The 108,977-nt window shown below is 72.1% G+C and carries 114 protein-coding genes, 4 tRNA genes, 1 pseudogene and 1 riboswitch (1 of these 120 running past the window's edge); of the genes and pseudogenes, 48 read left to right on the forward strand and 71 right to left on the reverse strand.

Annotated features, from left to right (window positions below; translation table 11 throughout):
* The first annotated feature begins 188 nt into the window (after window positions 1-188).
* From ACQ1X7_RS04760 to ACQ1X7_RS04770, 3 genes are all read left to right on the forward strand, one after another.
* Window positions 189-1,289 (forward strand): endonuclease/exonuclease/phosphatase family protein, encoded by a 1,101-nt coding sequence (locus tag ACQ1X7_RS04760; RefSeq protein WP_432477021.1) that lies wholly within the window; start codon window positions 189-191, stop codon window positions 1,287-1,289.
* A 68-nt stretch (window positions 1,290-1,357) separates the two neighbouring features.
* A complete protein-coding gene (locus tag ACQ1X7_RS04765) occupies window positions 1,358-2,572 on the forward strand; it encodes an acetyl-CoA C-acetyltransferase (RefSeq protein ID WP_432477022.1) in 1,215 nt (404 codons plus the stop codon).
* A gap of 80 nt (window positions 2,573-2,652) precedes the next feature.
* Window positions 2,653-3,171 carry a MarR family winged helix-turn-helix transcriptional regulator gene (locus tag ACQ1X7_RS04770; protein WP_432477023.1) on the forward strand — a complete coding sequence of 173 codons (519 nt, stop codon included), beginning with the start codon at window positions 2,653-2,655 and terminating at the stop codon, window positions 3,169-3,171.
* A 17-nt stretch (window positions 3,172-3,188) separates the two neighbouring features.
* Here the strand turns inward: ACQ1X7_RS04770 and ettA are convergent, their stop codons facing one another.
* The 5 genes from ettA to ACQ1X7_RS04795 all read right to left on the reverse strand — a co-directional run bounded on the left by ettA (window position 3,189) and on the right by ACQ1X7_RS04795 (window position 10,120).
* Window positions 3,189-4,871: an energy-dependent translational throttle protein EttA gene (ettA, locus tag ACQ1X7_RS04775; RefSeq protein WP_432477024.1), complete on the reverse strand. Its 1,683-nt coding sequence runs from the start codon at window positions 4,869-4,871 to the stop codon at window positions 3,189-3,191.
* 66 nt (window positions 4,872-4,937) lie between these two features.
* The gene (locus tag ACQ1X7_RS04780) at window positions 4,938-5,354 is read right to left on the reverse strand and encodes a single-stranded DNA-binding protein (protein ID WP_432477025.1); all 417 of its coding nucleotides are present in this window, start codon (window positions 5,352-5,354) and stop codon (window positions 4,938-4,940) included.
* Between the two features lie 159 nt (window positions 5,355-5,513).
* Window positions 5,514-7,169 carry a GTPase gene (locus ACQ1X7_RS04785; protein ID WP_432477026.1) on the reverse strand — a complete coding sequence of 552 codons (1,656 nt, stop codon included), beginning with the start codon at window positions 7,167-7,169 and terminating at the stop codon, window positions 5,514-5,516.
* Between the two features lie 37 nt (window positions 7,170-7,206).
* Window positions 7,207-8,949 (reverse strand): dynamin family protein, encoded by a 1,743-nt coding sequence (locus tag ACQ1X7_RS04790; RefSeq protein WP_432477027.1) that lies wholly within the window; start codon window positions 8,947-8,949, stop codon window positions 7,207-7,209.
* 52 nt (window positions 8,950-9,001) lie between these two features.
* Entirely contained in the window at window positions 9,002-10,120 is a 1,119-nt protein-coding gene (locus tag ACQ1X7_RS04795) for a PrsW family intramembrane metalloprotease (protein WP_432477028.1), read from the reverse strand.
* 59 nt (window positions 10,121-10,179) lie between these two features.
* Here ACQ1X7_RS04795 and ACQ1X7_RS04800 point away from each other — a divergent pair, with 59 nt between their 5' ends.
* From ACQ1X7_RS04800 to ACQ1X7_RS04810, 3 genes are all read left to right on the forward strand, one after another.
* The gene (locus tag ACQ1X7_RS04800; RefSeq protein ID WP_432477029.1) at window positions 10,180-11,562 is read left to right on the forward strand and encodes an aminopeptidase P family protein; all 1,383 of its coding nucleotides are present in this window, start codon (window positions 10,180-10,182) and stop codon (window positions 11,560-11,562) included.
* 43 nt (window positions 11,563-11,605) lie between these two features.
* Window positions 11,606-13,225, forward strand: a complete 1,620-nt coding sequence (locus ACQ1X7_RS04805; protein WP_432477030.1) for a DHA2 family efflux MFS transporter permease subunit — start codon at window positions 11,606-11,608, stop codon at window positions 13,223-13,225.
* Between the two features lie 41 nt (window positions 13,226-13,266).
* Window positions 13,267-13,340: transfer RNA gene (locus tag ACQ1X7_RS04810), tRNA-Arg, on the forward strand.
* 40 nt (window positions 13,341-13,380) lie between these two features.
* Here the strand turns inward: ACQ1X7_RS04810 and ACQ1X7_RS04815 are convergent.
* The 7 genes from ACQ1X7_RS04815 to ACQ1X7_RS04845 form a co-directional block, all read right to left on the reverse strand.
* On the reverse strand, window positions 13,381-14,010 hold the full coding sequence (locus tag ACQ1X7_RS04815) for a LuxR C-terminal-related transcriptional regulator (RefSeq protein ID WP_432477031.1): 630 nt from the start codon (window positions 14,008-14,010) through the stop codon (window positions 13,381-13,383).
* A gap of 93 nt (window positions 14,011-14,103) precedes the next feature.
* Complete coding sequence (locus ACQ1X7_RS04820; protein ID WP_432477032.1) at window positions 14,104-14,439, reverse strand: hypothetical protein; 336 nt, start codon at window positions 14,437-14,439, stop codon at window positions 14,104-14,106.
* A 23-nt stretch (window positions 14,440-14,462) separates the two neighbouring features.
* Window positions 14,463-14,666 (reverse strand): DUF2945 domain-containing protein, encoded by a 204-nt coding sequence (locus ACQ1X7_RS04825; RefSeq protein WP_432477033.1) that lies wholly within the window; start codon window positions 14,664-14,666, stop codon window positions 14,463-14,465.
* A 406-nt stretch (window positions 14,667-15,072) separates the two neighbouring features.
* Window positions 15,073-15,717, reverse strand: a complete 645-nt coding sequence (locus tag ACQ1X7_RS04830) for a response regulator transcription factor (RefSeq protein WP_432477034.1) — start codon at window positions 15,715-15,717, stop codon at window positions 15,073-15,075.
* Window positions 15,718-15,863: 146 nt separating this feature from the next.
* On the reverse strand, window positions 15,864-16,883 hold the full coding sequence (locus ACQ1X7_RS04835) for an adenosine deaminase (protein ID WP_432477035.1): 1,020 nt from the start codon (window positions 16,881-16,883) through the stop codon (window positions 15,864-15,866).
* 48 nt (window positions 16,884-16,931) lie between these two features.
* Window positions 16,932-17,669 carry a DsbA family protein gene (locus tag ACQ1X7_RS04840; protein WP_432477036.1) on the reverse strand — a complete coding sequence of 246 codons (738 nt, stop codon included), beginning with the start codon at window positions 17,667-17,669 and terminating at the stop codon, window positions 16,932-16,934.
* A complete protein-coding gene (locus tag ACQ1X7_RS04845; protein WP_432477037.1) occupies window positions 17,669-18,139 on the reverse strand; it encodes a MauE/DoxX family redox-associated membrane protein in 471 nt (156 codons plus the stop codon). Before ACQ1X7_RS04845 ends, ACQ1X7_RS04840 begins: the two co-directional genes overlap by 1 nt.
* 103 nt (window positions 18,140-18,242) lie before the next feature.
* Here ACQ1X7_RS04845 and orn point away from each other — a divergent pair, with 103 nt between their 5' ends.
* The 4 genes from orn to ACQ1X7_RS04865 all read left to right on the forward strand — a co-directional run bounded on the left by orn (window position 18,243) and on the right by ACQ1X7_RS04865 (window position 20,770).
* Window positions 18,243-18,857 (forward strand): oligoribonuclease, encoded by a 615-nt coding sequence (gene orn, locus ACQ1X7_RS04850; protein WP_432477741.1) that lies wholly within the window; start codon window positions 18,243-18,245, stop codon window positions 18,855-18,857.
* Between the two features lie 46 nt (window positions 18,858-18,903).
* Window positions 18,904-18,979 (forward strand) — tRNA-His (locus tag ACQ1X7_RS04855).
* Window positions 18,980-19,055: 76 nt separating this feature from the next.
* Window positions 19,056-20,630 carry a phytoene desaturase family protein gene (locus tag ACQ1X7_RS04860; RefSeq protein ID WP_432477038.1) on the forward strand — a complete coding sequence of 525 codons (1,575 nt, stop codon included), beginning with the start codon at window positions 19,056-19,058 and terminating at the stop codon, window positions 20,628-20,630.
* A gap of 64 nt (window positions 20,631-20,694) precedes the next feature.
* Window positions 20,695-20,770: transfer RNA gene (locus ACQ1X7_RS04865), tRNA-Lys, on the forward strand.
* A gap of 52 nt (window positions 20,771-20,822) precedes the next feature.
* Here the strand turns inward: ACQ1X7_RS04865 and ACQ1X7_RS04870 are convergent.
* From ACQ1X7_RS04870 to ACQ1X7_RS04890, 5 genes are all read right to left on the reverse strand, one after another.
* Window positions 20,823-22,064 carry an alpha/beta hydrolase family protein gene (locus tag ACQ1X7_RS04870; protein WP_432477039.1) on the reverse strand — a complete coding sequence of 414 codons (1,242 nt, stop codon included), beginning with the start codon at window positions 22,062-22,064 and terminating at the stop codon, window positions 20,823-20,825.
* Between the two features lie 2 nt (window positions 22,065-22,066).
* Complete coding sequence (locus tag ACQ1X7_RS04875; protein ID WP_432477040.1) at window positions 22,067-22,843, reverse strand: DUF4386 domain-containing protein; 777 nt, start codon at window positions 22,841-22,843, stop codon at window positions 22,067-22,069.
* Window positions 22,844-22,941: 98 nt separating this feature from the next.
* Window positions 22,942-23,712, reverse strand: coding sequence for a DUF4386 domain-containing protein (locus ACQ1X7_RS04880; RefSeq protein ID WP_432477041.1), 771 nt, complete (start codon window positions 23,710-23,712; stop codon window positions 22,942-22,944).
* Window positions 23,709-24,398, reverse strand: coding sequence for an NAD(P)-dependent oxidoreductase (locus tag ACQ1X7_RS04885; RefSeq protein ID WP_432477042.1), 690 nt, complete (start codon window positions 24,396-24,398; stop codon window positions 23,709-23,711). The genes ACQ1X7_RS04880 and ACQ1X7_RS04885 overlap by 4 nt, the downstream gene beginning before the upstream one ends.
* Window positions 24,399-24,448: 50 nt before the next feature.
* On the reverse strand, window positions 24,449-25,189 hold the full coding sequence (locus tag ACQ1X7_RS04890) for a hypothetical protein (protein WP_432477043.1): 741 nt from the start codon (window positions 25,187-25,189) through the stop codon (window positions 24,449-24,451).
* Between the two features lie 158 nt (window positions 25,190-25,347).
* Between ACQ1X7_RS04890 and ACQ1X7_RS04895 the strand changes: the two genes are divergently transcribed.
* Together ACQ1X7_RS04895 and ACQ1X7_RS04900 are read left to right on the forward strand one after the other, a co-directional pair.
* Window positions 25,348-26,403 (forward strand): sensor histidine kinase, encoded by a 1,056-nt coding sequence (locus ACQ1X7_RS04895; protein WP_432477044.1) that lies wholly within the window; start codon window positions 25,348-25,350, stop codon window positions 26,401-26,403.
* Window positions 26,400-27,056 carry a response regulator gene (locus ACQ1X7_RS04900; protein WP_432477045.1) on the forward strand — a complete coding sequence of 219 codons (657 nt, stop codon included), beginning with the start codon at window positions 26,400-26,402 and terminating at the stop codon, window positions 27,054-27,056. The genes ACQ1X7_RS04895 and ACQ1X7_RS04900 overlap by 4 nt, the downstream gene beginning before the upstream one ends.
* Window positions 27,057-27,064: 8 nt before the next feature.
* Here ACQ1X7_RS04900 and ACQ1X7_RS04905 read toward each other — a convergent pair whose 3' ends face one another.
* The 12 genes from ACQ1X7_RS04905 to ACQ1X7_RS04960 all read right to left on the reverse strand — a co-directional run bounded on the left by ACQ1X7_RS04905 (window position 27,065) and on the right by ACQ1X7_RS04960 (window position 38,359).
* On the reverse strand, window positions 27,065-27,871 hold the full coding sequence (locus tag ACQ1X7_RS04905; protein WP_432477046.1) for an alpha/beta fold hydrolase: 807 nt from the start codon (window positions 27,869-27,871) through the stop codon (window positions 27,065-27,067).
* 287 nt (window positions 27,872-28,158) lie between these two features.
* On the reverse strand, window positions 28,159-30,207 hold the full coding sequence (betT, locus tag ACQ1X7_RS04910; protein WP_432477047.1) for a choline BCCT transporter BetT: 2,049 nt from the start codon (window positions 30,205-30,207) through the stop codon (window positions 28,159-28,161).
* Window positions 30,204-31,976: a choline dehydrogenase gene (gene betA, locus ACQ1X7_RS04915; protein WP_432477048.1), complete on the reverse strand. Its 1,773-nt coding sequence runs from the start codon at window positions 31,974-31,976 to the stop codon at window positions 30,204-30,206. Before betA ends, betT begins: the two co-directional genes overlap by 4 nt.
* Entirely contained in the window at window positions 31,973-33,493 is a 1,521-nt protein-coding gene (locus ACQ1X7_RS04920) for an aldehyde dehydrogenase family protein (protein ID WP_432477049.1), read from the reverse strand. Before ACQ1X7_RS04920 ends, betA begins: the two co-directional genes overlap by 4 nt.
* A gap of 174 nt (window positions 33,494-33,667) precedes the next feature.
* Complete coding sequence (locus ACQ1X7_RS04925) at window positions 33,668-34,468, reverse strand: hypothetical protein (protein ID WP_432477050.1); 801 nt, start codon at window positions 34,466-34,468, stop codon at window positions 33,668-33,670.
* Window positions 34,465-34,947 carry a SigE family RNA polymerase sigma factor gene (locus tag ACQ1X7_RS04930; RefSeq protein ID WP_432477051.1) on the reverse strand — a complete coding sequence of 161 codons (483 nt, stop codon included), beginning with the start codon at window positions 34,945-34,947 and terminating at the stop codon, window positions 34,465-34,467. Before ACQ1X7_RS04930 ends, ACQ1X7_RS04925 begins: the two co-directional genes overlap by 4 nt.
* A gap of 197 nt (window positions 34,948-35,144) precedes the next feature.
* Window positions 35,145-35,444: a GroES family chaperonin gene (locus ACQ1X7_RS04935; protein ID WP_432477742.1), complete on the reverse strand. Its 300-nt coding sequence runs from the start codon at window positions 35,442-35,444 to the stop codon at window positions 35,145-35,147.
* Window positions 35,445-35,505: 61 nt separating this feature from the next.
* Window positions 35,506-35,754, reverse strand: a complete 249-nt coding sequence (locus ACQ1X7_RS04940; protein ID WP_432477052.1) for a DUF3618 domain-containing protein — start codon at window positions 35,752-35,754, stop codon at window positions 35,506-35,508.
* Window positions 35,751-36,614: an energy-coupling factor ABC transporter ATP-binding protein gene (locus tag ACQ1X7_RS04945; RefSeq protein ID WP_432477053.1), complete on the reverse strand. Its 864-nt coding sequence runs from the start codon at window positions 36,612-36,614 to the stop codon at window positions 35,751-35,753. Before ACQ1X7_RS04945 ends, ACQ1X7_RS04940 begins: the two co-directional genes overlap by 4 nt.
* A 52-nt stretch (window positions 36,615-36,666) precedes the next feature.
* Window positions 36,667-37,335, reverse strand: coding sequence for a cobalt ECF transporter T component CbiQ (gene cbiQ / locus ACQ1X7_RS04950; protein ID WP_432477054.1), 669 nt, complete (start codon window positions 37,333-37,335; stop codon window positions 36,667-36,669).
* A complete protein-coding gene (locus tag ACQ1X7_RS04955) occupies window positions 37,335-37,670 on the reverse strand; it encodes a PDGLE domain-containing protein (RefSeq protein WP_432477055.1) in 336 nt (111 codons plus the stop codon). The genes cbiQ and ACQ1X7_RS04955 overlap by 1 nt, the downstream gene beginning before the upstream one ends.
* On the reverse strand, window positions 37,667-38,359 hold the full coding sequence (locus tag ACQ1X7_RS04960) for an energy-coupling factor ABC transporter permease (RefSeq protein ID WP_432477056.1): 693 nt from the start codon (window positions 38,357-38,359) through the stop codon (window positions 37,667-37,669). The genes ACQ1X7_RS04955 and ACQ1X7_RS04960 overlap by 4 nt, the downstream gene beginning before the upstream one ends.
* A 68-nt stretch (window positions 38,360-38,427) precedes the next feature.
* On the opposite strand from ACQ1X7_RS04960, the gene bcp reads away from it, so the two are divergent.
* The 3 genes from bcp (at window position 38,428) to ACQ1X7_RS04975 (ending at window position 39,996) form a co-directional block, all read left to right on the forward strand.
* On the forward strand, window positions 38,428-38,913 hold the full coding sequence (gene bcp, locus ACQ1X7_RS04965; RefSeq protein ID WP_432477057.1) for a thioredoxin-dependent thiol peroxidase: 486 nt from the start codon (window positions 38,428-38,430) through the stop codon (window positions 38,911-38,913).
* A 106-nt stretch (window positions 38,914-39,019) separates the two neighbouring features.
* Window positions 39,020-39,093, forward strand: a tRNA-Leu gene (locus ACQ1X7_RS04970).
* Between the two features lie 21 nt (window positions 39,094-39,114).
* Entirely contained in the window at window positions 39,115-39,996 is an 882-nt protein-coding gene (locus tag ACQ1X7_RS04975; RefSeq protein WP_432477058.1) for a bile acid:sodium symporter family protein, read from the forward strand.
* 169 nt (window positions 39,997-40,165) lie between these two features.
* Here the strand turns inward: ACQ1X7_RS04975 and rdgB are convergent, their stop codons facing one another.
* The 4 genes from rdgB to ACQ1X7_RS04995 all read right to left on the reverse strand — a co-directional run bounded on the left by rdgB (window position 40,166) and on the right by ACQ1X7_RS04995 (window position 43,336).
* Entirely contained in the window at window positions 40,166-40,798 is a 633-nt protein-coding gene (gene rdgB, locus ACQ1X7_RS04980; protein ID WP_432477059.1) for an RdgB/HAM1 family non-canonical purine NTP pyrophosphatase, read from the reverse strand.
* Window positions 40,795-41,526, reverse strand: coding sequence for a ribonuclease PH (rph, locus tag ACQ1X7_RS04985; protein WP_432477060.1), 732 nt, complete (start codon window positions 41,524-41,526; stop codon window positions 40,795-40,797). The genes rdgB and rph overlap by 4 nt, the downstream gene beginning before the upstream one ends.
* 83 nt (window positions 41,527-41,609) lie before the next feature.
* The gene (locus tag ACQ1X7_RS04990) at window positions 41,610-42,413 is read right to left on the reverse strand and encodes an ABC transporter permease (protein ID WP_432477061.1); all 804 of its coding nucleotides are present in this window, start codon (window positions 42,411-42,413) and stop codon (window positions 41,610-41,612) included.
* Window positions 42,410-43,336, reverse strand: a complete 927-nt coding sequence (locus ACQ1X7_RS04995; RefSeq protein WP_432477062.1) for an ABC transporter ATP-binding protein — start codon at window positions 43,334-43,336, stop codon at window positions 42,410-42,412. Before ACQ1X7_RS04995 ends, ACQ1X7_RS04990 begins: the two co-directional genes overlap by 4 nt.
* Window positions 43,337-43,468: 132 nt before the next feature.
* Here ACQ1X7_RS04995 and ACQ1X7_RS05000 point away from each other — a divergent pair, with 132 nt between their 5' ends.
* Genes ACQ1X7_RS05000 through ACQ1X7_RS05010 form a run of 3 tightly spaced genes read left to right on the forward strand, consistent with a single transcriptional unit; the run spans window position 43,469 to window position 45,642 of the window.
* Complete coding sequence (locus ACQ1X7_RS05000) at window positions 43,469-44,632, forward strand: sensor histidine kinase (protein ID WP_432477063.1); 1,164 nt, start codon at window positions 43,469-43,471, stop codon at window positions 44,630-44,632.
* Complete coding sequence (locus ACQ1X7_RS05005) at window positions 44,629-45,294, forward strand: response regulator (protein WP_432477064.1); 666 nt, start codon at window positions 44,629-44,631, stop codon at window positions 45,292-45,294. The genes ACQ1X7_RS05000 and ACQ1X7_RS05005 overlap by 4 nt, the downstream gene beginning before the upstream one ends.
* Before the next feature lie 12 nt (window positions 45,295-45,306).
* Window positions 45,307-45,642, forward strand: coding sequence for a TfoX/Sxy family protein (locus tag ACQ1X7_RS05010; protein ID WP_432477065.1), 336 nt, complete (start codon window positions 45,307-45,309; stop codon window positions 45,640-45,642).
* A gap of 6 nt (window positions 45,643-45,648) precedes the next feature.
* On the opposite strand, the gene ACQ1X7_RS05015 is transcribed toward ACQ1X7_RS05010, so the two are convergent.
* Window positions 45,649-46,404 carry an MBL fold metallo-hydrolase gene (locus ACQ1X7_RS05015; protein WP_432477066.1) on the reverse strand — a complete coding sequence of 252 codons (756 nt, stop codon included), beginning with the start codon at window positions 46,402-46,404 and terminating at the stop codon, window positions 45,649-45,651.
* Window positions 46,401-47,213: a glutamate racemase gene (gene murI, locus ACQ1X7_RS05020; RefSeq protein WP_432477067.1), complete on the reverse strand. Its 813-nt coding sequence runs from the start codon at window positions 47,211-47,213 to the stop codon at window positions 46,401-46,403. Before murI ends, ACQ1X7_RS05015 begins: the two co-directional genes overlap by 4 nt.
* Before the next feature lie 95 nt (window positions 47,214-47,308).
* On the opposite strand from murI, the gene ACQ1X7_RS05025 reads away from it, so the two are divergent.
* Window positions 47,309-48,202: an LLM class flavin-dependent oxidoreductase gene (locus ACQ1X7_RS05025; protein WP_432477068.1), complete on the forward strand. Its 894-nt coding sequence runs from the start codon at window positions 47,309-47,311 to the stop codon at window positions 48,200-48,202.
* Here the strand turns inward: ACQ1X7_RS05025 and ACQ1X7_RS05030 are convergent.
* The 4 genes from ACQ1X7_RS05030 to ACQ1X7_RS05045 are packed head-to-tail and all read right to left on the reverse strand — an operon-like array spanning window position 48,199 to window position 51,055.
* The gene (locus ACQ1X7_RS05030) at window positions 48,199-49,299 is read right to left on the reverse strand and encodes a DUF3152 domain-containing protein (protein ID WP_432477069.1); all 1,101 of its coding nucleotides are present in this window, start codon (window positions 49,297-49,299) and stop codon (window positions 48,199-48,201) included. The genes ACQ1X7_RS05025 and ACQ1X7_RS05030 overlap by 4 nt on opposite strands.
* 11 nt (window positions 49,300-49,310) lie before the next feature.
* Window positions 49,311-50,261, reverse strand: a complete 951-nt coding sequence (locus ACQ1X7_RS05035; protein WP_432477070.1) for a PLP-dependent cysteine synthase family protein — start codon at window positions 50,259-50,261, stop codon at window positions 49,311-49,313.
* A gap of 4 nt (window positions 50,262-50,265) precedes the next feature.
* Window positions 50,266-50,580: a MoaD/ThiS family protein gene (locus ACQ1X7_RS05040; protein ID WP_432477071.1), complete on the reverse strand. Its 315-nt coding sequence runs from the start codon at window positions 50,578-50,580 to the stop codon at window positions 50,266-50,268.
* A gap of 43 nt (window positions 50,581-50,623) precedes the next feature.
* Window positions 50,624-51,055 carry a Mov34/MPN/PAD-1 family protein gene (locus ACQ1X7_RS05045; RefSeq protein WP_432477072.1) on the reverse strand — a complete coding sequence of 144 codons (432 nt, stop codon included), beginning with the start codon at window positions 51,053-51,055 and terminating at the stop codon, window positions 50,624-50,626.
* A 74-nt stretch (window positions 51,056-51,129) separates the two neighbouring features.
* Between ACQ1X7_RS05045 and ACQ1X7_RS05050 the strand changes: the two genes are divergently transcribed.
* The 6 genes from ACQ1X7_RS05050 to ACQ1X7_RS05075 all read left to right on the forward strand — a co-directional run bounded on the left by ACQ1X7_RS05050 (window position 51,130) and on the right by ACQ1X7_RS05075 (window position 60,540).
* Window positions 51,130-51,738 carry a DUF1684 domain-containing protein gene (locus ACQ1X7_RS05050; RefSeq protein ID WP_432477073.1) on the forward strand — a complete coding sequence of 203 codons (609 nt, stop codon included), beginning with the start codon at window positions 51,130-51,132 and terminating at the stop codon, window positions 51,736-51,738.
* 65 nt (window positions 51,739-51,803) lie between these two features.
* Window positions 51,804-52,535: a DinB family protein gene (locus ACQ1X7_RS05055; RefSeq protein ID WP_432477074.1), complete on the forward strand. Its 732-nt coding sequence runs from the start codon at window positions 51,804-51,806 to the stop codon at window positions 52,533-52,535.
* A gap of 386 nt (window positions 52,536-52,921) precedes the next feature.
* Complete coding sequence (locus tag ACQ1X7_RS05060; RefSeq protein ID WP_432477075.1) at window positions 52,922-53,749, forward strand: class I SAM-dependent methyltransferase; 828 nt, start codon at window positions 52,922-52,924, stop codon at window positions 53,747-53,749.
* A 527-nt stretch (window positions 53,750-54,276) separates the two neighbouring features.
* Window positions 54,277-55,485: a DUF222 domain-containing protein gene (locus ACQ1X7_RS05065; RefSeq protein WP_432477076.1), complete on the forward strand. Its 1,209-nt coding sequence runs from the start codon at window positions 54,277-54,279 to the stop codon at window positions 55,483-55,485.
* Window positions 55,486-55,673: 188 nt separating this feature from the next.
* Window positions 55,674-58,505 carry an MMPL family transporter gene (locus tag ACQ1X7_RS05070; protein ID WP_432477077.1) on the forward strand — a complete coding sequence of 944 codons (2,832 nt, stop codon included), beginning with the start codon at window positions 55,674-55,676 and terminating at the stop codon, window positions 58,503-58,505.
* Window positions 58,498-60,540 (forward strand): YhgE/Pip family protein, encoded by a 2,043-nt coding sequence (locus ACQ1X7_RS05075; protein WP_432477078.1) that lies wholly within the window; start codon window positions 58,498-58,500, stop codon window positions 60,538-60,540. Before ACQ1X7_RS05070 ends, ACQ1X7_RS05075 begins: the two co-directional genes overlap by 8 nt.
* A 33-nt stretch (window positions 60,541-60,573) precedes the next feature.
* Here the strand turns inward: ACQ1X7_RS05075 and ACQ1X7_RS05080 are convergent, their stop codons facing one another.
* A complete protein-coding gene (locus tag ACQ1X7_RS05080) occupies window positions 60,574-61,158 on the reverse strand; it encodes a DUF2017 domain-containing protein (RefSeq protein ID WP_432477079.1) in 585 nt (194 codons plus the stop codon).
* Between the two features lie 3 nt (window positions 61,159-61,161).
* Window positions 61,162-61,455 carry an ATP-dependent Clp protease adapter ClpS gene (gene clpS / locus ACQ1X7_RS05085; protein ID WP_432477080.1) on the reverse strand — a complete coding sequence of 98 codons (294 nt, stop codon included), beginning with the start codon at window positions 61,453-61,455 and terminating at the stop codon, window positions 61,162-61,164.
* Window positions 61,456-61,509: 54 nt separating this feature from the next.
* On the opposite strand from clpS, the gene ACQ1X7_RS05090 reads away from it, so the two are divergent.
* The gene (locus ACQ1X7_RS05090; RefSeq protein ID WP_432477081.1) at window positions 61,510-62,802 is read left to right on the forward strand and encodes a nicotinate phosphoribosyltransferase; all 1,293 of its coding nucleotides are present in this window, start codon (window positions 61,510-61,512) and stop codon (window positions 62,800-62,802) included.
* 18 nt (window positions 62,803-62,820) lie between these two features.
* On the opposite strand, the gene ACQ1X7_RS05095 is transcribed toward ACQ1X7_RS05090, so the two are convergent.
* Window positions 62,821-63,153 (reverse strand): hypothetical protein, encoded by a 333-nt coding sequence (locus tag ACQ1X7_RS05095; RefSeq protein ID WP_432477082.1) that lies wholly within the window; start codon window positions 63,151-63,153, stop codon window positions 62,821-62,823.
* 308 nt (window positions 63,154-63,461) lie between these two features.
* Between ACQ1X7_RS05095 and ACQ1X7_RS05100 the strand changes: the two genes are divergently transcribed.
* From ACQ1X7_RS05100 to ACQ1X7_RS05110, 3 genes are read left to right on the forward strand one after another with little or no spacing between them, the layout of a single operon-like run.
* On the forward strand, window positions 63,462-63,629 hold the full coding sequence (locus ACQ1X7_RS05100; protein ID WP_432477083.1) for a CGNR zinc finger domain-containing protein: 168 nt from the start codon (window positions 63,462-63,464) through the stop codon (window positions 63,627-63,629).
* Window positions 63,630-63,638: 9 nt separating this feature from the next.
* Entirely contained in the window at window positions 63,639-64,409 is a 771-nt protein-coding gene (locus tag ACQ1X7_RS05105; protein WP_432477084.1) for an alpha/beta hydrolase, read from the forward strand.
* Window positions 64,406-64,975, forward strand: coding sequence for an isochorismatase family protein (locus ACQ1X7_RS05110; protein ID WP_432477085.1), 570 nt, complete (start codon window positions 64,406-64,408; stop codon window positions 64,973-64,975). The genes ACQ1X7_RS05105 and ACQ1X7_RS05110 overlap by 4 nt, the downstream gene beginning before the upstream one ends.
* 6 nt (window positions 64,976-64,981) lie before the next feature.
* On the opposite strand, the gene ACQ1X7_RS05115 is transcribed toward ACQ1X7_RS05110, so the two are convergent.
* On the reverse strand, window positions 64,982-65,758 hold the full coding sequence (locus tag ACQ1X7_RS05115; protein ID WP_432477086.1) for an enoyl-CoA hydratase-related protein: 777 nt from the start codon (window positions 65,756-65,758) through the stop codon (window positions 64,982-64,984).
* Window positions 65,759-65,850: 92 nt separating this feature from the next.
* Between ACQ1X7_RS05115 and ACQ1X7_RS05120 the strand changes: the two genes are divergently transcribed.
* Both ACQ1X7_RS05120 and ACQ1X7_RS05125 read left to right on the forward strand, forming a co-directional pair.
* A complete protein-coding gene (locus ACQ1X7_RS05120) occupies window positions 65,851-66,408 on the forward strand; it encodes an ArsR/SmtB family transcription factor (protein WP_432477087.1) in 558 nt (185 codons plus the stop codon).
* Complete coding sequence (locus ACQ1X7_RS05125; protein ID WP_432477088.1) at window positions 66,405-67,649, forward strand: MFS transporter; 1,245 nt, start codon at window positions 66,405-66,407, stop codon at window positions 67,647-67,649. Before ACQ1X7_RS05120 ends, ACQ1X7_RS05125 begins: the two co-directional genes overlap by 4 nt.
* Before the next feature lie 67 nt (window positions 67,650-67,716).
* Here ACQ1X7_RS05125 and ACQ1X7_RS05130 read toward each other — a convergent pair whose 3' ends face one another.
* Complete coding sequence (locus ACQ1X7_RS05130; RefSeq protein ID WP_432477089.1) at window positions 67,717-68,247, reverse strand: DUF1697 domain-containing protein; 531 nt, start codon at window positions 68,245-68,247, stop codon at window positions 67,717-67,719.
* Between the two features lie 76 nt (window positions 68,248-68,323).
* Here ACQ1X7_RS05130 and ACQ1X7_RS05135 point away from each other — a divergent pair, with 76 nt between their 5' ends.
* The 5 genes and pseudogenes from ACQ1X7_RS05135 to ACQ1X7_RS05155 all read left to right on the forward strand — a co-directional run bounded on the left by ACQ1X7_RS05135 (window position 68,324) and on the right by ACQ1X7_RS05155 (window position 71,631).
* Window positions 68,324-69,109 carry a transporter substrate-binding domain-containing protein gene (locus tag ACQ1X7_RS05135; protein ID WP_432477090.1) on the forward strand — a complete coding sequence of 262 codons (786 nt, stop codon included), beginning with the start codon at window positions 68,324-68,326 and terminating at the stop codon, window positions 69,107-69,109.
* Window positions 69,110-69,150: 41 nt separating this feature from the next.
* Window positions 69,151-69,942 carry an amino acid ABC transporter permease gene (locus ACQ1X7_RS05140; protein WP_432477091.1) on the forward strand — a complete coding sequence of 264 codons (792 nt, stop codon included), beginning with the start codon at window positions 69,151-69,153 and terminating at the stop codon, window positions 69,940-69,942.
* Complete coding sequence (locus ACQ1X7_RS05145) at window positions 69,942-70,697, forward strand: amino acid ABC transporter ATP-binding protein (RefSeq protein WP_432477092.1); 756 nt, start codon at window positions 69,942-69,944, stop codon at window positions 70,695-70,697. Before ACQ1X7_RS05140 ends, ACQ1X7_RS05145 begins: the two co-directional genes overlap by 1 nt.
* Before the next feature lie 205 nt (window positions 70,698-70,902).
* A pseudogene (locus ACQ1X7_RS05150) lies at window positions 70,903-71,013 on the forward strand (DUF2510 domain-containing protein); the annotation flags it as partial.
* Between the two features lie 21 nt (window positions 71,014-71,034).
* The gene (locus ACQ1X7_RS05155; protein ID WP_432477743.1) at window positions 71,035-71,631 is read left to right on the forward strand and encodes an RDD family protein; all 597 of its coding nucleotides are present in this window, start codon (window positions 71,035-71,037) and stop codon (window positions 71,629-71,631) included.
* Between the two features lie 81 nt (window positions 71,632-71,712).
* On the opposite strand, the gene ACQ1X7_RS05160 is transcribed toward ACQ1X7_RS05155, so the two are convergent.
* The 3 genes from ACQ1X7_RS05160 to hppD form a co-directional block, all read right to left on the reverse strand.
* Window positions 71,713-73,191, reverse strand: coding sequence for a chaplin family protein (locus tag ACQ1X7_RS05160; protein ID WP_432477093.1), 1,479 nt, complete (start codon window positions 73,189-73,191; stop codon window positions 71,713-71,715).
* Between the two features lie 72 nt (window positions 73,192-73,263).
* The gene (locus tag ACQ1X7_RS05165; RefSeq protein ID WP_432477094.1) at window positions 73,264-74,112 is read right to left on the reverse strand and encodes a hypothetical protein; all 849 of its coding nucleotides are present in this window, start codon (window positions 74,110-74,112) and stop codon (window positions 73,264-73,266) included.
* 199 nt (window positions 74,113-74,311) lie between these two features.
* Window positions 74,312-75,523 carry a 4-hydroxyphenylpyruvate dioxygenase gene (hppD, locus tag ACQ1X7_RS05170; RefSeq protein ID WP_432477095.1) on the reverse strand — a complete coding sequence of 404 codons (1,212 nt, stop codon included), beginning with the start codon at window positions 75,521-75,523 and terminating at the stop codon, window positions 74,312-74,314.
* An 82-nt stretch (window positions 75,524-75,605) separates the two neighbouring features.
* On the opposite strand from hppD, the gene ACQ1X7_RS05175 reads away from it, so the two are divergent.
* The gene (locus ACQ1X7_RS05175) at window positions 75,606-76,112 is read left to right on the forward strand and encodes an Lrp/AsnC family transcriptional regulator (RefSeq protein WP_432477096.1); all 507 of its coding nucleotides are present in this window, start codon (window positions 75,606-75,608) and stop codon (window positions 76,110-76,112) included.
* Here ACQ1X7_RS05175 and ACQ1X7_RS05180 read toward each other — a convergent pair.
* Window positions 76,028-76,699, reverse strand: a complete 672-nt coding sequence (locus tag ACQ1X7_RS05180; RefSeq protein WP_432477097.1) for a helix-turn-helix domain-containing protein — start codon at window positions 76,697-76,699, stop codon at window positions 76,028-76,030. The genes ACQ1X7_RS05175 and ACQ1X7_RS05180 overlap by 85 nt on opposite strands.
* Before the next feature lie 152 nt (window positions 76,700-76,851).
* Between ACQ1X7_RS05180 and ACQ1X7_RS05185 the strand changes: the two genes are divergently transcribed.
* The 7 genes from ACQ1X7_RS05185 (at window position 76,852) to ACQ1X7_RS05215 (ending at window position 84,031) form a co-directional block, all read left to right on the forward strand.
* Window positions 76,852-78,165 carry a M24 family metallopeptidase gene (locus tag ACQ1X7_RS05185; RefSeq protein ID WP_432477098.1) on the forward strand — a complete coding sequence of 438 codons (1,314 nt, stop codon included), beginning with the start codon at window positions 76,852-76,854 and terminating at the stop codon, window positions 78,163-78,165.
* A 20-nt stretch (window positions 78,166-78,185) separates the two neighbouring features.
* Window positions 78,186-79,163, forward strand: a complete 978-nt coding sequence (locus tag ACQ1X7_RS05190; protein ID WP_432477099.1) for a thiamine pyrophosphate-dependent dehydrogenase E1 component subunit alpha — start codon at window positions 78,186-78,188, stop codon at window positions 79,161-79,163.
* Window positions 79,151-80,131, forward strand: coding sequence for an alpha-ketoacid dehydrogenase subunit beta (locus tag ACQ1X7_RS05195; RefSeq protein WP_432477100.1), 981 nt, complete (start codon window positions 79,151-79,153; stop codon window positions 80,129-80,131). Before ACQ1X7_RS05190 ends, ACQ1X7_RS05195 begins: the two co-directional genes overlap by 13 nt.
* Window positions 80,132-80,197: 66 nt before the next feature.
* Window positions 80,198-81,568, forward strand: a complete 1,371-nt coding sequence (locus tag ACQ1X7_RS05200) for an amidohydrolase family protein (protein ID WP_432477101.1) — start codon at window positions 80,198-80,200, stop codon at window positions 81,566-81,568.
* Window positions 81,565-82,464: a cupin domain-containing protein gene (locus ACQ1X7_RS05205; protein WP_432477102.1), complete on the forward strand. Its 900-nt coding sequence runs from the start codon at window positions 81,565-81,567 to the stop codon at window positions 82,462-82,464. Before ACQ1X7_RS05200 ends, ACQ1X7_RS05205 begins: the two co-directional genes overlap by 4 nt.
* The gene (locus ACQ1X7_RS05210) at window positions 82,461-83,153 is read left to right on the forward strand and encodes an SDR family oxidoreductase (protein WP_432477103.1); all 693 of its coding nucleotides are present in this window, start codon (window positions 82,461-82,463) and stop codon (window positions 83,151-83,153) included. Before ACQ1X7_RS05205 ends, ACQ1X7_RS05210 begins: the two co-directional genes overlap by 4 nt.
* Window positions 83,138-84,031, forward strand: coding sequence for an NAD(P)-dependent oxidoreductase (locus tag ACQ1X7_RS05215; RefSeq protein ID WP_432477104.1), 894 nt, complete (start codon window positions 83,138-83,140; stop codon window positions 84,029-84,031). The genes ACQ1X7_RS05210 and ACQ1X7_RS05215 overlap by 16 nt, the downstream gene beginning before the upstream one ends.
* 14 nt (window positions 84,032-84,045) lie before the next feature.
* On the opposite strand, the gene ACQ1X7_RS05220 is transcribed toward ACQ1X7_RS05215, so the two are convergent.
* Window positions 84,046-84,561, reverse strand: coding sequence for a PaaI family thioesterase (locus ACQ1X7_RS05220; RefSeq protein WP_432477105.1), 516 nt, complete (start codon window positions 84,559-84,561; stop codon window positions 84,046-84,048).
* A 55-nt stretch (window positions 84,562-84,616) separates the two neighbouring features.
* Here ACQ1X7_RS05220 and ACQ1X7_RS05225 point away from each other — a divergent pair, with 55 nt between their 5' ends.
* Window positions 84,617-85,093, forward strand: a complete 477-nt coding sequence (locus ACQ1X7_RS05225; protein ID WP_432477106.1) for a winged helix-turn-helix transcriptional regulator — start codon at window positions 84,617-84,619, stop codon at window positions 85,091-85,093.
* Between the two features lie 7 nt (window positions 85,094-85,100).
* Here ACQ1X7_RS05225 and ACQ1X7_RS05230 read toward each other — a convergent pair whose 3' ends face one another.
* From ACQ1X7_RS05230 to ACQ1X7_RS05265, 8 genes are all read right to left on the reverse strand, one after another.
* Window positions 85,101-87,218, reverse strand: coding sequence for an iron ABC transporter permease (locus ACQ1X7_RS05230; protein WP_432477107.1), 2,118 nt, complete (start codon window positions 87,216-87,218; stop codon window positions 85,101-85,103).
* 1 nt (window position 87,219) lies between these two features.
* The gene (locus ACQ1X7_RS05235) at window positions 87,220-88,212 is read right to left on the reverse strand and encodes an ABC transporter substrate-binding protein (protein ID WP_432477108.1); all 993 of its coding nucleotides are present in this window, start codon (window positions 88,210-88,212) and stop codon (window positions 87,220-87,222) included.
* Between the two features lie 18 nt (window positions 88,213-88,230).
* Entirely contained in the window at window positions 88,231-89,058 is an 828-nt protein-coding gene (locus ACQ1X7_RS05240; protein WP_432477109.1) for an ABC transporter ATP-binding protein, read from the reverse strand.
* Between the two features lie 45 nt (window positions 89,059-89,103).
* Complete coding sequence (locus tag ACQ1X7_RS05245) at window positions 89,104-89,739, reverse strand: IclR family transcriptional regulator (RefSeq protein ID WP_432477110.1); 636 nt, start codon at window positions 89,737-89,739, stop codon at window positions 89,104-89,106.
* Window positions 89,740-89,862: 123 nt separating this feature from the next.
* Window positions 89,863-91,638 carry a DEAD/DEAH box helicase gene (locus tag ACQ1X7_RS05250; RefSeq protein ID WP_432477111.1) on the reverse strand — a complete coding sequence of 592 codons (1,776 nt, stop codon included), beginning with the start codon at window positions 91,636-91,638 and terminating at the stop codon, window positions 89,863-89,865.
* Window positions 91,635-91,925, reverse strand: a complete 291-nt coding sequence (locus ACQ1X7_RS05255; protein WP_432477112.1) for a DUF3039 domain-containing protein — start codon at window positions 91,923-91,925, stop codon at window positions 91,635-91,637. The genes ACQ1X7_RS05250 and ACQ1X7_RS05255 overlap by 4 nt, the downstream gene beginning before the upstream one ends.
* A 61-nt stretch (window positions 91,926-91,986) precedes the next feature.
* Window positions 91,987-92,553 (reverse strand): YqgE/AlgH family protein, encoded by a 567-nt coding sequence (locus ACQ1X7_RS05260; protein WP_432477113.1) that lies wholly within the window; start codon window positions 92,551-92,553, stop codon window positions 91,987-91,989.
* Between the two features lie 152 nt (window positions 92,554-92,705).
* On the reverse strand, window positions 92,706-93,233 hold the full coding sequence (locus tag ACQ1X7_RS05265) for a hypothetical protein (protein WP_432477114.1): 528 nt from the start codon (window positions 93,231-93,233) through the stop codon (window positions 92,706-92,708).
* A gap of 117 nt (window positions 93,234-93,350) precedes the next feature.
* Here ACQ1X7_RS05265 and ACQ1X7_RS05270 point away from each other — a divergent pair, with 117 nt between their 5' ends.
* Window positions 93,351-94,022, forward strand: coding sequence for a TetR/AcrR family transcriptional regulator (locus ACQ1X7_RS05270; RefSeq protein ID WP_432477115.1), 672 nt, complete (start codon window positions 93,351-93,353; stop codon window positions 94,020-94,022).
* Window positions 94,023-94,135: 113 nt separating this feature from the next.
* On the opposite strand, the gene ACQ1X7_RS05275 is transcribed toward ACQ1X7_RS05270, so the two are convergent.
* The 5 genes from ACQ1X7_RS05275 to ACQ1X7_RS05295 form a co-directional block, all read right to left on the reverse strand.
* The gene (locus ACQ1X7_RS05275; protein WP_432477116.1) at window positions 94,136-95,149 is read right to left on the reverse strand and encodes a DUF3048 domain-containing protein; all 1,014 of its coding nucleotides are present in this window, start codon (window positions 95,147-95,149) and stop codon (window positions 94,136-94,138) included.
* A gap of 135 nt (window positions 95,150-95,284) precedes the next feature.
* Window positions 95,285-96,058: an SDR family NAD(P)-dependent oxidoreductase gene (locus tag ACQ1X7_RS05280; protein WP_432477117.1), complete on the reverse strand. Its 774-nt coding sequence runs from the start codon at window positions 96,056-96,058 to the stop codon at window positions 95,285-95,287.
* Window positions 96,059-96,095: 37 nt separating this feature from the next.
* Entirely contained in the window at window positions 96,096-96,509 is a 414-nt protein-coding gene (locus ACQ1X7_RS05285; RefSeq protein ID WP_432477118.1) for an HIT family protein, read from the reverse strand.
* A gap of 41 nt (window positions 96,510-96,550) precedes the next feature.
* Entirely contained in the window at window positions 96,551-97,948 is a 1,398-nt protein-coding gene (locus ACQ1X7_RS05290) for a M15 family metallopeptidase (protein WP_432477119.1), read from the reverse strand.
* Between the two features lie 48 nt (window positions 97,949-97,996).
* Window positions 97,997-98,353, reverse strand: coding sequence for a hypothetical protein (locus tag ACQ1X7_RS05295; protein WP_432477120.1), 357 nt, complete (start codon window positions 98,351-98,353; stop codon window positions 97,997-97,999).
* A 228-nt stretch (window positions 98,354-98,581) separates the two neighbouring features.
* Here ACQ1X7_RS05295 and ACQ1X7_RS05300 point away from each other — a divergent pair, with 228 nt between their 5' ends.
* Window positions 98,582-98,725, forward strand: coding sequence for a hypothetical protein (locus tag ACQ1X7_RS05300; RefSeq protein WP_432477121.1), 144 nt, complete (start codon window positions 98,582-98,584; stop codon window positions 98,723-98,725).
* Between the two features lie 69 nt (window positions 98,726-98,794).
* Window positions 98,795-99,199, forward strand: coding sequence for a YccF domain-containing protein (locus ACQ1X7_RS05305; protein WP_432477122.1), 405 nt, complete (start codon window positions 98,795-98,797; stop codon window positions 99,197-99,199).
* Window positions 99,200-99,208: 9 nt separating this feature from the next.
* On the opposite strand, the gene ACQ1X7_RS05310 is transcribed toward ACQ1X7_RS05305, so the two are convergent.
* The 9 genes from ACQ1X7_RS05310 to ACQ1X7_RS05350 all read right to left on the reverse strand — a co-directional run.
* Window positions 99,209-99,994 (reverse strand): ZIP family metal transporter, encoded by a 786-nt coding sequence (locus tag ACQ1X7_RS05310; protein WP_432477123.1) that lies wholly within the window; start codon window positions 99,992-99,994, stop codon window positions 99,209-99,211.
* Entirely contained in the window at window positions 99,991-100,419 is a 429-nt protein-coding gene (locus tag ACQ1X7_RS05315; protein WP_432477124.1) for a hypothetical protein, read from the reverse strand. Before ACQ1X7_RS05315 ends, ACQ1X7_RS05310 begins: the two co-directional genes overlap by 4 nt.
* A gap of 15 nt (window positions 100,420-100,434) precedes the next feature.
* The gene (locus ACQ1X7_RS05320) at window positions 100,435-101,415 is read right to left on the reverse strand and encodes a ribonucleotide-diphosphate reductase subunit beta (protein ID WP_432477125.1); all 981 of its coding nucleotides are present in this window, start codon (window positions 101,413-101,415) and stop codon (window positions 100,435-100,437) included.
* Between the two features lie 210 nt (window positions 101,416-101,625).
* A complete protein-coding gene (locus tag ACQ1X7_RS05325; RefSeq protein ID WP_432477126.1) occupies window positions 101,626-104,220 on the reverse strand; it encodes a ribonucleoside-diphosphate reductase subunit alpha in 2,595 nt (864 codons plus the stop codon).
* A 124-nt stretch (window positions 104,221-104,344) separates the two neighbouring features.
* Window positions 104,345-104,559: riboswitch (cobalamin riboswitch) on the reverse strand.
* Between the two features lie 47 nt (window positions 104,560-104,606).
* Complete coding sequence (locus tag ACQ1X7_RS05330; RefSeq protein WP_432477127.1) at window positions 104,607-106,124, reverse strand: FAD-dependent monooxygenase; 1,518 nt, start codon at window positions 106,122-106,124, stop codon at window positions 104,607-104,609.
* Window positions 106,125-106,193: 69 nt separating this feature from the next.
* A complete protein-coding gene (locus ACQ1X7_RS05335) occupies window positions 106,194-107,534 on the reverse strand; it encodes a protoporphyrinogen/coproporphyrinogen oxidase (protein WP_432477128.1) in 1,341 nt (446 codons plus the stop codon).
* Window position 107,535: 1 nt separating this feature from the next.
* A complete protein-coding gene (locus ACQ1X7_RS05340; protein WP_432477129.1) occupies window positions 107,536-108,216 on the reverse strand; it encodes a PIG-L deacetylase family protein in 681 nt (226 codons plus the stop codon).
* A gap of 67 nt (window positions 108,217-108,283) precedes the next feature.
* Entirely contained in the window at window positions 108,284-108,931 is a 648-nt protein-coding gene (locus ACQ1X7_RS05345) for a GNAT family N-acetyltransferase (protein WP_432477130.1), read from the reverse strand.
* A gap of 6 nt (window positions 108,932-108,937) precedes the next feature.
* A protein-coding gene (locus ACQ1X7_RS05350) for a cupin domain-containing protein (RefSeq protein WP_432477131.1) crosses the window boundary here: on the reverse strand, window positions 108,938-108,977 show its 3' end. The gene runs 347 nt beyond the window's last position; 40 of the gene's 387 nt are visible here — the last part of the coding sequence; the start codon falls outside the window, past its right edge; the stop codon is at window positions 108,938-108,940.

Genomic DNA, 108,977 nt, shown 5'->3' on the forward strand with positions numbered 1-108,977 from the left:
ACCCCGGACGCGGTGTCCGGAAGCTCGACGGGAGCGGTGGTGGTCATGGACCCATTCAAGCCGCCACCACTGACACTTCGGGGGTCAGAATTGTCCTCTCCACAGGGCATACTGCTGAGCCTCGGGACAGCACCTCGGCGTGGCGGGATCCAGGGGAGGGATCGGCGATGGCACGAACAGGGCGGTGGATGGGGCGCGGAGTCGCGGCGGTGGTCGCGCTGGTCGTGGGGCTGGCGCTCGCCGCACCACCGGCATCGGCGGCCCCGGGAAAGGGTGCGCCACCACGTGCACTCACGGTCGCGACGTACAACGTCTACCTGGGCGCCGACCTCACGCCCCTGTTCACGGCGCAGGACCAGCAGCAGTTCGTCGCGGCGGCCGGCGCCGTCTACGCGCAGATGGAGCACACCGACTTCCCGCGCCGCGCGGAGGCCATCGCCGACCAGCTCGCTGCCCGCGGGCCCGACATCGTCGGCCTCCAGGAGGTCGCCGTGTGGAGCAAGGGGCCGCTGGGTGGGCCCCTCGAGACGACGTACGACTTCCTGCCGATCCTGCTCGACGCCCTGGCCGCCCGAGGCCTCCACTACGAGGCGGTGGCCACGAACGCGAACTTCGGCACGACCCAGCCGGTCCCGATCAGCCAGACCGAGCAGGCGTCGTTCCTGGACCGCGACGTCATCCTCGCGCGGTCCGACGTGGTGCCGCGGGTCAAGGTCTCCCACGCGACGTCCGCCCTGTTCCAGGCGACCCTGACCCTGCCGTCGGCGATCGGGCCGATCGCCGTCCCCCGTGGTTGGTCGAGCGTCGACGTCAAGGTCCGGGGCACGCGCGTCCGCCTCGCCAACACGCACCTGGAGGCGTTCGGCGGTCGGGTCGTCCGCGAGCTCCAGGGCCGCGAGCTGATCGCCGCCCTCGCCGACTCGCCGTACCCCGTGGTCGTGCTGGGCGACCTCAACACCTGCCCCCAGGACACCGACCCCTGCACCCTCGACAGCACCTACGAGGACTTCCGCGACGCCGGGTACGTCGACGCGTGGGCCGAGCGGCACGACATCACCGGGGGCTGGACCTCCGGGCAGAGCGCCTCCCTCGACGACCCCGACGAGATCACCCACCGGATCGACTACGTGCTCCACCGTGGGGCGGGAGTGCGCGCGTCCGAGGTGGAGGTCATCGGCGAGGAGGAGGACGACCGTACGGGAGGGACCCCCGACCTGTGGCCCTCCGACCACGCGGGCGTCGTCGCCGAGCTGCGGCTCCCGCGGCCCGCCCGGGGCCCTCGGGGCTGACGACCGGGCACCCTCCGGGGGTGTCCTAGGGTGGACTGCCAGGTCGTCCACCCCGAGGAGCCACCCGCATGCCCCAGGCCGTCATCGTGTCCGCTGCCCGCTCACCGATCGGGCGGGCGAACAAGGGTTCGCTGAAGGACCTGCGGCCCGACGACCTCGCCGCGACCATCGTCGGGGCGGCCCTCGACCAGGTGCCCGCCCTCGATCGCTCGACGGTCGACGACGTCTACCTCGGATGCGGGCTCCCCGGGGGTGAGCAGGGCTTCAACATGGCGCGGGTCGTGAACGTCCTCAACGGCATGGACGACGTACCCGGGGCCACGATCACCCGCTACTGCGCCTCGTCGGTGCAGACCACGCGGATGGCGTTCCACGCCATCAAGGCCGGCGAGGGTGACGTCTTCGTCTCGGCGGGCGTGGAGATGGTGTCGCGGTTCGCCCACGGCACCTCGGACCACTGGCCGGACACCCGGAACCCCGAGTTCGCGGACGCGATGGCGCGCACGGAGAAGACCGCGCAGGGGGGTCAGGACTGGCACGACCCTCGCGAGGACGGCGCGGTTCCCGACGTGTACATCGCGATGGGGCAGACCGCCGAGAACGTCGCCCGGCTCCGCGGTCTCACCCGGCAGGAGCTCGACGAGTTCGGCGTCCGCAGCCAGAACCTCGCCGAGAAGGCGATCGCGGACGGCTTCTGGGCGCGCGAGATCACGCCCGTGACCACCCCCGACGGCGTCCAGGTGACCGCCGACGACGGTCCCCGCCCCGGTGTCACGATCGAGGGCGCCTCCCAGCTCGACCCCGTCTTCCGCCCCGACGGGGTCGTCACGGCGGCCAACTGCTGCCCGCTCAACGACGGCGCGGCCGCGGTCGTCATCATGTCCGACACCAGGGCCGCGGAGCTGGGCCTGACCCCGCTGGCCCGCATCGTGTCCACCGGGGTCAGCGGCCTCTCCCCCGAGATCATGGGCCTGGGCCCGGTCGAGGCGACTCGGCGGGCGCTCGCGCATGCCGGGATGTCGATCGGCGACATCGACCTGGTCGAGATCAACGAGGCCTTCGCCGCCCAGGTGGTCCCGTCCTACCAGGACCTCGGCATCGACCTGGACCGGCTCAACGTCAACGGCGGCGCCATCGCCGTCGGCCACCCGTTCGGCATGACCGGCGCGCGGCTGCAGAACACCATGCTCAACAGCCTGGACTGGCACGACAAGTCGACCGGCCTGATCACGATGTGCGTCGGCGGTGGCCAGGGGATGGCGCTGGTCCTCGAGCGGCTGTGACCGAGCCGGCCGCGCTCACCGCACGGTGTCGACACGCCGGATCCGGGTGAGGACGGTCGTCCGGCGATAGGGTGCGCGCCATGGACGACACGGGGGTCCGGTGGCTCGACGCTGAGGAGCAGCAGCACTGGCGAGCACTGGTGCTCGGGACGACCCTGCTGTTCGACCGGCTCGACAGCGACCTCCACCGACGCCACGGGATCTCGCTCGCCGAGTACGAGATCCTGGTCCGGCTCTCCGAGACCGACGGGTGGCGGCTGCGGATGGCGCAGCTCGCCGACTCGGTGCGCCACAGTCGCAGCCGGGTCACGCACACGGTCAAACGGCTCGAGGCGGCCGGCCTGGTGAAGCGGGACCGGTCACCCGACGACGGCCGCGGCGTCGACTGCACCATGACCGAGGAGGGCATGCGGCTCCTGGAGACGATGGCGCCCACCCACGTGACCGGGGTGCGCGAGCACCTCGTCGACCTGACGTCGGCCGAGGACTTCCGGACGGTGGGCCGGGTGATGAACCTCGTCTCGGACCACCTCATCGCCGGGCACCCCGAGATGGAGATCCGCGAGGGCGAGCCGGACGGCGGGGACACCTCCGGCTGAGCCCTCGCGGGACTCGGTCAGTCGCGGGTGAGCCGACGGTGGGTGACCCGGTGGGGCCGGGCCGCCTCGGCACCCAGCCGCTCCACCTTGTTCTCCTCGTACGCCGCGAAGTTGCCCTCGAACCAGAACCACTTGGCCGGGTCCTCGTCGTCGCCCTCCCACGCCAGGATGTGGGTGGCGATGCGGTCGAGGAACCACCGGTCGTGGGAGGTGACCACGGCACAACCCGGGAAGTCGAGCAGGGCGTCCTCGAGCGACGACAGGGTCTCGACGTCGAGGTCGTTGGTCGGCTCGTCGAGCAGCAGCAGGTTGCCGCCCATCTTGAGTGTCAGCGCCAGGTTGAGCCGGTTGCGCTCGCCGCCGGAGAGGACGCCGGCCTTCTTCTGCTGGTCGGGGCCCTTGAAGCCGAAAGACGCCACGTAGGCACGGGAGTTCATCTCGAAGTTCGCGACCTTGATGAAGTCGAGGCCGTCGGAGACGACCTCCCAGACGTTCTTCTGGCCGTCGATGCCGCCGCGGCTCTGGTCGACGTAGGACACCTTGACGGTCTGGCCGACCGAGAGGTCACCGGCGTCGGGCTGCTCCTGGCCGGTGATCATCCGGAACAGCGTGGTCTTGCCGACGCCGTTCGGGCCGATGACGCCGACGATGCCGGCGCGGGGCAGCGTGAAGGACAGGTCGTGCATGAGCGGCCGGTTGTCGAAGCCCTTGGTGAGCCCCTTGGCCTCCAGCACCACGTCGCCGAGCCGGGGGCCGGCCGGGATGTTGATCTCGGAGGTGTCGATCTTGCGCATCCGGTCGGCCTCGGCCGCCATCTCCTCGTAGCGGGCCAGACGCGACTTGCTCTTGGCCTGGCGCGCCTTCGGGTTGGAGCGCACCCACTCCAGCTCCTTCTCGAGCATCCGGGCACGCTTGACGTCCTTCTGCCCCTCGATCTTGAGGCGCTCCTTCTTGGTCTCGAGGTAGGTCGAGTAGTTGCCCTCGTAGGGGTGGGTCTTGCCGCGGTCGAGCTCGAGGATCCACTGCGCGACGTTGTCGAGGAAGTAGCGGTCGTGGGTGACGGCCAGGACACAGCCGGGGTAGTTGGCCAGGTGGCCCTCCAGCCACTGCACCGACTCGGCGTCGAGGTGGTTGGTGGGCTCGTCGAGCAGCAGCAGGTCGGGCTGCTGGAGCAGCAGCTTGCACAGCGCCACGCGGCGCCGTTCGCCACCGGAGAGGTTGTCGACGAGGGCCTCTGGCGGCGGGCACCGCAGGGCGTCCATCGCCTGGTCGAGCCGGCTGTCGAGGTCCCACGCGCCGGCGTGGTCGAGGTCGGTCTGCAGGTCGCCCATCTCGGCGAGCAGCGTGTCGTAGTCGGCATCGGGGTCGCCGAGCGCCTCGGAGATCTCGTTGAACCGGTCGAGCTTGCGCTTGATCTCGCCGACCGCCTCCTCGACGTTCTCCTGCACCGTCCGGCCCTCGGTGAGCGGCGGCTCCTGCTGCAGCATCCCGACGGTCGCCTCGGGGTCGATGATCGCGTCGCCGTTGTTGGGCTGGTCGAGCCCGGCCATGATCTTCAGCAGCGAGGACTTGCCCGTGCCGTTGGGGCCGACGACACCGATCTTGGCGCCGTGCAGGAACGACAGCGTGACGTTGTCGAGGACCACCTTGTCGCCGTGGGCCTTCCGCACGTTGCGCAGGGTGAAGACGTAGTCAGCCATGTTCATGGAGCCTACGGGGCGTGTCGGCCCGGCTCCCAATCCGGTGCGACGGGTGCCGGCGCCCGGTCAGGCCACCCGGTCCCGCGGCTCCGGGGAGTCGGCGGCGGACTCTCCGGCCGTCCGGCCGCCGTTGCGGGTGAAGGCGCTCGTGCCGCGGTTGAGGTCGTGACCGACGAAGCTCGCGTCGACCTCGAGCGAGGTCATCTCGACCCTCTCCTGGTTGACCCAGCTGGACTGTGTCAGCCGCCCGTGGACCACCACCGGGTCACCGCGGCGCAGCGAGGCCGCGCAGTGGTCGCCGAGGGCGCGCCAGGCGCTCACGGAGTACCACTGCGTCGGTCCGTCGTGCCACTCCCCCGTCGACCGGTTGAACCTCCGGGGCGTGCTGGCGACGCGGAACCGGGCGACCACCACGCCGCCGGCCTGCTGGATGCGGACGTCACCACCGAGCCACCCCTGGAAGGTGACCATGGACTCGTTCATCGGGTGTCTCCTCTGTGTTGTCGGGCGACCGGGTGGCCGCGCACGCCCAGACTGCGAGGAGCCGACGACAGCGAGCACCGCGCCGGACGAGGGCTGTGGAAGGCCGACCCACCGAGCCCGGCTGTGGACAGCAGGTGGCGCGTCGGGCGCCGACGCTGCTCAGCCGAGCGCCTTCTCCAGGCCGGCGCGCACCTCGGCGTACGACGCGAGGACGGACTGGACCGGCTGCACCACCAGCTCGTCGGAGACCTCGCCGATCGCGCGGCGCAGCCGTTGGTCGGCGGTGCGGGCCCGGCGGCGCGCGGTCACCGACACGAGCACCCGGCACACCAGCGCCAGCAGGACCCCCAGCAGCACCCCACCGAGCAGCAGCAGGGTGGGCAGCGGGGACCCGCGCCACGCAGGTGTCGACGGCTCCGGCAGCTGCAGGTAGCCCATCACGGCCAGCACGGCGAGCCACACGCCGCCACCGATGGCGGCGAGGATCAGCAGCCACTGGAGCAGGCGCACCGCCCCCGCCCACCACGGGATCCGGGCCGCACCGAGGTCGGTCCCGCCGAGGGCCGCGTCGAGCCGGTCGCCGAGCTCCTCCAGCTGCGACGTCGAGGCCCGTCGTACGGCGGCCGCCCACGGCCGGGCCATCCCCGCCGACGCGTCATCGGCCAGGGCCCGCACCTCGGTGTCGACGCGGGCGCGCTGCACCTGGCTGGCCTCCGGCACCGAGGTGCGGGCCGCGCCGGTGAGCTGCTTGCCCTCCGACCCCAGGTCCAGGTGGAGCCGCTTGAGCGGGTCGGGCCGGAGCCGGGACAGCCACGCAGTGACGGGCCAGCCGGTGGCCCGGTTGGCCCGGATCCGGGTCGACTGCTCGACGGCGTCGACCACCGTGGGCACCCCGGCGGCCTCGGCGACCGCGTCGTCGAGCGCGGCCACGCGCTCCTTCGAGAGCCGGTCGACCCGGGCTCGGCCGGTGGCCTCGTCGATCCGCTCGGCGGCCGCCCGCAGGTCGGCCGCAAGCCTGGTCCGGGTGACCTTCTTCGTCGCCACCCGTCGGGCGATCTCGCCGCGGAGCTCGGCGATGCCGGTGCCCTCGCGCGCGCTGATGCCGAGAACGGGCACGTCGGCGAGCCCGTCGTCGTCGAGCAGCCGGCGGATGTCGGCGAGCATCGCGTCGCGGCGTGACTCGGGCACCGTGTCGAGGTGGTTGAGCACGACCAGCACCACCTCCCGGTGGCTGGCCATCGGCGCGAGGTAGCGGTCGTGGACCGCCGCGTCGGCGTACTTCTGCGGGTCGAGGATCCACACCATCAGGTCGGCGAGGGCGACCAGCCGGTCGACCTCGAGGTGGTGGGACACCTCGGTCGAGTCGTGGTCGGGGAGGTCGAGCAGGACCACGCCGTCGAGCGGCCGGTCCTCGCGACCGGTGTCGAGCATCGAGTCGCGCACGGTGCGGTGCCGCTGCGGGATGCCGAGCCAGTCGAGGAGCTCGTCGGCGCCCTCGTCGCCCCAGACGCAGGCGGTGGTCCAGGAGGTGGTGGGGCGGCGGACACCGACCGCGGCGAGGTCGAGGCCGTTGAGGGCGTTGAAGGTCGACGACTTGCCGGAGCCGGTCGCCCCGGCGAGGGCCACGACGGTGTGGTCGGCCGAGAGCCGCAGCCGGCCGGAGGCGCGCTCGACGACGGCGGCGGCCTCGTCGACCAGGGCGTCGTCGAGGTGCCCGCGAGCCGCGGTGGTGGCAGCGTCGAGCCCCTCGATGCGGCGGCCGATGTCGGTGCCCCGGGTGACCAGCCTCCTGGCCCCCTCCAGCAAGGACGTCATGGTCTCCCTCGGTGATCCCCGTCGTTGGAGGGCAAGCCTATTGGTCAGGGTCGCCGGATCCCGAACCCGCTGCCGCGAACCGCAGGTCGTCGACGCGACGGGCCGCGCCGCGGAGCCGGTCGGGGGCGGCCGGGTCGACCGCGACGGAGTCGAGGAGGTCGGTGAAACGCCGCCGCTCCGCATCGAGCAGGGTGCGGGTCCGGGCCTCCAGGTCACGCCGCGCCCGCTCCGCGAGGGTGCGGACGGCCTGGTCGCCGAACACCGCCTCCAGCAGCTTCTGCGCCAGGATCGCCGCACCACCGGCGACGCCGGCCTCGGCGCCGGCGAGCATCCCGCCGGTGTGGGCGAACACCACGATCATCACGGCCACGCCGAGCCCGTTGACGCCGTACGCCAGGAAACGGGCGGTGCCGCGCTTGTCGGCTCCCTCGGAGCGGACCATCGCCAGCACGTCCTGCTGCCAGTCGCGCACGGTCCGCTCGGCCCGGCGCCGGAAGTCGCGGGAGGCGCGGCCGAGGTCCTCGCCGGCGTCGGCGAGGAGCGCCTGTCCGGCGGCGAGCCCCTGCCACGACGCCTCGGCCCGCTCGGCGGCCGCCTCGGCGTGCTCCAGCAGCAGCGTCTCCAACCCCGACTCGACCGCCACGGTCACCCGCTCGGCCTGCTGCGGACGACCGCGGACGGCGTTGACCACCCGGTCGCGGATCCGCCCGACCCGGTTCTCCAGCGACTTCAGCAGCTCGCCGGTACCGACGAACTCCTGCCACCGGGCCAGCACCTCGCCCCGCAGCAGCGTCCCGTCGGCGCTGGCGTGGTCGACCTGCTCGATCGCGCTGTCGTACGCCGTGTCGACGCCGTCACGCAGCCGTTGCCAGGTCGCGGCCTGCTCGCCGGCCGCGTCGGCCACGCCGTGGGTACGGCGGGCGAGCGTCCGGACGGCGCCCTCGAGGGTCTGCCGGACGACCATCCCCCGCGCCTCGGCGTCGGCGGCCAGCGACTCGAGCCAGCCCCTGATGTCGGCGACCGCCTCGGCGGGGAGCAGCCCGTCCTCGCTCACCGCTCCCTCGGTGACGACGAACAGCGGCGAGTCCTTGAGGCCACGGCTGGCGAGCATCCGCGCCAGGTGGCTGGAGACGGTGTCGATCGCCTCGGGCGGGGTGCGGTCGAGGACCACGGCGACCGCGGCCGAGCGGTCGGCGGCCTGGCGCAGGAAGCCCCACGGCACCTGGTCGGCGTACCGCGCCGCCGAGGTGACGAACAGCCAGAGGTCGGCCGCGGCCAGCAGCTGCGCGGCGAGGGTCCGGTTCTGCTCCTCGACGGAGTCGATGTCGGGGGCGTCGAGGATGGCGAGCCCGGACGGGACGTCCTCGACCGGCACCAGCTGCAGGGCGCCGGGGTCGGTGGTGGGCCGGTCGACCCGTTCGAGCTCGTGGAGCAGCCGGGCCTGGCCGAACCACTCGGCGTCGTCGGGGTGGTGGACCAGGACCGGCGACCGGGTCGTCGGCCGGAGGACGCCGTGCTCGGTCACCCGGCGTCCGGCGAGCGAGTTGACCAGCGTGGACTTGCCGGCTCCGGTCGAGCCACCGACCACGGTGAGCAGTGGCGCCTCGAGGGTCATCAGCCGCGGGATCACGTAGTCCTCGAGCTGGTCGACCATCTCGGCCCGGGACGTCCGCTCCTCGGCGACGCCGGGGAGCTCGAGCGGCAGCGGGGTGTCCTGGAGCGCCTGGCGCAGCTGCACCAGGGCGGTCACCATCTGGGGGGAAGCGGTGTTCTCGGTCATTTCCGGGGTCCCTGTTCGAAACGGAACGAAGTGAGTATTCGAATGGGGTGGATCATCTGCTGGGGACCACCTGTCCGGGGAAGACCACGAACGGCCGCACGGCCGCGATCCGCTGCACGTAGAGCTGGCCCCGCTCGGCGAAGTCGGGTGGCGGCGTGCCGCGCAGGTAGCGGTGGTGGAGGAACCCGAGCTCGATCGCGGCCTGCTGGTAGTCCCGCATCGCGGCCTGGGCCGGGGGCCCGCCGAGCTCCAGCGCGTGGGCACGACTGGTACGCCGGGCCTGCAGGCTCACCAGCCAGCCGATGTCGGTGGCCGGGATCAGCCCGCGCTCGGCGGCGTCGGTGAGCGAGGCGACGAGCATCCGCTGCTCGGAGCGCCGGGCCCACACCGCGAGCGCGACCATGCCGACGAAGACGGGGGCCATGAGGGCGAGGTAGGTGCCGACGAATCCGCTGAACCCGGAGAGCGTCGACGCGTTCCAGATCGCGTGCGCGACCACCGCGACGGCGTACCCGGCAAGGGGGGCGACGACACGGACGGCGCGGCTGCGGCTGTTGACCGCGATCCCGACGCCGATGCCGGTGAACGTGGTGAAGAGGGGGTGCGCGAACGGGCTGACCAGGCAGCGGACCACGAACACCGACGTGAGCGCGCCGGGGCCGCCGGCCATCCCGTCGCTGCCGTTGTAGGCGGCCGCCAGGTAGAGGATGTTCTCGATGAAGGCGAAACCGATGCCGACCATGCCGGCGTAGACGATGCCGTCGAGGATCCCGTCGAGCTCGTTGCGGCGCCACCACAGCAGCAGCACCAGGAACAACCCCTTGGTGAACTCCTCGGTCACCGGCGCCACCAGCGCGAGCGACTCCTCCTCGGTGAACCCGATCACCCAGCCACCGAGTCCCTGGACGAGGAGGGCGCCGGCCGTCGCCACGAAACCGCCCCACAGCAGGCCGAGGGCGAGCAGCCACCGCGGCTCGGGCTCGTAGCGGTCGAGCCACAGGTAGCAGGCCACCAGCGGACCCACCGGCAGCGCCGCCAGGACCGTCGCGAGGAGCAGCGAGGAAGGTGCCCCCGACAGGGCCAGCAGGACCAGCACAGGGAGGGCACCGAGGCACACCAGCGCGGTGACGACGACGGTGAACGCGACGTTCCCCCGAGCTGGTCTCTGCATGGCGGGCAGCCTACTTGGGCGGGTTCGCGGGCCTGTGCGGTCGGCGTAGAGTGACGCGCGTGAGCGACGCAGACCAGAACGACGGCCAGCCCCGCACCGAGTCCCACGACCCCAAGGTCCCCGAGGCCTGGCAGAAGTTCATGCGGACCGGCTGGGGCGATCGCGACCTCGACCTGCCACGGCACCCCGTGGCCGACCTCGCCGCCCAGCGTCGCGCCCGGCTGGCCGCGAACTTCCCCGGCGAGCGGCTGGTGCTGCCCGCCGGCACGTTCAAGGTGCGGTCCAACGACACCGACTACCGGTTCCGCTCCGACACCGCCCACACCTACTACTCCGGCAACCAGACCAGCGACGCCGTCCTGGTCGTCGACTCCGACTCCACCGGTGCCGGCGAGTCCGTCCTCTACGCGCGACCTCGCTCGGCGCGCGACACCGACGAGTTCTTCCGGGACCGGCAGTACGGCGAGCTCTGGGCCGGCCGCCGGCCGTCCACCCACGAGCTCTCCACCTCGCTCGGCCTCGAGGTGCGCCACATCGACGACCTGCCCGACCTGGCGGGGGCCAAGACCCGTGACCTGACCACCGACGCCGAGCTGGCGCGGGTCGCGTCCGAGATGCGGCTGGTCAAGGACGAGTGGGAGATCGAGCAGCTGCAGGAGGCGTGCGACATCACGGCGCTCGGCTTCGAGGACTCGGTCCGCGAGTGGGACCGGGTCCTGGAGTACGGCGAGCGCTGGATCGAGGGCACCTTCTTCCGCCGGGCCCGGGCCATGGGCAACGACATCGGCTACGACTCGATCGTCGGCGGCGGCAAGCACGCCACGACGCTGCACTGGATCGACAACACCGGCCCGATCACCCCGGGCGAGCTGGTGCTGCTCGACATGGGCGTCGAGAACCGGAGCCTCTACACCGCCGACGTGACCCGGACGCTGCCCGTCGACGGCACGTTCACCCCGCTGCAGCGCGAGCTCTACGACCTGGTCCTCGCCGCCCAGGAGGCCGGCATCCAGGCGGTCCGCCCCGGCGTACCGTTCCTCGCCGCCCACGACGCCGCGATGGAGGTGCTGGCCCACGGGCTCGAGGGGATGGGCCTGCTGCCCGTGCCGGCCGCGGAGGCGCTCGACCCCGACAACAAGGTCTACGCGCGGTGGACCCTCCACGGCACCAGCCACATGCTGGGGCTCGACGTCCACGACTGCGGCCGGGCCTCCGACGACGCCTACCGCAACGGCACCCTCGACGAGGGCTACGTCCTCACCGTCGAGCCGGGGTTGTACTTCCAGGAGGACGACCTGCTGGTCCCCGAGGAGCTGCGCGGCATCGGGATCCGGATCGAGGACGACATCCTGGTCACCGCCGAGGGCCACCGGAACCTGTCCGCGTCCCTCCCCCGCACCTCGACCGACGTCGAGGAGTGGATGGGCGCGCTCCGCGGCTGACCACCCGATCTGACCCAGATCGGATGCCGCGCACGCAGGTAGCGTGCCTGGGCATGCAATCGGGGGGATCGAGGTGAGGGTGACCCGGCCGGAGGCCGGGGCCGGCCCGTCCACCACCCGGACCCTGGTCCTGGTCTCGATGACGGCGGCCAACGCCATGGTCCTGGTGGACCAGACCGCGGTCCCCCTCGCGCTGCCGAGCATCATGAGCGAGTTCGGGGTCGGTTCCCAGCCGGTGCAGTGGGTGCTGAACGCCAGCCTGCTCCCGCTCGCGGGTCTGCTCGTCCTCGGTGGGCGGCTCGCCGACCTCTTCGGCCGCCGACGGGTGTTCGTCGTGGGCTCCACCATCTTCGCGATCTCGTCCGCCCTGGCCGGGCTCGCGCCCGACTTCGAGATCCTGCTCACGTTCCGGGTGTTCCAGGGAGTGGGGGGCGCGCTGATGCTGCCCACGACGATCGCCATCATCAGCGCGGCGTTCCCGGGCGCCGAGCGAGGCCGCGCGCTCGGCACGATGGGCGGCGCGGCCGCCGTCGCGGGTGCTCTCGGGCCGACCGTGGGCGGCGCCCTCACTTCCACCCTCGGCTGGCGGTTCGTGCTGCTGGTCAACGTGCCGCTGGCCGTGGCCGCGGTGATCATCGCGATGCGGGCGGTCGCTCCCGACTCCCGTCGGACGGACTCCCGCAGCATCGACCTCGCCGGGACCGTCCTGCTGTCGGTTGCCCTGGCCGGGCTGATCTTCGCCGTCGCCCAGTCCCAGACGTGGGGCTGGGGATCACCCGGCGTGCTCGTACCGCTGCTGGGCAGCGTGCTGGCAGCGGTCTTGTTCGTGTGGCTCGAGCGCCGCACCGAGAACCCCCTCATGGACTTCGCGCTGCTCCGTCGGTATCCGAACTACCGCGGGGCGGTGATCAGCCAGGGAGTGGGTGGCATGGCGGAGATGGGTCTGGGGATCATCTTCCCCCTCGTCCTCATCCTCAACCTCGGCATGGATCCCGGGTTGGCCGGGCTCGCCCTGATTCCCGCCACCGTGCCGATGGTCGTCGTCGCGCCGTTGGCCGGGCGCTGGTACGACAAGGTAGGTGGCAGGGTGCCACTTGTCAGCGGCTTCGGTGTGCTCGCCCTGTCCGGTCTGCTCCTCGCGGCCGGAGTGCTGACCACCAACTACTGGCTGTTGCTGCCCGGGCTGCTGGTCTACGGAACCGGCCTCGCCCTTGTCCTGACGGTCAATGACCCGGTGAGCCTGGACACCGTGCCGGCCACCGAGCACGGCCAGGCATCCGGGGTGTCGGCCACCGCCGAGCAGTTCGGCGGCGCCCTCGGGATCGCGGTCCTCTACACGGTGTTCCACGCCACCTACGTGAACCGCCTGCACGCCGACATCGACGCCAGTCCGATCGCCGATGCCAGCACCGCTCAGCTGGAACGTCTGCGGGCGGACATCATCGCGGCCGAGCAGACCGGGCTGCATCCCGACAGCTTCGACCCCGAGGTGAGCATGTACCTCGTCTCCGCACTCGAGGCCTCGGAGTTCGGCTACGCCGTCACCTTCGTCTTCGTGAGCGTGCTCGCGGTCGCGGCAGCCGTTGTGGTCGGCCGCCTGGTCCGGCCCGTGACGACTCAGGACGCCGCGGGACCGCGGCAGGCCGACGTTCCCGGAGGCTGACCCGCCTCGCGGGGCCGTCGTACGCCACAATGGCGCGGCCGGCCCCCGTAGCTCAGCTGGACAGAGCAGCGGCCTTCTAATCCGCGGGTCCCAGGTTCGAATCCTGGCGGGGGCGCTTCAGGGTGTGCTTCAGGGGGCGCTTCAGGCGTACGCCGTCACACGACCGGGGCGGCGAGCTCGCGGACGCCGGCGGTCTCGACGGCGAGGCCGTGCTGGACGCCCCAGCTGACCGCCTGGGCGCGACGCAGAACCCCGATCTTGCGGTAGGCGGTACGGACGTAGGTCTTGACCGAGTTGATGCTGATGAAGATCTCGTCGGCGATCTCCTGGTTGGTGAGGCCCCGGGTGATCAGGGTCAGCACCTCCAGCTCGCGGGGCGTGAGCCCGACGTCGAGGAGTCCGGGGTGGCACCGGCCGTCGAGCGGCAGGACCGCGGAGCGGTCGCGCCCCCGGTGAATGGTCTCGACACCGTTCACGATCTGCTCGCCGGTCATGGTCTTCGAGAGCCGGCCGTGGGCGCCGCAGGACAGCGCCCAGTCGACCTGCGGCGCGTCGGGCCCCCAGCCGAGGACGATCACGGTCGCCGGCTGGTCGCGCAGCAGCAGGTGCAGCTCGGCGTCATGGCCGGGGCGCTGCTCACGGACGCCGTAGAGGATCACGTCGACGGGTTGCTGCTGGGTGGGGTCGACGAGCCGGATCCGGTCGTCGAAGCGGCCGAGCACGGCGGACACTCCGGCGACGTCGATCTCGTGCTCGTCGAGGATGGCAGTTCTGACAGGATGCACGGCCCGAACCTACGACACCCTGAGACCATCCTTTCGGGTGAAATCGGCGGACTGCGTCGTCCACCATCCGGGAACGCGCAGGTCAGAAGGGGTTCAGGGGCGTTCGTCGTACCACCAGGCGAGCGCGTTGAGTGCCGCCCAGCCCAGCGTGACGCCGGCCACCTTACGGCGTACGGCGGGGTCGGACGCCGTCGCGGTGAGGACCGCGCAGTCACCCAGGTCGCCGGCGATCCGCAGTGCGCACGCCGCCCGGGCGAGGGCCGGATCGGAGGAGAGCAGCAGGGCCGAGGTGGACAGGTCACGCACCCCGTAGGTGCGGGCCAGCGCATCCAGCCACGCGGCCTGCCGGGGCGGTGCGTCGAGGGCCCGCGCGAGGTGCCCGGGCCGGACCAGCGCGTAGACGGCGTACCCGCTCGTCGCGAGCGCCATCAGCCTGCTGAGCGGTCGCCGCCTCACCGCTTGCTCAACCCGTCCGCCTTGTGCGCGGCGCGGGCGCCGGTCTTGTCCGACTCCACGATGAACGCCGGCTCGGCCTCGCTCGCGCGGAACTGCTGCCCCTCGAACTGGAAGTCGGAGGTCCGGCGCTCCACGATCGTGCCGGTCGTCTCACCCTGCGGCGTGTTCCACGCGACGTCGTCGCCCTTCCGCAATCCCATCAGCCCTCCTGCGTGGTCGGGCCCTCACCCAAGCAAGGCAGGCCGACCGACCACCACACCCTTTGAGAGGGTCGGCCGGGCCGCCGCACACGGTTGGCAGCGACGTCGTGTCGCCCTAGACTCGGGCGCGTTCGCACGCGTCCCGGACCCCGACGCGACGAGCGTCGAGAGGGTCCACCGTCGCGCTCCGCCGGTCACCCGGAACGCCCGGCCGGACCGCTCTCATGAGTCGTCGATCTCGTCCACCCACGCCAACGGGGTTCTCGACGTCCAGGGCAGGAACGAGGGGAATCGCTGGGCCACCTGCCCTGGGCGCCGGGTCCGGTGGCACCTCGAAGTGCCTGCTGCGACTGTACGCCCGAGGCACGGGTGCGACCAGAGCCGAGCCGACCTCGTCTGCCGGCGGTCAGGCGTCGACGCCGACCCTGCGGGCGCGCTGCGGCCGGAAGCCGTGGTCGATGCCCCAGCTGACCGCCTGGGAGCGACGCGAGACACCGATCTTGCGGTACGCCGTCCGGACGTAGGTCTTGACCGAGTTGATGCTGATGTAGGCCTTGTCCGCGATCTCCTGGTTGGTGAGACCCTGGGTGATCAGGGCGAGCACCTCCGACTCGCGCTGGGTCAGCCCGAGCTCCCGGCCCGGCCACGCCCCGCTCTCGCCGCCCTCGCCCTCCAGGGGCAACATCTCGGTGACGATTTCACCCCGGTGGATCGCCTCCAGGCCGGCGACGATCTCCTCGGCCGTCAACGCCTTGGACAGGTAGCCCCGGACGCCGCGGGCGAGCGCACGCTCGACGAGCTCGGGCTGCACGTTCCAGCTGAACACCGCGACCTTCGCGCTGCTGCCGTGGAGCAGGTCGTCGAGGTCGAACCCGTCGCCCTGGACCTGGCCGAAGGTGTCGTAGAGCACAACGTCGACGTCGCTGGCGACCTGCATGTTGGCGCTCAGCTCGACCACCCGCACCCGGTCGCCGTAGCGCGCGAGGAGGGAAGCGACGCCGGCCACCACGATCTCGTAGTCGTTGGCGATGGCGATCCGCACGGGCTGCATGGACCGAAAATACGCCACCGGGCACAGCGGCGCGACACGCCCGGGAAATCCCCGGGCTCACCTGCGGAGACGGCTACACATGGGGTGGCCCCGCGATGTATGAGCTCGCGGGGCCCGTACTTTCGTCGGCCACCGCGCGCCCCCGGTCAGCGCGCGTCGTACGCCGCCGTCCAGGCGTCGATCTCGGCCGTCAGCGACGCCCTCACGTGCTCGGGCGCGAACGACGCCCGCACCGCCTGGCGTGCGAGCTCGGCGACCCCCTCCGAGTCGAGGCCGAGCAGGTCGGCGGCCACCTCGTACTCGCGCACCAGCGTGGTGCCGAACATCGGAGGATCGTCGGAGCTGATGGTCACCGGGACGCCGGCGGCGACGAGGTCAGCGAGCGGATGGTCCTCGAGCCGCTCGACCGCGCGGGTCGCCACGTTCGACGACGGGCAGACCTCGAGGGTGATGCCCTCGGCAGCGAGGTGGGCGAGCAGGTCGTCGTCCTGGGCGGCGCTGATGCCGTGGCCGATCCGCTCGGCGCCGAGCAGGCGGCACGCCTCCCACACGGTCTCCGGCCCGGTCGTCTCCCCGGCGTGGGGGACGCTGCGCAGGCCGGCCGCCCGGGCCGCGTCGAAGTGCGGCTGGAACTGCGACCTCGGGACGCCGATCTCGGGTCCGCCGAGGCCGAAGCCGACCAGGGTGTCCGGGCCGTGGTCGAGCGCGTAGGTGAGGGTCGCGTCGGCCGCGGGCAGCCCCGACTCCCCCGGGATGTCGTAGATCCACCGCAGCACCAGGCCGAGGTCGCGCTCGGCCGCCACCCGGGCGTCCTCGATGGCCTCGGTGTAGGCCTCGATCGGGATCCCCCGCAGCACCGAGGTGTACGGCGTACAGGTCAGTTCGGCGTACCGCAGGCCCTGGGTCGTCATGTCGCGCGCCACCTCGTAGGTGAGCGTCCGGACGTCGTCGGGGGTGCGGATCAGGTCGACGACCGCGAGGTAGACCTCGATGAAGTGGGCGAAGTCGCGGAAGGCGAAGAACTCCCGGAGCCGGTCGGGGTCGGACGGGACGACGCCCGGGTGCCGCTCCGCCAGCTCGGACACGATCCGCGGACCGGCCGAGCCGACGTGGTGGACGTGCAGCTCGGCCTTGGGCAGCCCGGCGATGAAGTCGGTGAGGCTCACCTGCCGGAGTGTGTCAGCGGAGGGCCCGAGAGCCCCAACCGGCGGGCCTCACCCGACCGCGTCGAGCACCGCCTGGGCCGCCTCCTGCGGGTTCTCCCCCACCTTCTCGCCGTCGATAAGGACCGTCGGGGTACCGGTGACGCCGTTCTTCGACATCTGGTCGGTGGCGTTCACGACGAACTGCTCGAAGACCCTGTCCTCGATCAGCGGCCGCACCTCGGCCTCGTCGGCGCCCGCCTCGACCGCCCATTCGACGAGCTGGTCGTCCTCGGGACCGGCGCTGCCCTCGGCGGGCTGGTTCTCGAACAGGATCCGGTGCATCTCGGCGAACGCCTCCGCGCCCGCGACGTCCTGCACGGCGTACAGCGCGTTGGCGGCGCGCGAGGAGTACTCGTTCTCGGACGCCTGGTCGAGGAACGACACGATCCGGTAGTCGACCCGGACGTCACCCGCCTCCACCGCCTGGGCGACCGGTTCGCCGACCTGCCCCTCGAAGGCTGCGCAGATCGGGCACTGCGGGTCCTCGTACACCGTGATCACGGTCGGCGCGTCGGCCTCCCCCACCGTCACGGTGTAGTCGTCGACGCCGCTGGGCGTCTGGTCGGCGGCCTCTCCCGAGGTGTCGCTCCGGTTGCCGAGCACGAGCGCCACGACGAGGACGGCGACGACGGCCACCACGACGGCCGCGATGATCCCCGTACGGCGCCGCCGTTCGCGACGCCGCTGCTCGTTGACCACCGCTGCCGCTCGCTCCGCCCGGCTCTGCGCGGCCGCCTTCTTCGACATCACGTCTCTCCTTCTCGACTCGACCGGAACAGCACCCCGTCCAGGGACCACCGCGTCGCCGGCCTCACCACCAGCCACAATGACAGGATCAGCAAGCCGACGTCGCGGGCGATCTCCCACGGGTACTCCTCGGAGGCGCCGGCCTGGTAGCCACCGCCGCCGAAGCAGCCGCAGTCGATCTCGAGCCCCCGCGCCCAGGCCGCCGCGATCCCGATCACGAACGCCACGAACAGCAGGCTCGACACCGCCGCGGCCGCCCTGGTCAGCAGCCCGAGGACGAGCAGCACCCCGACGACGACCTCGAGAGCGGGCAGCAGGTAGCCCACGGTCGGGACCACCGCCTCGGGCAGCAGCTCGTACGCGCGGACGGCGCGGACGCTGGCGGCGGGGTCCGGGAGCTTGAGGCCCCCGGCGACGATCCACACCCCGCCGGTCACCAGGCGCGCCACCAGCCCGATCCAGTCCTTCACGGGCGCGACCGTACGCATGGGTTCTGAACGGATCCTGAGGGCATCGGGGACCAGCGTAGGGTGACCCCTCGTGAACGACCGACTCGTCTGGATCGACTGCGAGATGACCGGGCTCGACCTGGTGTCCGACGCCCTCATCGAGGTGGCCGCACTGGTGACCGACTTCGACCTCAACGTGCTCGGCGAGGGGGTCGACCTGGTCGTCAAGCCGCCGGCCGAGGCGCTGGACCAGATGGGCGACTTCGTCCGCGAGATGCACCAGAAGTCCGGGCTGCTCGACCACCTCGCCTCGGGCATCACGCTGGCCGAGGCCGAGGAGCAGGTGCTCGTCTACGTGCGCGAGCACTGCGAGGAGGGCAGCCGACCGCCGCTCGCCGGCAACACGGTCGCCACCGACCGGTCGTTCCTCGCCCGCGACATGCCGGCCCTGGAGACGTTCCTCCACTACCGGATCGTCGACGTCAGCTCGATCAAGGAGCTCTCGCGGCGCTGGTACCCACGGGCCTACTTCCAGTCGCCGCCCAAGCGCGGCAACCACCGCGCGCTCGCCGACATCCAGGAGAGCATCGAGGAGCTGCGCTACTACCGCGAGGCGGTGTTCGTGCCGCCGCCGGGCCCCGACTCCGACGCCGCCCGCGAGATCGCGGCCCGGCACGGCGGGTCGCTCACCGGGCTCGGTGAGGACGCGTCTCCCGATGAGGAGCCGACGGCCCCCTAGGGCTACACTCGTCCCGGCCCCCGGCGCTGTCCGGGGTTCCTCCATGGTGGGCGTAGCTCAGCTGGTAGAGCATCGCGTTGTGGTCGCGAGGGTCGCGGGTTCAAGCCCCGTCGCTCACCCCAGACATCTGCAGGGCCCCGGCTCCGTGCCGGGGCCCTGTTGTCGTCCTCGACGTTCGAGGTGCCCTAGGTTGGGGCGGTGACCAGCGAGCGCAACACGTACGACGTCGTCGTGGTGGGCGCCGGGCACAACGGGCTGGTGGCCGCGTCGTACCTCGCTCGCGCGGGCCTGTCGGTCCTGGTCCTGGAACGGCTCGCGCACGTCGGCGGGGCGACGGTCTCCGCGGTCCCGTTCCCGGGGCAGCCGGCGCGGCTGTCCCGCTACGCCGGTCTGGTGTCGCTGCTGCCCGAGCAGCTGATGGGCGATCTCGACCTCGACCTCGAGCTGCGGTCGCGCGCGGCGTCGGCGTACGCCCCGACGGTGCGCGACGGGTCCCACGGCGGGCTGCTGGTGGAGCGGCCCGAAGGCCCGGCGACCGCCGACTCGTTCCGCTCCCTGACCGGCACCGACGACGAGTACGCCGCGTGGCAGGCCTTCCACGCCGGCGTCGGCGACCTGGCCGGGGTCGTGGCGCCCACGCTGCTCGAGCCGTTGCCGACCGAGCGCACCGTCCGCGAGCAGGTCGACCCCGCGGTCTGGAACGACCTGGTGACGACGCCGATCGGCGAGGTCATCGAGCGCCGGTTCGCCGACGACACCGTGCGCGGCCTGGCGGCCGCGGACGCCGCCGTCGGCAGCTTCGCCTCGACGCACGACCCGTCGCTGGTGCAGAACCGTGCCTTCCTCTACCGCCTGATGGGCAACGGGACCGGGGAGTGGCGGGTCCCGGTCGGCGGCATGGGCGCCCTCACCGACGCCCTCGCGCGGACCGCCGCGGGGGCCGGGGCCGAGCTGGTCACGTCTGCCGGGGTGTCCCGGATCCACGGCGTCGACGGCGGCGCCGAGGTGACCTGGCACGACGGGCACTCCACCCACGGCGTCACCGCGCGGCACGTCCTGGCCGACGTCGCGCCCTGGGTGCTCCGCATCCTGACCGGTCAGGGCGAGGACCCCGAGAGCAAGCCCCAGGGGTCGCAGCTCACGATCAACCTGCTGCTCGACCGGCTCCCGCAGCTGAGGTCCGGCCTCGACCCCGAGGTCGCCTTCGCCGGCACGTTCCATGTGGCCGCGGACTACTCCCGACTCGAGGCGGCGTACGCCGAGGCGGCGTCCGGCCGTGTCCCGACGCTGGTCCCGGGGGCGGTCCAGTGCCACACCCTCACCGACCGCACGGTCCTCGGCGACGCGCCGGAGGGCATGCACACCTTGAGCTACCTCGGCGTGCACACCCCGGCGGCGCTGTTCGAGGGCGATGACCGTGACGCGATCAAGGCGCTCGCCGTCGAGCGGGCGCTGGCCGCGATCAACGAGCACCTGGTCGAGCCGATCGAGAAGTGCCTGGCCACCGACGGCTCCGGCCGGCCGTGCATCGAGGCGATGGTGCCCCAGGACGTCGAGGCGGAGCTCGCGATGCCCGGCGGCCACCTCCACCACGGCGACCTCGACTGGCCCTGGGCGCCGAACCGGGCACGGCTCGACACCCCCGCCCAGCAGTGGGGCGTGCAGACCGACGTCGACTCGGTGCTGGTCTGCGGCTCGGGTGCCCGCCGCGGAGGCGGGGTGTCCGGCATCGGCGGCCACAACGCCGCACAGGCCGTGCTCGCCGGCCGCTGACGGGTGCGCTCTCGATTTCTCGGCCCGTCGGCCCGCTGGTAAAGTCGTCGTCGCTTCACAGCGCGCGCCATTAGCTCAATTGGCAGAGCAGCTGACTCTTAATCAGCGGGTTCGGGGTTCGAGTCCCTGATGGCGTACCAACACCGTGTCAGAGCCCGGGTCCTCCTTGTCGGAGTGCCCGGGTTCTTGCCTCTACTTGGAGCCGTAGCCGGTGGCCCGCCGACTCACCCGTGGGTCGGGGCTGCCCGACGACAGCACAGCCTCGGCCTGCCCTGCGCCGGTGAGCTCGGCGAGCAGGAAGGCGGTGACGTAGTGCTTGATCACGGCCTGCGCCTGTCGCCGGTCCCACTCCGGGTCGGTGCAGAACCCCGTCGGGAGGAGGGCGGCGATCCGACGGACGCGGTCACACCGACCGGAGAAGACGAAGTGCTCGGCCCCCTCCAGTGCGACCTCCACCTTGCGGCTGCTCGCGGCTCCCTCGTAGGCGAGCCGCGTGCTCCAGCGGTACGGCGAGTCCGCATCGGCGGTTCCGCCGATGACCAGCAGGGGCGCGGTCAGGGAGGCGAGCCCGGGCTCACCGAACATGGCGGCATCGCCCGCGAGCGACACCACCGCGTCGACCGGCTCCGTGTCGGGGGCAGGGCTCCAGCTGCTGCTGTCGACGATCTCGTCGAACCGCGGCTCCAGAGCGTCGCAGAGGAAGACGATCGGGTCGTCGTCCTCGCGGGCAGCGGCACACCCGGCCGTGAAGGCTGCCGCATCCGGGCGGGCACCACCCGCCGCGAGCGCCGTGTAGCCGCCGTAGGAGTGACCCAGGACGGCGATCGTCCCGGGATCCACGAGGCCGGCGAGGTGGCCGCCCGGACGCGCCGCTGACTCGGCGTACGCCCGGGTCTCGCCGACGACGTCGACGCGGTCCATGGCCGCTCGCCACAGGCCGCGGGGGTCGAGAGTCTCGTCGTGCCGCGGCGCGACCACCACCAGTCCGTGAGAGGCGAGGTGCTCGGCCAGCCACGCGTAGCTGTCGGACGTGATCGCGAACCCTGCGGACAGCACCACCAGGGGGTAGGGACCGCCGCTCGGATCAGGGACGGCGCCCAGCCGCGCGACCCCGGGGTAGGTGGCCAGCGCCGTCGACGTGCCCGGGCCCAGCACCGTCAGCGCGTAGGAGTAGGTCATCGCGGGCTCCTGAGAAGCTGACGACGACGCCGGGTACCACACGGTCATGGCGAGCGGGGCCTCGTCGAGCCCGATCCGAGCGACGCCGACAGGGAGCTCGCCGGGAGCGGCATGACTGAGCCCGGCGGACGTCGGACCGGCCGCTCCGGATCGCGTGGTGAAGTCGACCAGGTAGGCACCGGCCTGGGCGAGGAGCCCCACGACGACGACGCCGACCAAGAGCCCGAGACAAAGCGCTGAGCGAGCGATCCTCATGCTCAGACCTTGCGGTGCTCCGCGCGGCTCGCCGCGGTGGACCACGCGTCGGCGTCGACGCCCTTGATGAGCAGCCAGAGCGCGAACACCAGCTCGCCGGGGATCGCCAGCACGAGGACGACCAGCGCCCACGTGTCCGTGAGGCCGGGCGCAAGGAACGTTCCGAAGCTCTGCACGAAGTAGCCGATCCCGGCCAGTGCGAGCAGGATCCCGGGCAGCCGGGGAAGGAAGCCCGATCGAGCGACGAGCCACCCGGTGAGCACGAGCGACAACGCGAAGAAGAAGCCCCAGACCAGGACGATGTCGTCGTTCGCCTCCTGGAAGAGGAGGGCGAGCGCGTCGCGCTGGTCGGCGTCGAACGCCGCGAGGAAGCCCGGATCGGCGACCACGGTCAGCGTGAAGACGCTGGTCACCAGGCAGCCGGCCGCCATCACGACCGCTTCGGCCACCCGTGCCAGCGCCGCGGCCAACGACACCGGCCGGCTGACCGGCCGGAGCAATGCGTACAGGACGGCGGCGAGCACGATCTCGACGAGCACGATGGTGGCCTCGCCGGCGATGCCCCAACGGAAGAGGGTCTCCTGGACCCGGATGTTGTCGGCGGTGGCGGCCGCGTCTCCGGGGACGACCAGGCTCGACCGCGCGAACGTCGACAGCGGGTAGACGACGAAGATGACGAGGTAGAGGCTGCCGGCGACTCTGGTCAGCCGGCGCAGTCGTGGCCGATCCTCAGGCAGCGGTATGGCGGCACCGGGTGTGGGTGCCGTGGTGGCGGTCATGGTTCCTCCTCGGTGACGGTTCGGGCAGGTTGGGACGGATGGCCGGCGCACATCAGCGCGACGACGGTCCCGAGGTCCCCGAGGACCGGGAAGCGGTGTCAGCCCCCGGCGGCACCGGCCCCATGAGCGCCGCGCGGCGCGGAGTCGCGGTCCTCGGAGGGACCGGGCACCGCGACACCCTTGACGAGGAGCCAGAGGGTCAGGCCGACCTCGCCCAGCACCGCAGGTGTCAGCAGCACGACGGCGAGGACGCCGCCGTAGCCCTCGACGACCAGACTGGCGAGGCTGTCGATCACGTAGCCGATGCCTGCGGCGACCAGCAGCACGCCGAGGACGCGTGGGATGTAGCGGGACCGGTAGAACAACGAACCGAGGAGCACCAGGTGCAGGCCGAAGAAGACCAACGCGGCGAGGAACCCGGCACTGAAGGTCTCCAGGGCGAGCAGTGCTTCGGTGTCGCGGCCGGTGCCCTCGGAGAGGAGAAGCCCCGCCACGAAGAGCAGCGCCAGCAGGGCTGCCAGGGCCGCGGAGTACACCAGGCGGAACGCCGCCGCGACCAGTGACTGCGCCCGGCTGACCGGCGCCAGGATCAGGTAGAGGGTCACGGAGATGGCGACGTCGACCGCCACGATCACCACCCAGGCGACCAGGCTCAGCTCGAAGCGGGCGTCCGCCGCAGTGATGTTGTCGGCGGTCGCGGCGGCGTCGCCCGGGACCAGCATCGACTCCAGCGTCAGTGGCCCGAGCATGCCGAGCACCACCAGCAGGACGTAAAGGGCTCCCGTCAGCCGTGCGAGGCGCTCGGGGGACGCCTCACTCGCTCGGTCAGGACGGCCAGCTGACCGGGTCGGGACGGTGGTTGCCGTCATGAGACATGCTCCTCTCCGGCGTACGCCAGGGCCGAGGGACTGAGCCGACCGACGATCGCCGGGGCCTCCTGCACCAGCTGCTCGTCGTCGACGGCCTCGACCATGAACAGCGCGAAGTCCACGCGTCGGGTCAGGTTGCTGACCAGGGCGGGGTCGCCGACGTGCCGGCGCCAGATCGGCAGCCCCTGGCTCTCACCCTCCTCGACGTCGCTGCACCGCACGACCGTCCACCGCCGGTCGCTCGCGAAGATCCTGCGGCACGCCTCCACCTGGTCGTCCAGGTCGACCATGCGGGCCAACCTGGCCAGCCTGCCGAAGATCGCGACGAACGCTCGCAGCTTCCAGGGGTAGACGTCCTTGCCGTCCCGCGTGATGTGCCAGCCGCACGAGAAGACGAGCCGCGCGTCCGGATCGGCGAGATCGAGCACCGCCTGCGCCGTGCCCGAGGCGTAGTGCTGCATCCCCCACGGCGCCAGCACGGTGAGCACCGCGTCGCAGTCGGCCACGGCCCTGGCCACCACCTCGCGGTCGTCGGTCCTGCCCGGAACGAGGGTGATCCGGTCTGCGACGTCGGCGAGCTTCCCGACGCTCTGCTCCCGGCAGACCCCGACGACCCGGTCTCCGCGGTCGAGGCAGTGACGGACCAGGTGACGACCCAGCTTCCCCGACGCGCCGACGATGCACACCGTGCGAGCAGTGTGGGACTCCCCCGCGTGCCGCGACCCGTGGTTCGCCTTCATCGCTCGGTCCGGACGTCCGTGCCCGAGCGGAGCAGAACGACGCCGGCCCAGACGAACCACGCGATGAAGCCGAGCCCGAACAGCACTGCGGCGCCACCCGCCTGCGGGACCAGGGTCATCGCGCCCGCGGCGCCGACCACGAGCCCGAGCACCCCGAGCCCACGCGGCACGGTCGACGTGCGCAGGGCCGCGGCGCTGGCCAGCAGGACCCACAGCGCCCCGACCACCTCGATGCCACCACCGAGGGCCTCCTGGACCACGCTCACCGCCGACCAGGTCGAGACAGCCTCGGCACGGTCGCTGGCCGCGAGCTCGACGGCAGCCCGCTGGCCGACCAGGGCGATCATCCCACTGGCCAGCAGCAGCCCGGCCCAGATCAGGCCGAACGCCGTGGTGGTCCGGGCGACGGCAGGGCTGGGTCGTTCGAGGCGGTCGTGGATGCCCAGGACGAGCACGACGAGCGCCGCACCCGCGACGACGTACAGCACGAGGTACCACGCGTAGAGGACGACCTGGTGGTCGAGCAGGAAGGTCAGCGACTCGGCAGGAGAGTCCTGGGCGTCCTCGAAGCCGGCGGGTGCCAGGTAGGCGGCCGCTACGCCGAAGCCGACCAGGTAGGTGGCCGCCTCGACGAGCGCCGCCCAGCCGCCGGCTCGCTGCAGGGGCTGAGAGCCGGCCGGTTTCCTGCGCTGGTCGGTGGGACTCGGTGCGGTGTGCGTGGCGTGAGAGCTGGTCATGTGGTTCTTCCGATGAGGCGTGGTGGTGATCGGTGCACGCCCGAGTCTCGGAGACCGCCGCCCGCCTTGCCCATCGGGGCGCCACCCCAACTTCGGGCGTGTGCCGCATGGGGTGCGGACTTCATTGCGTGCCCCCCGCGGGTGAGCGAGGGTGGACCATGGCCGCTCCGTTGACGCCCCCGGTGGTGGGGGTGGAACACCAGAGATCGGACTGGGTGCGCCCGGCGTGGTGGAACCTGTCCCTGTACGCGCGCGTCGTGCTCGTCAACAGCACCGTCCTGTTGCTGGCCGTGCTGACCCTCGTCGTCACGCCCTTGACGGTCTCGTTCCCGATCGCGGCCGAGCAGGTGCTGGTCCTGGCGGTGGGCGCGGTCGTCATCGCGGTCGGAAACGCGGTGCTGCTCCGCCTCAACTTCCGTGGCCTCCGTGCCGTCGTCCGCCGGATGCAGACGATCGACGTGCTGAGGCCCGAAGAGCTCCTGCCGGAGACCGGCGGACCCGAGGCCAAGTCGCTCATTGCCGGCTTCAACGTGATGCTGGAACGCCTGGAGACAGAACGACGTACGAGCGCACGTCGAACGTTGAGCGCCATCGAGGGCGAGCGTCGACGGATCGGGCGCGAGCTGCACGACGAGATCGGTCAGCGCCTGACCGGGACCCTGTTGCAGCTGCAGCGCCTCGCCGACGACCTTCCGGAACCCTTCTCGTCGGAGGTCGGCTGCATCCAGGAGCAGCAACGGGCCACGCTGGACGAGATCGGTGCCCTCGCGTGGCAGCTGCGCCCCGCCCTTCTCGACGACCTCGGGCTGCTGAGCGCGGTGGAGGCGCTCGCTGAGTCGCTGGATGAGCCAGCGGTCCGGATCGCGACGTCTCTCCCGGAGGAGCTGACGGCCCTGACCCCAGAGCTGGAGCTGGTGGTCTACCGGATCGCACAGGAGGCACTGACCAACGCGGTTCGCCACGCGCATGCATCCCGCATCGAGCTGGGCCTCGAGGTGCGAGCCGACGGGCTGACCCTACGAGTGACCGACGATGGCACCGGCTTCTCCGTCCCGACGTCGGAGGGGCCCGGGATCCGCGGGATGCGTGAGCGAGCGCTGCTGGTCGGGGGACGCCTGCACGTCGGCTCCGCCCCGGCAGGGGCGCGTCCCCGAGCACAAGGCACCACCGTCAGGCTCGACGTCAGGGACATCACCGCGGTCGCTGCGCCATGAGTGACCACGGCGTGGCGCGGGTGATGGTCGCCGACGACCACGCCGTCGTCCGGGCCGGGCTCAAGGCACTCATCGACCGGGAGTCGGACCTCCAGGTCGTGGCCGAGGCCGCGGACGGACGGAAGGCCCTGCAGCTGGGCATCAGCGAGGAGCTCGACCTCGCCATCCTCGACATCGCCATGCCGGGCCTGACAGGCCTGCAGGCGACGCGCGAGATCCGGCGCAGGCGTGACCTGCCCATCCTGATCCTGTCCATGTACGACCGGGACCAGTACTTCTTCGAGGCGATCGCCGCGGGGGCCGCGGGCTACGTGCTGAAGCGCCAGGTCGACCAGGACATCATCGAAGCCTGCCGAGCGGCCCTGGGCGGCGAACCGTTCATCTACCCCAACGCGCTCAGCGCCCTCATGCGCCGGTACCTGTCGCTGGTCGACGACGGCCGTGACCCAGGTGCCGGACCCCTCACCCCCCGCGAGACCGAGGTCGTGAAGCTGATCGCCGAAGGGCACAACACCCAGCGCATCGCCGAGATCCTGTGCATCAGCCCCAAGACGGTGGACCGGCACCGGACGAACCTGCTCGAGAAGCTCAACATGAACGACCGGGTCCAGGTCACCCGTTACGCGATCCGAGCAGGTCTGGTCGAGCCCTGACGAGCCCCTCACCCAGGAGGTCTACCGCTGCCCCGGCCGTGCAGGAAGCGGCGCAGCTCTGCGGTGACGGCGTCGGGCGCCTCCACGCTGCTGACGTGTCCCGGCCCGGGCAGGACGACGAGCCGGGAGTCGGGCAGCGCCGCGTGCATCGCCTGTCCGACGGAGACCGGGGCGCGGACGTCGTGGTCGGCGTACAGCAGGAGCACCGGGACGTCGACCGCGGGGAGCACGTCGCTCTGGTCCTCGAAGCTGGCGCGCGCCATGGCGCGGAATCCCGCCGGCCGGAACTCCCGGACGCTCGCGAGGAAGGGCTCGACGACCTCCGCGGGTGCCGCCGGCGAGAACATCGAGGGAGCCATCGCCGCGACGAAGCCGTCACCGGGCAGCTCGGAGGCCCGCAGGGACAGCTCGAGTCGCCGCTGGGCGTCCTCCCGGCCCAGGGACCCGACCCAGCCCGCGTAGCCGCTCACGAGGGCCAGGGACGACACGAGTCCGGGGTGGCGGCGGAAGGTCGCCAACACCAACGCGCCCCCGAAGGAGAGGCCGACCAGGTGGGCCGGTTCCACCCCGAGGGCACGGACGAACCCGGCGAGACAGTCCGCGTAGTCGTCCATGCCGAAGCCGTCGGGCGGGTCGTCGGACCCGCCGGCACCCGGGGCGTCCCAGGCCACCACGGTGAACTCGTCGGACAGCGCGTCGACCTGACGGCGCCACGTCGACGCACTTTCGCCGACGAAACCGTGGGCCAGCAGCACCGGCGGCCCGTGCCCGGCCCGTTCGTAGGCGATCGAGAGGCCTCCCACCTCGACCTTCATCCTCGGATCCTAGGCTTCCGTATCCGAAGTCCCGGTAACGAATCGGTGTGGATCTCCTCCTCGTAAGCCCGTGATCACCGCTGAATCCGTTGGGGTCAGACCTTTTCGAATGGATCCAACTCCACGAATGGGTAACGTCACATCAACATTTCAACCGGACGGCTTTGATCGGTCGAACCCATCGTGCATAGTTGGTGTCGACCCCGCAGGTGACCCGAGACGCCTGCGGGGTCCTAGAAGCCCCGCAGGTGACCCGAGACGCCTGCGGGGCTTCTTGTTGCCCGGCCCTACGTGTCCGAGCGATCGGCCTGGTGGAGCCGCAGGAACTCCAGGTGGTGCTCGTACTGGTCCACGCAGTCGTGGATGATCTGCGACTCGCGGTACCCCATCACGTCGTAGCCCTGCGCCCCGTCGACCAGGTGCACGTCGAGCCGCGCGTAGAGGTCGCGGTCGCCGATCATCCGGCCGCCGTACGTCGGCACCGGCGACAGCCGCTCCTGCACCCGGTACTGGAACGGGTGCTCGGGATCGGCGGCGAGCAGCTCGACGTAGGTGCCGCCGTGCGGGTCGTCGTCGGACGCCTCGGCGACCCCGCGCTCCGTGGTCGCGTCGACGCCGCGCGCCTGCAGCTCCTCCGCGACCTTGGCGAGCGCGGGGGCGACGACCTCGTCGAGGTGCCGCTCTGCGTCCTCGGCGTCCACGAAGTTGGTCACCCGGGCGATGCGTGCGGTCCACGGCTCGTGGTCGGTGTCGGTGGCGGGCGGCCGGTGGTGGATGGCGACCGCCTCCACCCGCATCAGCTCCCGCCGCATCGCCGTGTAGAGCCCCCACATCACCAGGATCATCACGATCGCGAAGGGCAGGCCCATGATCACCGTCGCGTACTGCAGGGCGTAGATGCCGCCCACCGCCAGCACGGAGATGGTCAGCAGGCCGGTCACGGCCGCCCACACGATCCGCTGCCAGGCCGCGCCGTCCTCCTGCACGTGCCGCAGGTTGGAGCAGAGGTTGGCCATGACCAGCGCGCCCGAGTCGGCGGAGGTGACGTAGAAGAGCAGGCCCACGAAGGTGGCGACCGCGATCACCACGCCGGCGGCCGGGTACTGCTCGACCAGCATGAAGAAGCCGCGTCCGTCGTAGTTCTGGGCCGCCTCGGCGAAGTCCGCGTCGCCGCCGCGCACCCGGTCGAGAGCGGCGTTCCCGAAGATCGACACCCACATCACGATGTAGGCGAAGGGGATCACCATGGTGCCGAGCACGAACTGGCGGACCGTACGGCCCCGGGAGATGCGGGCCAGGAACATGCCGACGAACGACGCCCAGGCCACCCACCAGGCCCAGAAGAACAGGGTCCAGAGGTTCATCCACTCGTTGGCCTGGTCGAAGGCCATCGTGTCCATGGTCAGGCCCGGGAAGGAGGCGATGAAGTCGCCGACGTTCATCACCACGCCCTCGAGGAGCATCTCGGTCTTGCCGGTGATCAGGATCCAGCCGGCCAGCGAGAGCGCGAGGATCACGTTGAGCTGCGACAGGAACCGGATGCCCTTGTCGACGCCCGTGGTCGCCGAGATCGCTGCGATCGTGACCGCCAGCGCAGCCAGGCCGATCTGGGCGGCCAGCCCGATCGGGATCCCGAAGAGCCAGTTGAGGCCGAAGTTGAGGAACACCACGCCGATGCCGAGGCTGGTCGCGACCCCGAAGATCGTCCCGAGCACGGCGGCGGTGTCGACCACGTGCCCGAGCGGGCCCTGGATCCGCTTGCCGAAGATCGGGTACAGCGCCGAGCGGACGGCCAGCGGCAGGTTGAGCCGGTAGGCGAAGAACCCGAGCGCCATGCCCATCAGCGCGTACATCGCCCAGCCTGTGATCCCGTAGTGGAAGATCGTCCAGACCGTGGCCTCCCGGGCCGCGGTGACGGTCTCCCCGTTGCCGACCGGCGGTGCGACGTACTGGGTGACGGGCTCGACGACGGAGAAGAACATCACGTCGGTGCCGATGCCGGCCGCGAACAGCATCGCGGCCCACGAGAACGTCGAGAACTCCGGACGGGAGTGGGCCGGCCCGAGCCGCAGGTGACCGAACCGGGAGATGCCCAGGAACAGGACGAACACCAGGATCGCGGTGCCGAGCGCGATGTAGAACCAGCCGAACGCGCCGCCGACCCAGACCGTCCAGGAGTAGATGCGCTCGTACGCGGCCGTGGGCTGCACGATCGCCCAGATCGCCACCGCGACGACCCCGACGATCGAGGCGCCGAACACCGGCCACTTGACGGACGGCGAGCCCCGCAAGGCGCTCTTGGCCTCGGGGGCCGACGGAAGGGTGTCGGTACTCATGCGGTGTCTCCTGTCGCGTGGGCGGAACGGGCGCCGGCGGCGCTCGGCAGGTCGTGACTGGTGTCCCACGCGTCGTTGCGCGGGTCACCCGGCGGGTACGGCGGATCGCCGCGACCGTGGCGGTACCAGGGGACGTCGAGGGCCGGCAACGGCGTGTTGCCGGCAATCAGGTCGGCCGCCTTCTCGGCGACCATCATCACCGGCGCGTAGATGTTGCCGTTGGTGACGAACGGGAAGACCGACGCGTCCACGACGCGCAGTCCGCGGGTGCCGTGCACCTTCATCGTCGCCGGGTCGGTGACCGCGGCGTCGTCGGTGCCCATCTTGGCGGTGCACGACGGGTGGAGCGCGGTCTCGGCGTCGCGCGCGACCCAGTCGAGGATCTCGTCGTCGGTCTCGACGGAGGGGCCGGGCGAGATCTCGCCGCCGCTGAACGCCGCGAAGCCCGGCTGCTCCAGGATGTTGCGGGCGGCCCGGACGATCTCGATCCACTCGCGGCGGTCGGTCTCGGTCGAGAGGTAGTTGAACTGGATCGCCGGGTGCTCCAGCGGGTCGGTCGACCGGATCCGGACCCAGCCGCGGGTGTCGGCGTACATCGGGCCGATGTGCACCTGGTAGCCGTGGATGCCGTAGTCGGTCTCGGCCGGCTTGCTGCCGTCGTAGCGGATCGCGATCGGCAGGAAGTGGAACATCACGTTCGGCCACTCCACCTGGTCGTTGCTCCGGATGAAGCCGCCCGCCTCGAAGTGGTTGGACGCGCCGACGCCCTTGCGGGCGAACAGCCACTCGGCGCCGATCCGTGGCTTGTGGTGGTGGGCGAGCCAGGGCGCGATCGAGACCGGCTGGGTGGCGGCGTGCTGGAGGTAGACCTCGAGGTGATCCTGCAGGTTCGCGCCGACCCCGGGCAGCTCCACCCTCGTCGTCACTCCGGCCGCCCGGAGGTGCTCGGGATCGCCGATCCCGGCGAGCTGGAGCAGCTGAGGGCTGTTGAACGCGCCGCCGCACAGGACGACCTCGCCTGCCGTCACCGAACGGTGCACCCGGCCGGCGCGGGTGTAGTCGACGCCGGTGCAGCGGTCGCCCTCCATCCGCAGGCCGGTCACCATCGCGAGGGTCTCGACGTCCAGGTTCTTGCGATGCATCACCGGGTGCAGGTAGGCCCGGGCCGCCGAGAGCCTCCGGCCGCGGTGCACGTTGCGGTCGAACTTCGCGAAGCCCTCCTGCCGGTAGCCGTTGACGTCGTCGGTCAGCGGGTAGCCGGCCTGCTGGACCGACTCGAAGAAGGCGCCGAACAGCGGCGAGGTGGCCGGCCCGCGCTCCAGCACCAGGGGACCGGACCCACCGCGCCAGGCGTCGACCGAGGCCAGGCAGGTCTCCATGCGCTTGAAGTAGGGCAGGCAGTGGGCGTAGTCCCACGCCTCCATGCCGGGCTCGGCGGCCCACCGCTCGAGGTCCATCGGGTTGCCCCGCTGGAAGATCATGCCGTTGATCGAGCTGGACCCACCGAGCACCTTGCCCCGGGCGTGGTAGACCTTGCGGCCGCCCATGTGGGGCTCCGGCTCGCTCTCGTACTTCCAGTCGTAGAGCCGGTTGCCGATGGGATACGGCAACGCGGCCGGCATGTGGATGAACGGGTCGAGGATGTTGTCGTTACGTCCCGCCTCGAGCACCAGCACGCTCGTGCCCGGGTCGGCCGAGAGCCGGTTACCGAGGGCGGACCCCGCCGACCCGCCTCCGACGATCACGTAGTCGTAGCTCTTGGTGGTCACTGGTCCGTCCCTCCTGCGGAGTCGCGACGGCGGTCGGCGAACCAGCCGGCGGGCGCCGGCCGGGTGTTGTGCCAGACGTGCTTGGGCTCGCGGTACTCCTCCAGCCCGGTCAGCCCCAGCTCGCGGCCGATGCCGGACTGCTTGAAGCCGCCCCACTCGGCACCGGCGACGTACGGGTGGTAGTCGTTGATCCAGATCGTGCCGTGGCGCAGCCGGCTCGCGACCCGCTCGGCGCGACCGGCGTTCTCGCTCCACACCGCCCCGGCGAGGCCGTAGATGGTGTCGTTGGCCAGGCTGATGGCGGCGTCCTCGGCCGCATCGCGGTCGGCGCCCTCGAAGGTCTCCACCGTGAGCACCGGGCCGAACGACTCCTCCTGGACGCACCGCATGTCGGTCGCGCAGTGGTCGAGGATCGTCGGCAGGTAGTAGAAGCCGGCGTCGTACGCCGCCCCCTCGGGGCGGGCGCCGCCGCAGCGCAGCTCGGCGCCGTCCTCGAGGGCGTCGGCGACGTACCGCTCGACCTTGCTGCGGTGGGCCTCGCTGATCAGCGGCCCGGTCTCGGCCTCGTCGTCGAACGGTCCCCCCAGCCGGATGTCGCGCGCTCGCTCGACGAGCGTGTCGACGACCTGGTCGTGGACGCTCGCCTCGACGATCAGGCGGGCGCCGGCCGAGCAGACCTGCCCGGAGTCGAGGAACACCGCGGTGAGCGCGTTGTCGATGGCGGCAGGCAGGTCGGCGTCGGCGAAGACCACGTTGGGGTTCTTGCCGCCGAGCTCGAGGGCCACCCGCTTCACGGTGGCCGCCGCCGTCGCCATGATCGCCCGCCCGGTCTGGAGGCCACCGGTGAACGACACCAGGTCGACTCCCGCGTCGTCGACCAGCGGCGCGCCGGCGGTGGCGCCGGCTCCGAGCACCAGGTTGGCGACGCCGTCGGGCAGGCCCTCCTCGGCCAGGGCCCGCATCAGCCAGATCGCCGTGGACGGCGTCAGCTCGCTCGGCTTGAGCACGAAGGTGTTGCCGGCGGCCAGGCAGGGCGCGACCTTCCACGACGTCTGCAGCAGCGGGTAGTTCCACGGCGTGATCAGCGAGCAGACCCCGACCGGCTCGTGCACCACGCGGCTGGAGACGTCGGGCATGCCCGTGTCGACCACCCGGCCGGCGTCGGCCGCCGCGACGTCGGCGAAGTGCCGGAAGACGCTCTCGATGTCGTCGACGTCGATCTGCGACTCCACGAACCGCTTGCCGGTGTCGAGCGACTCGAGTCGGGCCACCTCGTCCCGCTCCGCGACCAGTCGGTCGGCCACGCGGCGCAGCAGCGCCGCCCGCTCGGGAGCGGGCGTGCTCGGCCAGGGGCCGCGGTCGAAGGCCGCGCGAGCCGCCGCGACCGCGTCGCGCGCGTCGTCGGCGGTCGCCTCCGCGACGGTGACGACCTCGCTCCCGTCAGCGGGGCAGTGGATGGTTCTGGTTCCCGAGTCCCGTGCCGGCCGCCAGGCGCCGGCGATGAACAGGGTGTCCATGGCCTCCCTCTGTTGTTGACTGGAGTCAGTGTGGCGCGTGTGAGGCCTGTTGCGCCACCACCAGTTGTGGGATGCCGGTCCCGGGCGGTCCGACGGCCACCTGTGGAGAAGTCGGCGGGCGGTGCTCACCGGGCCAGGCGGCTCCCCGACCAGGCGTCCACCGGGCCTTCGCTGCTAGGAGCCGGATCCCACGTCGGCGACGTACTCGTCGGTGTAGCGCTGCGACAGCCGCGTCCACCGCGACCACTCGGCCTCGCTGAACCCCGGGTCCACGGCCTTCCGGTCCACCCGCTCCATGCGCAGGAACGCGAAGTCCTCGGGGTGGTTCTCCGCGACCCAGCGGTCCACCTTCGCGAGGTGCGCCGTGATTCCGTTGAAGTCCACGAGCTGGGTGTAGTCGGCGAGGGTGACCTCACCGTCCTGCACCACCACCTCGAGGGTGTTGTCCCCGAAGGGCCCTCGTCCGACCTCCTCCGAGCCCCTGAGGTGCATCGTGTAGGGGCAGGTGAAGACGATGCCCTCGGTGGCCTCGGCGGTGCGCCGGCACGGCTGCATCTGGCGCTCGACGTCCCAGGCCACGTCGCGCCGCAGCGTCGCTTGCCACGTGTCCCACGGCTGCACCCCGTCGGCCATGAGGTCGGCCATCCGGTCGGCGTCGAGGTCGGCGTACGCCACCGCGAACGCCTCGGCGGTCTCCCGGTCGGCGGCCCGGTCCTGGCCCGGGACGGGCGGAGCCGGCTCGGGGCTCTCGGCGGGGTCGGGAGCCCACACCGCGATCACCACGGCCGCAGCGGCGGCGAGGGCCGCGGCCGCCGCGATCACGACGCGCCGGCGGGTTCTCGGCGGATTGTCGCGGCCCTCGACGGTGTCCCGGAAAGCCTGGAGCTCGGTCTGGGTGTCGGTTTCGTTCATGGCGTCCTCCGCGTGGCGGTGGAGGAGCGCGACCAGATCACGCTCGACGTGCTGCGTGCTCACGACCGGCCCTCCCACTCTCGGGCGAGCGCGGCGATCCCGCGGCTCGCGTGCTTCTTGACCGATCCCGCGGAGATCCCGAGCGTGTCCGCGATCTCGAGCTCGGACTGGTCCAGGTAGTAGCGCAGGACCAGCACCTGACGCTGCCGGGTCGGCAGCGCCGTGACCGCGGCCCAGAGCCGGTCGGCCTCGTGGTGGGCAACGGCCGTGTGCTCGGCCGAGTCCAGCTCCTCGGGGCGCGGCACCAGCCGCAGCACGGCCGCGCCCGCCGTACGCCGGCGGCGCAGCGAGTCTCGTCCCCCGTTGACCACGGCCCGGTCGAGGAAGGCCACCGCGGCCTGGGGGTCGCGCAGGTGCGACCAGCGCCGGTAGAGGCCGGCGAAGGCCTCCTGCACCACGTCCTCGGCGGTACGCCGGTCGTCGACCAGCAGCGAGGCCAGCCCCACCAGCCGACGGTGGTGGACGACGAACAGGTCGGCCACCGCCCTGTCCCGGTCATCCGGGAGAGGGTGGATCCCCCGTTCGGGACCAGGTCCCGACTGGTGGGCGTTCCTCATGACCTCCACATGGGCAAAGACGACGGTCCCCGTCAAGGGTTGACCGGACGGCCCGGGAATTTCGGCGTTCAGCCCCCGGGGGACGACGTACTGCCCCGAGCGACGCACCGGTGCCCGTGTCGTCAGAGGTAGAGGCCGGTGGCGTCGTCGCCGAGCCGGTGGGCGGCCACGGCGTGGACGTCGCGCTCGCGCATCACGACGTAGAGCTCGCCCGACACCTCGACCTCGGCCTTGTCGGCGGGGTCGAAGAGCACCCGGTCGCCCTTCTCGACCGACCGGGCGTGGGGGCCGACCGCGATGACGCGCGACCACGACAGCCGCCGCGCACCCATCGCAGCGGTGGCGGGGATGACGATGCCGCCGCTGGAGCGGCGTTCGCCGGCGTCCGCGTCGACCTCGACCAGGATCCGGTCGTGGAGCATCTTGATGGGCGCGCCGTCCCTGGCGCCGTCCGTGGGCCCGTCGGTCAAGGGAACGGTCCCGTCAGCTCGCGACCTTGCGGACCACGACGATCAGCGCGATGGTGCCGATCACGACGCCGACGGTCCTGAGGATGTTGTCGGTGCGCGGCTCACCGGTCTCCAGGTCGACGTAGTGGCCCTTGATGGCGGTGATCTCCCGCGACACGATCGTCTTCGGGTGCGCGCGGTAGAGGAGCTGGTCGATCGTCCCGGCGAGGCGCTCGCGGGTCTCTTCGATCTCGGTCTCGAGGGCCGACAGCTCGTTGCTCACGCGGGCAGGCTATCCGAGCCGCCGGACCCGGGCGAAGCGCGGGTTGAGCGTTCCAGCGAGGAGGTTGAGGGCCTCGGCATGTCCGGCCGCGGAGCGGCGGGGGTGCGAGGTGTCTCGAAACGAATGCGATCGGGGTCGAACCCGACCGGCAGCTCGAGCCGGTGGGCGCTCATCAGCGCCTCGTCGGTGAGCAGGTCGTACGTCGGCCCGTCGGCCGCGATCACGCCGTCGGCGAGCACCACCGAGCGGGGGCACAGCTCGAGCGCGTAGGGCAGGTCGTGGGTCACCATCAGCACCGTCACGTCGAGCGAGCGCAGGATCTCGGCGAGCTCGCGGCGCGACGCCGGGTCGAGGTTGGACGACGGCTCGTCGAGCACGAGGATCTCGGGCTCCATCGCCAGCACGGTCGCCACGGCCACCCGGCGGCGCTGGCCGAAGGAGAGGTGGTGAGGGGGCCGGTCGGCGTAGTCGGCCATGCCGACCTGCTCGAGGGCCTCCATCACCCGGCGCTCGAGGCCGGCGCCCTTGAGACCGAGGTTCGCCGGACCGAAGGCGACGTCCTGCCGCACGCTGCCGAGGAACAGCTGGTCGTCGGGGTCCTGGAAGACGATCCCGACCCGGCGGCGTACCTCCTGGAGGTTCTCCTTGGTGACCGGGAGGCCGCTCACGGCCACCGAGCCCGCGCCCGCGGTCAGGATCCCGTTGAGGTGGAGCACCAGCGTCGTCTTGCCGGCACCGTTGGGGCCGAGCAGCGCGACCCGTTCCCCCGGGTGCACGTGCAGGTCGACGCCGTACAGGGCCTGGTGACCGTCGGGGTAGGCGTAGGCGAGGCCACGGACGTCGAGCGTGGGAGCGGTCATTTTTCGGGGCCCCCGCGGAGTCGGGAGCGCAGCGAGCGACTTCGTGGGGTGTTCATCGCGGGAGCCTGCCGGTGTAGCCGCGCGACAGCATCGCGAGGTGGACCCGCTCGCCGCGCTCGTAGGAGCGGACGAAGAGGGCGCCCATCGCCTTCGCGAGGGCGGGCCAGTGGCGAGGCGAACGGGGGTCGCAGCCGCGTGAGCGCATGGCGACCATCATCCGCCCGAGCTCGGCGGTGACCACGTCGAGGTAGCGGATCATGAACCCCATGATCTGCACCAGAAGGTCGGGTAGCCGCAGTCGCTGCAGGCCGCGGAGCAGGTCGTCGGGCTCCGTCGTCGCGGCCAGCGTCAGCGAGGCCAGCACACCCAGCGTGCCCTTGGCCAGGAGGCCCCAGGCGGCGAGCAGGCCCGGCTCGCTGACCTCGAGGCCGAGGACCTCGGTCTGGGGGCCGTGGGCGATGAACGGCACGAGGAGGGCGAAGACGACGAACGGCGTCTCGACGACCAGCCGCGGCAGCAGGTAGCGCAGCGGCACCCGGCTGAGCGCGATCACGCCCAGCAGCACGGCGAGGTAGACGGCGTACGCCCAGAACCACTCGCGCGGCGTGGCGACCACGACGAGGACGTAGCCCAGCAGGGCCAGCACCTTGAGGTGGGGCTGGGCGCGGTGGACGGGTGAGTGGCCGTGGTAGTGCAGCCGGTGGCCGTGACCGGCGCCCATCAGCGCGCCTCGGACCCCTGCGACTCCGCCTCGAGCTCGGGGCCTGCCCGTCGTCGTCGGACGGCGTAGCCGATGCCGCCGGCCACCAGCAGCGTCACCAGGACGCCGACCACGCCGGCCAGGCCACCGGCCAGCCGGGGGCTGTCGATGCCCGTCACGGAGTAGTCGGCCATCGGGCCGTCACCAGTGGCGTGGTCGTCGGCGGTGTCGAGGAAGCCGGTCCTGTCCGCGACGTACTCGAGGCCGTCGGGCTGGGCGCTGGCGTAGTAGCTCGCGACACCGGCGAGCAGCAGTGCGACCAGCAGTCCGCCGAGCAGGAAGGTGCGCGTCCTCATGCGGTCGCTCCCGTCGTCCGGACCTCGAGCGGGCGGGACCTCAGCACCGAGCGGGCGCCGTAGACGAGGTCGGGACGGGTGGCGACGACGCTGCCGACCGCGAGGGTGGTGATCACGGCCTCCCCGATCCCGATGAGGACGTGCCAGCTCAGCATCGCGGTGGTGACGGCAGCGAGCGACACCGGCGCCTGGCCACCGATCGCGAACAGCCCGACGAACGCCAGCGCCGTGACCGGGACCGACACGAGCGCGGCGACCCCCGCGGCGACGGGGACCATCGACAGCCTCGAGGGCAGCAGCCGCTGGACCAGTCGGAAGACCAGCCAGCCGGTGCCGACGGCGACGATGGAGAACAGGGTGATGTTGGTACCGAGTGCGGTGATCCCGCCGTCGGCGAACAGCAGGCCCTGGACCAGCAGGACGACCGCGAGGCAGAGCGCTCCCGTGTAGGGCCCGACGAGCACCGCGGCGAGTGCACCGCCGAGCAGGTGGCCGCTGGTCCCGGCCCCGACCGGGAAGTTGAGCATCTGGGCGGCGAACACGAACGCCGCGACGAGGCCCGCCATCGGGGCGGTACGGTCGTCGAGTTCACGGCGGGCGCCGCGGAGCGCCACGGCGATCCCCGCGGCCGCGACGGCCCCGGTCGCGAGGGAGGTGGGGGCGTCGAGGAATCCGTCAGGGACATGCATGTCAATCACTCTACGTTGTTGCATGCGACTTGCAACAACGGCCCGAACGGACAGGAGCACCCCACACCATGAGCGAGCGGCCCACGGACAGTCGACTCAGCCCCGGCGACCCCGCCCCCGACTTCACGCTGACCTCCGACACCGGCGACGAGGTGTCGTTGGCTGACCTGCGTGGCCGCAAGGTGATCGTCTACTTCTACCCCGCCGCCATGACCCCGGGCTGCACCACCCAGGCCTGCGACTTCAGCGAGTCCCTCGACTCCCTGAAGGGAGCCGGCTACGAGGTGCTCGGCATCTCCAAGGACGCCCCCGCCAAGCTGGCCAAGTTCCGCGAGCGCGACCACCTGACCCTCACCCTGCTGTCGGACCAGGACCTGGCCACCCACCGCGCCTACGCGGCGTACGGGGAGAAGAAGCTGTACGGCAAGGTCGTCGAGGGCGTCCTCCGCTCCACGTTCGTGGTCGACGAGCAGGGCACGCTCGAGCTCGCCCAGTACAACGTGAAGGCCTCCGGCCACGTCGCCAAGCTGCGCCGCGACCTCGGCCTCGACTGACCATGGTTGAGTTGGGCCTCGCTCGCGGTCGAGTTGGGCGTCACTGGCTCCGGCGAGCCGAGCGACGCCCAACTGAAGCCCCAGCGAAGCCCAACTCAACATGTCGGCGCCCGTAGCCCAACAGGGAGAGGCACCAGGTTTAGGTCCTGGCCAGTGCGAGTTCGACTCTCGCCGGGCGCACCCCATCACTACAGTCCGGCCATGGACTCCGCCCTCAGCACCGTCGGCCTGCCGATCGCGCTCGCCATCATCATGTTCGGGCTGGGGCTCGACCTCACGGTCCGCGACTTCCGCCGGGTCGGCGAGCACCCGAAGGCGGTCCTGGTCGCGCTCGGGTGCCAGCTGGTTCTGCTGCCGCTGGTCTGCTTCGGGCTGGTGCTGCTGTTCGACCTGCCACCGCTGCTCGGCATCGGGATGATGCTGCTGGCCGCCTCGCCGGGAGGGACGACGGCGAACCTGTTCAGCCACCTGTTCCGCGGTGACGTCGCCCTGAACATCTCACTGACGGCGATCAACTCGGTCGTGGCGATCGCGACCCTCCCGCTCATCACCAATCTCACGATCGCCTGGTTCGACCAGTCCGACAGCGTCTCGATGCCGCTGGTCGAGGTCGTGAAGGTGTTCGTGCTGATCCTGGTCCCGGTCGGCGTCGGCATGCTGGTGCGGTCCCGGAGCCCGCAGTTCGCGGCGCGGATGGACCGACCGGTCCGGATCGGGTCGGCGGTGATCCTGGCGCTGCTGATCGTCGGCATCCTGCTCGACCAGCGCGACGACGTGGGCGGCTACCTCGCCGACGTCGGCCTGATCGCCGCGGTCTTCTGCGCGCTCAGCCTGATGGTCGGGTACGTCGTGCCGCGATCGGTCGGCGTCGCCGACGACCAGGCCGTCGCGTCGTCGTTCGAGATCGGCGTGCACAACGGGACGCTCGCGATCTTCGTCGCCGTCGAGGTCCTCGGGTCGACCGAGATCTCGGTCCCGGCCGCGGTCTACTCGCTGCTGATGTTCCCTCTGGCCGCTGGGTGGGGCATGGCGATCTCGCGCCGGCGCCGGTTGCGGTCGGACGCCGAACCGGCGGTGACCTAGCCACGCCCTCGGCCGGGACGTGGCTCCGCCATCGCCGGCCGGGAGTCGCGCGGTGCCCCGGCTCCTCCCCCGTTCGAGGCTCGTGGGCGAGTCTGTCGGTTGGCGGGGGAAGTTTCGGCCGCCAACCGTCGGTTTCCCCGCTCAGCCGGGGAAACCGACACCCGGGCCCTCAGGACCGACCGCGCAGGGCGGCAGCCACCTGCGGAGCGATCGCCCGCAGCGCCCGGCCCCGGTGACTGGTCGCGTCCTTGGTGTCCGGGTCCAGCTCGGCCGTGGTCCGCTCGGGGTGCTCGACCGCGGCGAAGACGACGTCGTAGCCGAACCCGCCGCTCCCCCGCGTCTCGTGGACGATCCGGCCGTCCATCCGACCTTCGACGACCAGCTCGGTGCCGTCGGGGTGGCAGAACGCGACCACGCAGGTGAAGTGGGCGCCCCGTCGCTCGTCGGGCACGTCGGCCAGCTGCTCGAGCAGCAGCTCGTTGTTGCGGTGGTCGGACTTCGGGCGGCCCGACCACCGCGCGGAGAGCACCCCGGGCATCCCGTTGAGCGCGTCCACGCAGAGCCCGCTGTCGTCGGCGAGGGTCGGGAGCCCGGTCGCGGTCAGGCCGGCGCGGGCCTTCAGCAGCGCGTTGCCGGCGAAGTCCGGCTGGTCCTCGACCGGTTCCTCGTAGGCCACGACGTCCTCGAGCCCGAGCACCCGGACCCCCGGCACGAGCGGGGCCAGGATCCGCTCCATCTCGGCGAGCTTCTTGCCGTTGCGCGAGGCCAGGAAGATCGGGACGGCGTCGGTGGCCGGGGTCACGAGCCCAACGCCTCCCGCTGCAGCCGCGTCAGGTCGGCGCAGCCCTTCTCGGCCAGGCCGAGGAGCGCGTCGAGCTCGGAGCGGTCGAACGCCGCCCCCTCGGCGGTTCCCTGTACCTCGACGTAGCGGCCGTCGCCGGTCATCACGACGTTCATGTCGGTCTCGGCGCGGACGTCCTCCTCGTAGGGGAGGTCGAGCCGCGGTGCGCCGTCGATGATCCCGACGCTCACCGCGGCGACCGAGCCCGTCAACGGCTCCCCCGTCAGGGCACCCTGGGACCGGAGGTGGTCGACCGCGTCGGCCAGCGCGACGTACGTCCCCGTGATCGCGGCCGTCCGGGTGCCGCCGTCGGCCTGGAGCACGTCGCAGTCGAGCACGATCGTGTTCTCCCCGAGCGCGCCGTAGTCGATGACCGCGCGCAGGGACCGGCCGATCAGCCGGGAGATCTCGTGGGTCCGGCCACCGATCCGCCCCTTGACCGACTCGCGGTCCGAGCGGGTGTTGGTCGAGGCCGGGAGCATTGCGTACTCGGCCGTGACCCACCCCAGGCCCGATCCCTTCCGCCAGCGCGGGACCCCCTCGGTGGCCGACGCCGCGCAGAGGACGCGGGTACGACCGAACTCGACGAGGACCGACCCGGCAGCGTGGTCGAGCCAGTGCCGGGTGAGGGTGATCGGGCGGAGCTGGTCGTCGGCGCGGCCGTCCGCGCGCGCGGGAGAGTCGGTCATGTCGCCGACCCTAGGGTGCGCAGGAAGTCGGTGGGCCGGGCCCCCACCCCCGTGGAGGGTCCCGGCCCACCGAGTCGGGGGGGCTACTTGGGCTCGGCGCGCAGCAGGCGCCACAGCCCGAGCACGAAGGGCACGACCAGCCAGATCGTCCCGCTGACGAGGAGCTGTCCCAGCTCCTCGCCCGTGGGCACCGGGTCTCCGGTGAACAGGGAGCCCTGGGCGGTGTTGAACTCGATCCAGGGAGCCAGGTCGGCGAACCACTCCTGGAAGCTGGAGAGGATCCCCACGGCGATCGGGAGCACCAGGCTGTAGATGAAGTAGGTGACGATCGCGGCCGGGGTGTTCATGAGCAGCATGCCGATGGCGAAGCCCAGCAGGATCCCGATCAGGTTGGCGACGACGAAGCCGTTGACCAGCACCACGCCGGTGTCGATGGTCCACTCGCCACCCCCGAGTACGGTGCCGAACGCGGCGACCGCGAAGGCGACGGCGATCAGCCCGGCCCCCAGCAGCAGCGCGGCGACGAACTTCGATGCCACCACGCGACCGCGGTGCGGCTCCAGGGTGAAGGTCACCAGACCGGTCCGCTGGCTCCACTCGCTGGTGAGCATCAAGATCACCAGGACCGGCAGGAAGTAGCCGAGGACGGCTCCCGAGACCCCCAGCACGTTGCCCAGGGTCTGCGCGTCGTCGGGCGCCGCCAGGGCGTAGATGGTCACGACGATCAGGCACAGCGCGATGATCGAGAACGTGAACCAGCGTCCGGCCCGGGTGTCGAGGGCCTTGCGGAGCTCGACCCGGACCAGCCGGGTGAACGGCACCGCCGGGGTCGCGCTGACGTCGAGCTCCATGGGTGCGTCACTGGTGTTGTCGGTGGTGGTGGTCATGCCCGGCCTCCCTGGTCGGTGGCAGCCTCGGGGTGTCCCTCGCGCTGGGTTTCGGCGGTGAGCTCGAGGAAGAGGTTCTCCAGACCGCCGTCGGCGCCCCGGAGCTCGGTCAGCACGATGCTCTCGGCAGCAGCGACCCGGCCGACCTCGACCGGCTCGGCATCGACCCGGAGCCCCTCGCCCGCGACGTGGGCGGTCAGGCCTGCCGCCTTCAGGGCGGCGGCGAGGGCCTCGTTGTCCTCGGCGGTGGTCAGCGTGCCGCTGCGCCGTTCGGCGAGCAACGACCGGCGGTCGCCCTGCGCGACGATCCGGCCCCGTCCGATGAGGATCATCTCGTCGGCGATCTGCTCCACCTCGTGGAGCAGGTGGCTCGACAGCAGCACGGTGCCACCGCGGTCGGCGTACTGCTTGAGCAGCGAGCGCATCCAGCGGATGCCCGCCGGATCGAGGCCGTTGGCCGGCTCGTCGAGGATCAGCACCGACGGGTCGCCGAGCAGCGCGTGGGCCACGCCGAGCCGCTGCCGCATGCCGAGCGAGTAGTTGCGGATCCGCCGCTTGGCCTCGTTCCCGGTGAGCGACACCAGCTCGAGCATCTCCTCGACCCGGGAGTCGGGGAGGCCCATGGTGCGGGCGCCGATCGTGAGCACCTCGCGGCCGGTCCGACCGGCGTGCTGCGCGGAGGCGTCGAGCAGGACTCCGACGTGGAGACCGGGGTTGGGGATGTCGTGGTAGGCCAAGCCTCCGATGGTGGCCAGGCCGCGGGTGGGCGGCGTGAGCCCGACCATCGCACGCATCGTGGTCGTCTTGCCCGCGCCGTTGGGGCCGAGGAAGCCGGTGACCCGACCCGGCCGACAGGTGAACGAGACGTCGTCGACGGCGGTGAAGCCGCCGTAGGACTTGGTGAGGCCACGGACTTCGATCATGCGGTCCATCCTGCCGGGGGCCACCGCGGCCGCGCATCCGTCGGAGGCAGACGATCGGGGTGACCAAAGTAGGGGTCGAGCATGGTCGTCGGCAGGCTGGGAACCCGTCGGTGGGCGGCCTAGCCTGCTCCGGTGGACCAACCGACCCCCGAGCAGTACCAGCCCCGGCTGACGCCGTGGGCGCACACCTGGCGGCTCGCCGTGTGCGCGGTGCTCTCCGGCCTGGTCTGGTCGATGGTGGTCCGCTACCAGTGGACCGAGCGCCCGTGGCTGTTCTGGGTGGACGTCGTCCTCGGCCTCGCGGCGTACGTGCTGGTCTTCTGGCGCCGCCGGCACCCCCTCCTGGTCGCCGTGGTCACCGGCGCCTTCACCGTCGCGTCGGGGATCGCCGCCGGCCCGGCCACCCTCGCGGCGGTGTCGCTGGCGACGCGCCAGCGGATCCGGCCGGTGCTGCTGGTCGCCGTCGTGGGCATCGTGGCGGCGCAGGGCTACAACGACTGGCAGGTCGCACCCGCCGTGCGCGACCCGATCTGGCTCACCTTCGCGTTCAACGTCGTCATCACGGCCGGGATGCTGGGCTGGGGCATGTACATCGGCTCCCGCCGAGAGCTGTTGTGGACGTTGCGGGCCAGGGCCGAGCGCGCCGAGACCGAGCAGGAGATGCGGGTCGCGCAGGCCCGTACCACCGAGCGCGCGCGGATCGCCCGCGAGATGCACGACGTGCTCGCCCACCGGATCTCGCAGATCTCGGTGCTCGCCGGCGCGCTCGGGTTCCGCACCGACCTCACCCCGGACGAGATGCGGGAGGGAGCGCAGCGGATCCAGGAGCGCTCCCACGAGGCGCTCGAGGACCTCCGCGCCGTCCTCGGCGTGCTGCGTGACGACCGCACCGGCGAGGTGCTCGACCGGCCCCAGCCGACGTACGCCGACCTGACGGAGCTGGTCGGGGAGGCACGCGGCGCCGGGCTCACCGTCGACTTCGAGGACCGGGTGGTCGACGGAGAGGTGCCGGTCGTGGTCGGGCGCACGGTCTACCGGATCGTCCAGGAGGGAATCACCAACGCCCACAAGCACGCGCCGGGCAGCCGGCTGTCGGTGTGCATCACCGGTGGGCCGGGCGAGGGCCTCGAGGTGCTCCTCCGGAACCCGGTCGGTTTCGCGCGGTCGCAGACGCCGGGCTCCGGGCTCGGCCTGATCGGGCTGTCCGAGCGGGCGGACCTGCACGGCGGCCGGCTCGACTACCGCCGCGAGGGACCGACATGGGTGCTGCGCGGGTGGATACCGTGGCCCGCATGACCTCGGATACGAGCGTCGGGGTGCTCGTGGTCGACGACGACCCGCTGGTGCGGGGTGCGCTGACCCTGATGATGGGCGGTCGCGACGACGTCACCGTCGTGGGCGAGGCGTCCGACGGCCGTGAGTGCCTCGACGCGGCGGCTCGGCTGCGCCCCGACGTCGTCCTGATGGACCTCCGGATGCCGGTCCTGGGCGGGTTGGAGGCGACCCGGGCCCTGCACCGGCGACCCGACCCACCGCGGGTCATCGTGCTCACGACCTTCGACGCCGACGAGCACGTCCTCGGATCGATCGCGGCGGGCGCCGACGGCTTCCTGCTCAAGGACACCGAGCCGGCCCACCTCCTGGAGGCGGTCAAGCGGGTGGCGGCGGGCGAGCCGATGCTCTCCCCCACCGCGACCCGCTCGCTGATCGACCGGGTGCGGACGGTGGCCGCCGAGGACCGCACGTCCGGCGCGCGACGCCGGCTGGAGACGCTCACCGATCGGGAGCGCGACGTCGCCCTCGCCGTGGGGCGCGGCCTGAGCAACGCCGAGATCGCAGGTGAGCTCCACCTCTCGGTCCCGACGGTCAAGGCGCACGTCTCGCGGCTCTTCGACAAGCTCGACGTGACCAACCGCGTCCAGATCGCCATCGTCGTCCACGACGCCGGCCTGCTCTGAAGGAGGACGACCGTGGCGTACGACGAGGAGCTCGCCGGCCGGGTCCGCTCCACCATCGGCGGCGAGGACGGGCTCGAGGAGAAGCGGATGTTCGGCGGTCTCGCGTTCCTCGTCGACGGCCACATGGCCGTCGGGGTGAGCGGCCAGGGCGGGCTGATGGTGCGCGTCGACCCGGCCGCCGGCGAGGCGCTGGTCGACGGGGTCGGCGTGGTCCCGATGGAGATGCGGGGGCGGGCCATGACCGGCTGGCTCCGCGTCACGGCCGAGGCGGTCGCGTCCGACGAGGCTCTCGCCGAGTGGGCCCGCCGCGGGGTGGCCCACGCCCGCACGCTTCCGCCGAAGGACTGACAGCGTTCAGACGTCGTACGTCTGGCCGCACCGGGCGAGCTCGACCGGGCCGTCGTAGACGCTGCGTGCCTCGGCCGCCGCGTGCTCGCGGTCGAACCACGGCGGTACGTGGGTCAGCAGCAGCCGGCGAGCACCGCCCCGGGTGGCCGCCCCGCCGCCGTCGGCGCCGGTCAGGTGGAGGTCGGGCGGGTTGTCGTCGCCGGAGCGGAACGACGCCTCGGCCAGCAGCAGGTCGACGTCCTTCGCGACCCGGTCGAGGCCCTCGCACGGGCCGGTGTCGCCGGAGTAGCCGACCGTCGTGCCGTCGGCGCTGATCCGCAGGCCGTACGCCGACACCGGGTGCACGACCGGGACCGGCTCGACCCGGAACGGGCCGAGCTCGACCGGGTCGCCGTAGGCCCGGAAGTCGAACTCGGCGTTCATCCCCGGCGTCGTCGGCAGGTCGTAGGCGCGGGCCATCCGGTCGGCCGTGCCCTCGGGTCCCCACACGGGGATCCGTGGCTGGGCACCGTCCGGGTGGTACTTGCGCAGGACGTAGTAGCCACACAGGTCGAGGCAGTGGTCGGCGTGCAGGTGGCTCAGGAACACCGCATCGATCGACAGCGGGTCGACGTACTGCTGCAGGACACCGAGCGCGCCGGACCCGAGGTCGAGCAGGATCCGCCAGGTGCGCCCCTCGTCCTCCGCCTCGAGGAGGTAGCAGCTCGCGGGCGACTCGGGACCGGGGTAGGACCCCGAGCAGCCGATCACGGTGAGCCTCACCGCAGACCACCGGCGAACTGCGAGGCGACCGCCATCTCGGGTCCGAGGAACCGCCGGCCGACCGCGGCGAAGTCGTCGGGCGTCCCGGTGGTCAGGAACTCGTACGCCGCCTCGCCGTCGGGACGCATCAGGCCGGTCGCCGACAGCAGCTTCCAGACGTCCTTGGCGCACTCCTCGGCGCTCGACACCAGCGTCACCTCGTCGCCCATCACCAGCGAGATCACCCCGGTCAGCAGGGGGTAGTGCGTGCACCCGAGCACCAGGGTGTCGACGCCCGCCTCGACCAGCGGGTCGAGGTAGTCGTGCGCGAGCGCCAGCAGCTCGTCGCCGCCGGTGACGCCCGCCTCGACGTAGTCGACGAACGCCGGGCACGCGCGGGTCAGCAGGTCGACGTGGGGCGCGGCCGCGAACGCGTCGTCGTAGGCCAGGGACTCCGCAGTGGCGCGCGTGCACACGACGCCGATCCGGCCGTTGCGGGTCGCGGCGACGGCGCGCCGGGTCGCCGGGAGGATCACCTCGACGACCGGGACGTCGTACCGCTCCCGGGCGTCGCGCAGCACGGCCGCGCTGGCCGAGTTGCACGCGATGACCAGCGCCTTGACGCCCCGCTCGACCAGGTGGTCCAGGCACTCCAGGGCGTACTCGCGCACCTCCGCGATCGGCTTGGACCCGTAGGGCTGCCGCGCGGTGTCCCCCAGGTAGACGACGGACTCGTGCGGCAGCTGGTCGATGACCGACCGGGCCACGGTGAGACCACCGAAGCCCGAGTCGAAGATGCCGATGGGCGCATCGGCGGTCGCGGCCTGCACAGCAGAGAAGGCTACGTGCGCGGCGCCCCGACGGCACGTCGACGCGACCGAAGTCACGTCGGCTGGTCCCGGTCGCCGTGGTGGACAATGCCGGGATGGACCTCGGCGTCCACCTGCCGCAGGTCGACCTCACCGGGGAAGGGCTGTCACTGCGACGGGTCACCGAGAGCGCCCGCGCCGCACGCGACGCCGGGTACGCCGCGGTGTCGGCCAACGACCACCTCTTCTTCTCCCGGCCGTGGCTGGACGGCCTCACGGCCCTGGCTGCTGTCGTCGAGCACTCCGGGGACCTCGAGCTCGCGACCACGGTGGCGCTGCCGACCGTCCGGGGGCCGCTGCCGCTGGCCAAGGCGCTGACCGCGCTCGACGTGGTCTCCGGCGGTCGCGTGGTCGCCGGCATCGGCGCCGGGTCGTCGCGGACCGACCTCGCTGCCGTGGGTGTCGACTTCGACGACCGCTGGCGTCGGCTCGACCTCGACGCCGCGCTGCTGCGTCAGGTGCTGCGCGGCGAGCCGGCTCCGGGAGGACACCTCGAGCCGGGTCCGGTCCGCCCCGGCGGGATCCCGCTGTGGCTGGCCAGCTGGGGGTCGCCGGCCGGGCTGCGCCGGGTGGCCAGGCGGGGCGAGGGCTGGCTGGCATCGGCGTACCACACCGATCCGGAGCGCTTCCGTGCTGGCCGCAGCCTCCTCCGCGAGGCCCTGGCGGAGGCCGGCCGAGACGACCTCCCCGCCGCGCTCGCGACCATGTGGACGTGGGTCACCGAGGACGAGGAGGAGGCCGCCCAGGTGCTGCGCCGACACCTCGCCCCGATGCTGTCCGCCGATCCGGACGCGCTGCTCACGCACGTGTGCGTCGGCCCGGCCGGTCGATGTGCCGAGCTGCTGTCGGCGTACGCCGAGGCCGGGTGCTCGCGGGTCTACCTCTGGCCGATCGGCGAGGACCCGCGACAGCTCGAGCTGGTCGCCGAGCAGGTGCTCCCCCGCCTCTAGCGCGCCCAGAGCTCCGAGGGCAGCGGCCAGGGGTTGTGGCGGCACCCGGCCAGGCCCTTCGACTGCTGCATCATGACCGGCGCGGGGCGCCCCCGCCCCGGGCACCCCAGGTGCCCGTGACCGAGCCAGTGACCGGTCTCGTGGTTGAGGACCATGTGCCGGTAGGTGCGCCGCGACCTGTGGGCGCGGTTCCACGACGGCGACGCGTGCTGCCACCGCAGCTGGTTGATGATCACGTAGCGGCCCACCCGGCAGCTCCACTGCGCGCTGCAGACCGAGGAGAACCCCGGCACGCGCGACGCCTCGGCGAGCACCACGGAGAAGTCGCCGCCCCGGGCCACGCGCCGGAACGCGACACCCGCCGAGCGCCAGCCGCGCGGGTCGGCGAACGTCTCGGCGACCTGGCGGCGGAAGACGCCCAGGTCGGCGGTGATCCGGCCCCGGGTCTCGATCCGGTACGTCGCAGTGCGTCGTACGCCGACCCGGTGCCCGATCTCGCGACCGGGGCGCGAGGTGACCCGCGCCACGCGGTAGCCCTCCTTGCGGGCGGTCACCTGCACGCGCACGTGGTGGCCGACGTCGGCGTGGCTCAGCCGATAGCGCTTCTGCCGCGAGCCGGCGATCGGCTTCCCGTCGCGCAGCCAGCGGAACGACGTCGAGACCCTCACCTGCTGCCAGTCCCCGCGGTCGCCGGTCAGCCGGTGGGTGTAGCGGCGGGTCCCGGTGACCGCGGGTCGCTGCCGGAGCACCAGCTCGGCCCGGCGGACCCGGGTGGTGCGGCGGCTGACGGCCGACGCGGACTCGCCCAGCTCGTCGGTGGCGGTGACCTCGACGGACAGGCGCTCTCCGATGTCGGCGAGCCGGGGCCGGTAGCTGCGTGCCGTGGCGCCGTTGATCCGCCGGTCGTCGCGGAGCCACCGGTAGCTGAAGGTGAGCCCCTCGGCCGGTTCCCACGTGCCCTCGTCGGCCACCAGCCGACCGCGGTAGACCGGGTCGCCGGTGACCGTCGGGTCGGCGGTCGGTTCGGGCGGGTCCGCGGCGGACGCGGCCGGGGTGCCGGGCACCAGGGGGGCGGCCAGCACAGCGACGACGGCCACCACCCAGCGCCTCATGCCCAGAGCTGCCCTTCGAGTCGTTCCTCGGCCTCGTCGACGGTGCCCTCGTAGGCGCCGGTGGAGAGGTACTTCCAGCCACCGTCGCACACGACGAACGCGATGTCAGCGCGTTCGCCGGCCTTGACCGCCTTGGTGGCCTGGGCCAGTGCGGCGTGCAGGATCGCCCCGGTCGAGATGCCCGCGAAGATCCCTTCGAGGTCGAGCAGCTCCCGCACCCGGCGTACGGCGTCGCGCGGCCCGACCGAGAACCGCGCGTCGATCAGGGCCTCGTCGTAGAGCTCGGGGACGAAGCCCTCGTCGAGGTTGCGCAACCCGTAGACCAGCTCGCCGTAGCGCGGCTCGGCGGCGACGATCCGCACCCCCGGCTTCTCACGACGGAAGAACCGGGAGACCCCCATCAGGGTGCCGGTGGTGCCGAGCCCGCCGACGAAGTGGGTGATCTCGGGGAGGTCGGCGAGCAGCTCGGGCCCGGTCCCCTCCTCGTGGGAGAGCGCGTTCGCCTCGTTGCCGTACTGGTACATCATCACCCAGTCGGGGTGCTCGGCCGCGATCTCCTTGGCGACCCGGACCGCCTCGTTGGAGCCCCCCGCAGCGGGACTGGAGACGATCTCGGCGCCCCACATCCGCAGCAGCTGGCGCCGCTCCTCGGAGGTGTTCTCGGGCATCACGCAGACCAGCCGGTAGCCCTTGAGCCGCGCCGCCATCGCCAGGGAGATGCCGGTGTTGCCGCTGGTCGGCTCGAGCAGGGTGGAGCCGGGCCGGATCCGCCCCTCCTTCTCCGCCATCTCGACCATCTTCAGGGCCGGGCGGTCCTTGATCGAGCCGGTGGGGTTGCGGTCCTCGAGCTTGGCCCAGAGCCGTACGTCGGGGCTCGGCGACAGCCCCGGGAGCCCGATCAGCGGCGTGCCGCCGACCGAGGCGAGGAGGTCGTCGTACCGCGTCATCGAGCTATCGGACCGGCCGCCCTGCCGACGCGCCGGCTCCGCCGGCGACAGCGGGCAGCACGACGACCTGGTCGCCGTCGCTCAGCTCGGCCTCGAGGCCGCCGATGAACCGGACGTCCTCGTCGTTCACGTAGACGTTGACGAACCTGCGCAGGTCGGCACTGTCGTCGGAGACGTCGACGAGGCGGTCCTTGATCCCCGGGTGGTTGGCCTCCAGGTCGTCGATGAGCGCCGCGAGGCTGCCGCCCTCACCGGTGACGGCCTTCTCGCCGTCGGTGTAGGTGCGGAGGATGGTCGGGATCCGGACCTCGATGGCCATGGTGAACTCCTGAGCTTCTCGGGGGCGGGCTGCAGCGGGGCCGTCAGCACGGAAGGGCGCCGACGACGGAGACCGGTTCCTCGGTCACCTCGCCGTCGACGATCCTGTAGGACCTGAACTCCACGGGTCCCTCGTTATTCCCGTGCTCGCGGGTGCTCACGAGCACGTAGTGGGCGCCGGGCTCCATGGCCAGGCCGATGTCGGTGCGGCTCGGGTAGGCCTCGGTGGCCGTGTGGGAGTGGTAGATCACGACGGGTTCCTCGTCGCGCTCGTCCATCTCCTTGTAGAGCTCGAGCAGGTCGGTGGAGTCGAACTCGTAGAAGGTCGGGCTGCCGGCGGCGTTGACCATCTCGACGAACCGCTCGGCGCGGTCTGTTCCCGCGGGACCGGCCACCACGCCGCACGCCTCGTCGGGGTGGTCCCGCTTGGCGTGCGCGACGATCGCGTCGTACGTCGCCTGCTCGATGGTCAGCACGTCCCAAGGGTATTGACTGCCTGCGCGCCCCCCTCCCCCTGCCAGCATGTGGGCGCGGCCCGTAGGTTCGTCGGGTGCCTGACTTCGACCCGCTCGACATCGTGGACTGGCGGCGCCGGGTCTTCGCGCTGTACGCCGCCGTGCGCGCCGAAGCCGACCCCGCGGCCGGCCACGCGCTCTGGCGGAGGGGGCGTGACGAGCTGTTCGCCGGGCACCCCGCCAGCCCGCTGCTGCCCGAGGACCGCGCCGGCTTCAGCGGCCTCCGCGTGGCGCCGTACGACCCGGACTGGCGGTTCGAGGTGCCGGTGCTCCCCGCGCCGGCAGTGTCGTGGGAGCCGCAGACCGGGACCGACGGCGTGGTGCCGTTCGAGCGGCTCGGCGTGGTGAGGCTGCCCGGGGTCGGCGACCTCGACGTGTGGCGGCTGGCGGCCTACGGCGGCGGCGTGTTCCTGCCGCTGCGCGACGCGGGCTGTGGCAAGCCCGATGGTGGGTACGGCGGCGGCCGCTACCTGCTCGACACCGTCAAGGGTGCCGACCTGGGCGGTGACCGCGACCACCTGGTCGTCGACCTCAACTTCGCGTACCCGCCCTCGTGCGCCTACGACCCGTCGTGGGCCTGCCCCCTCGCCCCCGCCGGCAACCGGAGCGACACCGTCGTACCGGTGGGTGAGTTGGCCGGCTGACGGCCGCGCGGTCCCGACCGGCGGGGGTCTGGGTGGTGTCGGTGGCGCGCCCTAGCCTGTCGGGCATGCGGCACTTCGAGGACGAGGACCTCACCGGCGCTGAGTTCCGTGAGTGCGACCTGAGTCGGGCTCGGCTGGTCGGCGTCGTCATGCAGGACGCCGAGATCGACGGCCTGGTGACCAACCTCGTGGTGAACGGCGTCGAGGTCACCGCCTACGTCGAGGCCGAGCTCGACCGCCGCCACCCGGTCCGCCTGCTCCTCCGCTCCGACGAGCCGGCCGACCTGCGGGAGGCCTGGCGGCAGCTGCGCGACGACTGGACGGCGACCGCCGCGCGACTCCAGGCCCTGCCTGAGGGCAGCGAGCACGTCGGGGTCGACGGCGAGTGGTCGGCCGTCCAGACCCTGCGCCACCTGGTGTTCGTGCACGACTCGTGGTTCCGGCGCTGTGTCCTCGGACTGACGGAGTCGTTCACGCCGATGGGCCTGGGACCGTCGCTCGTGATGGAGGCGGAAGGCAGCCTCGACGCCTCCGCCCACGTCAGCCTCGAGGAGGTGCTCGCCGTGCGCGCCACCCAATCCTCCGAGATCGGGGCCTGGCTCGCCGAGACCACGCCCGACCTCCTCGCACAGCCCGCACCGGTGCCGGACGACGACCGTTGGCCCCCTTACGCCCGGGGCCGGACCGTGCGACAGTGCGTCGGCACCGTGCTCAACGAGGAGTTCGCCCACCACGGCTTCTGCGTGCGCGACCTCGACAAGCTGGCGCGCCGACGGACTGCGTCGCCGGAGCGTTGAGGACCTCCCACCTCACCCCTCGCGGGGCCGCCCCCTTGCCCGTGACGCTCCGGTCGCAGCGCGGAGCGGCGAAGCTCCCTCGTGCCACTGCGCGCTCGGGGGCAGGTGCGCACCATCGGCGGCGTGAGCGTGAGTTCGCCGTCGGCGGTGAGTCCTCCACGCTTCTCACACCTGCAGCGGTGGACCAGCCACCGCCGCCTCCATCGGGCAGAGAGTGACTGCTTCGGGACGGCACGCTGACCGCTCACGGGCGCCCGCTCGGAGCCATGAGCGGTCACGCATTGCCGTGACTGACAGGGCATGAGCGGGCGGTGACGTGGCGCGGGGTCCGGTTGTCCCCGGCTGCTGATCGAGGCAAGGCGGTCAGAGGCCCTACGATCGGTGTCGTGCTCGACGATGTCGCGGCAGAGCGATGGCGCGAGGAGCAGCGCGCTGTCTACAGCTCTGGGGACACCGAGCATCTGGCCCGTCAGCAGGAGTCGCTCGCATGGGCACTGGTCGACGCGGCAGGCCCCACCTCCGGCCAGAGCGTCCTCGACGTGGGTGCCGGGACCGGCAACGTAGCGATCGCAGCCGCGCGGCGTGGTGCCCGGGTGACCGCGGTCGACATCACCCCGCACCAGGTTCGGCAAGGCATCGAGCGCAGCGCCCTCGAGGGCCTCGAAATCGACTGGAAGGTCGCAGACGCCGAAGCCCTCCCCGTCCCGGATACGACCATGGACATGGTCCTCTCGAACTTCGGCGTCGTCTACGCCGCGCGGCCGAGCAGAGCGGCGGCCGAGATCACCCGCGTGCTGAAACCGATGGGCACCGCGCACTTCACGGCGTACCCGGCGGATTCCTTCAACGGCGAAGTTCTGCGGATCGTGCAACGCTACGTCTCCAGCGCCGACGCGGCGCCGACCGTTGACGAGTACGCGTGGTCCGACTCCCAAGCCCTTCGGCGCTGGTTCCCAGGGTGTTCCATCGGGATCACCGAGCACGTTCACTACGTCGACCCGCAACCGTCGGTGGATGCCTGGTGGGAGGCGATGCGTGGCGTACCGATCCTCGAGCGGCTGCGCGAAACCCTGAGCCAGCGAGACTTCCGGACCTTCCGCGAGAACGTCATCGCCTTGAGACTTCGCTTCGCCGACGTCGCGGCGGACGGCACGGTCACACCGTTCAACCGGTACGTGAACTGCCGTGTCGACCTGGGCCACGCCGAGCCATGAGACCGAGCGCCGCGCACCCGCGGGAGACGCCTGTCGTCACGTGACGGCCCTCTGCTCGGTCGCGTCCTCTCCCGCTCACGCGAAATCAGAGTCAGCGTCACAGGGGGGTGATTCCGGTGCGCTTCGGTGCGGGGCCAGCCCTGGGCCACTGAACTTGCAGGTTGCGCGAGGCTCGCACCGAGGGGCGCCGAGCAGGGCTGATCGGGCGCACGCTCAGCGGATGACAGTGCGGTAGAACCAGGTCAGCGGGTGACCGGGATCCTCCGCACAGGCGCCGGATCACTGGCCATCGGGACGTAGCGAGGCACGACAGTGCCCCAGATCCGAGACAGCAGGTGACGCAGCACCGGGGCACAGTGAGCTCCGACCCGTCCCGTGGCTGAGCACGCTCATCGGCTGAGCGGTCGGGCCCGAGTCCCGGGGGGAGGATGTGCCGCTTCGCGTCCACAGCGCCGGCCGTGCGCAGGTTCTCCACAGGCGTGTGCATGGCACCGTAGATCGAACTCTTGTTCGAATAGAGTGGCGCCATGCCCACGCCGTCCGACCTCGTCACCGCAGCCGGGCACCCGGCTGCGGTGGTGGCGGCGGTCCACGCGGCTCTGGACGAGCTGGGCGCGGTGGACGCGGGTACGGACGGTGTGACCGCGGCCGTGGTGGAGTGTGAGCGGGGGATCCGGCGTCTGGAGGCCCTGAAGCTGAGGCTGCTCGCGGCTGCCGACTCGGCACGGGTTGCGGAGTCGACCGGGCACTCCTCGACCGGTGCCTGGCTGGCCTCCCGGACCCGTGGTGGCCAGGCCCGGAGCGCGCGGGAGGTGCGGCTGGCCGCAGCCCTCGACGAGGGGCTGCCGGAGACCGCCCGGGCCCTGGGCGACGGGGCGCTCTCGAGCGAGCACGCCACCGTGATCGCGGACGCCGTGCGCACGCTGCCGGCGGGGACCACCCCCGCAGCCCGGGCAACGGTGGAGCAGTCGCTCGTACGGAAGGCGGAGCGCCTCGACCCGGTGCAGCTGAGCCGCGTGGCGCGTCGGGCCCTGGAAGCCGTCGAGCGCGACCGTGCGGCCGTCGATGCCCACGAGGACGGGCTCCTCCAGGACGAGGAGGAAGCCGCCCGTGCGCGGGCCCGGCTGACCCTTCACGACAACGGCGACGGCACCACGAGCGGCCACTCCACCGTGCCGAGCCTCGCCGCCGCCGTGCTCCGCAAGGTGCTCGACGCGATGACCGCCCCGCGCCGAACCGGGGCGGCCCGAGTCGCCGACCGCGACCCCGTCCACGCGCGCGGCATCGCCTTCGCCGAGGTTCTCGAGCACCTGCCGACCGATCGGCTGCACGGCAAGGTCGCGGCCACCGTCGTGGTGACGATCGACCTCGAAACTCTCCGCGGCCAGCTGCGCGCCGCCCGCCTCGACACCGGTGATCTGGTGTCGGCCGCCGAGGCACGCCGGCTGGCGTGCCAGGCCGGGCTCGTGCCCGCGGTCCTCGACGGCGCGAGCCTCCCTCTCGACCTCGGCCGCCAACAGCGACTGTTCGGCGAGGCCCAGCGGGTCGCCGGTGCCACCCGACACACCAGCTGCGCCGCCCACGGCTGCCAGACGCCGTACGCCTGGTGCGAGCTCCACCACCGACGGGCGTGGCACCGCGGGGGCCGTTCCGACCTCGCCGACATGGTCCCCCTCTGTGGCTACCACCACCGGCTGCTCCACCGAAGGCCCACCCAGGTCAGGCTGCGGACATAGGCCGCCGGGTCGCGCTCCGTGCGGAGACCACGTCCCACCCCGCGCGCAAGCCGGCGCGCGGCGACGGTTGGGCGCGCGGCGCACCGTTGCGCGCCACGGGCCGGCAGTTCATCATGGCGAGGACTTGGGTCGATCCTCGGGCGCCGGGAACGACCGTCGGCCCCGGCTGCGACGGACGGGGGTCGCGCATGTCGATGTTCCTGTTCCGGCTGGGCGGCCGGATCGCCCGGCACCGTGGCCTGGTGCTCGCCGCCTGGGGGCTGATCCTCTCCGGCCTCGTCGGTGGTGCCGCCATGCTCGGCACCCACTACGACGACACGTTCGTGATCCCCGGCACCCAGTCCCAGGAGGGGCAGGACGTGCTCGCCGAACGGTTCGGGATCACCGGCACCAGCGGCCAGGTCATGGTCCGCGCGAGGTCCGGCGCCATCACCGACAGCGCCGCCGCCCAGCAGGTCAAGGACGTCGCGAAGCGGATCGACGCCCTCCCCGGCGTGGCCGCCGGCGACCCCCTGACCGGCGACTACCCGCTGGTCTCCGCCGACAGCACCTCGACGATCATCCAGGTGCGGTTCACGTCTGACACCCCGTCGGACGGGTTGCTCGAGCAGGTCACCGACGCAGGAACGCCCGACCGCTCGAGCGGCCTGGAGACCTGGGTCGGCGGCGACGCCTACGGGGACACCTCCGAGCCCAGCCGGGTGCCCGAGCTGCTCGGTCTGCTGGTGTCGTACCTGATCCTGGCCGTCACCTTCAGCTCGCTGCTCGCCGCGGGGATGCCGATCTTCTCCTCGCTCATCGGTGTGGGGGTGACCCTGAGCTCGATCGTCCTGTTCACCTCGATCACCACGGTGTCGAGCAGCGCCCCGACGCTCGCCGAGATGCTCGGACTCGCGGTCGGCATCGACTACGCCCTGTTCATCCTGTCCCGCCACCGGCGCCACCTGGGCGAGGGGCACTCCCCCACCGAGTCGATGTCGCGCGCCCTGGCGACCGCGGGCAGCGCGGTCGTGTTCGCCGGGGCGACCGTGGTGATCGCCCTGACCGGCCTGACCATCGCCGGCATCCCGGTGCTGACCGTGATGGGACTCGCCGCGGCCGGCGCCGTGTCGATCGCCGTGCTGCTGGCGCTCACCCTGCTGCCGGCCGTCGCGCTGCTGCTGGGTGAGCGACTGCGCCCGAAGCCCCGTCGCGAGAAGCGGCTGCGTCGCCACCACTCCGGGCACGCCGAGACGCCGCCACGCGAGCCCGGCGCCGGCTTCGCCACGCGATGGGTCCGGATCGTCACCAAGGTCCCCCTGCTGACCGTCGCCGGCGTGCTGGTGATCCTCGGCATCGCGGCCATCCCGTTCGCCAGCCTCGACCTGGCGCTGCCCGACAACAGCACCGCACCCGCCGGCAGCCAGCAGCGACTGACGTACGACGCCATCACCCGCGAGTTCGGTGAGGGCTACAACGCTCCGCTATCGGTCTCCGCCGACATCATCACCAGCACCGACCCCGAGAAGACCGTCGACCAGATGGTGACGAAGGTGTCCGCGGTCCCCGACGTGGTGGACATCCTCCAGGCCACGCCCAACCAGGAGGCCGACACCGCCCTGGTCGCCCTGGTGCCGCGGGAGGGGCAGACCGCTCCGTCGACCAGCGAGCTGGTGCAGCAGCTGCGCGACCGCAGCCCGGGCTGGGAGGACGAGCTCGGGGTGAGCGAGATCCTGGTGGCCGGGACGACGGCGGTGAACATCGACGTCTCGCAACGGCTCGGCGACGCCCTGCTGCCGTTCGGCGCCCTCGTCATCGGCCTGTCGGTCGTGCTGCTGATGGTGGTGTTCCGGTCGGTGGCCGTCCCGATCAAGGCCACGCTGGGCTACCTGCTCTCGGTCGGGGCGGCGCTCGGCGCCGTCGTGGCCGGCTTCCAGTGGGGGTGGCTGGACGCGTTCGTGGGCCAGTCGGCCGCGCCCATCGTCAGCTTCCTCCCGATCTTCGTGATGGGCGTGCTGTTCGGCCTGGCGATGGACTACGAGATGTTCCTGGTCTCGGCGATGCGGGAGGAGTACGTCCAGACCGGTGACGCCCACGACGCGGTGATCCAGGGCTTCCGCGCCTCGTCGAGGGTGGTCACCGCCGCCGCCATGATCATGACCAGCGTCTTCATCGCGTTCATCCCGGACGGCTCCTCCACGATCAAGCCGATCGCCCTCGGCCTCGCCGTCGGCGTCGCGGTCGACGCCTTCATCGTCCGGATGACCCTCGTCCCGGCCGTGATGGTCCTCATGGGCCGCCACGCCTGGTGGCTGCCGCGCTGGCTCGACCGGGTGCTTCCGGAGGTGGACGTCGAAGGGGCGGCCCTCCACCGCAAGATCAACTACGACGACTGGGCGGCCACCGCCGGACCGACCGCCCTGCACGCTCGCGGGATCGTGCTGCCCGTCGGCGGCCCCGCGCTCGACGTCGACGCGGCCCCGGGTGAGGTCACGCGGGTCGACGTCCCCGTCGACGTGGACGAGCGGACCCTCGGCCATGTGCTGGTGGGCAGGACTCGCCACCGCGGCGGCGAGCTGGTCGTGGCCGGCCGGTTGCTGCCCGAGCAGCGCGAGGAGGTCAACCGGGTGGCGACCCTCGTCGAGCTCGGCCGTGACCAGCGCGACGAGGACGCCGTACGCCGCCACCTGAGCGCCACCGCCAGGGTGGCGAGTCCACGTCGACACAGCCGCCGCGAGCACGTCGACCGCACCCTCGCGCTCGTCGCCGAGCTGGACGACGCCCTCGGCTCGGCGTCCTCGCCGGCCCTCGGCCCCGCCGTGGTCGAGGCCGCACAGGCCCTGGCCCAGGGAGTGGAGGTCGTCGTGCTGACGGGGCTGGACGACCTGCTGCTGACCGACGACCGCGACCGGGCCGAGCGGCTCGCCGCGGCTCTCGCCGACCGCGGCCCGGCGGTCGTCCTGCTCGAGCGGGAGCCGCATCCTGCTCCCGCCCCACCGGATCCGTCCCCGCGGACGGAGAGGAAGGTGACCCATGGCTGACACGACCAGCCGCACCAGGGGCCGGCACTGGCCCACCACCCTCACCGTGACGGTGCTCTTGCCGCTCCTGGCCGCGTGGGTGCTGGTGTGGTCCACGGCCGGCCGGCAGGAAGCGCTCGACCGGGTCCCGGTCGCGATCGTCAACGACGACACGATCCTCACCGACCCGCAGCCGATGGCGGCCGGGCGGGCCCTCTCCGCCTCGCTGACCAGCCCCTCCTCCGGTAGCGAGCAGCTCGCCTGGACGCTCACCGACGCCGACGACGCCTCGGCCGGCCTGCGCGACGGGACCTACTACGCCGTCCTCACGATCCCGTCGGACTTCTCGGCGGCGATCGTCTCCACCGGATCCTCCTCGCCGACCAGCGGCCAGCTGACCTTGCAGAGCAACGCGGCCGCCAGCCAGACCGTTCCCTTCATCAGCAACGCGGTCGTCACCGCGGCCGCTGACGCGCTCGGCACCCAGGTGACCCAGTCCTACCTCGGGCAGGTGTACGACGGCTTCAACCAGCTCGCCAGTGCCAACCAGCAAGCCGCCCAGGGCGCCGACCAGCTCGCCGGTGGGACCGAGCAGCTCGCCGCCGGTGCCGGCGAGCTGGACTCCGGCGCCCAGGAGCTCGCCTCCAGCCTGGGCGAGGTGGCCAGCGGGGCCGCCGAGCTCGAGACCGGCACCGCGGGCGCCAGCGCCGGGGCGAGCGAGCTGCGGCAGGGTTCACGGGAGCTGGCGGGTGGCGTCGGGCGGCTCACCGCAGCCCAGGGCGGGATCGCCCGCGACGCCGGCCGGCTGGCGCGCAGCGCCGGCACGTACGCCGATCGGGCCCGGAGCACCGTCCGGCCGACGGCGTTGATCGCGCGGGGGTCCGCGCGGCTCGCGGTCGTGGCCGACCGGCTCCGCGAGCAGATGGGCGACCTCGTGAGTGTGTGCCGTGAGTCCGGCGCGAGGCCGCGCTTCTGCGCGAGGCTCCGCGTGGCCCGGGCGAGGTCGGTGGTCCTCGATGTGGGCGGCCAGATCCAGGCCCGCACCAGCGCCGGGGTCGCCGACGGCGCCAGGAAGCTGGCGAAGGGAGCCGAGGAGCTCGCCGCCGCCGACCGCGCACTGGCCACCGGGACCCGGGAGGTCGCCGACGCCGGGCGGAGGCTCGACCGCAGTGCCGACAGCCTCGCGGGAGGCGCGGCCGGGCTGGCCACCGCCGCGGCGGAGGTCGACACCGCCGCCGGGACGCTGGCCGGAGGCACGGCCGCCACCTCGGAGGCCGGCTCCTCGCTGGCCTCGGGCAGCGAGACCCTGAGCAGCAGCGCCGCCGAGACCGACCAGGGGGCCCAGAAGCTGCGTCAGGGGCTGGACAAGCAGGCCCGCAAGAGCCCGACGTACTCGAAGTCCCAGAAGAAGGCGCTGGAGGCGACGGTCAGCCAGCCGGTGCTGCTGAGCCACAGCACCCAGCACCAGCAGCACGACAACGGCTGGCTGCTCGGGGCCATCGTCGGCGTGATCCTCTGGCTCGCCGCCCTCGCCGGCGCCGCCCGCGCCGACGTGTCGGCCAGCCGGCGGTTCGCGCTGGCCCCCGTGTCGTCGCGCCGGATCGCGATGACCCAGCTGCTCCCCGTGCTCGGCCTGGCGGTGCTGCAGGGCCTGGCGGTGCTGCTGGCCCTGGCCCTGACCCGGGTCAGCGTGGAGTCTGCGGTGTCGCTGACGGTGTTCTCGCTGCTGGCCGCGGTGTGCTTCTCGGCGATCGGCTACGCGTTCCGGCTGGCCCTGGGCGCCGCGGGCGTGGCGCTGTTCGGCCTGTTCCTCCTGGTCCAGATCGCGGCCCTCGCCAACGTGCTCCCGCTGGAGACCGCACCCGGGGCGCTGCAGTCGCTCAACGGCCTGATGCCGCTCACGGTGTACGTCGACGGCGCCAACCGGCTGGTGTCCGGCGGCGAGGTCGGCTCGGTGGCCGGCGCCGTGGCGGTCATGGTGCTCTGGGGCGTCGTGGCGCTGATCAGCACCACGGTCGTCGTACGACGGCAGCGGATGCTGCCCGCGACGGCCTGAGCGCGACCCAGGGACCGGTGGCGCACCCGCCGGCTAGGAGCCGAGGGCGTCGACCAGGGTCTCCTGCAGGAGTCCCAGCCAGTGGTAGATGTCGTAGGCCTGGGAGCGCGGGTCGTCGTCGGGGAGCGAGAGCCAGTAGTCCTCGTCGCCCTCCTCGACGTCGAGCCGGGTCGCGAGCGCCAGCCGCAGGTCGGTGAAGGTGCGCGCCCACGTCTCCGCCGTGGCCTGGTCGATCTCCACGTCGATGACCAGCCCCTCCTCGGTGAGCTCGGTCGGGAGCCCGGCCTCCTCGAGGGTGTCGATGACGCTGGCGGCTCCTGCGGCCTTGCCGTCACGCAGCCCCGCCTCGGTGTAGCGCCGGAACTCGGCGGCCGCCTCGTCGTCGTCGTGGTACGCGGTGGGGAACAGGCGCGCCAGCACCGGGTCGTCCGGTTCGGTCGTGGGCCCGCTGAAGTCCATGAGCGACTCGAACGGGTCGGCGTCGTGCCGCGGCACGGCGGCCTCGTTGCGCAGCAGCTCGACGAGCTGGGAGGCGAGCGAGCGCAGCAGGTCGGCCTCGAAGCCGGTGAACGTCGCGATCACGTGGCCGCTGCGACGGTGTCGGGCGAATCCGCTCACGGGCTACTGCTTCTCCATGGTGGCCCACAGGCCGTACTCGTGCATGGCCTGCACGTCGCGCTCCATCTCCTCGCGGGTGCCGTGGCTGACCGCGGACTTGCCGTCGTTGTGCACCTCGAGCATCAGCGTCTCGGCCTTCTTCTTCTCGTAGCCGAAGTACTTCTGGAACACGTAGGTCACGTACGACATCAGGTTGACGGGGTCGTCCCACACGATCGTCGCCCAGGGCTTCTCGACCAGCGTGATCTCGTCGGGCGTCTGGGTCGGCTCGACCTCGACGGGACTGGCTGCAGACACCCGGTCATCGTCGCACAGCCCCGGGCGCCGTACCGGTGATGGCACAGTGTCCGGGTGACCGCGTCCACGGCCCTGCTCACCGACCACTACGAGCTCACGATGCTGCAGGCGGCGCTGGCCTCGGGCACCGCCCAGCGACGCTCGGTGTTCGAGCTCTTCCCGCGTCGGCTGCCCGAGGGTCGCCGGTACGGCGTGGTCGCCGGGGTCGGTCGGTTCCTCGACGCGTTCGAGGACTTCCGCTTCGACCATGAGGTGCTGGGCGTGCTGGACGAGAGTCGCGTGGTGGACGAGGCGACGCTGGCCTGGCTGGCCGACTACCGGTTCCACGGCGACATCTGGGGTTACGCCGAGGGCGAGGCCTACTTCCCGTACTCACCGCTCGTCGTCGTCGAGTCGACCTTCGCGGAGGCGGTGCTGCTGGAGACGCTGCTGCTGTCGGTCTACAACCACGACTCAGCCATCGCCTCCGCGGCGTCCCGCATGACGCTGGTCGCCGGCGACCGCCCCTGCATCGAGATGGGGTCCCGCCGCACCCACGAGCAGGCCGCGGTGGCGAGCGCCCGGGCTGCCTACGTCGCGGGGTTCGCCTCGTCGTCCAACCTGGCCGCACGCCATCGCCACGGCGTACCGACGGCGGGAACGTCGGCGCACTCGTTCACCCTGCTCCACGACACCGAGGCCGACGCGTTCCGCGCCCAGGTGGAGTCGTTGGGGGTCGGCACCACGCTGCTGGTCGACACCTACGACATCGCCGAGGCGGTCCGGCTCGGCGTCGAGGTGGCCGGGCCCGACCTCGGGGCGGTGCGCATCGACTCGGGCGACCTGGGCGTGCTGGCCCACCAGGTGCGCCGCCAGCTCGACTCGCTCGGGGCAGGCGCGACCCGGATCGTGGTCACCAGCGACCTCGACGAGCACGCCATCGGTGCCCTGGCGAACGCCCCTGTCGACGCGTACGGCGTCGGGACCGAGCTGGTCACCGGCAGCGGGCACCCGACGTGCGGGTTCGTCTACAAGCTCGTCGCGCGCGAGGGACCCGACGGCGAGCTGGTGTCGGTGGCGAAGCGGAGCAAGGACAAGATGTCCGTCGGCGGACGCAAGTTCGCGTTGCGCCGCCGCGCCCCCGACGGCACGGCCGAGGCCGAGGTTGTCGGGATCGGGGAGCTGCCGGTCGACGACGGGGACGACCGGGCCCTGCTGGTGCCGCTGGTGAGCGACGGCGAGGTCGTCGGACGGGAGCCGCTGGAGGCGGCACGGGAGCGGCACGCCGCCGCGAGGGCGGAGCTCCCCGTCACCATCCAGATGATGAGCAAGGGAGATCCGGTCCTCGAGACCGTGCACCTTCCGTAGCGCCGGCCCGACTCACACTCAGCGCAGGAGCGCGCAGACGTCGGTCTCGGTGCCGCGGTCGCGCACCAGCCGGCGGGGCTTCTGGCGGGGCAAGCGGACGACGTGCTCGCCGTCGAAGACGTAGTAGCCCTGGGGCAGCCCGACCGAGCCGGTCGGCCAGCCGAAGCCCACCGGGCCCAGCGCTTGGTAGCGGGAGAGGGACCCGTCGGGACGCTGCAGGGTGCGGGCGAAGCCGGACAGGTCGAGGTCGACGGTCCGCCCGCTGGTGCGACATGTCCAGGAGGTGGCGCCCCGATGAGCTGGTTCATGGAGGTGGACGGCCTGGTGCTGCCCCGCCAGGTCGCCGGTCACCCCGCGCTCGAGCTCGTCAACACCCGGGCGGGTTGGGGCGACACCTACGACCCGCGGAGACAGGACTACCTGCGCAGCCTCGACCACCTCGTGACCCGCGCGGCTGAACGACCTGATGGACGAGCCCACCGCGGCACGGCTGGTGCGCCGCGGGCACCGGGAGCCGCGTCAGGCCGACGCCGAGGTCGAGCGCGCCCGCGGGGTCCGGGGCGACCTCCACGACGTGCTCGCCGGTGACGCCGGCCGGGCCGCGACGTCCCGGGTGGCCACGGCGCTCTCCGAGGCGCGGGCCCGGCGACGCCTTCCTGGTGGCGGCGGGCCAGCTCCGGGTCGAGCGCCCCCGCATCGGTGCCTGCCCCGGCCGCGGCTGCGGGTGGCTCTTCGTCCACACCTCGGGGCGGCGGCGGTGGTGCCAGATGGCGGTGTGCGGCAACCGCGCCAAGCAGGCCGCCCACGCCCGCCGGGCCCGGTCATAGGGTCGGGGCATGGCCCTGCTCGACGTCGACCTGTTCTCCGAGTCGCTGCTGGTCGGTACCTCCCTCACGGTGACGCTGCCGCAGGCCACCACCGCCCAGGTCGGGGTGGAGCCGGTGCCGGTGCCCGCCGACGGGTGGCCGGTGCTGTACCTCCTCCACGGCCTCTCCGACGACCACTCCGCGTGGGTGCGCTACACGGCGATCGAGCGCTACGCCCGCGCCGCCGGGCTGGCCGTCGTGATGCCCGCTGCGGGCCGCAGCTTCTATGCCGACGAGGCGCACGGGCACGCGTACTGGACCTGGATCGCCGAGGAGCTGCCGCAGCGGGTGGCCGAGATGTTCCGGGTGTCCGGTCGTCCTGACGACACCTTCGTCGCCGGTCTCTCGATGGGTGGCTACGGCGCGCTCAAGCTGGGGCTGACCCACCCGCACCGGTACGCCGGTGTGGCCAGCATGTCCGCCCCGGTCGACGTCCACGTGCTGGAGCGGCCCGAGCGCAAGGAGCTGCTGCACCGCGTGTTCGACGGACGGATCCCACCCACGGCCGACCTGGAGGTCCTGCTCGACGGGGCCGGCGACGCCGTACCGCCTCTCTACCTCGGGTGCGGCACCGAGGACAAGCTGCTGCACGCCAACGAGCGGTTCGCGGCCCGCGTCGAGGACGCCGGCCTGGAGGTCACGACCGACTTCCGCCCGGGCGCCCACGAGTGGGGCCTGTGGGACGCGATGGTCCGCGACGTCATCGCCTGGCTTCCACTCCGCACTAGGGTGCGCGCATGAAGCGCGCGCTGATCGTGGTCGACGTCCAGAACGACTTCTGCGAGGGCGGGTCGATGGGAGTCCCGGGCGGGGCCCGGGTCGCGAGCGACATCGCCGAGGTGCTGCACCACTGGGCGGCCCGTGACTACGACGCGCCGGACTACGCCCACGTCGTCGCCACCAAGGACCACCACGTCGATCCCGGCGACCACTGGTCGTCCGAGCCCGATTTCCGGGACAGCTGGCCGGTCCACTGCAAGGTCGGCACGGAAGGCGAGGCGTTCCACCCGAACCTCGACCCGCAGCCCTTCGACGCGATCTTCCTCAAGGGCGAGCACGACGCGGCGTACTCCGGCTTCGAAGGGGTGACCGGGGGCGTCGCGCTCGCGGCCTGGCTGCGCGAGCGCGAGGTGACCGACGTCGACGTCTGCGGGATCGCGACCGACTACTGCGTACGTGACACCGCCCTCGACGCCGCCCGCGAGGGCTTCACGACGCGGGTGCTGCTCGACCTGTGCGCCGCCGTGGCGCCCGAGACCGGCGAGGCGGCGGTGCGCGAGATGGTGAAGGCCGGGATCAGGACCTGAGCGGTCTCAGTCGCCGGTGAAGCGAGGAGCCCGCTTCTCGGTGAACGCGCGCATCCCCTCCGCCACGTCGGACGTGCGCAGCAGCATCGTCTGGGTGGCGCGCTCGAGCTCCAGCGCCGACTCGACCTGGGCCAGGGCGGCGGCGTTGACCGCCCGCTTGGTGGCGGCCTGACCGAGCGAGGCCCCGCGCCTGACCACGTCGACGACAGCGGCGAGCTCGGCCTCGTAGCCGTCGTCGGGCACCACGTGCGACACCAGCCCGGCGTCGTGGGCCGCACGCGCGGAGAGCGGCTCGGCCAGCAACGCCATCCGCAGCGCCCGGGCTCTCCCGATGGACGCCGCCACCGTGGCCGTCGCGCCGCCGTCCGGCATCAGCCCGACCCGCGCGAAGGCCATCAGCAGCGATGCCGACTCGGTGCACACCGCGAGGTCGCAGGCGAGGGCGGCGGACAGCCCCACTCCCGCGGCGACCCCGTTGACCCCGGCGACGACCGGTGTGTCGCACCGCAGGATCGCGCGCACCAGGCGGTTGGCCGCGTCGAGCGCCCGGACGTCGAACCGCTCGTGGGCGCCCTCGTCGCCGATGTCGGCCCCCGCGCAGAACGCCGCACCGGTCCCGGTCAGCAGCACGACCCGGACGTCGTCGCGGGCACCGGCGCGCTCCAGCTGCGCCGCTGCCCCGATCGTCATCGCCTCGGTCAGCGCGTTGAAGGACTGCGGGCGGTCGAACCGCAGCGTCAGCACGCCGTCCTCCTCGGTCACCACCAGGCCGTCGGTCGTCATGGCCGCCAACCTAGACGGGCGAACTCCCCAAGAAACATTTGACAGTCGGGTCGGAGCGGTCACATACTCCCCAAGAGACATTGGAGGGTCAGATGGCGGATCACGGGGCCGAGGGGTCGGAGCAGTCCACGCGCAGCCTGCGGGCGATCGCGCACCCGGTGCGGCTGCAGATGCTGTCGCTGCTGACCGGGGCCGAGATGAGCGCGGCCGAGGTGGCCCGCGAGCTGGGCCTGACGCACGCCAACGCGTCGTACCACCTGCGGCTGCTGCAGGACGCGGGGTTGCTCGAGGTCGCCGGGGAGGAGCGGATCCGGGGCGGGGTCGCCAAGCGCTACCGCCACCGCTGGGACCAGCACACCCGCCGCGGGCGGACCAGCGACGAGGACCGGGAGGTCTACGCCCGTGCGATCGCGGAGGAGATGGTCCGCCGGATGCGGCTCACGGATCCCGACCGGCCCGGGCACTCCACGGACGCCGAGCTGTGGGTCACGCCCGAGGACTTCGAGGCCGTCCGCGACGCGCTGGGCGAGGCCTCCTCGATCCTCCACGGCCGGGCCCGACCGCCACGCACCGAGGGGACCATCCGGGTCGGCCTGACCACGGCGCTGTTCCAGATGCGCGCAGAAGCAGAAGAAGAGGAACACCGGTGACCTGGGGCGAGTCGCTCGCACCGATGGCCGACCGCCGGTTCCGCTGGTTCTTCGCGTCGCGTGCCGTCAACATCCTGGGGACCACCATGGCCCCCGTCGCCCTGGCCTTCGCGGTGCTCGCCATCGAGGACAGCCCGGCGGCCCTCGGGCAGGTGCTCGCGGCGCGGAGCATCCCGATGGTGCTGTTCCTGCTGGCGGGCGGCGTGGTCGCCGACCGGTTCGGGCGCCGGCTGGTCATCCAGGTCGCCAACGCGGTCTGCGTGGTGACACAGGGGCTGGCGGCCGGGCTGGTGATCTCCGGGCACGCCGAGCTCTGGCAGCTCGTCGTGATCGAGGCGGTCAACGGGACCGCGGCGGCGGCGTCCTTCCCCGCGATGCAGGCGATGGTCCCGCAGCTGGTCCCCCGCGAACAGCTGCAGCCGGCCAACGCGCTGCTCTCGATGGTTCGCGGCACCCTGTTCGCCGTCGGCCCGACCGCGGCCGCGGTGCTGGTCGTCACCGTCGGGCCGGGCTGGGCCCTGGCCGTGGACGCCGCGACCTGGCTGGTCGCCCTCCTGCTCCTGCTGCCCGTCCACGTTCCCGCGCCCGTCGCCGCCGCTGGTGCGAGCGTCGTGGGCGACCTGCGCGCCGGCTGGCACTACTTCCGGACCACCACCTGGCTGTGGGTCGTCGTGCTGGGCTTCGGCGTGATCAACGCGATCCTCGCGGGTGCCGTGCAGACCCTGGGCCCGCCGGTCGCGAAGGACACCATCGGCATCCCGGGGTGGGGCTACGCGCTCTCGGCGATGGCCGTGGGTCTGGTGATCGCCAGCGTGGTGATGCTGCGACTGTCGCTGCGTCGCCCCCTCCGGGCCGGCATGCTCGGCTGCCTGTTCTACGCGGTGCCGTTGCTGATGCTCGGCCTGGACCCGCAGCTGCTCCCGTTGCTGGTCGCAATGTTCCTGGCTGGTGCCGGGCTCGAGGTGTTCGCCATCGGCTGGAACCTCGCGATGCAGGAGAACGTCCCCGACGAGATGCTCTCGCGCGCCTACTCCTACGACGCCCTCGGCTCGCTGGTCGCGATACCTCTCGGCCAGCTCTGCTACGGCCCGCTGGGCGAGTGGTTCGGCAACCGCCCGATGCTCGTCGCCAGCTCGGTCCTGTACGTCGTCGTCTGCCTGGCCGTGCTGGCCTCGCCGTCGGTCCGCAGCCTCGAACGCAGCCCGACCCCGCGGCAACCGCCGATCGACGTCACCGGGTGACTCGTCGTACCCGACACCTGCGTCGTCTCCCGGGCCCGGACAGGACACGGATGTCAGGTGCGAGCACTCAGCGGTCGCACCACTTCCCGGCGATGGCGCGGATCACGGTGATGTTGCGGTTGGTCGCGACGCCGAGCGCCTTCTCGACCGCGGAGTTCTCGAGCGAGGCCTCCCGGTAGTTCTCATGCAGCAGCAGGTGCACCGCGCGGTCGCGGACCACCGCCCGCTCGCCGTTCGCGCCCGCGGCCTCGATGGTGCGCGTGCCCTCGGACGTCGGGGCCTCCTTGAGCAGCGAGACGTAGTGGCGTCCGTCGTGCTGCAGGTCGTCGGCATCGTCGGCGATCGCCCGGATCTCGGCAGGCGTGAAGACGACGGTCGGCACCGCGAAGCCGCGGTCGGCCTCGAACGCCTGCTCCAACGCGGCCTCGATCCTCGCCCGCGACCGCATCGAGGTGGTGAGCCGGACGTTGCCGGTGTTGATGTGGGTCGCGACGTCGTCGAAGCCGGCCCCCTCCGCGGCGGCGACGATGTCGGCCTTGGGGAACTTGCGCGTCGGGCCGAGGTTGATGGCCCGCAGGAACGCGACGTACGTCGGCATGCCCACCATGGTGCCCGACCCCGCGACCCCCGGGGCCCGGTCGTCGCCCCGGCCCGCCCGTCTAGGGTGAGTGACCATGACGTCTCGGACCCCCCTGTCCCTGCTGCTGGCCGCCCTCCTGGCCCTGACCGTCGCCGGCTGCGCCAAGGACACCTCGACCACGACCACCGAGTCCGGGCTCAAGCTCGTCGAGGAGGGCACCCTCACCATCTGCACGCACCTGCCCTACGAGCCGTTCGAGTTCACCGAGGGCGGAGAGGTCGTCGGGTTCGACGTCGACGTCCTCGAGATCGCGGCCGAGTCCGAGGGACTCGACACGAGCGTCGTCGACATCGGGTGGGAGACCATCGTCTCCGGAGAGGCGCTCAACACCGGGGAGTGCGACGTGGCCGCGGGCGCCATGACGATCACCCCCGAGCGCGAGGCCGTCATGGACTTCAGCGATCCCTACTTCGAGGCCACCCAGGCCCTGATGACGCAGACCGGGTCCGGCATCAGCAGCCTCGAGGACCTGGCGGGCAAGACCATCGCCGTCCAGGACGCCACCACGGGCGCCGACTACGTGAAGGAGAACGCCCCGGACGACGCCAAGGTCGTCTCGTTCGAGGACTCCGCGTTGATGCAGCAGGCCGTGAAGACCGGCCGCGCCGACGCCGGCGTCAACGACAACGGCCTGCTCGACTACTTCGTGAGCCAGAACCCCGACGTCGAGGTCACCAACGAGTTCAAGACCGGTGAGGAGTACGGCTTCTCGGTCAAGAAGGGTGACAACGACGCGCTGCTCCGCGTGATCAACGACGCCATCGGGAGCGACGCCTACGACGAGGCGGCCGCCACGTGGTTCGAGGGGAGCGACGGCTGATCGCCGGCAGGCACGCCGACACGACGACGACGGGCTGAGTCATGGCGAGTCCCCGGCAGCGTGCTGCCCGCTGGCGCTACGTCCAGTACGCCGTCCTCGTCGCGGTCGTGCTGGGCATCGGGTTCGTCGCGGACTGGTCCGAGCTCCGGCGGGCGTTCTTCGACTGGGACCTGGTCGAGGAGCAGTTCCCCGACGTCATCACGATCGCGCTCAAGAACACGATCGTCTACACCGCGTGCGGCTTCACCTTCGGGCTGGCCCTGGGCCTGGTCCTGGCGCTGATGCGGCTCTCGAGCGTCGGCCCGTACCGCTGGATCGCCACCGCCGTCATCGAGCTGTTCCGGGGTCTCCCGGCACTGGTGGTGTTCATCGCGCTGGGTGTCGGCTTCTCGCTGGCCTTCCCCGACCGGGAGATCCCCTTCGGCAACCTCGGCATCGTGACGCTGGCACTCGGCCTCGTCGGCGGCGCCTACATGGCCGAGACCATCCGGGCAGGCATCCAGGCCGTGCCCAAGGGCCAGACGGAGGCGGCGCGCTCGCTGGGCATGTCCCACACCCGGGCGATGGTCTCGATCGTGATCCCGCAGGCGTTCCGGATCATCCTCCCGCCGCTGACCAACGAGCTGATCCTGCTGACCAAGGACTCCTCGCTCGTCTACATCCTGGGTCTCGCGCTGGAGGACTACGAGCTCACGAAGTTCGGCCGGGAGGGCATGAACACCGCGGCGAACCTCACGCCGATCATCGTGATCGGTCTGTGCTACCTGCTGATCACGGTGCCGTTGTCGGTCGTCGTACGCCGGATGGAAGCGCGAGCGGAGAGGGCCCGCTGATGACCGAACCGCAGCTCGACCGCGACGCCCCGGCGATCCACGTCGCGGACCTGCACAAGTCCTTCGGCGACCACGAGGTGCTCCGGGGCATCGACGTCGACGTCGCCAACGGCCAGGTCGTGTGCGTCGTGGGCCCGTCGGGTTCGGGCAAGTCCACGCTGCTGCGGTGCGTCAACCTGCTCGAGCAGCCGACGTCCGGCAAGATCTTCGTCGAGGGCATCGAGATCACCGACCCCGACGTCGATGTCGACCGGGTCCGCAGCCGGATCGGCATGGTCTTCCAGCAGTTCAACCTGTTCCCCCACCTGTCGGTGCTCCGCAACCTGACCATCGCCCAGCGCCGCGTCAAGGGCCGCAGCAAGGACGAGGCCGCCGAGGTCGCGCGCGGAAACCTCGCGAAGGTCGGCCTCGCCGACCGGGAGGACGCCTATCCGGCCCATCTCTCCGGGGGCCAGCAGCAGCGGGTCGCCATCGCCCGCGCGCTGTCGATGGACCCCGACATGATGCTGTTCGACGAGCCCACCAGCGCGCTCGACCCGGAGCTGGTCGGCGACGTGCTCGCCGTGATGAAGGCGCTGGCCGCCGAGGGGATGACGATGATGGTCGTCACCCACGAGATGGGCTTCGCGCGTGAGGTCGGCAACAAGCTGGTCTTCATGGACGACGGGTTCATCGTCGAGGAGGGCGAGCCCCGGACGGTCCTCGACGACCCCCAGCACGAGCGCACGCGCACGTTCCTGTCCAAGGTGCTCTGAACGCGCCGAGCCTGCGCCGACCCCGCGCACCGGCGACGTACGGTGCGGTCATGCCGTGCGACTACTGCGGGAAAGAGTTCGACCCGATCGCCACCCGGTGGCTGTGCCCGCACTGCCACATGAAGGCCAACTGCTGCGACGGCGCGCCGCTCTGAAGCCTGCGCAAACGCCTTCGGTGACGCCGCGCGGCACGTAGCCTGCGCGCATGTCGACGCCCCAGCCGGGTTGGTACCCGGACCCTTCCCCCACGGCCTCGCACACCTCTCTGCGTTGGTGGGACGGAACGCAGTGGACCCCTCACGCCCGCCCGGGCGGTGCGCCGCCCGCCGAGTTGCCGGTGGAGCACGGCCCCACCACGCCCGACGGCCAGCCGCTCTCGGGTTGGTGGTGGCGGGTCCTCGCCGTCGTCGTGGACTCGCTCGTGATCTGGATCGTGAACGTCATCGCGACCCTGCCGGTCCAGCTCGAGGTGCAGCGCGAGCAGCAGGCCTACCAGCTCGACCTGCAGGAGCGGGTCGCTCGCGGCGAGCAGATCAGGTTCAGCGACTTCTGGGGGCCGATGGGCGAGCAGTACGCCGACCACGTGCTGGCGCTCGTCGTGTTCCCGATCGTGCTCCTCGTCTGCTACCACGCGGGAATGCTGCGGTGGCGAGGTGCGACGCTGGGCAAGCTGCTCTGCCGTCTGCGGGTCCGGCCACGGTCCGCCGACGGTCGGCTGTCCTGGGACACGATCGGCCTGCGGCTCGGGGTCCAGTTCGGCCCCGGCTTCGTCGCGTTGGTGCTGCTGGTCGCCACCGGCTCGTTCACCTGGTTCCTGCTCGTGCAGGTGTTCGCCCTCCTGTTCTACGCCGTCGACTCCCTCACCGCGCTCGGAGAGCGGCGGCAGACCATCCACGACCGCGCCGCGGGAACCGTGGTGGTCCGCATGCGCTGATCGCTGCCCACGCCGGGGCGCGCCCCGGCTGGGTCGCCGGTCGGGGGGAAGCACCGGCGGCCCAGCGGTCGGGAGGGCCGGTCAGCCCGAACGGCGCCGCCTCGTGAGCACCAGCCAGCCGGTGACCAGGGCTCCGAGGAGCAGGCCCACCGGACCGACCACGGGGATCGCGCCCGGTGCGGCCGCGGCGATCGCGGGCGCCAGCCCGGCCGCCATCGCGGTCGGTGCCGACACCGTCTGGGAGCCCGTGGGCGCCCCGGCGGCAGCGAACCCGCCCGCACCGAAGCCGTCGTCGGACTGCGCCTGCTCACCGGCCGCGGTGGGGTCGCCGGCCGCATCGTCGCCCTGACCGTCGCCGCCGTCACCTCCACCGTCGCCGGGTCCGTCACCGCTGCCGGGTCCGTCACCGTCGCCGGGACCGTCACCGTCACCCGGCGCGCCACCGCCACCCGGCGCGTCACCGTCGCCCGGCGTGCTTCCCTCCTCGGAGGAGTTCCCGTCGCCGATCACGGTGAGCTGGTTGTCGGACACGTCCAGCGGCGCGGTCACGTCGGGGTCGGTCTGGTTCCCCGACCCGGTCCCGTCCTCACCCGAGGTCGAACCACCGTCACCGGCAGCACCACCACCGGACCCGGAGGACCCGGACGACTCCTGGGAGTTCCCGTCACCGATCACCGTCACCTGGTTGCCGGACACGTCCACCGGCGCCGAGGCGTCGGCGTCGGTCTGGTTCCCCGACCCGGCTCCGTCCTCACCCGAGGTCGAGCCACCGTCACCGGCCGCACCACCACCGGACCCGGATGAGCCGGCCGACTCCTGGGTGTTCCCGTCACCGATCACCGTCACCTGGTTGCCCGACGCGTCCACCGGCGCCTGGACATCGACCCCGGTCTGGTTGCCCGACCCGGCTCCGTCCTCACCCGACGTCGAGCCGGAACCGGCCCCCGTCCGGGAGTCGCAGCCGGCGTGGCTGCCGGAGCCCGACGACCGGTTCTCGTCACCGATCACCGTCACCTGGTTGTCCGACGCGTCCACCGGGGCGCACACGTCGACCCCGGTCTGGTTGCCCGACCCGATCCCGTCCTGGCCGGACGTCGAGCCGGGACCGGGGTCGGCCCCGGCACCGGCACCGGAGGAACCTCCCTCGGAGGAGGAGGCCGAGGAGTCGTTGCCGTCACCGATGACCGTGACCTGGTTGTCAGAGGCGTCGACGGGCGCCTGGACGTCGACCCCGGTCTGGTTGCCCGACCCGATCCCGTCCTGGCCGGACGTCGATCCGCCGGATCCGCTGGGCTCCTGGCTGCCGGCCGATCCTCCGTCGTCGGCGGCGGCGCGGTTGCCGTCACCGATCACGGTGACCTGGTTGCCGGACGCGTCGGTCGGGAGGGTGAGCCCGACCCCGGTCTGGTTGCCGGAGCCGACCCCGTCCTCACCCGAGGTGCTGGGCGGGCTCTGGCCTGGTTCGTCTGCCGTGGCTGCGCCAGCGGTCGCGACTCCGAGCAGGGTGAACCCGCCGGCGATCGCGAGCGCGCTGAGACCACGGCGCACTGAGGTGCGCATGCGTGTTCTCCGTTCGTCTCGTAAGGGAATGGCTGTCATCTGGCCCGACGGACTCGTCGGGCGAGGACACGCTCAGTCAGGTGAGACGTCGGGTCGTCGGAAGATCGTGCTCGGCCCACCCTCGCCGGCGTCGCGCGGAACGACGTCCGCCAACCGGGGGGCGGTGACGCCCAGCGAGGGCAGGCCGAACACGTGCAGGGGGTCGCCCGAGGAGGTCCCGGACGCAGCGCAGTCGTCGCAGCCGGCGACGAGCTGGAGCGGCCCGGGCTCGGGCAGCACCGCCGAGGCGTGGGCCCCGGCGGTGGGTGAGGTGATCAGGGAGACCGGGGCGGGCGCCGGCGCAACGACGTCGGTGGTGCGCGTCGTCCGGACACCGCGGGGGACGGCTTCGCGGTCAGGGGTGACCGCCCGTACGTCGGTGGGGGCCCTCCGGTCGCGACGCTGCGGGCCGGCGCGGTCGGCGTCGGAAGTGGGCCCGTCGGTCCCCTCGTCCGGCTCGTCGGTCGGTGGCGGCTCCCCGGTGGGCACCGGCGGCTCGGGAAGGGGTACCGCGGGCTCCTCGAGGGCCACGTCGACGGCCTCGTCGACGTCGCGGGTCACGCTCTCGGCGCCGGCGGCCACCCGGTCGGTCGTCGTGGCGACCTGCTCGGAGACCCGGTCGCCCGCCGGAGCCAGGGGCGCCGCGGGCGCGGAGACGTCCCGCACCCGCTCGCTCGTCACGCGACCGACCTCGCGCGTCGCGTCGCCGACCCGCTCGCCGACCTGGTCCAGCGGCAGCAGGCGGTCGACTCCGCCACGACCGGGGTCCGCGCCGTCGGCCTGGGCCGGTCCGGCCAGCAGGAGGAGGCAGGCGAAGACACCGCCGCAGACGAGGCCTGCGTACGCCACGAGGGGGGCTGCTCGGCGGTCGTCGTCCTCCATGACCTAACTCCGGGGGGTGAGTCGTACTCACCAGTAGGCGTCAGATTCGGCACCCCGTCAACCCTGAACGGGTAAAGACTGCCCGCTCCCACCCGGCCGGGTGAGCACGTCCGGACCGACCCGGAACCGGGTGGCTCCGGGCCTCGAGACCACCCGTCGACAGCCCCACGCCCGCGCGGCTCCGCCGCGCCGGCTGGGCTCAGAGGTTGCCGCGGGCCTCCTGCTCGCGCTCGATCGCCTCGAACAGGGCCTTGAAGTTGCCCTTCCCGAAGCCCAGCGAGCCGTGCCGCTCGATGAACTCGTAGAACACGGTCGGACGGTCGCCCATCGGCTTGGTGAAGATCTGGAGCAGGTAGCCGTCCTCGTCGCGGTCGACCAGGATCTTGCGCTTCTTGAGCTCCTCGATCGGCACCCGCACGTCGCCGATCCGCGCCCGCAGCTCGGGGTCGTCGTAGTAGGAGTCGGGGGTGTCGAGGAAGTCGATGCCGTTGTCGCGCAGGATGTCCACCGAGCGCAGGATGTCGTTGGTCGCCAGTGCGATGTGCTGGCAGCCGGCACCGTCGTAGAACTCGAGGTACTCGTCGATCTGCGACTTCTTGCGCGCCACGGCCGGCTCGTTGAGCGGGAACTTCACGCGGTGGTTGCCGCTGGCCACGACCTTGGACATCAGCGCCGAGTAGTCGGTGGCGATGTCGTCGCCGATGAACTCGGCCATGTTCGTGAAGCCGAGCACCTTGTTGTAGAACTCGACCCACTCGTCCATCCGGCCCAGCTCGACGTTGCCGACACAGTGGTCGATCGCCTGGAACAGCCGCTTGGGGTGGCCCTCGCGCCGGGTCACGGTGGTGGTGCGGGCGACGTAGCCGGGGAGGTAGGGGCCGTCGTACCTCGAGCGGTCGACCAGGGTGTGCCGGGTCTCACCGTACGTCGCGATCGCGGCGGTCCGCACGGTGCCGTGCTCGTCGGACACGTCGTGCGGCTCCTCGAGGACCGTCGCACCGACGGAGCGGGCGTGCTCGATGCACTTGTCGACGTCGGGCACCTCGAGCGCGAGGTCGACCACGCCGTCGCCGTGCTTGCGGTGGTGGTCGAGGACCGGGCTGTCGGGGGTGACGCCGCCCGTGAAGACGAACCGCGCGGACCCGGAGCGGAGCACGTAGGACTTCGAGTCCCGGTGGCCGGTCTCGGGGCCGCGGTAGGCCTCCATCTCCATGCCCAGCGCGAGCTGGTAGAAGGTCGCGGTCTGGGTCGCGTTGCCGACCACGAAGCCGACCGAGTCCATCGCGGTCACCGGGAACGGGTCACGCCTGGCGTCGTACTCGACCAGGCCGACCAGCTGCTTGAGCTGGTCGAGGGTGAGCCCGGCCTGCTCTTCTTCGTGGGTGAGGACGGTGAGCGTCGAGTCAGTCATGCTCCGCAGCCTGTCGCGATAGGGCACACTGTGCAACACGACGCCGATTCACTGCACAACCTGCACACCCCGAGGACCCGACATGGACGAGCTCGACGGCAGACTGATCGATCTGTTCACGCACGAGCCGCGGATCGGGGTGCTGGAGGCGTCGCGCCGTCTCGGGGTCGCTCGCGGCACGGTGCAGGCCCGGCTCGACAAGCTGGTCGCGGGCGGCGTCATCAACGGGTGGGGGCCGGAGCTGTCCGCCGAGGCGCTCGGCTTCCCGGTGACGGCGTTCCTCACCCTGGAGATCCGGCAGGGCGCCGGGCACGACGCCGTGGCACGCCACCTCGCGCGCATCCCCGAGGTGCTCGAGGCGTTCACGATCACCGGCGCCGGCGACATGTGGGCCCGGGTCGTCGCGCGCTCCAACACCGACCTGCAGCGGGTCATCGACCTGGTGCTCAACGACCCGGCGATCGTGCGCTCCTCGACCGTGATCGCGCTGGCGACCCAGGTGCCCTACCGGGTGCTGCCGCTCGCGCTCAGCCGGTCGTCGTCACGCCTGTCGAGCACGAACCAGACCGCCACGCACGGCTCGTCGTAGGGGTTGCTCAGCCGGTGCGGGGTCATCGAGTCGAAGTGGATCGAGTCCCCGGGGCCGAGCGAGTGGGTGTCGAAGCCGACCTGGACGTCGAGGCGTCCCCGCAGCAGGTGGCCGTACTCGCGGCCGCCGTGCCGCATCAGCTGGTCGGGCGCGCACGACGAGGAGCCGGGGGCGTACTCGACGTGCAGGAAGTCGACGTACGGGTCGTGGTCGTGGGTGAGCCGCTCCCACACCACCCCCGACATCTCGACCCGCTGGCGGCCCTCGGCCGACTGGACGGGGACGTCGACCCGCGGCCAGGCCTCCGGCAGTCCGCCGTCGACCGAGGACTGGTCGACCAGCTCGGGGCCGGTGCCGGCCGGCTGCCCGCCGATCAGGTCGTCCAGGGTCGTGCCGAGCTCGGAGAGCAAGGAGTAGAGCGTGCCGACCGACGGGTTGGCCTTGCCGAGCTCGATCTGGCTGACGAAGCTCGGCGAGACGTTGACCCGCCGGGCCAGCTCGCGCAGCGACAGACCGCGCTGCTCGCGGACGTCGCGGATCGCCTGGCCGAGCTGCACGGGCGTCGTCCCGGCCGCAGTGCTCGCCATGACCACCTCACTCTCTGTGCGACCTGACTCTACACAGCGCTCTGCGCACATCCCGCTCTGGGCAGGGCTTCTGTCGCTGATTGTCCAGTGACACTTGACAGACGCGCGTCGCGGGCTTTCACTCGGAGGACCCCGAGAAAGCCGGTGACACGATGGCGATCCGCACCTACGGACCCAACGCCGTGGACTGGGAGCAGCGCGTCGACCTCGACCGGCTGCGCCGGGAGCGGCTGGCTCGGCTGAACGCCACGCTCGAGGCGTCCTCGCTGGGCAGCCTGCTCACCTTCGACTTCTCCAACATCCGCTACCTGACCGCCACCCACATCGGGACCTGGGCGATGGACAAGCTGATCCGGTTCGCCGTCCTGCCGCGCGGTGGCCAGCCGGTGCTGTGGGACTTCGGGTCCGCCGCCAAGCACCACCAGCTGTTCAACCCCTGGCTGGACGGCACCGAGCGCGCCCGGGCCGGCATCTCGACGCTGCGCGGCGCGTTCCACCCCGAGGCCGGGATCGCCGAGGAGGTCGCCCGCAAGGTCGCCACCGTGCTCCGTGCGCACGGGCTGGAGAACGAGCCGCTGGGCGTCGACCTGGCGGAGATGCCGGTCCTCGCCGCGCTCCGGGCCGAGGGCATCGACGTGGTCGACGGGCAGCAGGTGTTCCTCGAGGCGCGGCGGATCAAGACCCCCGACGAGATCAGCCTGCTCACCCAGGCGTGCTCGATGGTCGACGCGGCGTACGAGGACCTGTACTCGTTCCTCCGTCCGGGCGTGCGCGAGAACGAGTGCGTCGGCCTGGTCAGCAAGGTGCTCTACGACCTCGGCAGCGAGTACGTCGAGGGCGTCAACGCCATCTCGGGCGAGCGCTGCTCGCCCCACCCGCACGTCTACTCCGACCGGGTCGTCCGCCCGGGTGACCCGGCGTTCTTCGACATCCTGCACAGCCACCTCGGCTACCGCACCTGCTACTACCGCTGCTTCGCCGTCGGCTCGGCGTCACCGGCGATGCGCGACGCCTACACGCGCTGCCGCGAGTACATGGACGCCGCGATCGCCATCGTGAGGCCCGGCACCACCACGGCCGACGTGGTCGAGCTCTGGCCGACCGCGCAGGAGTTCGGCTTCCCGGACGAGGAGGCGGCGTTCGCGCTGCAGTACGGCCACGGCGTGGGTCTGTCGATCTGGGAGAAGCCGATCTTCAGCCGGCTGGTGTCGCTCGACCACCCCGAGGTGCTCGAGGAGGGCATGGTCTTCGCCCTGGAGACCTACTGGCCCGCCGGCGACGGCTGGTCGGCTGCCCGGATCGAGGAGGAGGTCGTGGTCACCGCCGACGGGTGCGAGGTGATCACCAAGTTCCCGGCCGAGGACCTCCTGGTCGCCGGCCAGCGCTACTGGACCGTCGACGGGTCGCTCCCGACCGTGCGCGACTCCCAGTCCCACCTCAACACGGCGAAGGGACGCGGCGAGTGACCGGCGGCACGATGGAACGGGTGGCGACCACCACGCTGCTCGGCTGGTACGAGCAGATGGCGGTGATCCGCGGCACCGAGAAGGCGGCGCACGACCTGTTCATGCGCGGGCTGGTCAAGGGCACCACCCACCTCGCCGCCGGCCACGAGGCGGTCGCCGTGGGTGCCGGCGCCGCGCTCCGGCCCGACGACTACGTGTTCGCCACCTACCGCGGCCACCACCATGCGATCGCCCGCGGCGCCACGCCCGAGGGCTGCCTGGCCGAGCTGATGCAGAAGTCGACCGGCGTCTGCCGGGCCAAGGGCGGCTCGATGCACCTCACCCAGGCCGACCACGGGATGCTCGGCTCCTACGCGATCGTCGGCGCCCACCTGCCGATGGCGAACGGCGCCGCCTGGTCGGCGATGCTGCGGGGCACCACGCAGGTGGCGGTCGCCTTCTTCGGCGACGGCGCGACCAACATCGGCGCCTTCCACGAGGCGCTCAACCTGGCGGCGGTGTGGAAGCTGCCGGTGATCTTCGTGTGCGAGAACAACCGCTACATGGAGTACACCCCGATCGACGCGGTCACGGCGGTGCCCAACCCCGCGGCCGACCGCGCCGCCGCCAACGGCATGCCCGGCGTGCTGGTCGACGGCAACGACGTGGTGGCGGTGCACGACGCGATGCTCGAGGCGGTCGAGCGCGCCCGCAGCGGTGGCGGCCCGACGGTCCTCGAGGCGCTCACCTACCGGCACTTCGGCCACAGCCGCACCGACCCGGCGACGTACCGGCCGCAGGAGGAGGTGGACGAGTGGCTGGCCCGCGACCCCCTGATCGTGGCCCGCCGCACGCTGCTCGAGCTGCGGGTCAGCGAGGAGGAGGTCGACGCCGTCGACCAGCGGGCGAAGGACATCGTCGCCGCGGCGTCCGCGGCCGCGCAGGCGGCTCCGGCCGCCGACCCCGACGACGCCTTCACCGACGTCTGGGCGGACGGAGGTGCCGCGTGGCGGACCTGACCACCTACCGCGACGCCGTCGCCGACGGGATCGCACGCGAGCTGCGGCGGGACCCGACGGTGGTCTGCCTGGGCGAGGACATCGGCGCCGCCGGCGGGGTCTTCAAGACCACCGTCGGGCTGTTCGAGGAGTTCGGGGCGGAACGCGTCTGGGACACCCCGATCTCCGAGCAGGCGATCATGGGCGCGGCCATGGGCGCGGCGATGACCGGGATGCGGCCGGTCGCCGAGATCATGTTCAGCGACTTCCTGGCCTGCTGCTGGGACTACCTCGCCAACGAGATCCCCAAGGCCCGCTACATGACCGGCGGCCAGGTGACCGTCCCGCTGGTCGTGCGGACCGCGAACGGCGGCGGTCTCGGGTTCGGTGCGCAGCACTCGCAGTCGGTCGAGAACTGGGTGATGACCGTCCCCGGCCTGAAGATCGCGGCCCCGTCCACGCCGTCCGACGTGGTCGGGCTGATGGCATCGGCGATCCGCAGCGACGACCCCGTCGTCGTCTTCGAGCACAAGGGGCTGCTGGCCTCGAAGGGGGAGGCGGCGCCGCCGGAGTACGTCGTACCCCTGGGCGAGGCGCGGATCGCCCGCGAGGGCAGCGACGTCACCGTCGTCGCGCTCGCCGCCACCGTGCCCCTCGCGCTGGCCGCTGCCGCCGACCTGGACGCCGAGGGGATCTCGCTCGAGGTGATCGACCTGCGCTGCCTGATCCCGCTCGACATGGCCACCGTGCTCGCCTCGCTGGAGAAGACCAGCCGGCTGGTCGTCGTCGAGGAGAACCCGTTCCAGGGCGGGTGGGGGGCCACCGTCGCCTCGATCGTCGCCGACGAGGGGTTCGAGATGCTCGACGCCCCCGTACGCCGGGTGGCCGGCGAGAACGTGCCGCTGCCGTTCGCGGACGCGCTCGAGCAGCAGGTCATCCCCACCGTCGCCAAGCTCGTCGAGGAGGTCCGCCGACTCACGGCCTACTAGCGGAGAGACCGACCGTCCGGACCGTCCGGTCCCAGAGAAGTCACCACAGTGAAAGGGGTCAACACCATGGCCAAGATCCTCCTCAAGGGCGGCACCGTCCTGTCGGTGGACCCGGAGATCGGGGACCGGACCACCGGCGACGTCCTGATCGAGGACGACAAGATCACCGCCGTCGAGGCGAACCTCGACGCCGACGCCGAGGTCGTCGACTGCGCCGGCAAGATCGTCATCCCCGGCTTCGTCGACACCCACCGGCACACGTGGGAGACCGCGATCCGCAACAGCGCGCCCAACGCGACGCTGGACGACTACTTCGTCGAGATCCTCGACACCTTCGCCCCGCTCTACCGGGCCGAGGACGTCTACTCCAGCAACCTCGCCGGGTCGCTGGAGTGCCTCAACGCCGGCATCACCACGCTGGTCGACTGGTCGCACATCAACAACACGCCCGAGCACGCCGACGCGGCCGTGCAGGGCCTGACCGAGGCCGGCATCCGGGCCCAGTACGCGTACGGCAGCGCGAACACCTCGCTGGAGAAGTACTGGTTCTTCAGCGCCGAGGAGATCCCCGGCGACGACGTACGACGGGTGCGGTCGACCCACATCCCGGGCGACGACGGGCTGCTGACGATGGCGATCGCGACCCGCGGTCCGGGGTTCACCCAGGACCAGGTGGTGCAGGCCGAGTGGGGGCTCGCCCGCGAGCTCGGCATCCCCATCACCGTGCACGTCGGCATGGGCCGGATGGCGGGGCGGTTCGGGATGGTCGAGCAGCTCGACCGGCTCGGCCTGCTCGGACCGGACACGACGTACGTCCACTGCTGCTACTTCAGCGACCACGAGTGGCAGCGGGTGGCCGACACGGGCGGCACCATCTCGATCGCGGCGCAGGTCGAGACGCAGATGGGCCACGGCTGGCCGCCGGTCAACAAGGCCCGCAAGTTCGGGCTCCGCCCGAGCCTGTCGATCGACGTCGTCACCACCGTGCCCGGCGACATGTTCACCCAGATCCGGGCGGCCTTCGGCGCCGAGCGGGCCCGGGTCAACGCGGTGTGCTGGGACCTCGACGTCCCGATCCCCGAGGACATGCTGACCGCGAAGGACATGCTGAAGATGGCCACCCTCGACGGCGCCCACGTCGCGGGGCTCGAGGACCGGACCGGCTCGCTCACGCCCGGCAAGCAGGCGGACGTCGTCGTGATCGACGCGACAGCCGTGAACGTCGGCCCGATCCACGACCCGGCCGGCGCGGTGACCCTGTGCGCGGACGTGTCGAACGTCGAGCACGTGCTGGTCGCCGGGCAGTTCGTGAAGCGCGACTTCGCGCTCACGGCCGACGTGGCCCGGGCGATGTCGCTGGTGCAGGACTCGCGCGACCACCTCGTCGCCGCGGCCGCCGACGCCGCGGTGGCCAAGCAGGAGCCCGCCCCGGCATGACGACCCACCACCTGGTCCGTCGGGCGGCCGACCTCACCTGGTCACCGCCCGTCGGGCCGCTCGCGGACTCGGCCGGCCTCGAGCAGTGGTCGGTCGTCGACGCCAGCACGCCTGCCGTGCACACCGGCTTCGGCCTCGCCCGGCTCGCCCCGGGCGGACGGGTGCCCAGCCACGTGCACTCCTACGAGGAGAGCGTCTACGTCACCGACGGTCAGCTCGTCGTCCAGACCCCCGGCGAGGCCGTCCGGCTCGGGCCGGGTGGCTACGGGCTGATCCCGATCGGCGTCCCGCACTCGCTGCGCAACGAGGACGACGCGGAGACCCGGTTCGTGCGGGTGTCGGTCCCGGTGCCGCGGCCCGAGCACGACCACGACACCCAGCGGGTGCCCGACGTGGGCGAGACGGCGGCGGTCGACGCCGACGTCCGCGACCCGCGCACCCGGCGCTACGGCCGGATCACCGAGGCCCACATGGACGCGCGGCAGCAGTCGCAGGAGCTGCTGGACGTGTCCGCGAGCATGCGGACCGCGCTGCTCGTCTACAGCGGGATCACCCTGAAGATGATGGTCGACTCCGACCTCGGGGCGGTGCTGTCGTCGATGTTCATGGTGCAGTACGAGCCGCACGGCGCGGCCGGCCTCCACGACCACCCGCTGGAGGAGACCTACCTGATCCTCGACGGCACCGTGGAGGCGACGTTCGACGGCGAGGTCTACCAGCTGGAGCCCGGGGACGTCGCCTGGGCGGGGGTGGGCTGCCAGCACAGCTTCCGCAACGGCGACGGCGTCGTGCGCTGGCTGGAGACCCAGGCTCCTCCGCTGCCACCGCGGCACGGCTACCGGTTCGCGCGCGACTGGGACTACCTGCGGAGTCGACTCGAAGGAGACGCCAGATGAGGACCGTGGTGATCGGCGGGACGTCCGGGATCGGGCTCGAGGTGGCCCGCGACCGGGCCGCACGAGGTGACGAGGTGGTGCTGACCGGACGCGACCGCGAGCGCGCGGAAAAGGTGGCGGCGTCGGTCGACGGCGAGGTCTCGGGTCTGGCGGTCGACCTCAACCAGCCGCACGACCTGGCCGAGGCCCTCGCCGGCATCGGGAGCGTGGACCGGCTGGTCGTCGCGGCGATCGAGCGCGACCAGAACTCCATCGCCGACTACGACCTCGACCGCGCGACGAAGCTGGCGGTGCTCAAGCTGGTCGGCTACACCGAGGTCGTGCACGTCCTGCTGCCGCGGATGAACGACGACTCCTCGGTGGTGCTGTTCGGTGGCCGGGCGAAGGACCGGCCCTATCCCGGCTCGGTGACCGTCTCGACCGTCAACGGCGGGGTGGTCGGCCTGGTCAACGCGCTGGCCCTGGAGATGGCGCCGATCCGGGTGAACGCGCTGCACCCCGGCATCGTCGGTGACAGCCCCTTCTGGTCCGGGAAGCCCGAGGGCGTGCTGGAGGGCTACGTCGCACGCACGCCGACCCGGCGGCTCGCGACGATGGCCGACATCGTCGGCGGCGTGAACTTCCTGCTCGAGAACCCCGGCGTCAACGCCACCAACCTCGACGTCGACGGCGGATGGCTGGTCACGTGAACCCGCTCCGGGTGGCCGTGATCGGCACCGGGCGGATGGGCGGCGCCATGGCCCGCCGGGTGGCAGGCGCCGGACACGCACTCACCGTGTGGAACCGGACCCGTGACAAGGCCGACGCAGTCGCCGCCACGACCGGGGGCGAGGTGACCGTGGCAGACACCGCCCGCCAGGCGGTCACGGGGGCCGACGTCGTCATCGTCTCGCTGGCCGACGACGACGCCCTCCGGTCGGCGTACCGGGGCGAGGACGGGCTGGTCGCCGGCCTCGCGCCGGGGGCGGTCGTCGCAGACACCAGCACGGTCGCGCCCGCCACGATCCGCGAGCTCGACGACGAGGTCCGGGCGGCCGGCGCGATGCTGGCCGACACCCCCGTGTCCGGCAGCGTCCCGAGCGTCGAGGGCGGCACCATCCTCGTGATGGCCGGCGGCCCCGAGGACGCGGTCGAGCGGGCGCGGCCGGCGCTGGAATCGTTCGCGCAGCGGATCATCCTGCTCGGGCCCCTCGGGTCGGGAGCAACCATGAAGCTGGCCGTGAACGCCATGGTCTTCGGGCTCAACCAGACGCTGGCGGAGGCGCTCGTCCTGGCCGAGAAGGCGGGTGTGGACCGGGAGACGGCGTACGAGGTGATCGCGAACAGCGCGGTCGGCGCGCCGTTCGTCGGCTACAAGCGGGCGGCCTTCGAGCACCCCGAGTCCGCACCGGTGGCCTTCGCCCTCGACCTCGTCGCCAAGGACCTCGACCTCGCGGCCGCCCTCGCCGCCACGGTCGGCGCCGCGGTCCCCCAGCTCGAGACCAACCGCCGCGTGGTCGGTGACGCGGTCGACGCCGGGCTCGGCGACGCCGACATGAGCGCGCTGGCGCGCCACCTCAGGGACTGACCGCCGGCCCGGGCTCAGCCCTGGGCGGGGAAGACCATGCACGAGCTGGTGGCGTGGGCGACCAGCCTGCCCTGCTCGTCGAGCAGCTGCGCCTGGGCCAGTGCCGTACGACGGCCCCGCTGGATCACGGTGCCCTCACAGGTCAGCAGGCCCGACCCGGTCGTCACGGGCTTGAGGAACTTCACGGTCAGGTCGAGCGAGGTGTACATCTCCCCCACCGCCAGCGTGGAGTGGACCGCGCACCCGGCCGCGGTGTCCAGCAGCGTCGAGATCACCCCGCCGTGCACACCACCGAGCGGGTTGTAGTGGAACTCGGCGACCGGCATCTCCACCACGACCCGGCCGCGCTCGGGCCGGAAGTCGGAGAACCCGAGCGTCGCCATGATCGGCGGCGGGGGCAGCTCGCCGTCGACCATCGCCCGCAGCTGGCCCAGCCCGTCGAGCTCCACCAGCCGGGTCATGTCGCCCTGGCCCGGGCTGGCCCAGGTGAAGGTGCGCGACTCGGTGCGGAACGGCTGGGTCTGCGTCATGGACCGAGCGTGGCACCCGATTGCTGAGTCTGTCAACAAGACCTAGCATGGGATCGTGGTCACACCGCCAGCCCTCACCTACGCCACCGACAACTGCACGATCGGTCGGGCGATGGGGGTGCTCGGCGAGCGGTGGAACCTGGTCGTGCTGCGCGAGGTCTTCAACGGCATCCGACGCTTCGACGACATGCGGCGGCACACCGGCATCCCCCGCCAGGTGCTCACCAACCGGCTGGCGCTCCTCGTGGACCAGGGCGTGCTGCGGCGCGAGCCCTACCGGGAGTCGGGGATGCGGGAGCGCCACGAGTACCGGCTGACCGAGAAGGGGCTGGACCTCTACCCGGTGCTGGTCGCCGTCGCCCAGTGGGGCGACCGCTACCTCGCCGACCCCGAGGGACCACCGGTGGAGTTCGCCCACCGCGGCTGCGGCTCACCGGTGGAGGTGCACGTCCACTGCGCCGCAGGGCACGACGTCCCCCGCCCGCGTGACATCGTCAGCCGCCCCGGCCCCGGCGTTCGCGCCGCGCCCTAGACGTGCGCTAGGCCCGCGAGCGCCACAGCAGGTAGAGGAAGTACGGCGCCCCGACGGCCGCCACGATGAGTCCGGCGGGGATCTCGTCCGGCGCGAGCAGGCTGCGGCCGATCGTGTCGGCGACGCTGAGCAGCACCGCCCCGACGAGCACGGCGACCGGGATCACCCGGACGTGGCGTCCCGCGACCAGGCCGCGGGCCGCGTGCGGGGCCACCAGACCCAGGAAGCCGACCACGCCGACGGCCGCGACCGCCGTCGCGGTCAGCACGGCCGACGAGAGCAGCGCGACCAGGCGGAACCGCTCGACGCGAATGCCGACCAGGCGCGGGGTGTCGTCGTCGAGGGCCAGCAGGTCGAGCTGCCGGTGCGCCGCCCACATCACCGGCAGGCAGACGGCGAGGGCCACCAGGACCGGCACCACCTGGTCCCAGCCGCGCTCCCACGTGGACCCGGACATCCATGTGAAGATCCTGGGGGTGTTCCACGGGTCGCTGCGGATGATCAGCAGCGAGCTCAACGCCCCCGTGCCGGCCCACACCCCGATGCCGATCAGCACGAGCCGGTCGGAGTCGAGACCGCCCCGCCAGGTGAGCGCGTAGACCAGGCCGAACGCCGCGAGGGCGCCGATCACCGCCGCCAGCCCGATGGCCGCGGCCGAGGCGGCGCCGTACGGATCGGCCGTCACGACGATCACCGCTCCGACGCCGGCGCCGCCGGTGATGCCGAGCAGTCCCGGCTCCGCGAGCGGGTTGCGCGCCACGGCCTGGATCACGGTGCCGCCGAGCGCCAGCGCGGCACCGCCCGCGAGCGCGGCGACGACGCGCGGCGACCGCTCGGTCATCGCGAAGTCGATGACCGGGACCGCGTTGCCGGAGAGCCAGTTGGTGACGTCGCCGAGCAGCAGCCAGCGGTGCCCGGCGAGCAGGCCGAGCACCAGCGCGCCGACGAAGCCGAGCACCAGCAGCGACACCACGAGGGCGAACCGTCGTCCCGAGTGGGACCCGCCGGGGCGCGCGGAGGCGGGTCGGCGGGTCGGTCCGGCGTCGTCAGCCCGGCGGGCGAGGACCACGAGCACGACCGCGCCGAGCAGCGTCGTCGTGACCCCGGTCGGCACCGACAGTGCCGCCTCCTCCCCCATCACCGCCCGCATCGCGGCGTCGGAGACCAGCACGATCAGGGCGCCCACCAGGGCCGAGAGGGGGACGAGCGCGAGGTGCCGTCCGAGCGCGGGCACCACCGGGCGCAGCAGCCGGGTCGCGGCGGGCGCACACAGGCCGACGAAGGCGAGCGGCCCGGCGAGCGTCACGGAGGCGCTGCACATCAGCACGGCCAGCACGATGCAGGTCACGCGGACGCCGCGGACGGGCACGCCCAGCGACGAGGCGGCGTCGTCACCCAGCGCGAGCAGGTCCAGCTGACGCGACAGCAGCAGCACCCCGGCCAGGGCGACCAGCACGACAGGACCCATCTGGACGACGCCGTCGAGGCCGGTCTGGCTCAGCGTCCCCTTGCCCCACGCGTAGAGCCCGGTCGTCTCCTGGCGGAACACGAGCAGCAACCCGCCCGCGACCGAGTCGAGCGCCAGCGCGAGGGCCGAACCGGCCAGGATCAATCGGGTGGTCGACGCGGCTCCCACCCCGGCGAGCACGAGCGCGGCCCCGGCGGCGGCCAGCGCCCCCACGAACGCGACCAGGCCGTCGGCCAGCCAGGGCAGCGAGAGCCCGAGAGCGGTGACCAGCGTGACGGCGAAGTAGCCGCCCGCCGTGACGGCGAGCGTGTCGGGCGCGGCCAGGGCGTTGCGGGCCAGCGAGGCCAGCACCGCACCACCCGCGCCGAGCGCGACGCCGACGACCACGCCGGCCAGCATCCGGGGCAGCCGCGAGCCGGCGAGCACGTCCCACGTCGCCGGGTCACCCCCGCCGCCGAGCAGCCGGACCAGGTCGCCGAACCCGACCCCGGTGGTGCCCTGGGTCAGGTGCCAGCCCGCGACGAGCCCGAGCAGGACCAGAAGCACGAGTCCCACGACCAGCGCCCGCAGCGCGTCGGCGACTCCTGTCCGCGGGGCCGCGGGCGGCTCCGCGGACCCAGCGGGGTCGCCGCGCTGGACGCGGTCGAGGAGTGACACGTCAGGTCAGCGAGTCGACGAACGCCTCGACGACCTGCTCGGACGAGCGGGGACCGCCGAAGGTCCAGATGCCGTCGGGGAACGCGGCGACGCGGTCCTCCTGGACGAACGCCGCGTTCTCCCAGAGCGGGTTGCCCTCGACGGCGTCGTACCAGGTGTCGCGCTCGGTGCCGGTGTAGAACAGCCAGGCCTCGTCGTCGATCGAGGTGATGCCCTCGAGGTCGGTCTGGCCGAGTCCGTAGAGCTCGTCGACCTTGCCGTCCCAGACGTTGGTCAGGCCGATGGCCTCGCCGAGCTCGCCGACCAGGGAGCCCTGGCCGAACGGGCGGACCGACAGCGTCGAGCCCTGAACGTAGGCATCCATGTAGGCGAACTTCGTCGACTCCAGCTGGGCGTCGCTGATCTCCTGCTCCGCCTCGGCGAGCGTCTCCTCGAAGTCGGCCATCACCTCGTCGGCCTCCGCCTCCTTGCCGAGGGCCTGCGCGATCAGCCGGAAGGTCGACTCCATCTTGGCGATCGGGTCCTCGGCGTCGGCGCCGATCGTGGCGAGCACGGGGACGTCGTACTTCTCGAAGCGCTTGATCACGGCGTCGGACGGACCGACCACCTCGGCGATGATGAGGTCGGGGTCCTGCTCGAAGATCGCCTGCATGTTCGGCTCCCCGCGCAGCCCGACGTCGGCGACCTCGGGATCGAGCGGTTCGGCGGAGTCCCACGTGTTGTAGCCCTCGACGTCGGCCACCCCGACCGGCTCGACGCCCAGGGCGAGCACGTTCTCGACCTGCTGCCACTCGAGCACCACCACGTCCTGCGCCGGCGCCGGCAGCTCGACGGTGCGTCCGGCGTCGTCGGTCAGGGTGATCGGCCCACCGGCGGCCTCGGCCTGCGCGGCGTCGGCCTGCTCCTCCTCTGCCTGGCTCGGCTCGCTGGTGCCGCAGGCGGTCGCCGCGAGCACGAGCACGGTGCCGGCTAGGGCTCCCAGGGTGCGCATCATGTGGTGGTCTCTCTTCTGTCAGGTGTCGGACCGGCGCCCGGCGCGCAGGTCCCGGTGGCGTCGGCCGGACGCCTCGGTGCGGATCAACCCGGTCTCCGGGTCGGTGACCGCGGTGACGGTGATGCCGTAGACCTCGGTCAGCAGGTCGCCGGTGAGGACGTCGACCGCGTCCCCCGAGGCCCGCACCCGACCGCGGTCCATGAGGACGACGTGGTCGGCGACCGACCCGGCGTGGTCGAGGTCGTGCAGCACGACCCCGAGGGTGACGCCGTGGTCGTCGGCGAGCTCGCGGACCAGGTCGAGCACCTCGACCTGGTAGCGCAGGTCGAGGTGGTTGGTCGGCTCGTCGAGCAGGAGCACCCCGGTCTGCTGGGCCAGGCAGGTGGCCAGCCAGACCCGCTGCAGCTCGCCCCCCGAGAGCTCGTCCACGGGCCGGTCCGCCATCTCGGTGGTACCGGTGACCGTCAGCGCCCACCCGATCGCGTCGTGGTCCGGCCCGTCGAGGGCACCGAACCGGCGACGGTGGGGGTGGCGACCGAAGGCGACGACATCGCTCACCCGCAGCCCGGACGGGCTCGGCCGCGACTGCGACAGCAGCGTCACCCGACGCGCGAACTCCCGAGCGCTCAGCGCGGCACAGTCGACGTCGTCGTCGAGCACCACGCTGCCCTGCTGGACCCGGTGCAGCCGCGCCAGCGCCCGCAGCAGGGTCGACTTGCCGCTGCCGTTGGGCCCGACCAGGGCGGTGACCTGTCCGCGACGCAGCTCGACGGACGCGTCGTGCACGACGGCCGTGTCGCGGTAGCCCAGCGTCAGGTCCCGACCTGCCAGCCCCCAGGTGCTCACACAGGTGAGGCTAACCTAACTTCAGGTCGCGCACGAGGCGGGGTCTCAGCGGAGGCGCGCGGCGAGCTCCTGGGCGGCCGAGACCACCTGCGGCCCGAGCCGGTCGACGTCGATGTCGTCGAGGGTCACGACGCCGACGCTCGCCTCGAGGCCGTCGACGTCGCGCACGGCCGCAGCGATCCCCCGCGCGCCGGGCTGCAGCTCACCGGTGGTGGCGACGTACGGCGGTCCGGCCGGCTCACGACCGGCCAGGATCGCGCGCCCGGCCGCACCCCGGTCGAGCGGGTGTCGGGCCCCGACGCGGTAGCTGACGTGGAAGTCGGTCCACGACGGCTCGACCACCGACAGCGCGAGGGCCTCCTCGCCGTCGGTGATGGTGAGGTGGGCCGTGCAGCCCAGCCGCTCGGCCAGCGAGCGAAGCACCGGCCCGGCGGCCTCGCGGAGCACCGGCTGCACCGCCGCCGACAGCTGCAGCACGCCCAGACCCACGTGGAGCCGGCCCTGCCGGTCCCGGCGGACGAGTGCGTGCTGCTCGAGGGTGCTGATCAGCCGGTAGACCACGGTGCGGTTGACGCCGACCTCGGCGGCCAGCTGGGTGACCGTCAGGCCCGCCGGGGTTGCGGCCAGCACCGTCAGCACCCGCAGCCCGCGGTCGAGGGTCTGCGACGTCTCGGTCGCCATGGCCGCACGCTATCGGGACTCGCGTCGCGCGGTTCCTCGTCGGTGGGATAGCTGGACGCCGAAATCACCGCTCGCAGGCCGCAGACGATGATTTCGGCGGCCAACTATCCCGACGCAGCAGGTTCAGGAGGTCTTGCGGGCCGCCCACTCGCGGATCCGGTCGATCCGGGCGAGCAGCTGCTCGGCGTTCGCGATGGCCGCGGCCGGCCCGCCGCACTCCTTGCGGAGCGCGGCGTGGGTGATGCCGTGGGCCTGGCCGGTGCGGTGGTGCCAGGCGGCGACCAGGCCGTTGAGCTCCCGGCGGAGCACGGCCAGCTGCTCGTGGGTGGTGACCCGGTCGACGGTGTCGGGCTCGGGGGCGGGAGTACGCCGGGCCCGCTCCGACTGCCGGTGGTGGAGCAGCTCGCGGACCTGGTCGGGCTCGAGCAGGCCGGGGATGCCCAGGAAGTCCATCTCCTCCTCGGACCCCACGTGGACCTCGCCCGCGTGGCCGAAGGACGCGCCGTCGTAGAGCACGTGGTCGAAGCGGGCGTCGGAGCCGATCGCCTCGTAGGACCCGTCGAGCTCGTCGGAGGCGCCCTCGCCCTGCTGGGCACGTGCGAGCAGATCGGCCTCGGCGGCGAAGATGTCGTCCTCGTCGGTGACGGTCCGGCCGAGGACGTGGTCGCGCTGCGCCTCCAGCTCCGAGGCGAACCCCAGCAGGGACGGCACCGACGGGACGAACACGGTGGCCGTCTCGCCCCGGGCCCGGGCGCGGACGAAGCGCCCGACGGCCTGGGCGAAGAACAGCGGCGTCGCGGTCGTCGTGGCGTAGACGCCGACCGCCAGCCGCGGCACGTCGACGCCCTCGGACACCATCCGGACCGCGACCATCCAGCGCGCCTGCCCCTCGGCGAAGTCCGCGATCCGCTTCGACGCCGCCTTCTCGTCCGACAGCACGACCGCCGGCTTCTCGCCCGCGATCTTCGCCAGCAGCGCGGCGTACGCGCGCGCCTGGGTCTGGTCGCTGGCGATGACCAGGCCGCCCGCGTCGGGGACGTGGCGGCGTACTTCCGAGAGCCGCTTGTCGGCGGCGGCGAGCACCGCCGGGATCCACGCGCCCTGCGGGTCCAGGGCGGTGCGCAGCGCCTGGGCGTGCAGGTCCTTGGTCAGCGGCTCGCCCAACCGCGCCGACACCTCGTCGCCGGCACGGGTACGCCACTCCATCTGCCCGGAGTACGCCATGAACAGCACCGGGCGCACCACGTGGTCGGCGAGCGCGTGCGCGTAGCCGTAGGTGAAGTCGGGGACGCTGACCCGGACGCCGGCTCCCTGGCCCGGGTCCGGCGCGTAGGTGACGAACGGGATGGGGCTGACGTCGGAGCGGAACGGCGTACCGGTCAGCGCCAGCCGCCGGGTGGCCGGTTCGAACGCCTCCCGGACACCCTCGCCCCACGAGAGCGCGTCACCTGCGTGATGGATCTCGTCGAGGATCACCAGCGTCTTGAACCGCTCGGTGCGGATCCGCATCGCGAGCGGGTTGACCGCGACTCCGGCATAGGTCACGGCGACGCCGACGTAGTCGGTCGAGGTCTTGCCCTTGCCCGCGCTGTAGGTCGGGTCGATCGGGATGCCGGCGCGCGCAGCGGCCTCGGCCCACTGGCTCTTGAGGTGCTCGGTGGGCGCGACCACGACGACCCGGTCGACCACGCGGCGCCCGATCAGCTCGACCGCCACCGACAGCGCGAAGGTGGTCTTGCCGGCTCCCGGCGTCGCCACCGCGAGGTAGTCGCGCGGGGCACGGGTGAAGTAGTCCTCCATCGCCGCCTGCTGCCAGGCGCGCAGGGAGGTGGCGGTCCCCCAGGCGGCGCGGTCGGGCCACGCGGGTGAGAGGGGGACCGGCTCGAGCCGGCCGGTCACTCGGAGGAGTCCCCTCCGCCGTCGCCGTCGCCGCCCCCGGGCCGCATCTGCTCCCAGATCTCCTGGCAGGTGGGGCACACGGGGTACTTCTCGGGGGCCCGGCTCGGCACCCACACCTTGCCGCACAGCGCGACGACCGGGGTGCCCATCACCATCGCCTCGGTCAGCTTGTGCTTGTCCACGTAGTGGGAGAAGCGTTCGTGGTCACCGGGCTCGGTCGGGGACGTACGACGGTCCTCGATCGTGTCGGTGTCGCCACGTGGCTGGCCGAATCCGAGGGGGCTCATGATCACCAGACTCTAGTTCAGTTCCCGCCGTCGTCCGAGCCGGACCCACAGACTCCTCGCGTCAGTTCAGCGTGGCGTCGACCGGCCGGGTGGAGTGCCAGGCGAGCTCGCCGGGCTGGCGCCGCATCACCTCGCGCCACAGGTCGGTCGGGTCGTCGCGGAACACGTCGAACGCCTGGGCCGGCACGACGTACCAGCTGCCCTCCTCGATCTCGCCGTCGAGCTGCTCGGCACCCCAGCCGGCGTAGCCGGCGAAGATCCGCATCCCGCTGAGGGACCCGTCGACCAGCTCCACCGGCGTGTCGAGGTCGACCACGCCGAGCCCGTCGACCACCTCACGGAAGCCGACGGGCACGTCGTCGAGATCACGCAGCCAGCCCACCGCGAGCGCCCCCTCGGTGCTGACCGGCCCGCCCTGGAAGAGCACCTCGGGCTCGGCGACCACGTCGCCCCATCCGGCGAGCACCTCGCTCACCGCGACGGGGGTCGGCCGGTTGAGCACCACGCCGAGGGCGCCCTGCTCGTCGACGTCGAGCAGCAGCACCACGGTGTCGGCGAAGTTGGGGTCGACCAGCTGGGGCGTGGCCACGAGCAGCATCCCTGCCCGGGCGCCCGACCCCTCGTTCATGGACCCATCATGACCGAGGCGACCGCGGCAGCACAGTCCGACGTCCTGCGGCCGGCACGGGGCGTGCGACGGCCCCGGTGCCGACGCGGAGGGAGGGTGCGGCATCGAGCCGCGGGAGGGTGCGTCGGCGACCGGGGCCGTCGGGTCGGGGGTCAGGCGGCGAGCGCCGCCCGCAGTCGGCCCAGCAGGCCGGGCGCGCGGTGGTCGGGACGCGGCCTGCGGGTCGCGGGCATGCTGTCGCGGGCCCTGTCCTCGAGGGCGGCGCCGACCGACGCAGCACCGGTGTTCTCGGTGCCGGCGAGGCCGGCCATCACGGCGAGCATGGTCTGCTCCTTGGCCGCGGCCGTCGCCACGGCGTCGGCCATCCGGTCGTCGAGCGGGTGCTCGCGGTGGTGGTCGAGGACCAGGCGGAGGCCGGGGAGCTCCTCGGCCGCGTCGTGCCAGGCGCCGATCACGGCGGCCTCCAGGTCCAGGGGCTGGTGCATCAGGGCCCGGTCGACCCGTCCGGCGAGGCGAGTGTGCCACCGCAGCTGCAGGGCGCCGAGCAGGTCCAGCTCGTCGTCGAAGACCTCCCGGACGCCCTCGACGTCCCACGGGAGGCGGCCGTCGAGCCGGGAGTCGGCGGCGGCAACGACGGTGCGGAGGATCTCCCCGCGGGAGTGGAACGCGTTCCAGGTCATGGTCGGCTCCTTCGGTTCACATACCGTTGGTACGTACTCTCAGTATGCCCGTCCGTACTCTCGGTATGCAAAGCGCTCCACGGTGACCTCGCTCACGGGAGCCCTACACTCGGCCGGGTGACCAAGGGGAGCGTGTCCAAGCTGGTGCCGCGGGTTCCGTCCCGCCGGCAGCAGTACTCCGCGTCCACGCGACGGGCGCTCATCGACATGGGCGAGGAGCTGTTCACCGAGCACGGCTACTCCGCCACCTCGCTCGACACGATCGTGGCCGGCGCCCAGGTCACCAAGGGGGCGCTCTACCACCACTTCAGCGGCAAGCAAGCCCTTTTCGAGGCCGCCTTCGAGCGGGTGGAGAGCCAGGCGGCGCGCGACATCACCGACGCCCTCGCGGGCCACGACGACCCGTGGGACAAGGCCCTGGCCGGGCTCGACCGCTTCCTGGAGGTGGTGCAGCAGCCGGCGTACCGCCGGATCGTGATCCTCGAGGGCCCGGCCGTGCTCGGCTGGGCCCGCTTCCGCGAGCAGGCGGAGCGGTCGACGTTCGCGACCGTCCGGGACATCGTCGCGTCGGTGCTCCAGGCCGGCGACTGGCACCTCGACGACGACATGGTCGAGACGTTCACCCGGATCTTCTTCGGGGCGATGTCGTCGGCCGGCGAGTCCGTCTCCACCAGCGACGACCCCGAGGCGGCGGCGCAGCGGGTCGAGGCCGCGATCCGGTTCATCCTCGCCGGTTTCGCCGCCCTCGCCGAGCAGGGCGTCCAGGTGGGCGACGCCTCCCCCACCTGAGCCCGGCACCTCGGTACTCCAGTGAGAAGTGGCCCCTTCTCACGTGGTAAGGAGGGCCACTTCTCACTGAACTACCCCGACGCGGCGGCAGGTCCTGTCGGGTCGGGGTCGGGTCACTTCCAGGTGACGTTGCCGTTGGCGGCCGGGACCAGCTCGATCCAGGTGTTGCCGGCGGGCACGGTGAGCTCGTTCTTGCCGGCGCTCAGCTCCAGCGGCGCGTCGAGGCCGGACTTCTCCCAGGCGCCCTTGACGACCTCGCCGTCGTGGAACAGCAGCGCCTGGCCCTTGCCGTCGAGCTTGGTCTCGGGGACCGGGTTGCCGGCGGGGTCGGTGTAGCCGGCGTCACCGACGGGGACGCGCAGCACCAGCACGGTGTCCGGGGTGAACTGGTCGCCGTCGGCGGCGTAGGAGTTCTGGTTGACGTACTCACCGCCCTGGAAGGCCCAGTTCGTCGTGTGGTTGCCGAAGTTGGCGGCCAGGGTGGTGGCCTTCTTGCCCTTCGGCAGGTCGGAGGCCTTCCCCCACTGCAGGTAGTCGTCGGGCCGCCGCTCCTCGCTGTCGGGCAGCGTGTCGACCAGCTTGGACATGTCGTTCATCAGGTTGTACGGCGCGGTGCGGTCGGTCGCCCGCGACATGCCGGGCGAGCCCTCGCCGTAGAACTTGATGCCGGCGCCGGTGATCCGCTTGATGGTCACCGGGGCCGCGCCGCTGGTGACGACGGAGGCGTCGACCGGCGAGACGATGCCGATGTCGCTCGCGCGCATCGACCGGATCGGCCCCACCTGGTCGGGGATGTCGGAGTAGAAGAACGCCGCGAGACGGGTCGAGCCGCCCTCGACCAGCTCCTCGACGACCAGGTCGGCCGACCCGAGGCCCACCTGGGGGGCGCTGGACTCGGTGTTGTCGATCTTGGCGACCATCACCGGGTGGGTCTGCGCCGAGCTCGAGTCGCCCTCCACGTCGAGGCCGGTGAGCGGCCAGGTCTGGCCGAGCGTCGAGCCGCCGGCGATCTCCTGGCCGGCGGCCTTCGGGTCGCTCGTGTCGTCGCCGCCGCAGCCGGCCAGCAGGAGGCCGGCGGTCAGCACGGTGGCGGTGGTCTTCAGGGCGGTCAGGTGCAGGTGACGCACGATGACTCCGATCGGTGTTTCTCGGGGGTGTGGTGCAACTCGGTCAAGTGTGGATGCGCGCCCCACGCCGATCCGGCAGGCGCGCCCGTGTCGCCCCGCATTGTGCAGCAACTCGCTGGACAATGCGAGACGGAGCTAGTCGAGGCGGGCGCCACCGTCGACGTAGAGGACCTGGCCCGTGACGTACGACGCCTCGTCACTGCACAGGAACGCCGCCGCGGCGGCGATGTCGGCCGGCTCCCCCACCCGGCGCACCGGGTTGGCGTCGGCGTTCAGCTTCCGGAACTCCTCCACGCCGAGCCCGAGGCGCTCCGCGGTGGCGTCGGTCATCTCGGTGGCGATGAAGCCCGGGGCGATCGCGTTGGCGTTGATGCCGAACGGGCCCAGCTCGATCCCGAGGGTGCGGGTGAAGCCCTGGATCCCCATCTTGGCGGCCGAGTAGTTGGCCTGGCCGCGGTTGCCCAGCGCGGAGGTGCTGGAGAGGTTGAGGATCTTGCCGTACTTCTGGGCGACGAAGTGCTTCTGCGCCGCCCGGGTCATCAGGAAGGCACCCCGCAGGTGGACCCCGATGACCTGGTCCCAGTCGTCCTCGGTCATCTTGAACAGCAGGTTGTCGCGGGTGATCCCGGCGTTGTTGACCAGGATGTGCAGGCCCCCGAGCTCCGCCACCACCCGCTCGACGGCGGCGTCCACGCTGGCGGCGTCGGACACGTCGCAGCCGACGCCGAGGTGGCTGGTGCGCGGCCGATCGGCGCCAGGAAGGGCCGATGCGGACTTCTTGGCGGTGGCCTCGTCGAGGTCGAGGACGGCGATCCGGGCGCCCTCCTCGGCGAACCGCTGGGCGATGCCGAAGCCGATGCCTCGGGCGGCGCCGGTGATCACGGCGACACGTCCGTCGAAACGGCCCATGCTCACTCCTGGGGGGATCGGGGGTGCTGCTGACCGGTCACTCTAGGACGGAGCGCAGCCGGGACGCATATCGGGACGCGTCCTCGGCGTCGTCGTACTTCGTGCGCGGCCAGAAGAAGCCGCGCAGCCCGTCGCCCTTGGTGCGTGGCACCACGTGGAGGTGGAGGTGGGGCACCGACTGGCTCACCACGTTGTTGACCGCCACGAAGCTCCCCTGGGCCTCCAGCCCCTCCTGCATCGCGACGGCGAGGCGCTGGGCGAGCGCCAGGAAGGGGTCGCGCAGCGCGCCCGGGAGGTCGGGCAGCGTGTCCACGTGCTCGCGGGGCGCCAGCAACGTGTGGCCCTTGAAGACGGGGCGGGCGTCGAGGAAGGCGACGAAGGCGTCGTCCTCGTGCACCAGGTGGGCGGGTGTCTCCCCCGCGACGATCGCGCAGAACACACATCCGGCCACGACCGCATCCTAGGGAGCAGGGAGCAGGCGGTATCGACGCATCAGTGACAGACGTCGGTGTCGCACACCCGGGCGCTCGGCATCATCACCCGGCCACTGCCGGCGGGCGCGTCGAAGTGCTGGGAGTCCTGCACGCCGTAGGTCCACCGGAAGCCGTGGTTCAGCATCACCCGGACCACCGGGTGCCGTCGGGACCGCCAGGCCACCCGGGGGTGGGAGCGGCTCGGCCACCAGCCGTTGGGCGTCCAGCCGTGCGAGGAGCGGTACGGGTTCTCCCACGTGTTGACGTCGAGCGCGCGGCCGTAGGAGTGGGGCGACCGGACGCCGGGCCGCCCGACGACGCTGCGGCAGTTGAACGCCGAGGTGTTGCCGGCCGCCATCGACCGGTAGTCGTCGGCGCCCTGAAGCCGGCGGGACCAGCCGAAGCGGTCGACGCGGTACATCGAGCGGATCGGCAGCTTCTGCTGGTACATCGCGGTCAGGGCGCCCCGCATGTTCGGCATCGCGTCGGCGTGGGCCACGATCTCGCCGCGGTGTCGGTAGCCGTCGTAGGCCCAGTAGTTGATGCGCATCAGCCGCAGGCTGGACCGTCCGACCGGGCAGCCACGGTGCCAGGAGCGGCCGGTCATCTGGCGCCACACGGCGTTCGGGATCCGGGTGACGACCGCGTGGGCGCCGTTGCCGACGGCGCGTCGCTGATCGGGGAGGTTGACCCGCGGCCGCGGCGCGCGCGCGGGCAGCCGGACGGGGTCGCCCGGGGGCACGTTGTTCACCTTGTGGACGCCACTGCGATCGCCGGTGACCCAGTCGAGGCGCTGGGCCCGGGCCTGCCAGCGGGAGTCCTTGCGGGGGCGCGAGGTGACCGTGGCGGTCCCGTCCGGTCCGAGCCGCGGGCGTGCCACGCGCTTCCAGCCTCCGCCGAGCCGCCGGAACACCGAGACGCGGCTGGGGACGGGGGTGTCGTTGCGGGCGCGCCACCGGACGGTCAGGGTCACCCGCTGCTCGTCGACCACGCGGTCGGGGCCGCGCAAGGTGACCACGCCGTCGCGTCGCTTCATCCGCAGCTGGACCGGCCCGGTCCTGGCGCCGTCGTAGGTCTCGTCGCCGTCGTACGTCGCGCGGACGACGTTGTCGCTCGCGTCGCGGGCCAGGGTCAGGTCAGCCGTCGCCTCACCCTCGTCGTCGGTCTCCAGGGCAGCACCGACCGTTCCCCACTCACCGTTGCGGCGCCGTTCCAGGGTCACGACCTGGTCGGCCAGGGCGGTGCCGTTCCCGTCGGTCAGCGTGAGGCGCACCGGAGTCTCCGCGTCGGCGAACCGCTGCGGCGCCGCCAGGTCGAGCGCGGTCGGGGTCTCGCCCGCGGCCTCGGCACCCGCCGCGGGCGCCGCGCCGAGCGCGAGCAGGAGGGCCGTGGTCAGTGCGGTGAGTCGCCCGAGCATGGGGCGATTGTGCACGACGCGGCTGCGCCGCCGCCGGAGCGGTGTGTCTCAGCGTTCGTCCTCGAACACCACCGGGCCGCGCACGGCAGCGCCGTCGTACCCCGTGATGCCGATCGCCTCGATGACGCTGCGCAGCCGCGGACGGTCCGACTCTCCGCACCCGACGAGCACGTGCTCGGTCGGGCCGGTGGGGTCGACCACACCGGTGAAGCCGGAGGCCCGCACCGCGGCCAGGACCGTGGCCGGGTCGACACCGGGCGGGACGGCGTAGGAGACCGTGTGGGAGCGGGGGTCGTGCAGCTGTTGCTCCCGCCGCACCTGCTCCAGGGAGACGGATCGCAGCGCCGCCGCGAGGGCGACTCCACCCACCAGCACGACGATCAGCACGACCACCAGGGCGCTCACCGTGATCCCTCCTCGTCCTCCCGGTCCACGGGTCCGGACCGGCGCCGCACGGCGACGGCCCGCACTTCCATGCTCGGGCCCGGCCCGCGGGTCCGCCAGGGCCGCCCGTCCCGTTCCCGGGGCCGTTGGTCCCGGCGTCCCGTCACGGCGAACCGGCGCCGGGAGAGGTTCGTCTCCACGACGCGCCCACGTCACCTGCGAGTCGCTCCGTCCGACGAGGGTGGAGGCATGGCCAGCAACTCCCGAGAGCTCCTGCTCGGCGCGGCACTCGCCCTGTGGTTCCCGGTCGCCCTCGCCGTCACCGACGCGGCCAGCTCCGAGCCCGGCGAGGTCGGCACACCCGCGACACCGGGCCCGACGGCGTCCCGCTAGGGCCGACGGGCGGCGAGATCCCCCGACGCGGACGATCCCGGCGCCACCTCGCACAGCCACACTGGCGTGGTGCGCACCATCGGCAACATCCTCTGGCTGGTGCTGGCCGGCTGGTGGCTGGCACTGGGCTACCTGCTGGCGGGGTTGCTGGCGTTCGTCCTGATCGTGACCATCCCGTTCGGCTTCGCTGCGTTCCGGCTGGCGAGCTTCGTCGTGTGGCCGTTCGGCCGCACCACGGAGTTCCGGCGCGACGCCGGCATCTGGTCGGTGCTGGGCAACGTCGTGTGGGTGATCTTCTTCGGCTGGGAGCTGGCCATCGCGCACCTCGTCGCGGGCCTGCTGCTGTGCGTGACCATCATCGGGATCCCGTTCGGGGTGGCGTGCTGGAAGATGGTGCCGCTGGCCCTCATCCCGCTCGGTCAGCAGATCGTGCCCGTGCACGCCGCCCGCGACCCCTACGGACTGCCCACCTGACCCGAGCGCTCAGGCCAGCCCGAGCAGGACCAGGCTGAGCGCCATGCTGGCGCCGCCCGCGACGCAGGTCGTCAGCGCGGGGACCAGCGAGGTGAGCCGGCAGGCAGCGGGCAACAGCTCGCTGAGGCCGATGCAGAGCATCACACCGGCGACCAGCCCGAACACGGCCCCGAATGCCGAGGCCGGGAAGAGCGCCACCAGCAGCAGGTAGCCGAGCGCCGCGCCGACCGGTTCGGCGAGGCCGGTCAGGCCCGCGACCGCGACCGCCCGCGCCCGGCTCCCCCCGGCGCCGAAGACCGGCGCGGCGACCGCCACGCCCTCCGGCACGTTGTGCAGCGCGATGGCCACGGCGAGCACGGCCCCCGCGCTCGGGTCGTCGAGGGTCGCGACGAAGGTGGCCAGACCCTCGGGGAAGTTGTGGGCGGTGACGGCGATCGCCACCACGACGCCGCTGCGCCGGACCTGTCGGCGTACGGCGAGCGGGTCCCGGTCGTGCGCGCACGACCCGGGCACCAGCCGGCCGAGCAGGACGGCCGCCGCCGCGCCCACGGCCGCGAGGCCGAGCGTGGCCACGAGCCCACCTCGGTGCCCCACCGACGGAGCGAGGGCCGCGGCACCCTTGGGCAGGATCTCGGCCGCGGACACCAGGATCATCGCGCCGGCGGCGAAGCCGAGCGCCGCGGCCAGGCCCGCGTCGCTGCGGACCGCGCGATGCACGGCGACCACGCCGCCGAGCGCGGTCGCGGCGCCGGCGAGCACGGTCAGCGCGAAGGCGAGGAGCAGTGCGTGGCTCACCGCCGCCACCTCCCCGCCCAGGCCACGACTGCGCGGACGGCGTCGTCGGGATCAGCGGCCAGCGACTCCCGGAGCTCGACCGGGCTGGCGGCGTTGGCCGCCACCCAGCCACGGACCAGCGGCTCCTCGTCGGAAGCCAGCAGCCGCAGGGTCGGCCCGGGCGTCCGCTCGTTGCGGGCGACACAGCAGCGCACCGACGCCACCCGGTCGCCCGCGAGGGCGGTCAGCACGTCGTCGGGCGCGTGGTGGGACAGCGCCGCGCTCTCCCGGATCGCCGGGGTCGGCGACCCGGCGAGCCGGCGCACCCGCTGCCGCTTTCCGTCACCGCCCGGCGGCGAGGCGAACGACGAGAGCGGCGCCCCGCCGGCGTCGTCCCGTGACGACGCCGCCAGGGCCGCTCGTTGCTGCGGGCTGAGGAACCCCATGCACGACATGGCCGGTCAGCCCTGCCGGGCGTTGACCTCGTAGGAGGTGTTGATCGACTCGAAGAAGTTGACCAGCTGGAGGGTGTCGTTGGCCGCCGCCATCCACTTCGCCGGGTTCGTGGCGCCGTAGTGGGCGCCGAAGCCGAGCTCGTCGAGCCGCCGGTCCGCGAGGTAGCGGACGTACTGGTTGATGTAGTCGGCGTTCAGCCCGAGGATCCCGCTGGGCAGCAGGTCGCGGTTGTAGGCCTCCTCCATCTCCACGGCGTCGAGGATCATCTGCTTGATCTCGGCGGCGAACTCCTCGGTCGCGACGTCGGGGTTCTCCTCGAGCACCGTGAGCACCAGGTTGATGCCGAACTTCAGGTGCAACGACTCGTCGCGCACGATCCAGTCGATGAGCGACGCGAAGTTCCGCAGCAGGTTCCGCTGCCGGAAGCTCAGCGCGACCATGAAGCCGGAGTAGAACCAGATCCCCTCGAGGATCACGTTGTAGGCGATCAGGTTGCGGACGAAGTCCTGCTTGCCCTGCGTCGTGGTGATGTCGAGGGTCTGCTCGGTCATCCGCTTGATGAACCTGACCTCGAACTCCTCCTTGGCCACCATCGACGGCACCGTGACGTGGGACTCGTACGCCGCCGCGCGGTCGATCGGGAACGTCTCGAGGACGTACTCGAAGCTCATGCAGTGGTTGGCCTCCTCCCACATCTGCTTCGCCAGGTAGAGGTGGCACTCGGCGGCGTTGACGTAGGGGTAGACCCCGAACGCGAGCGCCTTGTTGACCAGCAGCTCGTTGGGGTTGAAGTAGCTCATCAGGAAGGTGAGTGCCCGGCGCTCCTCCTCGCTCATCCGCTCGAAGTCGGCCAGGTCCTCCCCCAGCTGCACCTCGTTGGGGAACCAGGTGTTGGCCACGGCCTGGTCGTAGAGCTCCATCGCCCAGGGGTAGGTGACGGGCTTGAGGAGGAGTCCCTCCTCGATTCCGGTGCCCAGGATCGGCATGTCAGTTCTCGCTCTCGTTTCGGGATGTACGTGGTGGGGTGTTCTCTCGTCGCACCGGGTTCCGAGGTCCGGAGGTTGAGGTGCGAGCGCAGCGAGCCTCGAAACCGCCTCGACCTCCGGAGGTTGAGGTGCGAGCGCAGCGAGCCTCGAAACCGCCTCGAGGTCCGGAGGTTGAGGTGCGAGCGCAGCGAGCCTCGAAACCCCGGACCGCTACTGGCAGGACTCGCACTGGAGCCGCTCCTGCGGGTCGATCGGGCACTCCGTCCCCGACACGACCTCGAGCTCCTGCGCACTCTCGGGTGCGGTGACCGGCTCGGTGACCTCCGGGGTTTCGAGGCTCGTCGCTGGCGCTCCTCGCACCTCAACCTCCGGCGAAGAGCTCGCCGTGGCCGCGCCGAAGCCCCGCCGTCCGCCACCGCCACCGGCCGGCGTCGCCTGCTCGGCCTTGTTGACCTTCACCGTGCTCTGCTCCGCCGTGTGCCGCGGCATCATGTGCAGGTAGTAGGTGGTCTTCACGCCCATCCGCCACGCCGCCGTGTAGAGGTCCACCATGTTCCCGACGTTGCGGTCGGCCAGGTAGATGTTGCGGCTGATGGCCTGGTCGATCCACTTCTGGGCCCGCGCGGCCACCTCGAGGTAGGCGCGGCCGGACAGCTGGAACGACGTCTGGTAGATCTCGACCAGCTCGGCGGGCACGCCGTGCTCGTCGGACACCTTCGACAGGTCGCCCTGGTGGCGCAGCAGCTCCTCGCGGACGTCCTCCCAGACACCGGCGATCCGCAGGTCCTCGACCAGGTTGCGGTTGACCTCCAGGAACTTGCCCGAGCTGGTCGCCCGGCTGAAGATCTGGCTGAACTGCGGGTCGAGCCCGGGCGTCGTGCCGGCGACCAGGCCGATCGAGGCAGTGGGGGCGATCGCGAGCAGCGTGGAGTTCCGGATGCCGCCGGCGACCTTCGCGCGCAGCGCGTCCCAGTCGAGGCGCGTGGTGCGGTCGACCTCGACCGGGACGCCGCGGTCGGCCTCGAGCCGGTCGAGGGAGTCGACGGGCACCAGCCCCTTGCTCCACCGCGAGCCCTCGAAGTTGGGGTAGGCGCCGCGCTCACGGGCGAGGTCGGCCGAGGCGTCGATGGCGTGCCAGCTGACGAACTCCATCAGCCGGTCGATCAGGTCGTACGCCTCGGGCGACTCGTAGGAGAAGCCGAACCGCTCCACGACGTCGGTGAAGCCCATCACCCCGAGGCCGAGCGCGCGGTTGAGCTCGTTGGAGCGCTCGGACTCGGGCACCGAGGAGATGGTGATGTCGATCAGGTTGTCGAGCTGCCGCACCGCGAGCCGGGCGGACTCCGCCAGCCGGTCCCAGTCGACGACCGCGTGCTGGCGCCGACCCGTGACGTGGCGCGCCAGGTTGATCGACGCCAGGTTGCAGACCGACACGTTGTCGCGGTCCTGCGGCAGCGTGATCTCGGTGCAGAGGTTCGACAGGTGGATGGTGCCGGTGTTGTCGTTCAGCGCCCGGGTGTTGATCGTGTCCTTCCACGTCAGCCACGGGTGGGAGGTCGACTGCAACGAGGTGAGGATCGCGCGGAACTGCTCGCGGGCGCCGATCTTCTTGTGGCGCAGCTCGCCGGCCTCGGCCATCGCGGCGTACTCGGCGTACCGCTTCGAGAACGCCGAGCCTGTGAGCTCGACCAGGTCGGGCACCTCGGCCGGGTCGAAGAGGTACCAGGCCTGGTCGGCCTCGACCCGCTTCATGAACTCGTCGCTGATCCACACGGCTGTGTTGGCGGTCCGGGTCCGGCGGTAGGGGTCGCCGGAGTTCTGGCGCAGGTCGAGGAAAGCGGGGAAGTCGAGGTGCCAGTTCTCCATGTAGAAGCACAGCGCGCCGAACTTCTTGCCGCCGCGGCTGACCGCGCGCAGCGTCGAGTCGATGGTGTGCATGAACGGGATCGGTCCGGTGGAGGTGGTGTTGTTCGACCGGATCGGCGAGCCCTCGGAGCGCAGCTTGGTCACCGACAGCCCGATGCCGCCCGTGCCCTTGGTCAGCCACATCACGTCGCGCACCGACTTCGCGATGTGCTCGATGTCGTCCTCCATCTGCATCACGAAGCAGTTGGAGAGCTGGCTGTACGACGTGCCCGCGTTCACCAGCGTGGAGCCGGCGGCGAGGTACTCCAGCCGCGACATCCTGTCGTAGAAGCGCAGCGCGGCGGCGTCAGGGTCCTCCTCGTCGAGCGCGAGACCCATCGCGACCCGCATCCAGAAGAACTGCGGCATCTCCATCGGCCGGCCGTCGGGCGCCGAGATCATGTAGCGGGTGCGCATGGTCTGCACGCCGATGTAGCGCAGCAGGTCGTCACGGCCCGGGTCGAGGGCGGCGCCCAGCCTCTCCAGGTCGAAGATCTCCCGCAGCCGAGGGTCGAGCAGACCGAGCTCGACGCCACGGACGATGAAGGCGACGAACGCCTCGGCGTGGAAGCTGTGGACCTCGTCGCGGGTCACGCCCTCGCCGAAGATCGCCTTGTAGAGGCTCTTCACCAGCAGCCGCGAGGCGATGGTGTCGTAGGCCGGGTCGTCCTTGACGTTCTGGAGGGCGACTTGGACGACCGCCTCGTCGAGCTGTTCGCTGGTGATCCCGTCGAAGAGCGTGATCTCCAGCTCCGAGCGGAGCTGGGTCGCCCGTGCGACCTCGTCGTCGAGGCCGGATGCGGCCTCCTCGATGGACCTCGCGATCTCGTAGCCGTCGTACGCGGCTCGCGTCCCGTCCCGCTTGATGACCGTGACCGTGCTGCCCATGTGCGCATCCACCCCTCGTGAACCGTCGCTGTGTGCGCGACCCGCGGTCACGAGTGAAGGGGTGGGGTGCCCGCGTGCGCCGAGGCGTCGCCGAGCCCGATCCCCTGACCTTCCCTCGAGGTCGCGGACCCCCGCCGATGGCGGCGGGACACTGGCAGGTCTTCGGACTCGTGGGCGTCGTGCTCTGGCCTACTGTCCGCCGCTTCCCAGGTCCCTGATCGGGGGACCCAGTGCTTGTGACGGAGGTCGATTCCCACTCACCGCTGCGGGGCAGTCCCGGACTTCCACCGGGTTCCCTCTTGCGACGACACCCCTGGCGGAGGCGTCGAACCAGCTGCGTCGACCACCATATAGGAGAACGACGCCGTTGTAACTACCTAGATGTAGTGTTTCGCGGCTCACCGGGTGAGCCCGGCGAGGTAGCCGGCCGGATCGGCGTCGGAGAGGCCCCGGTAGCCGAGGTAGCCGTCCGGACGGATGACGGCGGTCCCTCCGTGGAGCAGGCCGTAGCCGGCTGCGAGCGCGCGACCGGGGTCGGGCACCAGGTCGTCGGCCGAGGTGGAACCGTCGACCGGGCGCACGGTCACCGCCTCCTCGGTCGATCCCGGGAAGGAGAGCACGACGTGCTCGGTCGTCGCCGCCTGGACGGCACGCAGCCGGTCGGCAGCGCCCGCGTTCGCGACGTAGGGCGCGTGGTCGCCGGCGCGCACCGACCCGCGCCGGGGACCGTGGTCCTCGACGACCGGGCTGCCCCGGTAGGACAGTGCTGTCTCCTCGACCTGGTCGCTCAGCACGTGCTGGACCGGCGCCAGGCCGGCCGCCGCGTGCACGGCCAGGTTCCGCAACCGCCGCGCGACCGCACCGTCGAGCGTCCCGAGCGTCGTCATCCTGGTGGTGACGTCGATGACCTTGGCCGCGACCGGGTGCCGCTCGGCGTGGTAGCTGTCCAGCAGCCGCTCCGCCCCGCCCGCGCGGACCGCGAGGGCGAGCTTCCAGGCCAGGTTGTGGGCATCCTGCATGCCGGTGTTCATCCCCTGGCCGCCGGCGGGGCTGTGCACGTGCGCCGCGTCGCCCATGAGGAAGACCCGCCCGTGGCGGTAGTCCGGGACCTGGGCGTGGTGGATCTCGAACTCGGTGAGCCAGTGCGCGGAGGTCAGGGTGATGCCGCGGGCACGCTCGTCGACGATGTGCTGGAGATCGTCGAGGGAACCCGCGTGGGTGTCGTCGTGCAGCTGGCCGATCAGCCGCATCCGGGAGCCGCGCATGGGGAAGGCGAGGAGCGGGCCCTGCGGGGCGAAGAAGGTGTACATGCTCGCCGGGTCCAGGTCGTGCCGCGCCTCGACGTCACCGAGGGCGAAGCGCTCCCCCACGAACGAGCCCTCGAGCCGGGTGCCCACCAGCCCGCGCACCGTGCTGTGCGCGCCGTCGGCGCCGACGACCCAACCGAATTCGGTGGCCTCGACGGATCCGTCGGACCCACGCAGGGTCGCGCGGACCGTGTCCGCGCCTTGGTCGAGGGCCACCAGCTCGACGCCCCGCTCGACCTGCGCCCCGAGCTCTCGCAAGCGCTCGTCGAGGACCCGCTCGGTCTCGGTCTGCGCGGTGGTGAGCGAGTACGGATAGGGGCTCGGTACCTGGTCGAACCCGACCACGGCCAGCTCGTGCCCCTCGGCGTACATCGTCATCCGGTGGGTGAGGACGCCGGTCTCGAGGAGCCGTTCGGCGACCCCCATCAGGTCGAGCATCTCCAGGCTGCGCGCGTGCACGAGGAGCGCCCTGGACTCGGTGGTCGGCTCGGCCAGCTTGTCGATGACCCGCACGTCGACGCCCCGGCGCACGAGCTCGCAGGCCGCCACCAGTCCGACCGGACCCGCGCCCACGACCAGGACCCGGTCCGACGCCACTGAGGTGCTCATGGTCTCGGGACCCTCCGCTGGTCGACGCGCGTTCCGAGGTGAGCGTCCACGGCACCGCGTCCGTCTGCCTCACCCGGATCGGGGGGCCGTCAGCCTCCGACGGTCCGCCACTCCCATCGCGTCGCTCCGGGCGAGGGCCAGGCGCGGTGCGGAGGAGCGATTGAAGAGAGCCGCGAGCCGCCGGGCCTCGACGATGTTGTCCTCGAGCGAGCAGTAGGTCCAGGTGCCGTAGCGGCCGAGCGTGTGGACCCCGCGGGTGGCGAGAGCGGCACGTTGCTCGCCGACGTCCTGGAGGGACGCGCGCGTGATGTGCACGTACGCAGGGTCGAGCACGACCCGATGGGACGCGACCAGCCGGTGCCCGTCGGTGATACCGATGCGCTCGAGGTCGGCCAGGACCCGCGCCCGGAGTCGTCGGAGGGCCACCTCGTCGAGCCGCTCCTCGGCGCGGCAGCCGATCTCGACGTAGAGACTCATCCGGTCGGTCTCCCAGATGTTGTCGTAGAAGCCGACCCGGTAGAAGCTCACGTCGCGGTCCGGGACGTAGATCCAGTGCACACCCGTCGGCCCCTTGCGGTCGAAGCCGAGGTTGAACACGAGCACCTTGTTGTGGGTGTAGACCGCGGGGTCGTGCGGCAGGCCGGTCAGTTCGAGCAGGGTGGGCAGTGGCACGGTGCTGACCAGTGCGTCGTACCGGATCGTCCGTCGCGCCGTGTGGGCGAGGTGGCGACGCAGGTCGATGCGCAGGACCGGCTCCTCCAGCAGGATCCGGTCGGCGGGGATGTCGTGCTGCAGCGCCCGCACGAAGTCGACGGCGCCACCCTCGGGGTAGAGGAACGTCGAGTTGTAGGTGGGCGGGCAGGTGGCCCCCAGCCCGGCCAGGATGTCGTCCTTGTCGGCCTGCGGGAAGAACCGGCCCATGGCGTCCACGTCGAGCGTGCCGAGGTCAGTGGCGTACAGCTTCTCGTTGTAGGGGACGAGGAAGCGTTCGCAGATCCCCTCGCCGAACCTGGCATACAGGAGCTCCTTGAAGTCGCGTGGCTCGGCCGCCCCGCCCACCGATCCGAGCCCGGTGAGGCAGGCGACGAAGTCGTCGTGGTCGAGCTGGTCGATGTTGCGCTGGAACGGGAAGTCGACCAGGCGGTCCTTGTAGAGGACCTTGCACGACTTGCTCACCCGGCGAACCCTGGTGGGCCCGATCCAGTCGATCATCTCCGCCTCGACCTCGGGGTGCCGGAAGTGGAAGAAGTGGCCGGAGTAGTCCCAGACGAAGCCCTGCTGCCGCACCGTCCGGCAGTAGCCACCGACGTCGTCAGCAGCCTCGACCACGAGCACGTCGTCGCCCCGCGACGCCTGGGCGAAGGCCAGTCCGCTCACCCCGGCCCCGACGACCAGCACCTCGGCGCGCATGTCAGAAGTGGGTTCCGCGGAGCAGCTGGAAGGCCTCGGCCGCGGCCGTGTAGGCCAGCCGGCCCCGATAGCGGGCACTGAGCTCGATCGTGTCGAGGCTGAAGAGGTGCTCCGGGGAGCCGAGCTGGGTCTGGTACGCGCGGCACCCCTCGAGCTTGGCCGCCAGGTCCTCCTCGGTGAGGGTCACGAGCACGGTGGGTTCGAACTCGCGCTCCATGGTGGTCTCGTAGGCGAGGACCGTGCCGCGGTAGAAGTGGGGACGCATCACCGCCTGGAAGGCGTCGTGCACGGCCCGGTGGTCCTGGTTGTAGGAACGCGCCGGCACCAGGACCAGGTCGGGGCGCGTGCGCGAGACACAGTCCTCGATGGCGCCGATCAGCTCTCCGCGGGGCAGGGCATCGAGCCGGTGGTGCCACTCGGCGCCGAAGGCGATGGTCCGGCCGCCGACCCCGAGGACGGCATCGGCCTCCTGCGCCTCACGCATCCGGTCGGACCCGGAATAGGCGACGTAGTCGCCGTCGCGCTCGTAGATCTTGGAGTACTTCTGGGGGACCTCGGACATCAGCAGGCCGTGGACGTCTGCGCCCTGGGCGACCAGCCGCCGCACCAGGCCGCCACATCCGATGGCGAGGTCGTCGGGATGAGGTTCGAGGACGAGGACGCGGGTGACCGATGTCAGCATGTCGCCTCCAGCGGGTGCAGTCCTCTGCGATCTTCGCAGCCACGTCGGTGAATTCGTGGAGGCGCGCCTAGGGTCCGGGACGGACCATCGTGAGCTGGTGCACGCGTGCGCGCTGGTACCGCACGCCCGGCACCAGCGGCGTCGGGCCGTGGGGGCAGAAGCCCTCGGCCGTGAAGAACCGGACCGCCCGGGCGTTCTCGACGAGCGTCTGCAGGTGGCAGCCCGGCGAGCCGGCAGCGGCCAGTCGGTCGCTCCACCGGGCCATCAGGGCCTGGGCGGCCCCGGTGCCACGTCCCTCCGGCGCGACGTTGACGTGCAGGTGCGAGGGCCAGCGCGGGTCCACGAGGTCGCCGGCTGTCTCCCGCTGACGCAGACGTGCCCGGCCCAGGTCCAGGAGGGCGCGCGCGAAGAAGCGGCGCACCTCGCGGCGGCGGAACAGCCGCGCCTCGCGCAGCACCGCGCGCATCCGCTCCTCCTCGGTCGGGAAGCGCGTGCCGTCGACGCACCCGACCAGGTAGCCCACCGGCCTGTCGTCCAGCAGGGCGACGAACGCCGACCCGGGCTCCAGGTCGAGGTACGGCGTCAGGTAGATCGCTGCCTCGGAGTCCGAGTCCCCCCACAGCGACGCGGACGGCGAGCCCTCCCCCGCCCTGGCGAACAGCCGCATCAGCTCCGCACGGTCGAGGTCACCGGCCGCCCGTACGTCGACGTCCATCGTCGGTCAGGCCGGGCCGTCCACGTTGACGGTGGGCTCACCGGTC

Source organism: Nocardioides sp. GXQ0305 (genome assembly GCF_050880345.1).
Lineage (GTDB): Bacteria > Actinomycetota > Actinomycetes > Propionibacteriales > Nocardioidaceae > Nocardioides.

Excerpts from the sequence above, each read along its gene's own strand:
- ACQ1X7_RS05135 (WP_432477090.1), top strand. The coding sequence starts at position 68,324 with ATGACGTCTCGGACCCCCCTGTCCCTGCTGCTGGCCGCCCTCCTGGCC.
- ACQ1X7_RS05145 (WP_432477092.1), top strand. The coding sequence starts at position 69,942 with ATGACCGAACCGCAGCTCGACCGCGACGCCCCGGCGATCCACGTCGCG.
- ACQ1X7_RS05070 (WP_432477077.1), top strand. The coding sequence starts at position 55,674 with ATGTCGATGTTCCTGTTCCGGCTGGGCGGCCGGATCGCCCGGCACCGT.
- ACQ1X7_RS04900 (WP_432477045.1), top strand. The coding sequence starts at position 26,400 with ATGAGTGACCACGGCGTGGCGCGGGTGATGGTCGCCGACGACCACGCC.
- ACQ1X7_RS05165 (WP_432477094.1), bottom strand. The coding sequence starts at position 74,112 with ATGGAGGACGACGACCGCCGAGCAGCCCCCCTCGTGGCGTACGCAGGC.
- ACQ1X7_RS04795 (WP_432477028.1), bottom strand. The coding sequence starts at position 10,120 with ATGCAGAGACCAGCTCGGGGGAACGTCGCGTTCACCGTCGTCGTCACC.
- ACQ1X7_RS05220 (WP_432477105.1), bottom strand. The coding sequence starts at position 84,561 with ATGACGCAGACCCAGCCGTTCCGCACCGAGTCGCGCACCTTCACCTGG.
- ACQ1X7_RS04995 (WP_432477062.1), bottom strand. The coding sequence starts at position 43,336 with ATGATCGAAGTCCGTGGCCTCACCAAGTCCTACGGCGGCTTCACCGCC.
- orn (WP_432477741.1), top strand. The coding sequence starts at position 18,243 with ATGACCGGGCTCGACCTGGTGTCCGACGCCCTCATCGAGGTGGCCGCA.
- cbiQ (WP_432477054.1), bottom strand. The coding sequence starts at position 37,335 with ATGGGCGCCGGTCACGGCCACCGGCTGCACTACCACGGCCACTCACCC.
- ACQ1X7_RS04830 (WP_432477034.1), bottom strand. The coding sequence starts at position 15,717 with ATGCAGCCCGTGCGGATCGCCATCGCCAACGACTACGAGATCGTGGTG.
- ACQ1X7_RS04920 (WP_432477049.1), bottom strand. The coding sequence starts at position 33,493 with ATGGACACCCTGTTCATCGCCGGCGCCTGGCGGCCGGCACGGGACTCG.
- ACQ1X7_RS05215 (WP_432477104.1), top strand. The coding sequence starts at position 83,138 with ATGGCTGGTCACGTGAACCCGCTCCGGGTGGCCGTGATCGGCACCGGG.
- ACQ1X7_RS04955 (WP_432477055.1), bottom strand. The coding sequence starts at position 37,670 with ATGAGGACGCGCACCTTCCTGCTCGGCGGACTGCTGGTCGCACTGCTG.
- ACQ1X7_RS05105 (WP_432477084.1), top strand. The coding sequence starts at position 63,639 with ATGGCCCTGCTCGACGTCGACCTGTTCTCCGAGTCGCTGCTGGTCGGT.
- ACQ1X7_RS05005 (WP_432477064.1), top strand. The coding sequence starts at position 44,629 with ATGACCTCGGATACGAGCGTCGGGGTGCTCGTGGTCGACGACGACCCG.
- bcp (WP_432477057.1), top strand. The coding sequence starts at position 38,428 with ATGAGCGAGCGGCCCACGGACAGTCGACTCAGCCCCGGCGACCCCGCC.
- ACQ1X7_RS04935 (WP_432477742.1), bottom strand. The coding sequence starts at position 35,444 with ATGCTCCACGACCGGATCCTGGTCGAGGTCGACGCGGACGCCGGCGAA.
- ACQ1X7_RS04790 (WP_432477027.1), bottom strand. The coding sequence starts at position 8,949 with ATGACCGAGAACACCGCTTCCCCCCAGATGGTGACCGCCCTGGTGCAG.
- ACQ1X7_RS04770 (WP_432477023.1), top strand. The coding sequence starts at position 2,653 with ATGGACGACACGGGGGTCCGGTGGCTCGACGCTGAGGAGCAGCAGCAC.
- ACQ1X7_RS05235 (WP_432477108.1), bottom strand. The coding sequence starts at position 88,212 with ATGATGCGCACCCTGGGAGCCCTAGCCGGCACCGTGCTCGTGCTCGCG.
- rph (WP_432477060.1), bottom strand. The coding sequence starts at position 41,526 with ATGACCGACTCTCCCGCGCGCGCGGACGGCCGCGCCGACGACCAGCTC.
- ACQ1X7_RS05205 (WP_432477102.1), top strand. The coding sequence starts at position 81,565 with ATGACGACCCACCACCTGGTCCGTCGGGCGGCCGACCTCACCTGGTCA.
- ACQ1X7_RS05115 (WP_432477086.1), bottom strand. The coding sequence starts at position 65,758 with ATGACGACCGACGGCCTGGTGGTGACCGAGGAGGACGGCGTGCTGACG.
- ACQ1X7_RS05260 (WP_432477113.1), bottom strand. The coding sequence starts at position 92,553 with ATGAACGAGGGGTCGGGCGCCCGGGCAGGGATGCTGCTCGTGGCCACG.
- hppD (WP_432477095.1), bottom strand. The coding sequence starts at position 75,523 with ATGACTGACTCGACGCTCACCGTCCTCACCCACGAAGAAGAGCAGGCC.
- ettA (WP_432477024.1), bottom strand. The coding sequence starts at position 4,871 with ATGGCTGACTACGTCTTCACCCTGCGCAACGTGCGGAAGGCCCACGGC.
- ACQ1X7_RS05245 (WP_432477110.1), bottom strand. The coding sequence starts at position 89,739 with ATGGCGACCGAGACGTCGCAGACCCTCGACCGCGGGCTGCGGGTGCTG.
- ACQ1X7_RS05265 (WP_432477114.1), bottom strand. The coding sequence starts at position 93,233 with ATGACCTGGAACGCGTTCCACTCCCGCGGGGAGATCCTCCGCACCGTC.
- ACQ1X7_RS05320 (WP_432477125.1), bottom strand. The coding sequence starts at position 101,415 with ATGCCGATCCTGGGCACCGGAATCGAGGAGGGACTCCTCCTCAAGCCC.
- ACQ1X7_RS05160 (WP_432477093.1), bottom strand. The coding sequence starts at position 73,191 with ATGCGCACCTCAGTGCGCCGTGGTCTCAGCGCGCTCGCGATCGCCGGC.
- ACQ1X7_RS05290 (WP_432477119.1), bottom strand. The coding sequence starts at position 97,948 with ATGCTCGGGCGACTCACCGCACTGACCACGGCCCTCCTGCTCGCGCTC.
- ACQ1X7_RS05210 (WP_432477103.1), top strand. The coding sequence starts at position 82,461 with ATGAGGACCGTGGTGATCGGCGGGACGTCCGGGATCGGGCTCGAGGTG.
- ACQ1X7_RS04760 (WP_432477021.1), top strand. The coding sequence starts at position 189 with ATGGGGCGCGGAGTCGCGGCGGTGGTCGCGCTGGTCGTGGGGCTGGCG.
- ACQ1X7_RS05330 (WP_432477127.1), bottom strand. The coding sequence starts at position 106,124 with ATGAGCACCTCAGTGGCGTCGGACCGGGTCCTGGTCGTGGGCGCGGGT.
- ACQ1X7_RS05345 (WP_432477130.1), bottom strand. The coding sequence starts at position 108,931 with ATGGACGTCGACGTACGGGCGGCCGGTGACCTCGACCGTGCGGAGCTG.
- ACQ1X7_RS05185 (WP_432477098.1), top strand. The coding sequence starts at position 76,852 with ATGGCGATCCGCACCTACGGACCCAACGCCGTGGACTGGGAGCAGCGC.
- ACQ1X7_RS05120 (WP_432477087.1), top strand. The coding sequence starts at position 65,851 with ATGGCGGATCACGGGGCCGAGGGGTCGGAGCAGTCCACGCGCAGCCTG.
- ACQ1X7_RS04840 (WP_432477036.1), bottom strand. The coding sequence starts at position 17,669 with ATGTCGAAGAAGGCGGCCGCGCAGAGCCGGGCGGAGCGAGCGGCAGCG.
- ACQ1X7_RS05055 (WP_432477074.1), top strand. The coding sequence starts at position 51,804 with ATGCGGCACTTCGAGGACGAGGACCTCACCGGCGCTGAGTTCCGTGAG.
- ACQ1X7_RS04870 (WP_432477039.1), bottom strand. The coding sequence starts at position 22,064 with ATGAGGATCGCTCGCTCAGCGCTTTGTCTCGGGCTCTTGGTCGGCGTC.
- ACQ1X7_RS05180 (WP_432477097.1), bottom strand. The coding sequence starts at position 76,699 with ATGGCGAGCACTGCGGCCGGGACGACGCCCGTGCAGCTCGGCCAGGCG.
- ACQ1X7_RS04890 (WP_432477043.1), bottom strand. The coding sequence starts at position 25,189 with ATGACCAGCTCTCACGCCACGCACACCGCACCGAGTCCCACCGACCAG.
- ACQ1X7_RS05075 (WP_432477078.1), top strand. The coding sequence starts at position 58,498 with ATGGCTGACACGACCAGCCGCACCAGGGGCCGGCACTGGCCCACCACC.
- ACQ1X7_RS05300 (WP_432477121.1), top strand. The coding sequence starts at position 98,582 with ATGGCCAGCAACTCCCGAGAGCTCCTGCTCGGCGCGGCACTCGCCCTG.
- ACQ1X7_RS05035 (WP_432477070.1), bottom strand. The coding sequence starts at position 50,261 with ATGACGCGGTACGACGACCTCCTCGCCTCGGTCGGCGGCACGCCGCTG.
- ACQ1X7_RS05040 (WP_432477071.1), bottom strand. The coding sequence starts at position 50,580 with ATGGCCATCGAGGTCCGGATCCCGACCATCCTCCGCACCTACACCGAC.
- betT (WP_432477047.1), bottom strand. The coding sequence starts at position 30,207 with ATGAGTACCGACACCCTTCCGTCGGCCCCCGAGGCCAAGAGCGCCTTG.
- ACQ1X7_RS04785 (WP_432477026.1), bottom strand. The coding sequence starts at position 7,169 with ATGACGTCCTTGCTGGAGGGGGCCAGGAGGCTGGTCACCCGGGGCACC.
- ACQ1X7_RS05140 (WP_432477091.1), top strand. The coding sequence starts at position 69,151 with ATGGCGAGTCCCCGGCAGCGTGCTGCCCGCTGGCGCTACGTCCAGTAC.
- ACQ1X7_RS05280 (WP_432477117.1), bottom strand. The coding sequence starts at position 96,058 with ATGGGCCGTTTCGACGGACGTGTCGCCGTGATCACCGGCGCCGCCCGA.
- ACQ1X7_RS04960 (WP_432477056.1), bottom strand. The coding sequence starts at position 38,359 with ATGCATGTCCCTGACGGATTCCTCGACGCCCCCACCTCCCTCGCGACC.
- ACQ1X7_RS05025 (WP_432477068.1), top strand. The coding sequence starts at position 47,309 with ATGGACCTCGGCGTCCACCTGCCGCAGGTCGACCTCACCGGGGAAGGG.
- ACQ1X7_RS05340 (WP_432477129.1), bottom strand. The coding sequence starts at position 108,216 with ATGCTGACATCGGTCACCCGCGTCCTCGTCCTCGAACCTCATCCCGAC.
- ACQ1X7_RS04820 (WP_432477032.1), bottom strand. The coding sequence starts at position 14,439 with ATGGCGCTCGCGACGAGCGGGTACGCCGTCTACGCGCTGGTCCGGCCC.
- ACQ1X7_RS04880 (WP_432477041.1), bottom strand. The coding sequence starts at position 23,712 with ATGACGGCAACCACCGTCCCGACCCGGTCAGCTGGCCGTCCTGACCGA.
- ACQ1X7_RS04895 (WP_432477044.1), top strand. The coding sequence starts at position 25,348 with ATGGCCGCTCCGTTGACGCCCCCGGTGGTGGGGGTGGAACACCAGAGA.
- ACQ1X7_RS05200 (WP_432477101.1), top strand. The coding sequence starts at position 80,198 with ATGGCCAAGATCCTCCTCAAGGGCGGCACCGTCCTGTCGGTGGACCCG.
- ACQ1X7_RS05335 (WP_432477128.1), bottom strand. The coding sequence starts at position 107,534 with ATGCGCGCCGAGGTGCTGGTCGTCGGGGCCGGGGTGAGCGGACTGGCC.
- ACQ1X7_RS04945 (WP_432477053.1), bottom strand. The coding sequence starts at position 36,614 with ATGACCGCTCCCACGCTCGACGTCCGTGGCCTCGCCTACGCCTACCCC.
- ACQ1X7_RS05175 (WP_432477096.1), top strand. The coding sequence starts at position 75,606 with ATGGACGAGCTCGACGGCAGACTGATCGATCTGTTCACGCACGAGCCG.
- ACQ1X7_RS04780 (WP_432477025.1), bottom strand. The coding sequence starts at position 5,354 with ATGAACGAGTCCATGGTCACCTTCCAGGGGTGGCTCGGTGGTGACGTC.
- ACQ1X7_RS05130 (WP_432477089.1), bottom strand. The coding sequence starts at position 68,247 with ATGCCGACGTACGTCGCGTTCCTGCGGGCCATCAACCTCGGCCCGACG.
- ACQ1X7_RS05065 (WP_432477076.1), top strand. The coding sequence starts at position 54,277 with ATGCCCACGCCGTCCGACCTCGTCACCGCAGCCGGGCACCCGGCTGCG.
- ACQ1X7_RS05315 (WP_432477124.1), bottom strand. The coding sequence starts at position 100,419 with ATGGGGTTCCTCAGCCCGCAGCAACGAGCGGCCCTGGCGGCGTCGTCA.
- ACQ1X7_RS04975 (WP_432477058.1), top strand. The coding sequence starts at position 39,115 with ATGGACTCCGCCCTCAGCACCGTCGGCCTGCCGATCGCGCTCGCCATC.
- ACQ1X7_RS05110 (WP_432477085.1), top strand. The coding sequence starts at position 64,406 with ATGAAGCGCGCGCTGATCGTGGTCGACGTCCAGAACGACTTCTGCGAG.
- ACQ1X7_RS04825 (WP_432477033.1), bottom strand. The coding sequence starts at position 14,666 with ATGGGATTGCGGAAGGGCGACGACGTCGCGTGGAACACGCCGCAGGGT.
- ACQ1X7_RS05255 (WP_432477112.1), bottom strand. The coding sequence starts at position 91,925 with ATGAGCCCCCTCGGATTCGGCCAGCCACGTGGCGACACCGACACGATC.
- ACQ1X7_RS04905 (WP_432477046.1), bottom strand. The coding sequence starts at position 27,871 with ATGAAGGTCGAGGTGGGAGGCCTCTCGATCGCCTACGAACGGGCCGGG.
- ACQ1X7_RS04990 (WP_432477061.1), bottom strand. The coding sequence starts at position 42,413 with ATGACCACCACCACCGACAACACCAGTGACGCACCCATGGAGCTCGAC.
- ACQ1X7_RS04765 (WP_432477022.1), top strand. The coding sequence starts at position 1,358 with ATGCCCCAGGCCGTCATCGTGTCCGCTGCCCGCTCACCGATCGGGCGG.
- ACQ1X7_RS04875 (WP_432477040.1), bottom strand. The coding sequence starts at position 22,843 with ATGACCGCCACCACGGCACCCACACCCGGTGCCGCCATACCGCTGCCT.